A 115,343-nucleotide genomic window follows, 5' to 3' on the forward strand; every position below is an offset into this window, starting at 1 on the left:
TTCAAAAATGCAAATGCTTCTTTTGCTTCTGGTGTGTCAAATCCAGACTTTGTTTTGTCTTCACTAATGACATAACCACCTGCTTGATGCATTAAGTTATAGTAGCCTGATTGATTTCGCACAACTTGATTTAAATAGCCATAGACTCCTTCATCTGGTTTTGTAAGCTTTTCGCCAACTGCCTCTATGTCTTCCCAAGTCCACGTTTCATCAGGGTAATCTACGCCTGCTTCATCAAACAATCTTTTGTTGTAAAATAGGCCAATAGAATCGACAAAATATGGAGCAGCATATAGTTTATCTTCATAGGAATAAAGATCCACAACGGCTGGATAATAATTTTCCTTGGCGAATTCTTCGTCTCCTTGAAGAAATGGTTCTAAATCTTTAATCAAATCAGAAGTTACATATTGGTAAAAGTTAGGTCCATTCATCCAAAAAACATCAGGGCCACTGCCACCGCCCAGACTTGTTCGCAACTTTGTCCAGTACTCCGCAAACGGGGTATAGGTAACTTTTACATTCACATCAGGATGTTCTTTTTTGAACGACTCAATCGATGCATCAACTGCATCACTAACATTTTCATCCCATAATGCAACTTCAATCGTTTTCTTTCCATCACCCGATGACTTCCCGCTACATGCCACAAGCATGATGGAGATCAACACAAAGATACAAAGGCTTAATAACTTTTTCATAATCCCCCTCCACTTTCCCTTTAGTAATGATTGAATATTCTTTAAATCACCTATCCACTCTTTATAATTGAAAACGAAATTTTCCTTGAAGAATAACCGCTGCCGCTCCCAATAAGTCAAAATCCGACCCCAAAGAAGTACTTTGAATGTTTATGTCCTCTTTTAATATAGGAATCACCATTTCAGATAATTTCTCTCTTATCTTTTTGATAAATAAGGGATTATCCTGTACCACTTCACCACTTATTATGATTATTTCGGGATTTAGTAAGTGAATCGTATTAGAAATCGCAATCGCTAAATAACTGATAATTTCATCAAGAATTTCGATACTTAACTTATCATTCCGTTTAATTGCATCAATAAAAATTTCAGGGGTAAGTTTTCGGATGTCATTTTCAATTAAATTTTTTATTAACGTATCACGCCCTTTAGTTAGGATGGAGGAAACTATATTAGAATAAATAGCTGGCCAGTTTACATAGTTTTCTAGACAGCCATTGTTTCCACATTCACACTTTGAACCACCTGGGACAACAGTTGTATGCCCAATTTCTCCAGAGCTTCCTTTGAATCCACGATAGATGGTCCCATTAATCATCAAACCGGAGCCTACACCATCTCCTATAGTGAGATACATGATATCTTTATAGCTGTTAAAAGAACCGAAATAATATTCTCCCACCGCAAATGCATTTACATCATTATCTAAAAAGGTTGGTAAGTTAAATTTTTCTTCTATCAATTCTGTTAGCGGAACATCATAAAGCTTAAGTTTGGTGTTATAACCAATCATCCCGTTGTTGGAATCTACAATTCCAGGAGTTATGATGGAAATCCCTTCGCAAAACTCTAATCGGTCATTCCCTGCCACAAACTGTTCCAATAAGTCTATCAAAAGCAAAATAATCTCATTACCTTGAAGCTGATTTACTGGATGAACGTTCTTCCTTAATATTTTTCCTTCTAAGTCCATATCAGCCATCTTAATATAAGAATTAGTGATAGATACCGCTATAATGGAATGCTTACTCGGGTTAAAGCGAAGCAATACCGGCTTTCGCCCGCCACTGGAATGACCAACACCATCTTCAATTACCATGCCTTTACGAATTAAATCATTGACAGCTGATGTAACGGTAGTAGGGCTTATTTTTATTTCTTTTGCAACCTGACTTCTTGAAATCGGTCCTTTTTTTCGGATTGTATCTAAAATAATGGATCGATTTAATTCTTGTATGAGCTTTAAATCCCCTGTTCTTTGCACAAATGAAATCCTCTCCCTCTACTTACTTTTACCAATGACTTTAAAAAGAAATGAAAATTCTACTTGAAATGAAATATAAATTAGTTCGACTAGGATGAGTATTATAGGAAATGAATCGGGGATCGTGGTGTATGGAAGATTCTATCAACTTACTTTTTCTAGTGTCGTTATTAAGTATAGAAAAATAAACAGATCTGTTGTAAATATGTTTTTCATAACCATCCAAATAATTGTTTTTATTTCTTTAGCCTCCTTTTATAACCGTTAGATTTTAATCATAGAACGAAATAAGTAAGGGAGCTGAAAGGTAAATATTCGTGAAGATAGTGTAGATAATTCCAATATATTATTATCATAATGAAAATAGTACATTTTATAGTTAAAGAGCGATAGTCTTAGTAAATAGATTCTACCGCTCTTTATTTTTATTAATAAATGATTATTAGAATTCCCTGTAGTTAAACCATAAATAGGAATAAATGGAACTAGATCCTATATTTCTCTACGTATTCTTCTCCAGTAAGCAACTACCATTCCTCCAATTAATAACACTAATCCTACCAGCATAATTGTATAATTTTCTGTAGCTGTATTTGGGAGTATGGTGGACTGATTATTTTTTGGTTCACTTTGATTGATAACGCTTGGATTTGGCTGTGTTGGCTTTTCGCTTCCTCCATCATTTCCTCCTAGATTCGGCTCCGTCGGCTTCTCGCTTCCTCCATCACCTCCTCCTGGATTCGGCTCCGTTGGCTTCTCGCTTCCTCCATCATCTCCTCCTGGATTCGGCTCCGTTGGCTCTTCACTTCCTCCATCATCTCCTCCTGGATTCGGCTCCGTTGGCTCTTCGCTTCCTCCATCATCTCCTCCTGGATTCGGCTCCGTTGGCTTCTCGCTTCCTCCATCACCTGGTTCTGTTGGAGTTTCTGGGGTCGGCTGTCCTTTGGCAAAAGACCAAATATCAGAAGTTACTGATCCTGTATAATCATCAGAAGCTACTACGTACCAATCATATACTTGCCCTTCTTTTAGATTCTTCCATGCTATTTCTGCAATCTCGCCGCTTGCTACATTTTCTTGCTTGCCGATTTCTTCCTTTGTATAAACATTTACTGCAAAGTAATCCGTAGCAACTTGTTTCTCTTGGACTGTTAAATCTAAATCAATAGCCAATTCATCTTTCAATGGATACTCTATTGGGTCATAGAAATTATAATCATCTAAATATGGTGAATACGTATTAATAAGAATTCTATTATTCTTTTGATCAAAATGAAGTAGTTTCATATAGCCTTGCCCGCCTTCTGGACCACCTTGATAGTCGCCAAGCATTTGGTAGACTTTTCTATCGACTTTCCCGTCCTGATCATCATCCACTTCACTGATTAATGTCTCCGAATCATGATAATGTCCACTTAATACAAGAAAGACATTTTCATTCTTCTCTACTACCTTCTGGAAAATTTCTTCCCCAATAGGGCTTCTATTTCCGGAAACTAATAAGTATTCATGAAAATTAAGAATGGCTTTACGATCTGGATATTGTTTTAGTACATCATTTATCCATTTCATATCCTCGTCGTTTACTCCCCAGCCCATATATACCATGATAAAGTCATTTCCACCCGCAGAAATCAAATCATAATGACCACGATTATTCTTGTAAGATTCTCCGTAAAATGGCTTATCTTTAAAGCGATCTTCTCCGAACCATTTAGAGAATTCTTTGTAGTCATTTGATAATTGGTTGACATCATGGTTTCCGGCAAGCACGCCATATGGAATTTTGTTTTCTTCTAACGTTCTCATATATTCATCGGCATACACCCATTGTTTCTCATCATCAAACTCGTCGACAACATCACCAGTATGCATGACATATTTAATTTTCATCTCTTCTTGTTTTTCCGCAATCCATTCTGTTTGTCGCTTATAAATATATGGATAGCTCTCTGCATAATATTGCGTATCCGACATCCAAACAAATGTATAATCATATTCATCTGGTGTGCTTGGAATTTCATCTTGAATTAACACATTAACTTTATTCGTCTTATCAGCAAATGCCCTTACATCGACGTCTGCTTTTAATGTGAAATCTTCTGATCCAGCAATTTTATATGTTAGCAGCTTCCATTTATTTTCTTGCATGCTCCAAGCATACATGGAGACCTTTCTTCCTTGCAGTGATTTTCCGTTCCACACTAGCTCCACTTTATCTTGATTACTAATAGAAGGATCAAGCGCTACTTCAAAGCGATGATAAGGGAATTTAGTACTTGAATTCGTTGTTAGATACTTTCCGTCTAAGGAAGAAATCGCCGTAATATCCTTAGCAGTTAATGCCTTTTCCCCTGCTGGTGCCAGCTCAACTGGTGGTTCTGTGTCACTAGCATTTTCAAATGATTTTACTTTACTATCCGATGCTTCATATTTATATCCTTTATAATACGTAACATCCATCGAATCATTTGTTGGATCCGTTACCTTTACCTTCAACTTCGGATCTCCATCGACGGGTGCTGCTGTGTTATTAGCTGGCGCTATTAATTCTGGCTTATTTGGATTTTCATTTGAAACAGAGAAGGAAATATCTGCTTCTGCTTTATTGCCCGCCTTATCTATTGCGACCATTTTTAAGGTATGCTTGCCTGGAGCAAGCTTGGAAGAAGCCGTATCAAATGGTACCTTAATCTCTTCCTCATCAAGGGTTACTTCCAGTGATTCTACACCAGCAATTGTATCTACTGCACTCGCTTCAATGGTAAAGACACCTTTATATTCTTTCTCAGCTTCTATATTTGTTTTGATTACTGGGGCAGTATTATCTACTTTTATAGTAGCAGTTGTTTCCCTTTCACTATCTGTAGCTTTAATGCTGTAAGCTCCATCAGAAACAGTCGTCGTATCCCAAACATAGGTTTTTGCTTTTGACTGCTCTTCTGTTATCGTAAAAGTAAAATCTTCAAATGGACGATACGTGCCATCATCCCCCATATCAAATACTTGAGAAGGATCGGCCTTTTGTGGATCTCTAATGACCGTACCATCAGCTAAAATTAACCTTACATTCCTTAGATTATAATCATCTCTATTTTCTTCACTTTCTTCTAATTGGAATGGAGAAGCCTTATTCCCCGAGCGAACGGTAATAATATTTTCTCCGACGGCTAATTTATTTGGGTCAATCGGAATCGTAAACGTTTTCCAATCAGAATTATTATCCTTATCCAAAAGGTGGATTATTTCCTCTCCCATTGTAATAGCATTTTTGAAATACATATTCAAACCGCTAATATCAACAGCAAGATAAGCTTGTGTCTCTAATGTGCTGTAGGTGCTTTCCTCTACTTTTTTTCCATCAATAAAAAGTTCTACATCCCTAGCGGCTGTTTCTTTGGATGCTGCTTTTAAGATTGCTTTTCCAGTTAAAATATCATCATCTTTAACATTTAAATAGATAGGTGCATTGTTTATTTCATTTTTAATAGTAATGACATATTTTTCGGATGTTACCTCATTTTGCCCATCTGTGGCAACGAAATAATATTCGATTTTCTCTTTCGCAATAAAGTTAGCTGCAGATAGAATAGTGGCATAATATTCGCTGTCGCTCGCATCTACTGTTAATAATATTTTTTCATAATCTGTTTGATCATTCGTACGATAATACAAAAGCACAGATTTAATTCCCTTGTCATCGGTTGCTTTTGCTCGAATGGTTAAATCATTCATCTGCTGAATTTCTTGAACATTCGTAGCGTTGATGAGAGTTGGCGGAACCGTATCATCCTCTACATGAACTGGCTCGTTCGGCACTTGTGACGGTTCTATGGAGCCAGGAGTTCCTAGTTTTGTTTTCGAACTAATTTTGACTGATTGCGTGGAGCCATCCTCCGGGAATTTATAAAGAACGCCCATATTCATTGCCGTATCTAATTGCGCTGCCTCATCATTATAATAAGCAACATTTATCTCTTCTTTTGTATTCGTGGCAATTACTAGACCACGCATACTTCCATTGGCCATGCCATCACTTTTAATACGAACAATATCTTTATTTTCGACAAGGTTTGTGCCATAATTCGCATTAAAATCAGCTACTGTTTTATCCCCATTTTGAGAATTAATCACCCAGAAGACAAGGGTGCCTTGCGGTTCGATTATCGTATCATCTGGTACAGATGGCCAGACAACATCTGTATTAGGATCTGCATTATAGCGATATTGAATTTTATAATCCTTGAAGTTTATTGCCTTATCGGTATTATTATAGATTTCTATGTACTCATAGCCATCTGCAGTCCCGACATTAGCACTATCAGGCACTATTTCTGTAATAAGCAATTTAGGAACTTTGGTAAAATCAATATCCGTTTTCTCCACCGAAATTGTATATTCTTCGGTTTTGCTTTCGTTGATTCCATCACTAGCTACCAGATAATAAATAATGTCTCCATCTATATCTGCTGCTGGTATAGTTGCTGAGTATTTCCCTTGCGTATCCTTTAAAAGAGATACAGATTTAAAATTTTCATCCGGTGCTTTTTTATAATGTAAAGTCACAATTGGATTTGCTGTCTCATTATCCGTTACCTTTGCTTCTACTGTAACGGCCGTAAATGCTTTTGCTGTTTTCATTGCCTGATGAGAAATGGCCGGTGGTTCCGTATCTTTCGGAACATCAGGTAGATCCACTATCTTAGTTGGAATTTGGTCTGCTTCTATTTTCCCAGGTGTAGGATCTGCTAATACTTTATACTTAACCATTTCCGTTCCCGTTTGAGGAAATTGATAATGAATCACTTTGCCATTATTATCATTTTCAGAACCTAAATAACTAGCTGAGATCGTGATATTCCCTTCGGCATCTTTGATTTCAAGAGCACGATTACCACCATTAGCGAAACCAGGGAATGTTTGATCTGTAAACATTACTACTTCGTTACTTGTAAGATTTGTCCCATACTCTTTATTAAAATCAGCTAATGTTTTATTTCCGTTATTAAACCAGAATACAAGCCTCTCTTTTGATTTTATTTCAGTTGCTGGTAATGGAAATAGAATCGGCTCTCTCGAATTATCTGTATATACATAGTAGAAAGAGTAACTTGCTGTGTTCAATGTTTGGTTGGAATTATTATATAGCTCAAAGTATTCGTAATAATCTGTGCCTCCTCCCATTGAATTAGGAGCAAGTTCTGTAATTAAAAGAGGACGATCACTATATGTATCTTGCGCTGGTTCTTTTTCTAATTCGATTGTATATTCGGATGTTTTTGACATATTCATGCCGTCTGAAGCTTCCAGATAATAGACTACTTTGCCTAATGCAGCCTCTTTTGGTATGCTGGCTGTGAATTTTTGTGGTTGGGCCGAATCTTGTTTCATCTCTAATGCTTTTAATTCTGTATCTGTTTCACCTTGATAATACAAAGTAGCTGTTGGATTCTTTCTATCATCTACAATAGTGGCTTCGATAGAAATTGCCTCTCCTGCTTTCATGGTTTTTTTTGCTTCGTGCGTTATGACGGGAGCTTCTGTATCCTTAGTTACGGGATTCACTGGAACTTGCTCTGCTGGTACTTGTCCATCACTTAATGCACCTGGTGTTGGGGCAGCCTTAACTTCCTGCTTTACCATCTCTGTACCTTCTGTTGGAAAAGCATAATGAACATCTGCACCTGTATTATCCGTTTCACCTGGTAAATAGTTTGCTGACACTACTTCCTGCCCTGCAAGTTTTTTTATGAGGACACCTCGATTACCACCATTAGCAAAACCTGAAAAATCCCCTTTAATGGAAATTACTTGTTGTTCTGTTAATGAAGTGCTGAAATGTTTGTTGAAATCCTCTACTGAAAGTCCCTTGACATTAAACCAAAGAACAATGGTTTCTTGGGGTGCTAGTATTGCTTCTGGCATAGACATTATTTTATCTGCTGTATTACCGCCTATGTATTGGTAATAAAAATAATAGCTATTTAAGTCTATTGGCTGATTAGTATTATTATAGACCTCAATAAATTCAAAGTTATCTGTCCCTTTCGAATCAGGAGCTAGCTCGGTAATAAGCAATGGCGGTAGTTTTTTGTAATCAAAAGATTCTTGTTTCTTCTCTGCTTTCTCCTGATTTTGATTCGTTTCATTTGTTATTTCCTCTTTTGCTGGTTCCTTCTCTTCCGTTTCTTGAGGTTTATCCTCTTCCTTTATTACTGATTCTTCCTTTTGTTCAGCAGTTGGTGTTGATTTCTTCTCTTTGGAAATAGATGAGGATTGATTTTCATGCTGATTCTTTTCCTCCTCTTTTTCTTCTTCGGCTATTTCACCCTTCTCTTTGTCGGTTGTAGTTTCAGGTGCTTCTACCGTGTTATTTTCTGCTGTGTTTGGCGGATTCTCCTCTACTTTTTTACCAGTTGGTTCGGCCGCATACATCGTTAAACCAGGAAAAATAGGGAAATATGTAGAAAAGAAAAAAACCCCCATAACAAAAATGACAAAAGCCCTCTTTGTTATCCTCTTTTTTAAAGTCACAAGCTCATTCCTCCCTTAAGGTGATTATTCTACTCAGTAAAATCATAGAGGTCCTATTTTAAGGAACCTTTAAGCAAGTATTAATAAACATAAAATTTATGTAAAGAAAGGGAGATCAGAATTTTTTAACATTTTTACTTCACCTGTCGTAGTATATATGGTAAAGTATAATTACTACGACAGTCATAGTATGACAGATAAAGTATTTGAAAGGGGTGATTTTTTGATTAGCAGTGATATCATTCGCGGCTATAATGACACCATCATTCTTTTTTTACTATTAGAAAAGGATTCTTATGGTTATGAAATTTCAAAAGATATACGAACATTGACTAACGAAAAGTACATTATTAAAGAAACAACCCTTTATTCTGCGTTTAATCGATTAATCAAAAATAACTATATTCATTCCTATTACAAAGAAGGAGAATTCGGAAAAAGAAGGACTTATTACACCATAACGTCAGAAGGCAGAAAATATTATCAGGAAAAATGCCAAGAATGGTTCGTAACCCAGGAAGTAATTAACTTATTTATTAAGGAGGGATATAATGAATAGCATTATAAATTATTTAGACAATGTCTTTGCCAGCTTACCAAAAACTTTAGAAATGGAAACACTGAAGCAAGAAATGCTCTCAAATATGGAGGATAAATATAATGAATTAAAAAAGGCTGGAAAATTGGAACATGAAGCAATAGGTATTGTCATTTCTGAATTTGGGAATATGGATGAACTGTTAAGTGAGCTTGATCTTCCCTTAATCGAGGAAACAGCACTAGAACACCAACTTACGGAAGAAGAGGTAACAACTTTTTTACAAAAAACAACAAAAGCAATGAATTTTATCGGTATAGGTGTGATGCTATGCATACTTGGCTCCGCCCTGCTAATTCTCTTCCTTCAATTGTATAATCAAGGATTGCTGAACGGCATAACCGAAAACACAGCCACTTTAATCGGTGTTGGTCAATTACTTTTATTGGTAGCAATTGCTGTTAGTTTATTTATTTATAGTGGCCAGCTATTAGAAAAGTATAAATTTATGGAAAAAGCAGCTAATTTTGAGCTTTCCACTCCTTTAAAAAAGAAAATAACAGCAGAAAAAGATGCATATCAGCCAATCTTTTTTCGTTCAGTAATTATCGGGGTAGCATTATGTATTTTATCCCCAATCGCAATACTAATAACCTCTGGTATGAGTGATCAAGCAGCAGTTTATGGGGTCTGTCTTTTACTAGTCTTTATCGCAATAGCAGTATACCTATTTATTATTAGCGGCGGCAAAAAAGATGCATATGAAAAGCTGTTAAAAGTTGAAGACTATTCCTTTGAAAAAAGAACAGAGGATAAAGTAATCGGCGCCTTTGCAGCGGTTATCTGGCCACTAGCTGTTGTCATTTTCTTAATTACTGGCTTCGTGTACGGAAACTGGCATATCAATTGGATTATCTTCCCAATAGCCGGACTGATAATGGCCATGTTTAGCGGTGCTTATACCATTATAAAAAAAGATAGATAGGAAAACAGAGCAATGGCGGTGTTTGTGAAGGAATAGTTGCACAAAAGCAGAGAGGATATCAGCCAAACTCCAGGGGTTATCAGCCAAACTCAAATTTTATCAGCCAAAGCAGAGAGGATATCAGCCAAAGCAGCATCAAAAATGTCTCTCTGCTTCTTTACAATCTTCGAACTTCCAAACGAATACCTCTACTTCCACATTAAAATTACAAATAAGTACATTAAATAAAAAAACAAACACATATTAATGGATAACGGATATTTTTACGGAGGTATTTCTTATGTATGTTCATTTTTTACTCGGAGTGATGCTATTTTCCCATCCTGTACTTTTATCAGGTGATATTATTAAAGCAACAGAAAGTATATCACAACCAAAAGATAAGAAAGAAGAAATTTTTTTATGGAAATCCCCTGGTTTACCTGTTATCCATACAGATGAGTTCAATAAAGTGATGGAGGAAATAGATAAAAAAGTATATATCGCACCCAAAGATGCTGCCGTCAATAAGTATGGAGGGATTGTCCCTGAAGAAGTTGGCTATCGTCTGCATCGAGTTAAATTTATAGAGCAAATGTATGCACATTATTTCAATGATATTTCTAGTAACAAAGGGTATCCTCTAGAAGTGATTTATCCTAAGGTAGATAGTGAGCTGTTAGAAAGTATTCGCCGCAAAAAAATAGGCAGATATATAACATCTTTTAACATGAGGAATAAAGAACGGAGTATGAATATTTCTCTTGCTACTGAAGCGATTAATAACAGTGTCATTTTTCCAAATGAAAAATTTTCTTTTAATCAAATTGTCGGGAAAAGGACCGTGGAAAAGGGCTATTTACAGGCACCCGTCATTATTAACGGGAAATTTTCAGAAGATATTGGCGGTGGAATTTGCCAAGTTTCCTCTACCCTATTTAATGCAGTAGATAATGCGGGATTAAATATCATTCAACGATATTCACATAGTAGAAAAATCTCTTACGTTCCTCCCAAGCGAGATGCTACCGTTAGCTGGGACGGACCAGATTTTGTTTTTGAAAATAATTACGAACATCCCGTCCTTATTCAAGCCAAAATGTTAGGGCATCATTTACTCATAGAACTCTATTCAGCAGAAACTATCTCTTATCAACCTAGAAAAGTTCCTTATCTATAGAGGAAAAACAGAGGGAGGGTTCTTGTGAGAACAACATATATATCATTCTAAATAAGAAGAGGGATGGTCCTATTGAAGTTCATTAACCTCCATAGAAACATCCCTCTGTTTGTTTTACAAGTACTCTTTGTCGATTTCTATATTACTGCGCACTGTGTTTATAGGTCTTACGAGCTTTTCAATTTTTTCACGGTTTGGTTCAAAAAATGGTGGTAAGGATAATTTTTCTCCTAATGTTTCATATGGCTCGTCTCCCATAAATCCAGGGCCATCTGTTGCTAATTCAAATAAGATTTGCGGTGCAACATTGGAATATAAAGAACCGAAATAATAGCGCTCTACAAAACCTGAGTTTGGCAATTTAAAGCTGCTCAAGCGTTCTTGCCATTGATCTAATTCGCCACGATCTTCTACTCGAAAAGCAGCATGATGAACGGTACCAAACCCTTGTCTTGCTTGTGGAAGAATGGTGTTAAATTCTACAATAACTTGGGCACCATTTCCTCCTTCTCCCATTTCAAATAGATGGAATGATCCCTCTTGAGAAACTTCTTTCATTAAAAATACTTTTTCTAATACTTCTTGGAAGTATTCCAAGTAAGCAGTCCGAACAAATATTGGTCCTAATCCTGTAATTGCAAATTCTAATGGAACAGGTCCATTTTGCCATGGAGTCCCTGATGCAACTCCTGCATTTTTTTCATCCGAAATAAGTTGATATTGTTGGTCATCAAAATCTACAAATGACAATGTCTTTTTCCCAAACTGTTCTTGAATTCCTTTATGCTTCACTTCATACTTATCAAAGCGTTTTACCCAGTATTCTAAAGCTGCATCTGTCGGCACTCGGAATGATGTTTTGGAAATCTCATTTGTGCCGTGGACTCCCTTTGGTATGCCAGGAAAATCAAAAAATGTCATATCCGTACCTGGACTGCCGACATCATCCGTAAAATATAGATGATAGGTTTGAATATCATCCTGATTAACTGTTTTCTTTACCAATCTTAGCCCTAATACATAGGTAAAAAACTCATAAATTTTTTCGGCACTGCTTGTAATTGCTGTAATATGATGAAGTCCTTTTAACTCATTCATTATTATTTCCTCCTATTATTTATCTCGAGGTTGAGATATTTATATAAAAAATATATTTAATTAAGATATCTTTAATTCGAAATAATTTTATCACTTAATAGCATTTTGGTCAATTGTTTTTCTTTTACTATATTTTCTGCTTCCTTATAAACATCATAAATTCATATTCATCAAAAAATAAGCCAACTTAACGTAGCCTTCTATTAAATACGATTGACTAATTTTATCTAAGAATTGAGTGGAAGTCTCCATTCATTTTATCAAACAATTATGGACAAGTCTTGAAAACTACCTTAATCGTAAAGGAGATTCTTAAATAATTGTTCTAGTACATATTCTTTCTTGTTTTCTTTTATATTTTAGGGGATTATTAATAGAACGGAGAATATTCACATAACTTTTTGGGAAAGTTAACATTGTCAGTATTATTCGATGAAAGTTCTAAACTTTATATAAGATAAATGATCACCGAAGGGAGAGTTTGACATGAAACTATATCAAGTAAGAAAAGGACAATTTGTATATTTTAACAATGAGTTGCACAGGGTATATTCTGTGAAGCCTGTATACAAAAAGTCCGTCCATCTTATCAAACTTAAAGATTTAACCCAGCATTTAACCATTGCCTCGAAAATTGAAAAATATAAACCAAAACAGCTTGACAGTTTTATTTTCAACCATAAGGCATATACACTTCACAAAGATAAAAAAGCTGAAGAAGGGGACTATATCTTAATTACAAATCCAAATCCCGATTACATGGACAGCTATTCATTAAACGAAATTGAAATTGTATCGTCTGTTGAACCCGATGGAGTAATCACAACAAAACATAATGGAGTCAAACATAATGAATATTTACTGATGATTCCAGGCCGTGATAATGACAGTAACTCTATAGATTATTTTAATAAAAATTTGGCAAATAGTGATATATTGAGCGACGATTCTGATCAACCTGAAAAAAGTACTCAAGGTGATATGCCGAGTATTGGTGATGTATATAAAAAAATAGGTGGGGATCACCCCCTTCAGACGATGGTGGTCGCTATCAACGGCGAAAAAATTTTCTTGGGAAATAACTTAGAAGTCTCTTTGAATGAGTTAAACGATAAGGAAATATGGGAGTTTCAATATAGCCTCCTAGAGACAGACCTGAAATGAACACAAGTGTCAGAAAGTGGATTTGATGAAAATAGTGACGATTGTTTTTACGATTTCAATAGTCAGCAATCGGTTGTATTCTGCAAGTTAAACCAATAATGACCTATCAATGCCATATGTACTTGCTGCTCAGATTGCTCCAAATCGTAATGAAATCTTTATCTCTAAAAAAACATAAGAAAAAGAAGCGAAAAGACGGTTCTAATAAGGATAGACCTCACTAGAACCGTCTTCTTTGCTGTTCTACTTCAACAACTGCTTGGCTAATCTCCGTTCTTCTTTATCTTTTGTTGTGCTCATTATTGTTTTAAGGGCATGCTGTATTTCTGATAGCTGCCTAAAGGTTGGCGACCATTCTGCCAACACACTTAATCCTAGCCAACGTAAGCTTTCATTTTTAGTTTCTAGAGATGCGTAAACTAATGGTGCCCCTATTCCCTCGAATTCATGTAAATCTTGAATAATATACTCTAGACAATACTGTTCTTCCAGCGATAAACTGGATAAAGAAAAATGTGTTTCTGCAAAGGCACAAAGATCTTGAATAGACTGTAAATCCCTTGTTTCCATGATAGCACCATACAATATACTGTTTGTCGGCTCTTTCTTCAGCTTTTCAAATAATAGTGCCGTAATGTCTAATTGATAGAATCGAGCTATCTCCATTGCTCGGAAATCTACCTTCTCGCTCGATTGTAATACATCCAATGCCAGCTGTGACCATTTAGGGTTGTCTATAAACGGTTGAACAGCTTCTTGAATTGCCTTGCGTTCATGCTGCTTCCATTGTCCATTTAATCGCTCTTCCCAAATGTCATCTTCAGCATGAACAAATTCGCTTATTTTCATTATCGGATAAAAATCCTCTAAGCTTTCACAGTGGGTTGTGGCGTGGTGAAGGAAGCGAGTCATTACAGCACTGGCGTAAGGATATTGATCCATGCCGTCTTGATTTTCATCGTCTAATAAGCCTTCTATAATCATAGCCGCTCCCGTGTATAGCTCCTTGGAAATATTCACTTCGTAGAGCGCAACATCTAGCTCTCCCTTTACTGCACAACGATGCGCTAGGAAATCAGCAAATTTCCTATTTTCACATCCTTTTGTAAGCAGCCAATACTTCATTTCCGGCGTCTTCGCTTCTACTAGCTCAATCGCTGTCATTTTACCAATCCCTCGGACAGATTGAACTAGTTTCCATATTTGATCATTTACTCCCTTCCCTCCGCTTCTTATAGCGAATATAGCATATGGGGTAAACTCATCGTGTAAGCCGATTGTATATAAAAGCTCCTGATATTCCTCACAGTTCGTAAACCCGAGAACAAGAATAGCAAATTTAACAACATCTCTATGTGCAGCATGTTCTAATAGCCATAATGCCTCTTGCTGTGCCATCTGTTCATCCAATTCCGCTTGTCCTAACTGGTCTAGAAGCTCATCTCGATAGATGGCAATATGGTCAAAAATAATTTGATCATATGTCGCCTTTCTTGTTTTTATAGTGGGTTGTTCCAGCTGTTCTTTAAAAAGCTTCATCAGCTTACTCACAAAAAACGGCGTTTTCGGTTCATTCACGATGATATCAAATAACCCTGGCTCCAATGGTGGATTATCTTCTCCAAAAAAGTACGTATCATCTGGTAAAGTATTTTCTACTATTCTATTATTTTCTAGAACTTGTCTTTGAATAAACGGAACTATTTTCTCTTTATGATCCCAGGGCAGAAATTCAAGTTTTTCGGATTCCTGCAGAATCGTCTCATTATCAATTTTGATGCTGCAGTTTAAACTTACGTAGCCACCAATTTTAACAGAGACTTTATGCTTTTTCCCACCTTCCAAAGTGAGGACTCCCGATAGCTTTGTGTAAGGAATAATATGCGATAGTATTGATTTCCGTTTATTCTGAGCTACCGTTATCCCATCAATGATAAGCAACTCTTCTTTCATTTGATTGATCACTTCTATCACATGTCCTTTATAATAAACGGTCCAACTCTTTTGAACCTCTTTCTCTATATCCTTTGTTAAATTCCGCATTTCATGTTTTAATTCATCTTTAAAGCCCATGCCATTCCTCCTCATTTTTGAACACAACAAAAATGGATAGTTTAGTATATTCACCCATATCTACCCATATTTCTATTAAATACTATCTTTCCCTTTTAGGAAAGACTTTCAGTAAAAAAAGACACAAAAGGAGAGTTTTAGCGAGGACATCCCTCACCAAAACCGTCCCTCTGCATCCTCTGTCAGATCTTTCACTGTTTCTCCTTGGATGAGTTCTGGTTGGTAATAGTTTTCATTTTTTAAATCTTTTTTGCCTTGTAGTTTTCTAATAATCCATTCCGCGGCATCGTGTCCCATTTTTTCTTGGGGATGCGTTAAGGTTGTCAGCTTGATATTAGCGTTTTTAGCCATATAGGAATTATCCTGGCCAATAACAGAGAGTTGATCTGGAATGGCGATGTTCAATTTTCTGCATACATTAACAACCTCTAATGCTACCTCGTCGTTATAGCAGACAATCGCTGTCATTCCGTCCATATTTTCATGTAGAAATTCCTTTAATTTCACCTTTAAATCAGGCTTTGTTTCGGTTGTAAAAGAATAAACATGCTCTGCTTGAAAACGCAGCTTTGCTTCTCCTAATGCTTTTATGTATCCCTTCATGCGAAACTTTCCTTGTAAGTCATCCATTTTCGCTATAAGTCCAATTTTTGTATGCCCTTTTGCGATTAAGTCATTTGTTGCAAGATAGCTAGATTTCACATCATCAAGACAGAAGAATGGCACTTCTAGTTCTTCATAATAGGCATTGACCATAATGAATGGAACGTCTTGCTCTTTAAAGGCTAGATAGTAAGCAATATTTGGATTGTATAAATTACTTTTTGTCGGCTCTACAATTAATCCGTCTACTCCAAATGCCAGCATCATCTCCAATGCCTTCTTTTCTTGTTCCACATCATTGTTTGTGCTTGCTAATAATAAAGAGTAATCCTCTGCATTTAACCGACTTTCAATTCCTCGAATAATGGAAGGAAAGATATAATCAGATATATAGGTGGTAATAACACCAATTGTTTTCCTTTTGGATTTTCCGTTCCCTTTTAATTGATAGTAGTTACTTACATAGGTACCAGATCCTTTTTCACTTCGGAGAAATCCGTCATTGGACAATTCCAAGATTGCTTTTCGCACCGTATGACGGCTAACTTTATACATTTCCTGCAAGATTGATTCAGTAGGAATTTGTTCTCCAACCTGATAATCTCCAGAAAGAATTTTACTTTTTATATCATCAATGATGATCTGATACTTTAATTTCATTTAATGCACTTCCTTCAATGTAATGGCCATCCGGTATTTGTATGGTCATATTTTAGCATAACTGCTACAGAAACAAAACAATGCATATTAGTGCATACAAATTACACACAACTAATCACATTATATTTTTCCGACAATTTTTTATACGAACATACATAAATTTATTTTCAGGCTAGTATTAATAGTAATAAGGCTATTACTGCTTCTTTTTATTTGTATGAACATTTATAAATATATTTGACAAATGTACGTACACATTATAAAGTATAGGTAGAAAAATGATATGAATAAAGGCTATTATCTCCACTGATTACGAAACCGCTGTCAAGGAGGGAATATATGAAAAATAATCGAGCAAATGCCAAACAAGATATTGTTGAGGGGGCAACTTCACTTGGAATTGAATTCGGTTCCACGCGAATCAAAGCTGTCTTAATTAACAACCGTTTTGAAACCATCGCAACTGGAAGTTATGAGTGGGAGAATCTTTTAGAAGATGGGTACTGGACTTACAATTTAGTGGACATTATTACTGGCTTGCAAACCGCTTATAGTGAAATGAAACAAGAGGTTGAGCGAAATTACGGGGTAACTATTCGCACAGTTGGTTCGATTGGTTTTTCTGCGATGATGCATGGCTATTTAGCCTTTGATCATACTGGTGAACTACTTGTTCCATTTCGAACTTGGCGCAATACTACCACAAGTACTGCTGCAAAAAAATTAACTGATGTATTCCAATTCAATATTCCAGAAAGATGGAGTATTGCACATCTTTACCAAGCTATCTGGAATAATGAACAGCATATTCCGCGTATCGACCATATTACTACTTTATCTGGATATATTCATTGGTTACTAACTGGTCAAAAGGTCATCGGCATTGGCGATGCTTCCGGTATGTTCCCAATTGATGAAACAACGCAAGATTATAATGAATCAATGATAGAACAATTCGATGCATTAATTGCTGCAAAAGAATACCCTTGGAAACTGAAGGATATCCTTCCAAAAGTCGCTATTGCTGGAGAGCAAGCCGGAAAATTAACAGAAATAGGTGCAAAAATTCTGGATCGTTCGCGGAATTTACAACCTGGTATTCCCCTATGTCCTCCAGAAGGAGACGCCGGCACAGGAATGGTTGCAACTAACAGCGTAAAGAAACGGACTGGAAATGTCTCCGTTGGAACTTCTGTTTTTGCCATGATTGTATTAGAAAAAGACCTTTCAGCCGTTTACCCAGAAATTGATATTGTTACAACTCCAGATGGATCTCCAGTTGCAATGGTCCATGCCAATAACTGTACGAGTGATTTAAATGCCTGGATGCGCTTATTCCGTGAATTTTCAGAGGCAATGGGACAAAAGGTAGAAATGGACAAATTGTTCCATGTTTTATTAAACGCTTCTTTGAAAGCGGATGCAGATGGTGGCGGATTGCTAAGCTACGGCTATTTTTCAGGTGAAAATATTACTGGTTTGGAAAGCGGCCGCCCCTTATTCGTACGCTCGCCAGAAAGCAATTTTAATTTAGCAAACTTTATGAGAGTCCATCTCTTTACGGCCTTTGGAGCTTTAAAAATCGGTATGGATATTTTAACCCAGCAAGAAAATGTGGCAATAGATAGCATCTTAGGACATGGTGGTTTATTCAAAACTCCTGTTGTGGGACAAAAAATTGTGGCAGCTGCGATGAATACACCTGTTTCTGTCATGGATACTGCTGGAGATGGCGGCGCATGGGGAATCGCTATTCTTGCTTCTTATATGTTAAATAATAACGAGAATGATAGTTTAGAAGAATATCTCGACAAAAGAGTATTTAAAGAAGTAGATAAGCAAACGATTTATCCAGACCGCTTTGACGTAGAAGGCTTTGAAGAATTTATCGAACGCTATAAAAAAGGGTTAGCAATCGAAAAGGCTGCAATCGAAAATTTGATTCATTAAGGGATGATTGGAGGGATTTACATGTTAGAAAAGCTGAAAGAAGAAGTTTTTCTCGCAAATTTGGAATTACCTAAGCAGGGACTCGTGAAATACACATGGGGAAACGCCAGCGCCATTGATCGCGAAAGTGGTTTATTCGTGATTAAACCTAGCGGGGTTGATTATGAAACAATGCAGCCAAGCGATATGGTCGTAATAGATTTAGAGGGAAATGTTGTAGAAGGAACGTTGAACCCCTCCTCTGACACAGCTACTCACGCTGTTCTCTATAAACATTATCATGAAATCGGCGGGATTGTGCATACTCATTCCACTTGGGCAACTATTTGGGCTCAGTCAGGACTTGATCTTCCCGCTCTGGGAACTACACACGCTGATACTTTTTATGGTGCTGTACCATGTGCTCGCTTTTTAACACAAGAAGAAATTGATCGTGGTTATGAAGCAGAGACTGGTAAAGTAATCATTGAAACTTTCGAAGAACGGGGATTAGACATCTTAGCTATCCCTGGCGTTTTGCTTCATGGACATGGTCCCTTCACTTGGGGAAAAGATGCTAAATCAGCTGTTATGAACAGTGTGGTGTTGGATGAAGTGGCGAAGATGAATTTATTTACAAGAGAATTAAATCATTTTTCCAAAGAATTGCCGCAGCGTATTTTAGATAAACACTATTTACGAAAGCATGGAAAGAATGCCTATTATGGTCAAAAATAATATTTAACTATAAAACTATCATTAGAAAGAGGGAAATAGCATGTCAACTAATAAAGTATTTTGGTTTGTTGTAGGATCCCAGCATCTATACGGCGAAGAAGCGTTAAAGGAAGTCAAAGCCCATGCACAAACAATGACAGACACTTTAAATGAAAGTGGTCTACTGCCTTATCCGCTTGTTTTGCAAGATTTAGCAGTAAGCGCAGATACCATTACAAAGATGATGAAAGAAGTTAACTACCGGGATGAAGTAGCTGGCGTCATCACCTGGATGCACACATTCTCTCCTGCGAAGATGTGGATTCGCGGAACTAAGCTATTACAAAAGCCTTTGCTTCATTTAGCAACACAATACAATGAAAGCATTCCATGGGATACGATTGATATGGACTTTATGAATCTAAATCAAGCAGCTCATGGGGATCGAGAGTATGGTTTCATTAATGCACGTTTGAAAAAACAAAATAAAGTAGTGGTTGGCCACTGGCAACGAGCGAAAGTACAGCAGCAAATTGCTGATTGGATGGACGTAGCCGTAGCTTATAACGAAAGCTTTCAAATTAAGGTTGCACGATTTGGCGACAATATGCGTAATGTTGGGGTGACAGAAGGAGATAAAATCGAAGCGCAAATCAAATTTGGCTGGACCGTTGATTACTTTGGAATCGGTGACCTTGTTCAATATGTAAATGAAGTAAGCGAAAATGAAATAAATGATTTATTTGCACAATATGAAAAACTATATGACTTTGACTATGGAAGCTATAGTAAGGAAGATTGGGAAGCTAGCGTAAAAGTGCAGGCAAGCTATGAAATTGCCATTAAACGCTTCCTTGATGAAGGCGGATACAATGCTTTCACCACAAACTTTGAGGATTTATATGGTATGAAACAGCTCCCTGGTCTTGCTGTTCAGCGTTTAATGGCACAAGGCTATGGATTTGCCGGCGAAGGTGATTGGAAGACCGCTGCACTTGATCGCCTTCTAAAAGTAATGAGCCATAACGAGTCAACAGGCTTTATGGAGGATTACACCTATGAATTAGCTGTTGGCCAAGAAGCTGCACTTCAATCACATATGCTAGAAGTCGATCCAACTTTAGCAAGCAATAAACCGAAAATTATTGTATCACCATTAGGGATTGGCAATCGCGAGGATCCAGCTCGATTAGTATTTGACGGAAAAGCAGGAGATGGAGTTGTTGTTTCCATGGCTGACTTCGGTACTCATTACAAGCTTTTAATCAATGAAGTATCCGCATTTGAACCAACCGTTCCAGCCCCAAATCTCCCAGTAGCTCGGGTATTATGGAATATCAAACCAAATTTTCAAGAGGGCGTAAAGGCATGGATCGAAAACGGCGGCGGCCATCATACAGTCGTTTCTCTAAACCTAACACCCGATCAAATTATCACCTATGCAAAACTAGTTGATTTAGAATATGTCGTGATTAAGTAAAGACCTTGGAAGGAAGGTTCTAGCTCAACTCCAAAAAAAGGACGGTTCATGTGATTATTATATATTCTCACAAGAACCGTCCCTTTGCTTCTTTTGCTCTCATTTATTCAACTCATTCCTCCTGGACCACTACTTGAATTAACTCGATTATAATGGACTACTTCTCCTAATTTGTCCGCTTGTTTATTTTCATCAGGTGCTGTCATTCCAGATTTCTTTGCGAAAAATAGCACAATTCCCATCACAATTACCACTGGTGCAAATAACCATAAAAATATCATTTTTACACCTCCACATCTATTGTTTAACAATTGCTACTTAAGAATACGTTTTAAAGAGCTAATTAGTTTCATTTATTTGGAAAAATCTGTTGGACGATTCTTGTATTTTTTTCCGTTCTATGTAGTCGGTTAGATTTATGTATTGAAAACTTACAAAAAACCATATCTCAATTCTAAACAGCTCTTTTTCCCATTACACTTTCCCTTTATTTTCTTATTTTACCTTTTCAATACTTATTATTTCTGTTAGAGAAATCAAGATAAAATTTGATGCTCTCCGTAGCTATAATAAGTCAAAGCTCCCTCTTGTTTTTCCTTTTTTCATCCATATGATTGTATGGCTCTTGCATATCCAAAGGGAATACCGTGTTCTTTTGATGGACTTGACCATTTAGCAGCAATTTAAGATTATTTTCCTTTCTCCAATAGTGGAGCGGTAACCTGTTCTAATCCAACTAAGCCGAGAATCGTTAATAATATTTTTTGTGCCCCAATATGAGCATCGGTAGGGTTATAATACTCCTGCAGTGTATGGAATCCTCCACCTTCGCCCCCACCGCCGAGCGTTAAGGCCGGAATCCCTAAATGAATAGGAACGTTCGAATCAGTGCTACTTGCCTGATCTAGGATCGGTTCAAAACCTAGCGCTACTGTCGCACATCGAGCAGCTTGCACAATTACACTATTTTTATCTTGTGATCCTGCTGGACGATCGCCTACTTTTTCTATCTGAAGACTAACTTGTGCTTCCACATTCCAGCGAGCATTTTCTTCTTCCTTTGCTTGCTCCATCAAATGTAAAAATTTACTTTCGATTATTTCAAGCTCTTCTTGCGAATTCGAACGTAAATCAACTAGCATCTCTGCTGTCTCCGCAATCGTATTAACAGAAGTTCCTCCTTTTATCATCCCTACATTAAACGTCGTCTTTGGTTCAACAGGTGTTGCTAGATCAGAAATTTTGGCAATGGCTCGCCCTAATGCATGAATAGGGCTTGGAATACCAAAATTCCCAAAACTATGCCCACCAGGTCCTTTAAATAAAACATTAAATCTTTTGCTTCCTGTGCCTAAATAAGTGATACGACTTGGATCCCCAGGCTCTATCGAGATAAAACCATCTATATCTTGCCGATTTTCAAATAATGATTTCACCCCTCTTAAATCTCCTAGCCCTTCTTCCCCCACTGTGGCACCAATAATAAGATCTCCTTCTGTCTTTATCCCCGCCACAGCAAGAGCACGTATAATCGTTAAAACAACCGCTAACCCTCTTCCATCATCACAAATCCCCGGCGCATAGATTAATCCGTCTTCGTGGACAGCCTTTACATTTGTCCCTTTTGGGAACACGGTATCTAAATGAGCACAAACAACTAAGGAAGGACCATTCCCGCTTCCTGTCAGTACACCAAAAACATTTCCTACCTCATCTGTAGTTACTTTTTGAACACCTAACGATTCTAATCTCTTTTTATACCATTCTCCTTTTTCCTTTTCTTCAAAGGTTGGTGCCTCTATTTCCGTCAATTCAATTTGTTCCTTGGTTGTTGCTTCGTTATCCTCTTCTAAAAATTTGAGTGCTTTTTGGACTTGCTCATTCTCAGCAAGTAGTTTATATACTTGCCCTACCTTCTCGGTTAACCCCTCTGTTTTGTGCTCAATATTTGTCATGAAATATACACCCCTCTCTCACTTTTTAATCAATCATATAAAATTACAAGCAACAACATGTTTATCGTTAACTTGTAATTTTGAAGGCACTTCCTGCTTACATCGATCCATTGCAACTGGACACCTTGTGTGAAATACACATCCTGCTGGAGGATTTATAGAGTCTCAGCTTTATTTTTAAAATATTCTGTCTATTCTTATTACAGGTGTATGATCTTTCAAACAAATGATTGCTATATTTCCTTCTAGAGTGATTTTCATACCATATAGCTCAGAAAGTTTAGCAAGTCTTTACAATATGTCCTGATTATTGGAGAGAATCGGCAAACCTCTTTCCTAATTCCACTGGATGCGACATATCCGTATGACTTAATTGATCTTTTTCCTAAAAGTCTATTGGCAAATTTGGTACAGTGTCATTTTGAAAAATAAAATTACCTAAGCTGTAAAACATCGGACGATTCTTATAAATTTCTATTCCTAAGGGATTACCTTCATTATGATGGAGTGTGACTTCTAAATTCGTAAATCGAAGGATTCAATTTTGACTGGAGCTTACGTGTGATAAAGGAATCATCAGTCGCAGCAAACGTATAATGGTATCTTACATTTTTCGACTCCTTTTATTAAATCAGAATATTCCCTTAATTATTCTTTTAATCAAAGTATAGAGAGACCAATTATCAAAGTCAATAACACATATTAAAAACACGGTAAGACTATCTTACATAAACCTTCCACACTTCATTATTACGGAAATTCAGTTTGCTCATTATTTACTATAGTATGCTCGAAAAAAGCATAGATAGAGGCATGGCAATCTTGAAAGCAAAAGCTATTCTGGACCCAAAAGACTCGGTTCAAAAAATAATAGATATCGCTATTAGCACAAATAATAAAATGATCGTAATCCAAAAAAACATTGGCAAACATGCAATAACTGCTTCCGATGTAGCTGAATGGCTCAATATGACACCAAGAAATGCTAGAAGAATACTGACAAATTTAGAAGAACAAGGACTAGCCAAAATAATCGGCGAAGAAGTTCCTCTTACAAGAGGAAGACCAAGGAAGATATATCAGATTGGTATATAAAAGGACGGTTCTTGTGAGTCGGATGATCTCACTAAAACCGTCCTTCTGCATACCTTAATTACTGATCACTTCTAAAAGCTGGTTAATATCTTCTGTAGAAGCCGCATAGAGATGGGCATGATTATTCGATCTTACTGCGAAATAGACATTGTGCTTTTTACCTGAGTATCCGTATTTTAATAGATTTGAATATTGATTGGGACTTAGCTGCACTTGCAGATGTACTCCATTTGAATAATCTCCTCCTACTCCATAGAAATTAGTATTATGGACCCGATTTACATGAAAGTCATTTACAATTCCATCAACACCGAAAAACGCTTGATAATCAGAAGACATTTCCATTCACTCCTCCATTTCTTTTCTCCCCTTATTGTACTCCACATAGATAGAAAAAAATCTCATTTGTTCACTAATTCACATATATTTCATAAAGGCAGCAAGAGAAGTTCTTCCGCTTCCCTTTTTAGCTAAAAAAATTTAATTTATATTTTTCTTAACAGGTTTCTAACTCTTGTTTTTATCCTTTGTTTGATGTCCTCACTAGAACTTACCCTCTCTTTCCCTTTGACAACGAGCAGGCTTGTTCTTATAATATATGAGGAATGTAATAATAAAACCTTGTGTAGGACGTGGATTTTTCTAGAGGAAACTCTATTTTCGCCACACGATTGTCTTTTGACAATTGTGTGGCTTTTTATGTTGAAAAGGAGGAAATTTATTTTGGCAAAATGGAATTATGCTTTAATCGTTTTTTTAGGTGGCTGCTGTTATGGAATTTTGTCTACATTTGTTAAACTTGCCTATGCTGCTGGATTTTCGGCAGCTGAAGTAACAGGAGCACAATATTTATTTGGTACTGCCATTACATGGATTCTTGTATTATTTACAAAGAAATATAAAGTAACGCGCATGCAAGCTATTAAACTCTTATTATCTGGTATCCCGTTTGGGATGACAGGAATTTTCTATTATCAATCCTTACAAACAATAAATGCTTCTCTTGCAATTATTTTACTGTTTCAATTTGTTTGGATTGGCACGCTTTTCGAAATGGTTATTTATAAGAAAAAGCCTACAAAGGAGAAGGTCATCTCGATTATTATTCTTCTATTCGGCTCTGTCCTCGCTGGAGGCATTTCTTTAGAAGGGGGCATGGATATTTCCTGGCAAGGTGCCGGTTGGGGATTACTTTCTGCCTTCACCTTTGCTACTTTTATTTTTCTTAGCGGATCTGTTGGAAAGAACACCGCTCCTCTCCTAAAGAGCGGGCTTCTTTCCTTAGGTGGATTATTCGTTGTTTTTCTAGTATTTCCACCGGTTTATTTAATGGATTTCTCCACATTAATAGGGGTAGCACCATATGGATTGCTGCTTGGAGTTTTCGGTGCAGTTCTTCCGCCTCTGCTCTATTCTATTGGAATGCCACAAATTGGACCAGGACTTGGCACTATCTTAACAGCTTCTGAGCTTCCAGTAGCTGTCTCTATGTCAGCACTCGTTTTAAGAGAACAAGTTGGCATGCTGCAATGGATCGGTGTTGCCCTAATATTAGGAGGAATCGCGTTTAGTAATGTTAGGCTTTCCAAAGCAAAAATAGTAACGGAGTATTAAGGAGTCTCTCCTAAATAAAAAGACGGTTCTTGTAGGTCAAATGACCTCACAAAAACCGTCCCTCTGTTACCAGCCTTCTATTCCTGCAGCAAAGTACTTGTTTAGTGTATTGGCTTGTTCGCCTAATAATGTGTTCGCTTTACTGGCTAAATCCTGCATTTTAAGTGGCTTACCTGGTGAACCTGTCGGCGCATCTACTCTAGAGACCAACTGTTGACCATCTTTTAACATAACTTTAGCTATACAATATCTACCTTTTGGATAACTAATTTCTTTTACTGGAATTGCGGGATCATACTTTCGATGAATTTTTTTTATTCCTGCTTGAATTTCATCGGCAATTTGATTGACAGAAAAATTTTCAATAGATAATGCTTCACCCTTTAATATTAAAGCAGCACAGTATTCTACACTAAAACGACCCTGTTCTCCATTCGTTGGGGAAGTGTAAACTAATGCAGCATCACCATTGGGAGGGAAGTACAAATCGACAGAAGTAACCTCTTCAACAGTAAAATTTCTTTGTGCCTGTATATTCTGAATGGCCTCAATGGCATGGGCATTTGCAGAACAACATGGATATAATTTGAACCATAATCCTGGTTTATCTATTGTCCAAGGTTCTCCCCACTTTTCAAAAACCTCGAATGGATTTCCGCTTTGCTCCACATACATAGAAAGTACACCATTTTTAGCTTGAATGGTATTAGCACTTCCGACAATTCCCTTATCAACAAAATGAAGAATCTGCCAAGCACTTTGGGCTGTTAGACCAGCATGCAGCGGTTTAACCATTGTTCCAAATTGACTTCGGGAACCACTTAATTTAGATACGCATAAATTAATAGCTTGCGAGAATTTCTCTGTGTCGAAATGTAAATAATGGGCCCCAGCTGCAACTGCTCCGTAAATTCCCGCAGTTGCAGTTGTATGGAACCCTTTTTCATAATGTTGTGCACCTAATAGTTGTGCAAAGCACTTCATCGTCTCTATTCCTATTAAATAGGCTTCATAGAAGCGGTCTCTATCACGCTTCTTTTCTATTAGGGCATGTAATAAGCTCAAAATTATCGCAGACGGATGTCCTCTAATCTCAGAATGAACATCATCTAAATCTAATGCATGTGCAGAATACCCATTAATTAAACAAGCATCAAATGGGTGAACCTTTAAATCAGTGCCTACTACTGCTGCTCCCTCTTCAGTAGGATAAATAGCAGTATGTAAAACAGTGGAAAAATTCATGTCAAACCTCACACTAGCAAAACACGACAGAAAATAATCGAATACTCCCTTTTTCAAATTTTCTTTTGTCTCATTAGTAAGCTCCTGATAAGACGGGGAGGATTGAATCAAGTCGACTATTGCTTTTGTTAAATCAGTCATTTTTCAAAATATTCTCCGCGAGCTTAGCAAAAAATTCAGCGGCCACTTTAATAGCATCTTCCTTTAAATCAAACTTTGGGTGATGCCATTCTTGGGGTCCATCCACTCCCATCCATACGAAAAATCCAGGAATATAGTTTTGATAAAACGCAAAATCCTCCCCACCGGCACTTGGCACAGCATCGACGACATTATACCCTGCATCCAAAACAGTGGTTCGCACAATATCTTCATAATCTTGATGATTGTTTACCACGGGAAGATAATCATCCCAAACAAATTCAACCGAACCACCATTTCCTTCTGCAATAGACTCCGCTAGCTTTTTCATTATTGTCGGAACTGCCTCACGAGCTTTAGGCTGAAATGTTCGAACAGTACCTTCTAGTTTGACTTCATCTGGAATGACATTCCATGTATTTCCTCCATGGATGCTTGTGATACTGACTACTACATTATCAAACAAATCCATTCTTCTTGCGACAATTGACTGAACTGCTGTTACGTATTGACTAGCCATAACAATCGGATCAATAGCACGATGTGGTATACCAGCATGACCTCCGACACCGATAAACCTTAAACTAAATTTATCTACACTTGCCATAAGTCCACCTGATTTTACCCCTATCGTTCCTACTGGCAAATCAGGTTTGTTATGCATTCCAAAAATAGCTTCTACTCCTTCTATTGCTCCTTTTTCTACAAATTTCTTTGCACCTTGAGCAATTTCCTCGGCAGCCTGAAAAATAAATCTTACATTTCCATGTAATTTGTCCTTTTGACTATTGATTAGAATCGCTGCTCCTAAAATAGCAGTTGTATGGAAATCATGACCACAGGCATGCATTTTCCCTTCATTTTTTGATTTAAATGCAACATCTGTTTCTTCTATTATCGGCAAGGCATCAATATCTGCCCGAATAGCAATGGTTGGTCCCGCAAACGCTCCCTTTATTTCCGCAACAACTCCTGTTTCTAGACCAAGTTCAACAATGGCAATACCCTGTTCTGTTAACCATTTTTTGATCAATTCCGTTGTATGAAATTCTTCAAAAGCTAGCTCTGGATGCTCATGCAAATATCTTCGTTTGACAATTAAATCGTTTAATAGTTCAGGAGACATGTTCATGATTTATTATTCATCTCTTTCTAAAGTTTTTAAAAATTGTTTTGTTCTTATATTTTGTGGATGATGAAATAATTCTTTCGGCTCATTCTCTTCAATGATATTTCCATCTGCCATAAAAATCACTCTATCAGCCACTTCTTCCGCAAATTTCATTTCATGGGTCACAATAATCATGGTTGTATTTTGTTGTGCAATATCTTTTATAACTTGCAGCACTTCTGAAACCCATTCTGGATCAAGGGCTGAAGTTGGTTCATCAAATAAAATGGCATACGGCTTAACAGCGAGTGCTCTAGCAATACCCACGCGTTGTTGCTGCCCGCCTGATAATGTGGCAGGGTATTGATGAAACTTATCCTCAAGCCCTACCTTCACTAAAAGTTCTTTCCCTAATTTCTCCGCATCTTGTTTATTCATTTTCTTGGCAACAATCAAGGATTCCGTAACGTTTTGCAAGGCGGTTTTATTCTTAAAAAGGTTATAGTTTTGAAACACCATCGCTGTTTCTTGGCGAAGTTGATGAATATCTTTCCGCCCCATTTTTTGTACATTTACATTTGTCTCGCCTATATGAATAGTCCCTTCATCAGGCATCTCTAATAAATTCAGACACCGGAGCAATGTTGACTTTCCAGATCCAGACGGGCCGATAATAGCCAACACTTCTCCACGATTAACTTGTAAATTAACACCATCTAATACTATGTTCTCTCCAAACCTCTTTTTTAGATTTGTAACAGCTATCATCCTACTACTCCTTTATGATAAATACGGTTTTTCCATTCTTTTTTCAATAGCCCGCTGAACGAAGGTAACAAGAATAATTAACACCCAATAAAGCAGCGCTAAAGCCAAATAGGTTTCAAAAAATTTAAGAGAACTAGCAGCAATTATTTTCCCTTGCGCGAAAAGCTCCACTACTCCTAAAGTAAACGCTAAAGAGGTTTCTTTAATTAAACCAATAAAAATATTACTTGTTGCAGGAATAGCATTTCGTGTCGCTTGAGGTAAAACAATTCTCCGGAAGGCTTGCACTTTTGTCATACCAACTGATAAACAAGCTTCCACCTGTCCCTTGTCAACTGAATTCAATGCAGCACGAAATATTTCTGCCAAAAACGCTGCTTGTTTTAAACTAAGCCCTAAGATTGCTGCTGTTATAGCAGTCATCGCACTTAGAGCTGGAAAAATTTGTGGCAGCCCATAGTAAATTAAAAATAATTGAACCAATGTGGGAATGGCACGAAAGAACGAAATATATACAGCAGCAAGCTGCTTTAATACAGGAATATTCGATCTGGATATCACAGCTAAAATCAATCCGCCAATGATCGCAAAAACCATGGATAGAACAGCAAGAAATAAAGTAAGCGGTATGAATTCCAACAGTTCTGGTAATATATCAACTAAATATGGAAAATCTAAATTAAGATTCATACTGGACCTCCAAACTATTCCTTAACGGTGATATCCTCGTCTGCAAAATATTTCTTCGATATTTCTGTTAAGGTACCATCCTCACGTAATTTTTTTATTTCCGCATTAAATGCTTCTGCCAAAGCTTCTCCATCTTTATTTTTAAGGAACGGAAAAGCAACATCTTCATACACAAACGGCTCTCCTACAAACTTCAATGGCAAATTCCCTTTTTCAATTTCTGCGATTAAAGAAGATTTAGAGTTAACATAACCATCAACACGTTTATTAATCGCATCATTCATTGCACCATCTCGGTTCTCATATGTTTTAGGGATGATGTCAGGATCAAAATTTTCTAAGTTCTTCACATTGTTCGATCCTAATACTCCGGATACTGTTTTGCCCTTTAAATCATCTAAACTATCATATGCATTGTCTTTATTTGTAACAATGGTAGCACCTGCATACGCATATGGCTCTGAAAACTGATACTTTTCTCTTCTTTCATCTGTAACTGCAACAAAGTTTGCCACTGTATCAATTTTTTTTGTTTCTAATTGTCCCATTAAACCAGCGAAGTCTGATCTAACCCACTCCACTTGATAGCCTAAGTTTTCAGCGATTTTCTCTAATACTTCTATATCAAAACCTACTAATTTACCATTTTCCTCATATCCATTTGGATAACTTTGTGCGGTTGAACCTACACGAAGTGTTTTTTGCTCCTTCGAAGATTCCCCATTTTCAGTTTTATTATCTGTTCCGCTGCAAGCAGATAATAATAGTAAAAATGCTATACTCATGATTACAGTTATTTTCTTAAACATTATCAATTCCTACCTTTTCTTATATGATTTTGCTAAAAGTAATTTTTCTAAATAGATTGTAATATGGCCTTTCCCTAAATCCGTCTCTCCAACCTTTTTGTATCCTCGTTTTTCATACATTTCTCTAAGCCAAGGATGCTCTTTCGCCGTGCCAAGCGATACAGATGGACAATGAAGAGTATCTCTTAAAAAACTCTCCTCCACATAATGAAGGATTTTGCTTGCATATCCTTTTCTTTTTTCTTCTGGTGCAACTGCAACCCACCAAATATGGGGAATTTCAAACGGACCAGGATGACCGCTCCATGGCATGCGAACAGAAGCAGTTGCAACCATTTTGTCTTCATCTCGTAAATAGAAGCATATATTTTCCTTGATATTCTTTTCTACCAATTCTACATCTGCTGTTGCAGCAGCAAAGTGAATTCCCAACTCTCGAATAGAGGCATATCCTCTTAGAGATAGATCAATTAATTCGGGAATATCTTTGGATGTTGCTTGATGAAAAGATAAATTACTCACTTAAAAGCCCCCCATTTCTAATCGAAGCAATTACTTCATCTACCTTCTCACTGGCTAAGCCAATATATTGACTAGGATCTAATAGCTGATTAATTTGGTCTTCTGTCAATACAGCAGCCACCTTTTCATTCTGACCAAGTAATTTTTTAAATGGAATTTTTTGTTCAGCTGATTCCATTGCGATTTCATATATAAGATGATGGGCAGTTTGTTTACCTATTTTTTCTGATAAAGCAAACATGACACGTTCTGATAAAATCAGTCCACCTAATCGTTCCAAGTTTTTCAGCATGTTCTCAGGCTTCACTACAAGCCCCTCAAGAACGGTTATCATACTTTTCAATTGAGAGGATAAATATAAACAAATTTCTGGTAAAGCTATCCATTCACTTCTCCAGCTCATCGCATCCCTTTCATGTTCCATCACTAATGATTCATGCAATAGGGCAACACTATGTAAGATAGGTTTTGTTAGACTGGCAATTCCTTCAAAAATAGCTGGATTACGTTTATGCGGCATCGTAGTTGAGCCCACATTTCCTGCTGAAAACGGCTCTTCCACTTCGTCGATTTCTGTCCGCATTAAGTTATAGAATTCATTTCCCAGCTTTCCTAATGAACCACTTATTAGCCCTAGCGCTGAGCCATACTCCGAAATTCGGTCACGTGAAGAATGCCAGCAAATCTTTGGCGCATTAAGTTCTAAAATTTCTAATGCCCGTTCTTCAATTTTTGGTCCTATACTTCCTAAAGCGGCGTATGTACCAACACCACCAGCAAGAACACCTGTGAAAATACGCGACTGGACGCTCTTTAATCTATCTAGATGACGTTCAAACTCACTCAAAACGACTGCGAGCTTAAAGCCAAATGTGGTTGGCAGTCCTTGCATTCCGTGTGTTCTTGCTGGCATCGGCGTTTTCTTATACTTAGATGCTAAACCAATTAGAAGCTCTGCTACTTTTTTTGTATCTCTTCTTATGATTTCATCTGCTTCCTTCAATTGAAGAATCATCGCTGTATCCGTTACATCCTGTGTTGTTACACCATAATGAACATATTCTCCATAATCGCCTGATAGTTTCTGCAAATGGTTAACTGTAGCCATTAAGGAATGTTTTAGTTTAGCAGACTCCTTTGCAATTTCTTCAATATCAAAATTTTCTATCTTTGCAGCGTCCTTTATAGCTCTTCCAGCTTCCTTTGGAATGATTCCTAACTCACTTTCTGCTAATGCTAATGCTGCTTCTACATCCAAAATCTTCTGTAATCTATTTTCATCATCCCACACAGAACGCATTTCTTCTGTACTAAAATTGTTCTGCAGCATTTTTAAAGCTACTACATGTGAACCCATTTCCTATCCTCTCCTAGTACCAATATTATTTAAATTATCAAATAATTAATTCCAACAAAACTAATCCGAATTATTGACTATTCTAACATATTCCAAGTGGTTAATCCCACACTTTTTTTCAATTATTTATAATTTTCATTTGATTGCATTTATTAGATTATATTTTTTTAGTGTTGCAGGCATTTATAATTGAGCAAAAAAAGACGTTCTAAACTCGCAATTTAAAACGGCAAAATGTAATTAGGCTCCTTCTACACGAAGAAGCCTATACACTATTTAATAGAAATTCTTTTCCTTCTACTTAATCAATTAAACTTCTCGTTAATCCTCAGAGGTAATATCATCTGCATAATATTTTTCTGAGATTTCAGCTAGTGTTCCATCCGCTCTCAGCTTTTCTATTTCTGCATTAAACACTTTTCTTAATGCATCCCCCTGTTCTGTTTTTGCAAACGGGAAACCAATTTCTGATTTCTTTAAGTCATCTTCTAATATTTTCAGTGGTAATTTCGATTTATTTATTGTTGCTTGCAAAATTGGCTTTCCTTGGACATAACCTGCTACAGCACCCTTAATTGTATCTGATTGTGGACCATCTCTTGTTTCATATTGTCTGACTTCAATATCTAATCCGTTTTTCTTCACATAATCTTCTAGTACATTAATTTTATTTGAGCCCAATACACCAGCAACTGTTTGTCCATTTAAATCTTTTACAGAATCATAAGGACTATCTTTAAGAACAGCAATCCCTGTACTTGTATAAGAATAAGTTGTCGAGTAATTATATTGTTCTGCCCTTTCCTCTGTATATTCAAAGGCATTAGCAATCGTATCCAGTTTTCCAACTCCAAGCTGCCCTACTAACCCTTCAAAGCCTGCCAGTGTCCATTGCACTTTATACCCTAAATTGTTTGCAATCGTTTCAAGTACTTCTACATCAAATCCGATTAATTTTCCATCCTCTTGATAAGAGTTTGGAAAACTTTGACCAGTTGTGCCAACGCGAATAACTTTTTCATCTGAAGTTTCGCTTTTACTAGCAGTTTTCGTTGATTCTTCTTGAGAATTAGTAGAATTACTACAAGCAGCTAATAGATTTATAGAAATAACAAAAATAAGAAGTGCATTAAGCTTTAGAAAGTTCTTCATTTTAATACCCCCGCTTCCTTAGTAAAAATCTCTTTATTCGCTCAAATGATTCTTTCAATTGTTCCAAAGAGGTCACCAAACTAATGCGAATCCATCCCTCTCCGTTTTTGCCATATATACTGCCCGGAACCACGGCTACCAATGCCTCCTCTAGTAATTGGTCGGCAAATTCAATCGAATTTATTGGTAACGGGACTTTAGCCCAAAGGAAGAATGTACCTTGTGGGGCAACATACTCCCAATCTAGTGTTTTTAAAAAAGATTCAACTAACAATTGCCGCTCATGATATAACTCTCTTAAAGCATTACGTTCGGCCTGCTGATGTAATAGAGCAAACACAGATGCATCCTGTATTCCACCAAAAACACCGCCAACGGCATTTTGTAAATAGGCGCTTAGATGTTTAATAAGCGATTCATTCCCGACCGTAAATCCACTCCGCCAACCAGCCATATTAAACGTTTTGGAAAAGGTGTAAATTTCCACTCCTACTTCAACTGCTCCAGGAATAGATAAAAAACTGATTGGCTTTTCATCCGTATAGTAGATATCTGCATAAGCAAAATCATGAATGACTGCAATTTCGTATTTATTGGCATATGTAATCGTTTCTTCGAAAAATTTCCTTGTGGCATTTGCCCCTGTGGGATTATTTGGATAATTTAAAAATAGAATCTTCGCTCTTTGACTGACTTCCTCCGGGATGCTTGAATAATCAACTAAAAATTATTTTTCTCGCTAATCGGCACGAAAAACGGTTCTCCACCTGCCAACTCAACGGCCGCTTGGTACCCAAAGAAACCAGGATCAGGAACTAACGCGATATCCCCGGGGTTTAAAAGGGATTGTGCTAACCCAGATAAGGCGATTGTAGAACCATTCATGATCGCAACCTGATTAGGCGAAAGATTTGCTCCATACTCCTTTCGGTAAAAAGCCACAATGGCTTCTTTAAACACTTGTTTTCCTCCATATGGTGGATAACCATGGTTTTTCTTATCATGGATGGCTTCTTGCAGACACTCCACAATACGGGGGAATGTTGGCTGATCCGGATTTCCTCTTCCCAGATTAATTACCTGCTTAGCTGATTGCTGGAGTTCTTTTATCCGTTTGTTTTGAACGACTAAATATTTCGGCTTTAATTTTCCCAGACGTTCCGAGCAATCAAAATACATTTAACCCCACCTCATTTTCCGTAATAAATGCTTCTAATTTTTGCAGACCATCTATTACGCTTTGCTTGGTTAGCTCCATTGGCAATGCATAAATTCTAGAGGATGGTCTTAAGATTTGATCAGCCATTTTATCAAGGTCCCCTTTCTCAGGGGATAAATGCAAATCTCTCCAGCATATTGGCAACTTCAATTTTTTGTATAAAGGAACTAATTGTTTTATTTCTTCATAATTTTCTTCTAAACTCAACTGGAATAATATTCCATACGCAACAAGACTGCCATGTAAATGTCCCTTTTTCCCCAAACTGACATATCCGTAATTAAAGGCATGTGCGCCAACGCTTTGCCCAAATTTCCCTCCTAAACCACCAACAAGACCGGCTACTGCATAAATCGTATCAATCATGCGGGAGAAATCTGCATTGCTCTTTTTAGCTTCAGCTGCTTGAACAGCAGCTTCCCCCCATTTTAAAATATTATCTCGACATTGCTTAGCAGCAGTATGAGACAGTTCCAATAGAATGGATATTTCTTCACTTGTTAATTTATTAAAACGAATTTTACTTTCATACCATTTAGCCAAGGTATCACCAATACCAGAAGTTAAATGCTCGATTGGTGCATTTACTAATAATTCTGGTTCAACCATTACCATATAATTTGATTGACTATGCCGTATCGTACCAAGATGGTCTCCTTCAGCAGAATAAACAATGCTGATTGGAGTAAAGCTAGCACAGTTGGAAGGCAATGTAGGAATTAAGATACAAGGTATTTTTGCTTTACTAGCTACCGCCTTTACCGTATCTAAAAGCTTACCTCCTCCAACTCCTATTATGGCATCATGCTGATGGTGTATGACTTCGCTCCCTATTCGGTCTATTTCTTCATAGCTACATTCACCAGCAAACAAAATTTTTTTATAGGGATGCTGAAATTCAGTTTCGGGCCAATATGGTTGAACTGCCTGCCACGACTTTTCCCCATGAATTACTAATGGAAATTGTAAATGGTTATCTTCCAAAAACTTCGGTAGTGTATTAATTACTCCTGAATAATGATAATAATTTTGAGGGCCAAAACGATGCACTAAATCGATCAATGATTAACCTCCTGAACCTTCCCTTTATCTTGTAAAGAGTTTAATTTTCTATTATTCTAATACACTTACTCGGAATTAGCAACCGCACTTTTCTGAATTTTCTAATCTATTGCAACTTTAAAAATCTTAGATCGACTAGTGACTAATAGTTAAAAAAAAGAGCTCTTTCTCCTTTTTCCTTTCTTCTTTTACAATAGCAATGTGCAAAAGGAAGCAAAAAAGAAGTGCTCTTTATACAATAAATTGATTATTTTCTTAAAAAACGATGATTAAACCCATTTTTATCGAAAGCTAGCCAGCCTAAATTATTCTTCGTATCAATCAATGAACCATTCGCCAATACTTGATGGGCAATTATTTCTTTCCACAAAGGGACATCTGCTTCCTTTTCTTGAATTAAATAATCATGTCCGCAATAGCGGGATATTTTCTTTTCCTGCGTACGACTTTGTCTAAATTCGAGAATTCTTTTTAATGTAAAACCAGATAATCCTTCAAAAGACTGATTTTTAATGGGGCTGCTTGTAAATTGATGTAGAATCCGTTTTTGTTCTTGCTGGAAATATACTTCTACTTCGATGGCAGTGGCCATATGAGCATCACCAGAAAGAATAAGACATTCACTTGGGTTCCATTCTGCTATTTGTTGATGAAAAAAGGAGAATCCTCTGCCGTTAAATTTCCACCATTCTAAATCTAAGCTTTTTTGTAGCGATGGAAGGACCGCAGTAAGGGGCATGATGACATTTTTTAAAAAGGATTCAATCAAATGAACGCCATATAAGGGGGTAGCAGAGATAATGACTAACGGTGTTTGCTGCTGCCATCCACTTGATAATAAGAGTTCCGATAAATAATCCCATTCTTTTTTGCGGATTAAATTCGGGCCATTTGTCCGCTGTTTCAACATACTACCCACAACATAGGTTCGTTCTTGTGGATAGGCCCGTTTTGTCCGAGTGTCTAATACAAGGCTTCTTGGATTGGTTGGCGCAACAAAACTCCATGCACGAAATGTTAACATCATATGCAGCCACTCTGTATACGTCTGTGTATTTACGGTTAGTCTTTTGGTATACTTGCTTATTTTGCGAAAAAAGGAAGCTGGGAAAGCAGCTGGATTATTCCCCCATCCCTGAAAAGCCCAATAGGCTGTTAGTGCATTAGCGATAACATGGTTTCCAAGCGGAGAACAAGCTACTTTCTCCTGCCATTCTTTCGTTATATTCCAATCATCTGTTACATCATGGTCATCGAATATCATGTAGGTGGGAATATTCGCCAACAAGCGGCGTACCTTTGGCAAAGATTGCTGGAATGAGGTTATATCTTTTTGCTGCTGACTGTATGCTCTTTTTAGACTGCTTATTTTTCTTTCATACTCTTTTGCCTGATCCGCCCCTATCTGTATATGAATCTGGTTATCTTCTAAATAGTCATCGAAGTCTTTTAAATACCCTGCCCCGGTTGCCACGTCCCATATCTCTGTATTCCAGCTTAAGATATACATCGCTGCATACTCGCCCATGGACAGAAGGTGATTATCCGCTTTTCGCGAAGTAAATTGGCAGTATTCCTTTATTATCTCTCGTCTTCCATTTATCTGGCTGATGGTAATATCAAAAGCAGTATTTTTATCATCCTCTGTCTCGCACAATTCCTTTATAGGCTCTTCTTTGTCCATTAATAGCTTGCCTAATGCGAATAGAATGGGGGCAGCTGGCGCTGGAACATCATCGGCATAAATTTGATCCCCTATCAAAAAGAGCGCACTCGGCCTTTTTTCTAACTGAAAGTATTCCTCCTGTAGTTTGGCATCTCCGAGACTAAGAGCATCCTTGCCAATTCCGTGCAGTTTACGGCAAGAACCATATAAGATGTTTTTTTCAGCCGTTGCTGGTATGAAGAAAGTGGGATATTGTAAGTTTCCATAACAAATAGAGACTGGACTATCAGCTGCTAATAATCCAAAATCACTTAAATCATAGCTTGTTTCGCCTTTTTTAAATACTAGATTGTATCCTAACAATGTTTGGGTGGGAAAATTTTGGGAGATAGGCTGAAGTTTGATTAAATAAATATATAAGTTTTTTCCTAATCGACATACTTGTATATCCGACTGAATGTCAAACGGCTGGTATTCAAACTCTTTTGTCGTTTGATTGAAGTGAATCGCGTATAGATTGGCGTTCAATTGATATTTTCCACTTAAAGCTATCCAAAGATAAGCTGATGTTTCCTCCACTCTGCGCACCAATGGCCCAGCTAAAATAACCGGCAGATCCATCGTTACCACCATCCATTTCTGTTCTCTTACAACCTATTCAGAAAAAGAAGAGAATATGTTTGCAGAAAAATTGTCCTTCTGAAGTGAACATCCTTTGGCTTCTGTCTTTTTATGGTGCCTGACACCCGATTGATGTTATGATAAGGGAGGAACTTTATTTCGATAATAATGGAGGAAAAATCCGTGAGCGATAAGCAGACAAGGGAACAAGAAGGTAAAAAGAAAATTAGCTTACAAGAAGCCATGAAGCAGCAGCTGGCAAATAAAGCACAGCAAGGACAAGGCGGAAAAGCAAGTTTGAGTGGCAATCAAAAAATGCAAAAAATGAAAAGCCAGTTAACAAAAAAGCCAAATAACCAAAGAAAACGCATGGGTGTATAATGAACGGTCAGAATCGCAAAGACATAACACCAGGCACACCTGTTGAAATAGTACTAAAACAAGATCAAAGAACCGGGAAACGAACAGCAGGCATTGTAAAAGATATATTAACAAAGTCTCCCTCCCATCCCCATGGAATTAAGGTTCGCCTAGAAGATGGACAAGTAGGCCGTGTACAGTTAATTAAAGAAAAATAAAAAAGGGAGGGGATATCCCATATGCTGCCAATGAACAAAAAGTACAAAAAACATCCCTGCACAAATTTTGCATGAAAGATGTTGAATAAAAAATGACCACACTGACTGGTCATCATTTTGATATTTATTTTGAATTTATAAAGTATGGCAGCTTCATCTAGGCTAAACCGTTACAGCTGGGTAACGGTTCCTTCCCAAAATAAAACAGCAACTTTGAATACATAAAAACCTCCTGTCCTAAAGCCGCAAGCATATATACAAATAGAGGGGGCATTAATTACACCCTCTTAATTTACTAAGTTATGGCGGCTTTGATTTAGCTCAAAAATGCCATTTGCTTTTAATACGCAGTGATCCAACTTCACAATGCAGAATCCAGCGTATATTAAAAGGCAAAAGATATTGAGGACTTCTCACAAGTTCTTAGTGCCATACCTTATTAAGCAACAGACTATAGTTCAGCAAAATATTTAATTGTTCTAACCATTTGGCTTGTATACGAATTTTCATTATCGTACCATGCCACAACTTTCACTAAAGACTTCCCATCAGGAAGTGAAGTAACCTTTGTCTGTGTTGCATCAAATAATGAACCATATGTTATACCGATTATGTCAGAGGATACCAACTGTTCCTCTGTATATCCAAATGAATCAGAAGATGCCGCTTTCATAGCAGTATTTATATCATCTTTCTTTACCGTCTTATTGACGACAGCGACTAACTCTGTCACTGAACCAGCTGGTACTGGCACACGTTGAGATACACCGTCTAATTTCCCCTCTAATTTTGGAATTACCAGTCCTATTGCTTTGGCAGCACCAGAAGAAGTTGGTACGATATTTAAAGCGGCTGCGCGAGCTCTTCGTAGGTCGCCCTTTGCATGAGGACCGTCAAGAGTCATTTGATCACCTGTATACGCATGAATTGTTGTCATGAATCCTTTTTCAATTGGAGCCAATTCATCAAGTACATCAACCATCAGAGCCAAACAATTTGTTGTGCATGAAGCAGCTGAAATAACCGTATCATTTTTGTTCAAAACATTTTCGTTTACTCCATAAACAATTGTGGGCAGATCATTTCCAGCTGGAGCGGAGATAACAACTTTTTTAGCTCCTGCTTCAATATGGGCTGATGCTTTTTCTTTTGATGTAAAAAATCCTGTACATTCTAAAACCACATCTACGTCATGCTTACTCCAAGGAAGATTTTTAGGATCCTTTTGAGCATAAATTTCAATTTCTTTTCCTGCTACCACAATAGAACTTTCTTTCGCTTCCACCTTATCAGCTAAAGCATATCTTCCCTGCGCAGAATCGTACTTTAATAAATGAGCCAACATCTGCGGACTGGTTAAGTCATTAATTGCTACTACCTCATAACCCTCTGCAGAGAACATTTGTCTGAAAGCAAGTCGGCCAATGCGTCCAAATCCGTTAATTGCAACCTTTACTGCCATAATTTATTTTCCTCCTTGTTAATTAAAATCATTTTACATAACTTTAATAGTAAAAAGCTGGTTAATATGATATTACCCTTGTGCTACATCAATATTCTATATCTCGCGATTCTTTGGTACAATGTAATAAACGAAGCATTCAACTATACTATCTGTAAGGAGAGTATTATGCCACAAATAGATCGCTATAAAAAAAGGATCGTTAATATAGATTTCTTTGCCATAGAAAATTTTAAAAAGTTACCATACCAGAATCGATTTACTATAGTATTTGTCACCAGTGGGAGTATAAAAGGAATGCTGAATAATCTACCTATTGCAATTTCTGCACCTGGGATAATCTGTTTGTCACAAACTGATGAGATACAAGTTTTTGAAAGAGAGAAAGTATCAGCACAATCGTTCAGCTTTGACCCAGATTTTCTTAGTACAATTCCAATTTCAAAAACAGAAGATTATTTTATGCCCAATCTAAAAATACACACAGGATTATCTTTATTTCAAAGAGACAGCACACATACAGGCGTACCCTTTATTACCACAAAAGCATTTCCAAAATTATTAGATTGGTTTTTTATTATTGGAACAGAAGTATTTGCTCAAAGCGATTCACTGTGGGTTTGCAGAATCAAAAAAAATCTTATTCAAATGTTAAGCTTAATTGAAAGCTTAAATTCGGAAAATGGACAGTCTCCTGTTGATACGGTTTTAGAATATATACACACTAATTACGCCAATAAAATTACTCTCGATGATTTAACACAATGTGCTCACCTAAACCGTGTTTCACTCAATAAATTATTTCATAAACGATGTAACTGTACTGCAATGTCATATTTATTATCCTATCGATTAAAAGTCGCAGAAGAATTACTCACCCATACTGGCATGAGTTTGAATGAAATTGCCCGTTCGACAGGCTTTGAGTATGATACCTATTTTATTAAGCAATTTACTTCTAAAAAAGGAATGTCCCCTACATCATTCCGAAATACTTCCCGTAAACTGGCAAGTTATCTGTAGCCAAGCAGGAGTAAATATCCCTCTTTCGCTAATCAGCAAGCAGGGCAAGCGTACTCACGCTTGCCCATTTTAAAGAATTTTCCTTGTAGCAAAATCCTCAAATTAGCTTGTTGAGGAGCTCCCCAAACCCGGCGAATGTTGCGTCATTTCACTGTGGCTCATTCCTTATTTGACTTGGGGCCAAATTGGCCCGAAATCCTAAAAGTACAACCAACTTTGCAAGGTGGTCTAATAGCCTTGAATACTGTTTCCATAATTCTTCATAGTCTTTTTGCAGTTCTGCAATTTCAGAGTGATAGGCATTAAATAAGAGTTTTTTTCTCTTCTCAGCTACTTTTTTCTATAATTAATTCTGCTAATTCCACGCTCTCCATTTATTCTTTATAAATGGAATTTCAATATATTCATATTTACCTAATTCACAGGGGCTCGATAAGGTTCATGTCGAGTTTGATATTGTGGCATTGGTCCACAACCTATTGAAAGTAGCAGGCATCCACCAGCTACTTTCGGATAGAAATCAACAGAACAGAATAGAAAAGCAAGAGGAGAAAAACGTGCCTTTTTCTCCTCTTGCTTTATTTTAGGGGCTTTTCAGACAGCCTCTTCTATTTATTATTATTTATATAATAATACTTTTCCTACTGTTCCGTCTTTGCTTTCACCAACTATGCGAATTTTCAAGCCGGTCGATGGAATATTGCGGCCTGCTTCTAGATTTCCTTGGTTGCTGTAGTCAGCACTATCATCAAATAGTGGAGTTCGTTTTGTAAAATTATCTTTTAATGTAGTGCCGTTAATAGCAGCATAATCTAAAAACATTTTATTAGATTTAGCTAAACTAAAGGCAGCATCATTTAACTGATAACGGGTTGCTCCTACAGTTCCATCACTCCAGTAGTTTGTATGTTGGTCTGCATCAACTACTCCTAAATAACCGTCTCCTGGATGCGCTCCCGTCCAGTTATCACTATATGACTCATCCACATACCAAACAACAAGACCTGGATCATAACTCATAAGACTAGCACCACGGCGAATATGCGCGAGACCCTCATCTACTCCATTTTGTGATCTCCATTCTAATAAATAATAATGTTTTGAATAGAATTTTCCTTCATCCTTTTTAAAGCCTTCTAATGCAAAGAAAGAATCCCCTTCTGCATCATCTGTTAATACTTCCGTTCCATTAGCTGTTACTTTGATATCATCTACATAGAAACCAGGATTAGCAACTGCCACGTCGGTCCAATAATTAAATTCAATTTCGACCTTTTGTCCAGCATATGCACTTAAATCAAAGACTCCATCCACCCATTCACCATTGGTACTGCCTGTAATCCCATTTCCAGGATTTTGATCGTTGGGATTTTCGGTTGTGGTAATATTTCCTTTAATCGTCTCACCATTCACCTTAATAGATGCATAATCCCATTCAGCCTCGATGTCGTACCATGTTTTAAAAGTCAACTCGGCACTTGTGGCATTAGTCAAATCTACTGCTGTCTTCATAGAATGATCGATATTATTTCCACTACCACTAAAGTATTCATATTTCCCACTTGCCGGTGTGTTTACATCTGTTGTTTTATCGGGAAGATTAATACGCACTGCGTCATTATTTGTTCCTTTTGTTACCGCTTCGTCCAGCAGTAGTTCTGTTCCTTTACTTGTAATTTCATTTGCATTTAACGTAGTGCCGCTTAACCAATTTCCCCCATGGGCGCCTTGCAAATATTCCTTGGCATATGCACTAAATCCACTCGGCTCCGTTCCTGGAACATCTCCGGCCCAGCTGCCACTAGCCATGATAGACCAGTAAGCCACAGCTTCACCGCCGCCAGTATACTGCGTATCATATTCATCTGGCAAACCTAAATCATGTCCGTATTCATGCGCAAAAACACCTGCCGCACCATCTTCTGGTTCAATGGTATAATCATATGCACCAAGTAAGCCACCGAAACGATCGCTATTAGATGTAGCCCCTGGCACTGCAACTAGGTTTCCTAAATTCCAACGATGAGACCAAATAGCATCTCCCCCTAGGGCTCCTCCACCAGCTTCTTCACCAACCCCTGCATGGATAACCATTAAATGATCGATAATTCCATCTGGCTCATTATATACACCATCGCCATCATAATCATCACGATCCCATACGTCGTACTCACTTAAGTCTACATTTGGATCTTGTGCAGCTTTTGATAATGCTTCATAGACTAATTCACGAGGACGCGCATCACTATCATCTGCCCCAGGATAATTTCCTCCATAATAAGCGGCCTCATGATCAGCTGTATACCAGCCAGCAACTTCCCCTTCTACCGAATAACTGCCACCAGATTGCTCTTCATAAAATTGTTTCATGGAGACAAGATTTTCACCGTTCGGACCTTCATAACCATCTTCGCCAAAAATCATATTTTGGAAGTGCTCATGTGTGTAATCTTCATAGAACATATCTGTCTCATCTTTTGTAATCGAGCTTTTTTTATAATCTGGAAAATCTATCGCTAAAACGAGAACCTTATCTTCACGAACTTCCCCTTCATATGCTTCCTCTTTGACAGATTCCACTGTATTTTTCTTTGCCTGTCCTAATTTATTTCCTTTTCCCTTTTGGAGACTATGATTAGATGTTTCGTTTTCTCCCTTTGTTTCTAATTTAGATAAGGCTTTCGGCAGTTTATCCTTAGTTTCTTTTTTAGCTCCTTCTGCTTTGCCTTGTAAATACTTTTGTAAAGCTTTTTCCGTTTCACCAGTGCTTGCATGCTTTGCCAACTTTCCCTCTTTTTTCAGCATTTCAATAATCCGTTCATCATTGGCAATGCCTAAATCAATAGGAGCTCCTCCGTAACTGGAGACAACCTCTTTATACGCTGCTTCTGCAGCAGCTTTCTCAGGAGGACTATATAACCCTAGTGAGAGAGTACTAATTCCAAGTACTGCTGCCAATGCTGTTTTTTTGAGTTTCTTCTTTACCACCAAAAATCCCCCTCTGAACACAATATGTAATATTACGAAACTTAATATTCTAAATTGATAGTCAATTCCCCTTTTTATTTTTGCAAAATAGTACTTTTATATCAGAAAATTGATTATTTTCAAACTTCAAATCTCGTACTAATCTCTAATTGTGCTTCCTCCATATATTAGAGCACTGTCTTAACTAGGAAATAACAAACATTAAATCCCAGCAATAACCTTCTTTTGCTTTTCAAACTATATGAAAATATTAATAAAAAAAAGAAAGGAGCATTTCTCTGTCTCCCTTTAAAAATCATGAAAAAAACGTAAACAACCTCCGATTACACTTTCTCCCAATAGAAAAGAGGGAAGGCGAAAATACCTTCCCTCATAAGCAAACACTTCTTCAAATACCTATTCTCTTTTTGAATCAATCATAGATGAACATTCATCGCCGACTGATTATATTTTTTTAATAACTTAGCAAAAGTCTCACGCTCTTCTTCTGTCCAAACCTTGGTCACTTCCGCCACCCTGCTTTTTCTAAACTTTTTTTCCTTTTGAAATTCTTCTAATCCTGTTTCAGTTATCTGGAGAGTATAAGCTCTTCCATCTGTTTCATCAGGAATTCTCAGCAAATAGCCCTTTTGCTCCAACGCAGCCGCCTGTCGACTTACAGTAGAAACATCTAATTGAAATTCTATCGCAAGCGCTTTAACACCAGCAGGGCCTGCTGTCACTATTTCATGCAGCAACAGATAAGCTGACCGATCCAAGCTGCTAGTTTTTTTATGAGAAGATGTATGGGTAACCCGTCGTATCAGTATAGATAATTCCACTTCAAGTTCTTCCAGCGATTGTTCATCCATTGATTAACTACCTCACCGTTTCCATTATTTCTATAAAATATGATAGCATACTTGATTAAAGATTTGTAATAAGAAGGGGAATCCATATCTCCGTAAAAACAATTGACGTTTCGTTATATAGTTGTATAATACAATTATATAGTTTCCTTATACAACTACTTGTCCAAAAAATAAAAGGGGGACAGATAAATGCTAGCCCATGATATTATGGTAAGCCGAGTATATAAAGTGAAAGAAGGCGACACCGTCCGTTCTGTCATCGAAAAATTCATTCAGTATAAAATTAGCGGTCTTCCTATCGTTAATGACCGCAATGAGATTGTCGGTTTCATCAGTGATGGAGATGTACTGCGATACATTGGCAAACATGATGATCATATTATCGACAGTATTTATTATACTGTTGTTATTAAAGGGGACGATGAAGATTTTGAACATAGATTGCAAAGTCTCTTACATTTGAACGTAATGAAAATTGCGAAGAAAAGGGTTATTAAAGTGTCTTGGGATGAAAATTTAGAAAAGATTGCAGCTCTGTTAGGTAAAAAGCAAATTAAAAAGGTCCCCGTTGAAAAAAATGGAGTTTTAGTAGGCATTATTAGTCGCGGTGATGTTATAAGGAATTCTTTTAAAGAATTAATCTAGTCTATAAAAACAAAGGGAATAAAAAAATAAAGGGGAGAATGAAATGTCATCTTCACAATCTGTATCAGCAGATTCAACCAAAAACAATTTAAATACGAAAACAGAAGCTAGTTTATTAAAACAGCCTAAAGCAGTATGGGCTGTATTTTTTGCGGGGATTATTGCCTTTATGGGGCTTGGTCTCGTTGATCCGATCCTTCCTGCTATTGCCGAGAAACTTCATGCCTCCCAAAGCCAGGTAACGTTACTCTTCACTAGCTATAATGCCGTAATGGCTGTAGCAATGCTGGTAACTGGGATGATTTCCTCCAGACTTGGAATTAAGTGGACACTTATTTTAGGAATTGTTATCATTGCTATTTTTTCTTGCCTAGGCGGACTATCAAATGGGATTTGGGCGCTTGTCGGACTTCGAGGAGGTTGGGGGCTTGGTAATGCCCTGTTTGTAGCAACTGCATTAGCGGCAATTGTATCTCTTTCAAACAGTGGTACTGCTAAAGCAATTATTCTTTATGAAGCAGCGATTGGACTTGGTATCTCTGTCGGTCCACTACTAGGCGGATGGTTGGGAGCCATGAGCTGGAGAGGTCCTTTCCTAGGGGTAGCTGTTTTAATGATTATTGCCTTTTTCGGTATTTTCATTTTAATGCCAAAAAATACTTCCATGAATACAACGAATACAGTAAAATCTAAAACGTCCTTGGCAGATCCGTTTAGAGCATTAAAACATCGCTCATTACTTGTTTTAGGGATTGCCGCAGCATTATATAATTTTGGATTTTTCACGTTGTTAGCCTATGCACCGTTTGTAATGGGCTTAGACGAACATGGACTTGGCTTTGTATTCTTGGGCTGGGGTATTTTATTAGCTGTCACTTCTGTTTTTATGGCACCAAGATTGCAGGAACGTTTCGGAACCGTAAAATCAATGTGTGCCATGTTAACCTTGTTTGCAGTTGTATTAGTTGCTATGGGAATTTGGACAACAACCCAATGGGTTATCATCGCAGCAGTTATTTTCGCTGGTGCCTTATTAGGAAATAACAATACGCTTATTACAACTGCCGTAATGAATGCTGCTCCTGTAGAACGATCTACCGCTTCAGCAGCATACAGCTTCTTGCGCTTTATAGGTGGAGCCATTGCGCCTTACACAGCAGGAAAGTTAGCAGAAATATTTAATCCATCTGTACCATTCCTTGTTGGAGCTGGATTTGTATTAGTTTCTGTGTTATTCATCTGGATTAATAGCAAACATGTCCATCATGTAGATGCAATGGGTTCTGGTCATTAATCAACATCTACCAATAATCATAAATAATTCCCATCTGTCTAAGTATAGATGGGAATGGCAGCAGAGGGACAGTTGTACTACTTCCCTCTAATGCTTGTGATCAGCCTTTAATCAAGTTTGGTTAACCGGAAAAGCTCCTTTTCCACTTCCCCTACTTCAACCCAGTCAACGTTATCCCCTTAATAATATGGCGTTGGAAGATTAAGAAGACGATGATTAGTGGTACAACAGCGATGGTAGCTCCTGCCATGACGATTTCCCAGTAAGTTTGGTTTTCACCGGAGAAAAAGGCAAGGCCGACTGGCAGTGTTCGCATTTCTTCTGTCTCGATAACAATTAACGGCCACAAATAGGCATTCCAGTTTCCTAAAAATGTGAAAATACATAGCGCTGCTAATGCTGGATATACTTGTGGAATGGCGATTTTAAAGAAAATTTTAAATTCATTTAAGCCATCAATTCTTGCAGCATCGAGTAAGTCATCTGGAATAGACTCCATAAATTGTTTCATGAGAAAAATACCAAAGGCAGAAATTACGCCTGGAAACATAATTCCCCAATACGTATCAACCCAGCCTAAGTCAGTAGACATGATATACCAAGGAATAATCAGCATTTCGGTAGGAATCATTAAGGAACTTAAGATGAATAAGAAAATAATACTCTTGCCAACAAAGGAAAATTTAGCAATAACATAACCAACAAGGGTGTCAAATAACGCAACACTTAAAGTAGTAATCACTGCCACGATAAAACTATTTAAAAACCATTTACTAAACAGGGTATCCACCATAATCTTCCGATAATTCTCTAATGTAGGGTGGTCGGCAAGCAGCTTCAGTCCATATACTTCCGTCGGCGGCTTAAAGGATGTGGATACCATCCAAATAAAAGGGAACAGCATAAAGATAGCCCCAACGGTCAAGAGAATATAGACGATTGATTTTTTTAAATACCTTCTTTTCTTCAACTCCTCACCCCCATAAAAAACTAGTACTCAAATTTCTTTGTCAAAACTTTCATTTGAATGATTGTGATAACTAAAATAATCAGAAATAAGATAACTGTTGCCGCAGAAGCGAGACCCATATCAAAGTGCTGGAAGGCTAATTCATAAATATAAAGAACAACGGATATAGTAGAATGAAGTGGTCCACCCTGTGTCATATTTTGCACTTGGGTAAAGGTTTGTAAGAAACTAATACTGCCAATAACTGCGGAAAATACAATGGTTGGATTTAGTAACGGCAAGGTGATATGAATAAATTTTTTCCAACCATCTGCCCCATCAATTTCCGCAGCTTCATAGAATATTTTCGGGATATTTTCAAGGCCCGCTAGGAAAATAATCATTTGAAAACCGAGACCTTGCCAGATCATCGTTAAGATAATAATATAAATTGCTTGATCAGGTGATTTAAGAAAAAGCTGGGCTTCCAACCCAAACTTCATGAGAATATCATTCACAACGCCGTTGTTCATTAGAATCCATTTAAACACCCAGCTTACCGCAACAATACTTGTCACATAGGGAATGAAATAAATAGCGCGAAATACCCCGACAAATTTATTAATCCTTTGCAAAAGCAGCGCTACTCCTAATCCACACATCAGCTGTCCTACTACACCAAAAACGACATAGATAAATGTATTTATTAGTGATTTACGAAAGACTTCATCTTTAAAAAGGGCTACATAATTATCCATCCCTACAAATGGTTTATCCTCTGATAGAATATCCCATTCCCGAAACCCGATGTTGAATGTATAAAGTGTTGGCAAAAACCGAATCGAAATAAAAAAAAGAAGAGGTATCAGCAAGCATGTATATACAAAGATATATTTTTGTTGCTTTAACGTAAATCTAGCAGTCTTTTTTGGGACGGCAGAATGGTTCTTCCCAGACATGAAAACCCTCCTTTCTGAATAAAGAAAGACGATTACCGCCTTTCTTTATTTCAGTATCTTTACTTGTTACTCCAATAATCATCGTAGAGCTTTTGTGACTTAGCTGCGAAATCATTGTAGGCATCTTCAATTGAAACTCCATTTAGCAACACTTCATTCACTGCATCAATAACATATTGTCTTTGTGCTGTTTCGTCGACATAGAATTGTGCATTGGCATATGGAAGCTGTTCGATGAATGGTCCGTATAATGGATCGTTTACATATTTATCTTGTGTTGCGACCGCTTCTTTTGCTGGCAATTCTCCTACCTCGTCAATCCAGCGTTCCATCACTTCATCACTTGTTAAAAACGCTAAGAATTTTTTAGAAGCTTCTAATTTCTCTCCTTCTACTTTAGCTGTAATGCCATTTGCCCAGAACGAAGATTGTGTGGCCTTTTCTTTATAAGATGGCAGTGGCGCAACCCCATAATTTAAGTCAGGTGCATCTGTCGCCAACGTACCTAAACGGAAGGAACCGTCAATATTCATCGCCGCATTCCCTGTCTTAAATGCTGTTACATCATCTGTATAAAAACCACTTTCGCCAACTTTATGTTTGGATCCGAATTCCACTAAATACGTAAATGCTTCTAAACCAGCAGGTGTATCATCCCAAAGAACTTGCTTACGATCCTCACTCAACCCTTGACCGCCAGCTTGATAGACAAGAGCATCATAAAACCAGTTGTTCAGCTGTGCACCAATTTCATACGCCATCCCCTCTGTTACAAGCTTTCCGTTTTCTCTTACTGTCAGTTTTTTCGCATAATCTACTAATTCATCCCATGTTTTTGGCGGACTATTTGGATCCAAGCCTGCTTTTTCAAAAAGATCTTTGTTATAAAACAGGGCAAGAGTACGAACCGCAGTCGGAATGGCCCAATATTTATCGTCCAATTTTGCTGCATTTACTAAGGAGAAGTATTCACTTTCGATTTTATCCACTGGAAATGCATCCTCAGGAAGAGGCTGTAAATAGCCTGAATCAATATATTTTGGCAGCCAGCCATAATATAAATTGATAACATCGGGACCTCTTCCAGCTGGAACTAGTGTAGCAACCTTCTCATTGTATTGCTCATATGGAAAAGTTGTCTGCTTTACTTTAATTCCTGGGTTTTTATCTTCAAACTCTTTAATAAGCTCATCCATTAAATCCACTTTCGCCTTATAGGCATATTGCCAATATTCAATAGTTACCGTACCATCTGCTTCCCCGCCAGAATCCTTTCCCTTTGAACAACCAACAATAACCATTGCTATGGCTAGAAAAAGAAATACACTTAAAAACTTTTTCAATAGAACCCCCTCCTATTAAACAAGTTTGTTATTATTGCGAAGCAGCTGCTTATAAGAAGTAAATTTATTTCTATATATTGCTGCTTCTTTTGAAAAATCAGCAAGCTTTTGACTGGACCTTATTCGCTGTCTCTCTGTTTCTTTTGGGTTAGGGCCTCCAAAAGCAGAGCGAACCATAACAAAATGAAAAGGATTAATCGCAGTTCGATATTGTTCTTCTGTTAAAGGAAGATGTGTTCCTAATATCTCCTGAGAAATTTGTTTGACTAGTTCAGCAGAACCATCTTTTATTTTTTTCCCAGTACTAGCTAATCGCTGAACCAAAATGCTGACAATCTGATGGGCATCACGGAAGGATAATTGGCACTCCCTAACCAGTACATCCGCTAATTCCGTTACGGTGGAAAAGCCTTCTGAACAACGGGTCAGGAGTTTATCTACATTTACCTCCATCGTTTTAAGAATTTCTGTCAGTAATTCAATAATTTGATAGGAATGAGAAAAGCCATTGATAAGAATAGGTTGGATATCATCCCCAATATCGACGATGTCCCCAAAAGGTGTGTTGTGGGACATCATAAAAGCAGCATTTACTTCCCCAATTGTCCGGCTAATGAGAGATTTCGTATGTTCTAAAGATGAAGGGTTTCGTTTTTGAGGCATGATGCTCGATGTTTGCACTAAGCTTTTATCTAATCTGATTGCTTCTACTTCATTTGTCGTAAAAAACAAGAGATCATGAGTAAAACGCGATAAGGTACTTAAAGAAATTTTGATCACACTAGCTATTTCCAGCATATAATCAGCGGCACTAATAGAATCATAGGAATTCTCCATTGGTTTATCGAAAGCTAATTGGATCGCCACAAATGAACGATCAATTGGAAAACCAGAAGTCCCTAAAGCAGCAGCTCCCATTGGAGACTCATTGATTCTTCTTAAAAGCGCGAAACCACGTTCCAAGTCCCTTTGTAAACTACTATCGATAGCTAACAAATAGTGGGCTAAGGTAGTAGGCTGTGCTTGCTGATTATGTGTATAGGCTGGCATAATCGTTAGTTCATGTTCTTTCGCCAAACGTAACAATACCTTTTTTAACTCTACAAGTAAGGTAAGAAACTGCAGAAGCTTTTCTCGAGATACCATTCGATACATGGTTGCATCCATATCATTCCGACTAAAGGCAATATGCATATTTCCAACAAGCACTTCGCCGATTTCCTTTTTCAAATCTTCTTCCAGCATAAAAAATAAGTCTTCATAAAGAGGATTATAGTGTTGGGGATAACCTTTTGCTAATAGTGCTTGATTCGCTTTAATGATTTTTTGGGTATCTTCTTTTGTTAAGATTTTTTGGTGGGCTAGCATAGTAGCATGGGCGATGTTAATTTCTAATAAATAAGGAAGGTAATGTTGTTTCGTAAAATCATAGATGGGTTCTAATATATGGTTTACATAGACTTGCGATCTACTGTCTGGCATTATATTGCTTCACTCCTCTCTCTAAATGGAGTAAACGGCGAGCAAATAAAATTTTCTGAATCCGTCATTCCTGGTGCACCAATCGTTAAAGACAGCACCTTTGTATGACTATTATTTTGTTCCTCTAATATGCTATTTACTTGATCAACAAGCAATTGGACAAAATTCCTCTTCAACGCCTCTTGTGTGTCTATTTTACGGTGCAGAATAAATTTTCCAAATCCATAATCGCTATTTCAGTCGTCGTTCCTCCAATATCTATGCCAATCGTATATTTGTATTCTTTGGCAAACAATAAATGGACAGGTTTTCTCCCCTTTTGTTGCCGCCTTTTTACTTTCTTTTTCAATAATCCAGCCTTCTTCCACCAGCTCATCTACCAATGCTGATATAGTCGGCTTACTCAGCTTCAATCTTTTTGCCAAACTTGTTCTTTGAATAAAGATTATCTCCTTCGATAATTTCTTGCAGTCCTTTTCTCTTACTGATTATCTTTAAGTAGGTGGGAGTTCCTGATTGTAAAATACTCATTCATTCCTCCAATCATGGCAGTTAGTAAACCTTCCTTACTTCTTAAAAGCTTATGATTGGCTAGAAAGTAATATGTTTGTATATATTCCGAAATTTTTTGTTATTTTAGTTGAGGCGCTTTTAAAGAATCGTTGTTTTCCTCATTCCTTTACTTGAATATCAGAAAAACACCATTTAAAAAATGGCGTTTCAGTTCGTAAATATATATATTACTTTCCTTATGACCAATCCAATGATTACACCTGGTAACACAAAAAGCATTGGTAAAAAAATAGGGCCGATTAGATGCCCAAATAGGAAAACCTCTGATGAATAGATTAATCCTACTGTTACAAAATAAGCTGCAAACACAAATGGAAGAAATAATAAAGGAGAATTTTCTCCTTTCTCATCAGCATCTCTTACTGCATCCCACATCGCAAAAAAATAAAGGCACGGATAAAACATAAGCCATTTTAGATTAACTTCCTCTAAAGACGCGGAAGTTTGTCCATGAAAACTTAATATAATGGCTGTATTAAAGTTAGCTTGTATGTTCACAACTAACTCAAGTAAGATAAAAATAATTCCTTTTATATATTTCTTATTAAGCAGCTGTCCAAAGCCAGGCAAAGCGATGGACCATAAAAGTTTTTCAAATGATTTCCTGTTCACATCTTTCCCCAGCCACCTTTTTAATAGATAAAGTAAATTTAGTGTACATCTTAGTGAAATCAACACATGCTGAGAATATAATCCATGGTTTTCAGAAAAAGTTTGAAGTTAGTATTTGCAAAAAATTTAAATTTTATCCATAAAATCCGCAAGAGAAATTCTCCTGCATCCTTCATAAAGAGTATAAAAAAGGACGGATGAACCGTCCCTTTTTTTCCTATATTGTAAATTTTGTAATCGTTTTTTCTAATTCAGCTGCTAAGTTTTTGAGGCTTTGGGCAGCTGAGGAAATTTCCTCTATTCCTGCTAGTTGTTCTTCTGAGGCTGCGGCCACTTCTTGTGTGCTTGACTTCGTGTTTTTAGTAATAGTAGAGATTTGATTAAAGGAAGCAGATACCTCTTCTGCTCCTGCTGAAATCTCTTCCGAAGTGGCAGACATATTGGTAATATTATCAGAAACTTCATAAGTCAATTCTAGGATTTCCTTAAATAGTTCTCTTGAGTTATTAGCAATCAATACACCACTTTGAACTTCATCCATGACTGCATTCATTGATTCGCTCGTTTGTTTAATCTCCCCTTGAATTTTCGTTACTATCCCAGCAATTTCTTGAGAAGAACGCTGTGATTCTTCTGCCAGTTTCCGAACTTCATCGGCAACTACTGCAAATCCTTTCCCGTGCTCCCCAGCTCTTGCTGCTTCAATTGCCGCATTAAGCGCAAGCAGATTTGTTTGATCAGCTATAGAAGTAATAACTTCCAATATTTTCACAATATCCTGTGATCTTACAATAAGTGATTTCGTCAATTCATCTGAGTTTTGAACTGATTGTTGAATTGTATTCATCTGGGTAATATTTTTTTCAACAGATTCCTTACCAGTTTGGGCTTTATTCAATGTTGAGCTGGCCTTTTCAGAAATAGTCGCCGAAGCCTCTGCAATTTGCTGTACTCCTTGTGCCACTTCATCAAGCGCTTCTGTGCTTTCAGTCACCATTTCCGCCTGATCGGCTGCTCCTTCAGCAACAGCTTGTATCGATTCCGTTATTACTACACTTGTTTGATTGGATTGATCTGCACTCACAGCCAATTGCGCAGATGTTTCTGCTGTATGTACAGAGCTTTCCTTCAACTGTTTAATCAATTCCCGCAAGCTATGTTTCATCGAATTCGTATTTTCCGCTAACTGACCAATCTCATCCTTTGATTGGATAGCTACATCCTTGCTTGTAAGATCTCCTGCTGCAACTAAACGCAGCTGAGCAACAATATTTCGGATTGGTTTTGTCATCCCGTTTGCAATCCAAATTGCCACACCAATTATCAGCACAGAAAATACTGCAAGTATAATGGTCGTAATGTTCTTAATACTACTAGTAATTTCTAATATATCATCCAAGGAAGTAAATAAATAAATACCTAAACCTGCACTTTTTAGGGGAGCATAAGTAACCAGTTGTTTTTCTCCATCCAGCTCTGTCTCTTTAGTTCCACTTGTTGTTCTCCCCTTCTCGAAAATAGTTCCTATATTTTTGGAAAAACCAGCTTCCTCAATTGTCTTACCGATTAAGTCAGCATTAGGATGAAACTGAACTATATTATTACTATCAACTAATACAGGATATGTGCTTTTATTTTGAGAAGTTTCATTTTGTAAAAAATCCTGTATAAGGGTTTCAAAGTTAACGGTAGCAGATACCACTCCCACTACTTCTTTATTGGCATTTATGATCGGCGTTGCTATTGCAAGAACTCGATTTCCTGTCGCATTGGACTTAAGGACATTCGAAACACTCTGTTCTCCTTTTATCCCTTTGATAAAATAATCTCTTTTTGATAAGTCTAATTTACCAACTAGACTAGGGTCTGTATGTGCTTCCACCATCCCGTTTTTTCCGATAACTACAACTGATTCATAAGTTGAATCTTGCTCTTTGACAATATTAATTTGTTTACTCCGAGCTACAAGATCTCCATTGATAATGGTATCTGATTTCGAAATAAGCGTAAGCTCATCCAAACGCTTTTGAATCCATTCCTCCATGTTTTCTACTGTATCGGCTGTTTGTTTACCAAGCCATTCCTCTTCCTTGTTTAACGTATTATTACTACTAACATAATAAATAATGCTAGAGGCTATTATTACTGGAATAAGACCAATTAATAGAAAATACAAAATAAACTTTGTTTTAATCGATCTGTCTTTTCCTTTTTTCATTCTTCCTCATCTCCCTTAAATAACTCTTTGTAGTGCCATAAAACATATAACTTTACTTCTTAATATTCATATCGACAAAAGTTGACGTATATCAATACTTTCGACAACCATTTTCGACATTTTCCTACCAAAGCTCAGTTCTCAGAGGTGGTTCTATCGCTCTCCTCTTATTTTCCAGCAGCCATCATTGATAAAGCGTTTTCCCTACTCGGCGATATTACTTCTCTGGATGAGAAATTGCTTTTACTGGTAGCTTCAGTACAACATAGCTCCCGTGGAAAATCCCCTAAATAAACCAAAAAAAAGCATAGGAAGGCTCCTAAGCTTCTTTACTCTTTAAGGGAAGCATGTCCCTACGATTCCATTTATTCATAAATATCTACTTCAACTGGCAGTTTAACATTATCCTTCGTGAAAGTCGCATACCATACCCAGAGGTTATCTTGAAGGAAAAACTTATTTGGCTGGATATTGCCCTCACTAGTAATAATGATGGTTTTGGCGTTATCTTCGGCAAATCCATAAATAATGGAAAAATTCTTTTCGAGCTTATTATTTGCCTGCCAGGTAATAGAACCTCTCTCTTGTCTCTCTTCTTGAAACTCCTGAAATTCTATTATAGGATAAATAATTTTTTGAAAGTCAGTAAATTCTTTATTAGTAAGTACAGGAACAATCCCCGACCTATTTTCCGCAAAAACGATACGGGACTGCGCATCAAACAACAGGATTCGTTTGCAATCACCAAATTGTTCCGATACTTCTTCACATACCCTTTCTTCCAAAGATGATGTAGGAGGAATAAAGACAGTTTTAGTTGGATTTGGATGCATCGCAATAAGGTAAATAACAAAAATGGTCAGAGCTAGCATGACTATCAAAAGAATGTTCTTCATTACATGTTGCCCTCCCTTCTTCCTTCCTTATTACTATGTCTCGTGAAAATGAAATACACATTTATACAGAGTACTCTTTCCATTAATCCTAGTATATGAACAAAAAGAAGCTGACTTCAAAAGTTGTTCTTAAACGACTTTTGCGTCAGCCACTACTTGCTATATCATGCGATTAAAAAGCAATAAGAACCGTCCCTCCGATTCCCTTATTGCATAGAAACCCATACACTCTTTACTTCTGTGTAGTTGTTTAGGGCATAGGAGCCCATTTCACGGCCGATGCCTGATTGTTTGTATCCGCCGAATGGAGAGGCTGCATCGAATGTATTGTAGCAGTTGACCCAAACTGTTCCTGCGCGGAGTTTGCTGGCGATGTAGTGGGCATTAGCAACATCTCTCGTCCAGACGCCTGCTGCTAAGCCATATTCACTGTTATTTGCACGTTTAATCAGCTCATCTAAATCGTCATATGGCATTGCCGAAATAACAGGTCCAAAAATTTCTTCCTTGGCAATCGTCATCTCATCTCGTACATCGGCAAAAACAGTTGGGGAAACAAAGTATCCTTCCTCACGTGGATTAAAACCACCTGCGACTAGCTGCGCGCCTTCGTTTAACCCTCTTTCAATATAACCAAGAACTCGTTGTTGCTGTTCAGCAGAAACAAGCGGTCCAATTTCTGTATCAGCGTGGATACCAGCACCTTGCTTCATTTTTTTCGCTTGATTTGCCATATCGGCAACGACATTATCAAAATGTTTCTTTTGAATAAAAACTCTAGACCCGGCACAGCATACCTGTCCTTGATTGAACATAACACCATTAAATGCACCTGGAATAGCTTTTGTTAAATCTGCATCTGGCAGGATAATGTTCGGTGATTTCCCACCAAGCTCCAATGTAACTCTTTTCAATGTTTTAGAGGCATTCGCCATAATCATTTTTCCAACTTCCGTAGAACCAGTAAAAGCAATTTTATCTACTAAAGGGTGATCAACTAGCGGCTGGCCAGCTGTTTCCCCAAATCCAGGAACAATATTCACAACCCCATCCGGGAACCCCGCTTCCTGGATTAATTCTGCTAAATAAAGAGCAGATAACGGCGTTTGCTCAGCTGGTTTTAATACCACTGTACATCCAGTTGCAAGAGCCGCTCCGAGCTTCCACATTGCCATTAACAGCGGGAAGTTCCAAGGGATAATCTGCCCAACTACTCCCACTGCTTCATGGCGTGTATAATTAAAGTATGGACCATTAACTGGAATCGTTTGTCCTGTAATTTTTGTACACCACCCCGCATAATAGCGCATATGCTCAATGGCTAATGGAATATCCGCATTAGTTGTTTCGCGAATCGGTTTCCCATTATCTAACGTTTCTAATTGGGCAAGCTCCGCACTGTTTTTCTCCATCAAATCGGCCAGTATGTACATAAGACGACTGCGCTCCGAAGCACTCATTTTTGACCAAGGTCCTTCGTCGAAAGCTTTCCGTGCCGCTTTCACCGCTAAATCAATATCTTCTGGACCTGCTTCATATACACTTGCCAAAACCTCATCTGTCGCTGGATTATAACTGTCGAATGTTTTTTGTGTTTGACTCTCCACAAATTCACCATTAATAAATAACTTTTTCTTACCACTTAGGAACTTTCCAACCTTTTCTTTCAAAACTACAGTCTGTTGGTTCATCGAATTCCTCCTTAAAAAGTAGATAATTTAATGGTCAGGCACTAATAATGGAAAACGCTTACAAAATAATGTTAACACTGTGGAAATAGAGATACAACTAATAAAAGAAGAAATATTTCGAGGATTTTTGACATGTTTGACGGCATTTGACAATAAATTACAGACATAGAGGAACAGTTCTAGTGAGGCATGTATTCACCAGAACTGTTCCCTCTATTGTTTCAAGTTCTCCCCTTCATCCGAACCAATAATAGTAGCGCTCAGCTGAATCGTCCGAATCCTTTTCAAAAAGTAATTCATAATCTCCAACCTGTAATACATGTAATAGACATTATCCACTTCGCTAAATTCTTCACTGGTTGGTTCACCTAAAGATTGAATTATTTCTTCTTCAGTTAAATAAATCAGTAGATGATAAGAATAAATGAGTGATTCAGGATACTCCTCATAATCATTAGAAACGCCAAATCCAGCCTGATAGTCTTTATACCTGAGGATATATCCACTTTCTGAGCCTGTTCTCCAGTCCGGTTGACCTATTTGATTTTCTATAATTGGACCAATTGGCGCTTTTAAAGAAATATCGATTCCCGCTATAACTCCATTTTATGGCGTTTGGCAAAAAGTCTGGATGTTTAATCTTTTCATTATTGGATGCAATAGCAGCTTCGTCAAACTCCTCTCCTATTGGTGGATGCGTTTCAGTATTGGTGTATTCACTTGCTTCCCCATTATCAGAATTCGTTTCATCGTGTACGGGTATAGTAGCTTCATCGTCTGAAATTTGTCTACTACTCATTAGATTATTAAACTCATATTCTGTCATTAAGGAAACTTCTATATTGTAACTTGGTGCATCATCCTTTTTTATTTCTTCAAATAAATCCTAAACTCTATTGGATACCACAATTGCCGCAAAACCTTGTTCCTCGGGCAGGCGATAATAGTATTGCTTGCTAGTCGTCCCCAAGCTTCGGATACACTAGCTCCAATAATACGGAGACCTCATCCTTGCCTAATATCTCCTTGCTTTTTTCCACTGGTGCCGCTACATTGACGTAAATTACATCTAACTTCCATAACACAATCAATATGACCAGCACAATTATAATCGATGTAATGATAATAATGAATATCTTTTTCACTGCTTCCCCTCACTACTTTCTATATCTATTAGACTATTTCAGTCCAATATATTTGGAAGAAAATTGAATAATTTCATTATTTTATTCCTATTTCCTTTCCCATTAAAATAGCTATCTTCAATTTGGAGGAAGATAGCTTGAATGTAGGTTAAACTCCACGTATTACTAAAGGTCAAGAATATTATTATATTCATCATTTTTAACTTGTTTTTTTTCGTCGAATAAAACGATAAATTCCATATCCTCCACCAAGTGCTACTGCTGAACTAATTGCCCCAACGGTCGTATCGTTTTCCATATTTTGGATTACTTCTTGTTTATCATTTAAATCAGTTTCTAGTTTTTTTATATTTTCTTCGCTTTTCCTTATTTTTGCTTCTACCTCCTTTTCTCTCTTGTCCAATTCCACTTGTATCCCTTCTAATTCCTTTTCCTTTTTACTTAACGACGATTCTCTACTATCGATTTCTTCTTCTCTCTTTTTATATTTATTGATTGTATTATTTAATACAGCTAGTTCATCTTCAAGATTGTCTATCTTTTGTTTTACCTCTTTATTCTCCTGTTCATATTGTTCAATTACATCTCTTGCTTCAGAAAGTTCATTTTCAAGAGAAGAAGTATCCACAGTGGTTACTTCTGGAATATCTCTACCTTCATCTGTGTTAGAGCTAGTAGAATCACTCGAACCACCATTATGATAATGATATTCTCCATAACTTAAGCCCCATTTTTCACAATTTGTTCTACAAGTATGCCCACCATTTGCATCTGTTCTTCCTGGATGGGCTTCTACTGTAGTAATACTTAGATTCAATACCATAAATCCTAAAATACTAAAACCTAACAAAATTATGATGTATTTTCTCATTGTTTCCCCTTTATATCTTTTTCCTTCAAAATAACATAAAACCCATGTCAGAATTTAACTAATTATGTCGAAATTAAAAATATAACAGAAAAGTCAACTTTTAGATTCATTTTTCATTTTACAAAATGCCTTCTCCATACTAGGAGTACATAAGTAACTCCTCTCACTTCTTTCCTCTCTATTAATTGTTACTAAAGTCAACAAGATTGAATTTTGAGAAATAAGTAACATAGGACAATTTTAATAAATCATATTCTTAAGCAATAACTTAAAGGAGATTAGAAAGATGCATATGATAAAATGGCTATCTGCTAATGAAATTAAAGCAGTACATCGATATCTTCCCAAAGAAGACACTGCTTTAAAAAATATAATATTGCAATTAAAACAAGTAGGCCATTAATGTATGTTTATGAAAATTCAGCAAATAACTTTCTACTGTTCAGAGGTATAAATGCATATAACTCTTTAACTGTTCTTTTTCCAAATAAAAAAGTTCCATGTATAATTATCGCGATAAGATTCAAAAATTGTATTGGTATAATGCCTGTTTGCTTAACTGTGTAAAAGAGAATGTTTATTATAGAATAAAAGATGAGAAAATATAGAAAATCTTAACTAATACCAATAATGATGCGAAAAAAATTGTAAAGCTCTTAAATTGTTCAGAACATAAAATTCGACAGCATTATATCATAACTACTAAGCTTCCTAACAAACTAAAAAATAGAATTAGTGAAAAAGAACATCTAAATATTAGTTTAGAAAATGCCATCTTAAACGATCCAACTTTTGTTCTTACTTTTTATTCGGCAACTAGTACTATAAATAGATTAACTGAAGACAAATTAAATATTTTAAATGGTATTTAAGTAAAGGGTATTCTATAGATTTAGAGAAAAGCACAGTTAAACAACTATATGACCTGAACAAAATAGTAAACTTAAAAGAAGCATTTAGCACTTATTGGCTTCTTTTAGAGGATAGCAAGGTAAAATTCTCTATAAAAGAAAATACCATCACAACGCTAAAAAATACTAATCTTAGCTGCTTGGAAAAAACAATAGAGCGGATAGTAATCCGCTCCTATATCTCTAGCTATCCACTTGATACCTTATGCAACAACACCCTTAAAATACTCTCACAAGAACCCTCCATCTGCTTCTCTACTTCACAATCGCTACAAACTTTTCTGCTTCGCGGGTTACTGCTTCGTAATCGCCTGTGGCTGCTCCTTTTGTTAGGCTGGAGCCTGTTCCTATAGCATAGGCGCCATTTTTGATCCATTCAGCTGCGTTTTCAACGGTAACGCCGCCGCTTGGCATAAAGTTTCCTTGTGGAAGAGGTCCTTTAAAATCTTTCACAATACTTGGTCCAAAGGCTCCACCCGGGAATACTTTGATAACATCTGCGCCCAGTTCTATTGCTGTTAGTGCTTCGGTTGGTGACATCACGCCAGGCATAACGGCGACTCGGTAGCGGTGGCACATCGTAATGACTTCCGGGGACAGATTTGGTCCTACTATAAATTTTGCCCCTGCCAAAATAGCAAGTCTTGCTGTTTCCGGATCTAATACTGTTCCAGCACCAACGATTACATCCTCTCCTGCATATTTATCAGCAAGTTTTTTGATCACATCCAATGCACCAGGAATTGTCATGGTTAACTCTAAAAATTTAATGCCGCCTTGCCGAATTGCTTCACTTACACGCAGCCCTTGTTCTATATTTTGTGCTCGAATTACTGCTACAATCTTTTCCTCTTTCATTTTTGTTAAAACTTCTATTTTATCCATAAAAGATCACCTTTTTCCTTTTATTTAAAATTAGCAAGGATATTTTCAACTGCCATTAAGCTCATTTTATTGACTGCATCCACACTAGAGGCAGCAGCATGTGATCCGATAATCATATTATCCAGCTCCAGCAGTTCCTTCTTTTCTGGTGGTTCCTTTTTGAAAACATCTATTCCTGCTCCCCAAATTTTCTTATTCCGCAGAACATTATAAAGGGCATCTTCATCAATCAGTTCTCCGCGAGCTGTGTTGACCAATACAGCCGTTTCCTTCATCATGCTGAATTCTTTCTCACTAAATAAATTGTTTGTTTCTGGAGTTGCTGGTAGATGAAGAGTTATAAAGTCACTTTCTTTCACAAGGTGTTCCAAATCCACATAAGTCACCTTGTATTCTTTAGCGAACTCATTATCTGGGCAAACATCGTAAGCTAGGATATCCATGTCAAAGCCATGGGCTCTCTTAATAACGCCCTTTCCAATTGCACCGGTCCCAATCACACCAAGTGTTTTTCCATATATACCAATACTTGTTTTTTTGCTCCAATCCATTACACGGCATGATTGATCGATTTCTACTATTCTTCTCGCAATCGCTAACATTAGAGCGAAAGTAAAATCCGCGACAGAGTCGGCGTTTGCATTTCGAGTAATCGTTACTGGGATATTGTTGGCTTTGCAATAGTCGATGTCAATATTATCTGTTCCAACGCCATATTTTGAAATAACCTTTAACCGTTTCGCCTCTGCTAGGACATCAGCATTCAATGGATCCACGCCAACAATAACTGCATCTACATCCACTATTTCTTTTTTCATTTCTTCTTCCGTCATGATTCTTCCATATGGGTTAGTAACCACTTCAAAGCCATGAGCAGTTAATATTCGGCTAGCCTCTTCACTGTGTTTTCCAAAAGATCTGGGAGTAATGAGTACTTTCGGCATTTGTCTCCCTCCTTTTCTCGTTTCCTAATTTTTAGGTATTATACGAATCGTAAATATTGTTCAACTTCCGCTAAATCCCGAAAAATTTTTGGCTTGAGCTTACGAATTATATCTGTTTCCTTCACAAAATCAGGGATAAAAAATGCTGGAATGCCAGCAAGATAGGCCGCTTGAATACCTGCGGGGGAATCTTCCAATACAAGAGCCTCTTTCGGATTCACCTTTAATCGAGTACAGACTTCAAGGAAAATATCAGGGCTTGGCTTTCCATTTGGTACTTCCTCTCCTGAAACATATAAATCAATGAAAGCAAGTGTGTCTGATACAGTTAGAAATCGATGAATTACTTCTCTCGCACTTGATGAAGCTACAGCTATCTTTATGCCCTGAGACTTTAAAAAGGAAAGTAATTCGTCCAATCCTGCTTTTTTAAAATGAGGTTCTCTAATAAACAAATATTCTAATTCATGCTTTTTTAAACGCATGTATGCTCGCCACTCTTGCACAGGTTGATCTGGACCATAATAATCAGCCATTTTTCGAATAATATCTTGATTCGTTATGCCGATCAACTGTTCAAATAGTGTCCTTTCAAAAGAAAAGCCATAATGGGCAGCTGCCATTTGCCACGCTCGATAGGCTAACTTTTCCGTATCAAACATTAAGCCATCCATATCAAAAATAACTAATGATGGAATTCCCAAACTAATTCTCCTTTCATTCAATAAAACGCCTGGGACAAATCAGCCTTGGAACAACTCCACATTGACCACATTGTCCGGTCTCTCTTTTTTAAGCGTTCTTTCTATATCTGACACTACTTTTTCTCCCATTCCTCTTAAGCATTCCATTGTATAGGCGGAAGTGTGCGGGGTCACCAGAACATTTTCATATTGGAAAAATGGATGGGTTTTATCCACTGGTTCCCCTTCTAAAACATCTGTTGCGAGCCCTGCAATTTTGCCGCTCTCCAATGCCCGCAATACAGCATCCTGCGCCCACAATTCACCACGTGCCGTATTAGTGATATACACCCCTTCTTTCATTAAAGAAAATTCGTGATCAGACAGAAGATGGTAGCTTCCCTCATTAACAAATGCATTTAATGAAATAATATCGGACTGTTTTAATAATTCTTCTAAAGAAACACTTTCCGCACCTTTTTGTTCCAGTTCCTCTTTTGTTTGATAGGGATCATATGCTAGTAATCTAGCATTAAAGCCATCCTTGAAAATCTCGCCAACTCTACTTCCTATATTCCCTAATCCAATTACACCAACTGTTTTCCCATTGATTTGATGTCCAACAAATTGAGCTCGATCTGCCCAACGGCCTTCTCTTGCTGCCGTTGCTGCTGGATATGTTTTTCTCACTACTGCTAAAAGGTTAGTAACTGCATTTTCCGCCACAGCATCCCTTTCTACTAATGCAGATACAATGGTCACAATCGTCCCTTTTTCTGTTGCAGCTTCTATATCAATGTTGTTATACCCTATCCCATGACGGGAAATAATCAGTGTTTCGTCCTTTTGTTCAAAGAATTCCCTCGTAAAAAAAGGAGTAACGCTGGATATAATGATCGTAAACCCCTGCAATTTTTCTGCGAGCTCTTTTCCCGAAATATTTACAGGGAAGGTAAATATTTTTATCTCTCCAATGCTTGCAAGACGTTCTATTTGATCAGGGAATCTTTCTCCAAAACTACTTGAATTTACAATTGCAATTTTGTTTGCCATTGCTTTGTTCCTTTCCGCTTAAATTGTGCCTTACTGAACATATGGGGAAGGAATGAAATCACCTTGAGAAAACGGTACTTTCATTCCTTCATATCTATTTTTTAATCGTTTTTAATCCATCTGTTAATGAAACTTTTTTGCTGTCTGGAACCGTTTGGAAAAATATTTCGATTCCTTTGGCATGTAACGACTTTAAATTATCAACGTCTGTTTCTGTTAACGCAACGGTGGGGATAACAAATTGTGCCTCTCCCTTTTTTGAAACGCCTCCTATATTGAGCCTAGTAACAGGTAACCCCTGTTCCACAACTTCTTTCACACTAGCAATATATTTAAAAAGTAGGACAACATTATCTTTTCCAAACTGATCGCTATTCCATTTTTCAACTACTTCTTGATTGCTGTATACCTGAATCTTCAATCCAGAAGAAGAGTTTGTATTTATATAAATATCTTTCATAAATTCATCAGATGCTGTTTCGTTGTCAATAACATAAAGGGCATTAGTCCCCAAACCTTTTGACCATTTTGTCATTACTTGTCCATGAATTAAGCGATCATCTACTCTTACTAAATTGATTTTCCCCATGCTGGCCTCCCTTTTCACATTAAATATTTATTTCTTTAAGAAATTCCGATTCAAATGATGAATTCCACTTGTACCTGTTCCCTGCACTGTTTGTATTAAATTATTGGCATCTTCTTCTGTTTGGTAGAAAGTTAATAATTCAATTAACATCGGCATATTGATTCCCGTTAATATGTGTAAGTCATACTTGCTTAATAACGATAAAGATACATTAGAAGGGCTGCCGCCCAATAAATCTACAAGTAAAATGGTTTCCAAGCCGTTTTTCTCATTCTCTTGCACTATTTTACTTGCATCCTCTCGCAAATCATCTACTGATTCACCTGGGCGCAGTGCTAAAGCTCGTAAATTTCGCTGAGGTCCCATAATCATTTCTGCACTTTTAATGAGCTCGATGCCGAATTCCCCATGTGTAATCACCAAAATTGCTCGATTTTCCATACACCTGCTCCTTTACTTTGGGATAATCTAATCAATTTTTTCCTTACCTATATAATCACTTCTCAAAAATAATAGATTTATAAAACTTTGATTGCACCGAGTACAATTAATGTACCAGTTAGCCATAATAATCCTTTGGTGATATTAAAACCTTTTTTATCAAAGTATAAGTAAACACCTAATACGGTTAATAAAGGTAATAACCCTGGTAAAATCGAGTCTAAAATATCCTGCAGTACAAATTGTTTTTCTGATAGAGTAAAGGATAGTGAGCTGCTTACTTTTACATAGGACCCTGCCAAGATGCCCATCATAAACAATCCAAGAACAGATAATGCATCAATCATCGTTTTAATACGGCTGCCGGCTAAAATTTCTTTGGCCGCATTACGTCCCAACCCGTAGCCCATTCTGACAAAATAATAGCCATAAAGAAATGTTACGAGCGTGAAACCAAGGAACGGAAATAATGCTCCAAGAGGACTGCCTGCCATCGCCCATGGCAAGGCGATTGCTATAAAAATATATTGGACAGTACCGGAGTCAATAGCATCTCCAATCCCTGCTAGAGCACCCATCAATCCTACTTTTGTATTGTTGATCATGTCTGGACTCGGCGCTTCTTCCTCTTTTCCTTCAGCAAGTGCTTTCGCGCGTGACTCCTCAAGGGATGCTGTAATACCAGTCAATGTACCTCCGCCCCAAATGGCTTGCGTGTTAAAAAATAATAAGTGCCTTTGGTACGCCTCGCTTAAATCTTTTTTATCTTTATATAATTTTTTCAGAATTGGCGTCATTCCAAATAAAAAGGAAGGAGCCACCATTCTATCAAAGGTATGCGGGATTTCATTTGCCCACCACCATCTTGCCCAAGCCTTAAGCAAATCTTTTTTTGTGATTGGCTCAGGGTAATTCTCTGGACTTTGTTTCTTTTCTTCTGCGCTCATCAATCAACCCACCTTTTTAAGTTCTTAAGCTGCTTCCTTCCCTCTCGTGAATAATACATACAGACCAGCAAGAATAGCACCGAAAATCGCATACGTTACCGTATTAATCTGTAAGTCTTTTAATGCAACACTCATGAAGTATGCTAGAAAAAAGAATAAAAGCAGTTCCTTTTTACCGATAACATGCATAATAACGGCAATACCCAGAGCAGCAAGACCGCCGCCAACTACTTCAAGCACGTGGATAATTGGACCATCGCTAATTGAATTAACAAAATCAGCAACAACCGGAGCTCCATAGTAAAGAGCAATAAACACTAATGGAACATAAAGAATGAAACTTATGACAATCGGGATAATGATGACAGATGTAAATATTCCTCTGTCATTTACATCTGCTGCATATTTATCTAACACTCGCAATGCAAACGTATTCAAAAAGAAGCGGAATTGATAAGCGTAACTACCAAGTATTCCAACCGGAACTGCGATAGCCACTGCTTTTTCCGGTGTAAAATCCCCTAATACAGCTACTGTTACAGCAATAGCTGCCGCGATAGCAGGCTCACTTGGCAATGCACCTCCTGGCGCAACTGCGCCCATATAAACTAATTGAATTGCCGCTGTAATAATCATTGCTTCTGTTATATGTCCTGTTACAATTCCCACAACTAACCCTGTCATTAACGGGCTAAAGCGCAATGTTAAAGTTGCATAGCCTATCCCTCGGGACATAACGATTGCAACCCAAATGGCGATTATTAGTGCTTGACCAATGGATAGTGTTGCCATTTGTCTTATCACTCCCTTATATTTTAAAAATGTTCATAATTGCACAAACTACTACAACACTAGCCTCCTTCCGCAGAAAAATATGAAATAATTATATAAAATATAAAATTACTTCCTAATCACACGGTGGCCGCCAAATTCATTACGGAGAGCAGCGACCACTTTCGCAGAAAAACTATCCTCTTCCAAAGATCGGTTTCTCATCATTAGGGACAAAGCAATAATGGGAACAGGAACTTCTAAATCTAATGCTGTTTCAACTGTCCACTTCGCCTCACCTGATGATGCTACCATTCCACGAATATTTTCGAGTCTAGCATCTTTTTGGAAGGAGGATTCCATTAATTCCATAAGCCAGCTCCGAATGACAGAACCATTATTCCAGACAGCAGCGACTTTAGCTAAATCAAAATCATACTGACTTTGATTCAACACTTGAAATCCCTCACCAATTGCTTGCATAAAGCCATATTCAATTCCGTTATGAACCATTTTTAAGAAATGACCGCTGCCAGATTCTCCTGCATATAAGTAACCATCTTGAGTAGAAACACTTTTAAATATTGGTTCTATTCGTTCAAAAATCTCCTGTCTGCCTCCGATCATTAAACAGGCTCCCTGATTGGCACCTAAAATTCCTCCTGATGTACCTACATCTAAGAAGTGAATGCCCTTTTCCTCAGCTACTGCAGCACGGCGGATGGAGTCTTTATAATTTGCATTTCCACCATCAATGACAATATCATCCGCTTTCATTTTTCCGAGCAGCTTTTCTATCACGATTTCACTTGGTTTTCCTGCTGGTACCATCACCCATACCACTCTTGGAGATTGCATATTTATAAGCATTTGATCTATACTTTCCACAATATGTATCCCATTTTCATTCGCTCTATTTCTAGCATCACTAGATTTGTCAAAACCATAGACAGAATGATGATTGTTTGCTAAGTTTAACGCAAGGTTATATCCCATTTTTCCTAAACCAATCATTCCAATTTGCATCAAACCACTCCTTGTTTACAAACAGCTTATTCTTTGCTAATGCTTGTGACTTTGAAAAAGTATTGCCATTATTGTTTATTCTTTCATGCAGATAATATTAAGCATGAATCTACTTTTTTTCGTGTACAATTGCTAGGTTAATAGATAAATGGGCATAGCTATCCCTTCACTAATTTGCTACGCTCATCGAGCATCCTAGAAAATGATGTACCAAATAAATGCAACTTATTTATATGTCAGAAAGCTCTTACAACTTTCTGGTCCATTCTAAAAACTTAGTAACTACCGGAAACTTACTACTATTTTTTTCACAAAGTGACATTTACTAGCTAGAACACCGGTGGGCAAATATCATTTGTTAATTCAAATTATACACGTTTTTTCGAGCGAGTCAACCAAAAATAGTCGAATTTTCGTATAAATACGTTTTTTCGTGTGAAAGGAGTTTAATATTAGTGAAAAAGATTGAGCATATTGGGGAACGTATCAAATTATTAAGAGAAAAACATGGATTATCACAAGCTGCTTTCGGAAAAAGAATTGGGGTCTCTTCGGGAAATGTCGGAGACTGGGAAAGTGAGAAAAAGAAATCATTACCTGGAGCTAAAGCCATCTATACTATTGCGAAGGAATTTGAGGTTTCTGCTGATTGGTTGCTTGCTGGAGAGGAATTTTTAGGAGATTCATCCTTAAAAAGCGGAAATATAGTAATCCAGGATGACAAACCATCCATCAGCACTAGTATCATAAAAGAACGAGAATCCATTAATGAACTCGCCCCCGACGAAACATTAACAGAAGAAGCAAAAGAACTAGTTTCCATATTTAATAATTTAAATGAGCGAGATGCAGCCGAATTATTAATGATTGCTCGAATGAAACGCGATTTTGAAAGTCGGTAACGGTCGACGGTTCTTGTACAGGCATTCGTTACCCAATGGGGAATGGTTCTAGTCCTATCTTGTGCCTATAACATGGTAACAGTAGAACCATCCCTCCGATTCTCTTATATCCTCTCCTGCTAGGTTTTTAACATTTTCTAATCCTTTGGAAATAGCGATAAACTGTTCCATATAAGTAATGGGACCTCATAGGAACCTATTCCTTTCAACCCGCTATTCATTATAAGAGCCTATTGTCGGATATCCTTTCTATCTTCCATTGATTTTCTTATCCTCCATGATTTGATAATCTGTGTCTCTAGGATATAGGGAGATACTTCCGTAAAGATTTTTTCTCCATTTTTAAAAATGATAGCGCTTTTAAATTTTTCATTGTGTTTTACTGGGTGTATGTGATCGATATGCTCGGTGAAGATCCATTGACAGTGAAATTGCCTAGGAGCATGGGTGGGAAATGCATATATATTTCTTTGGGGGTTAATTGGCATAGGCAGTCTTTTCTGCATTCCTAATTTATATGTAATGGAACGACGTCTTCCATCAAAATCAGAACCTCCAATTAATAGATTCTCCTTGATTATGTCAAAGGGAGTTTCTTTGACATACACAGTCCGATCTACTTCTTTTACCACTGCGTCACATTCGATTGCTTCCATGGGCATGATGGTCATCGTCCGTTCATTGGCAATATATTTATTTAAAATACACTCTTTCTTCATCCTTTACACTCCTTCTTTTTCACACACTTTTTAATCTAGTTCCTCCATTGTCTCTTTAATAAGTACTGCATCCAGCTGTAAATCAAGTACTTCACAAATCTTATATAAGGTACTTACTTTCGGTTCCTTTTGCCCTCTTTCGATTTGTCCAAGGTGAGCATAGTGTAAGCCTGTTTCATCCGCAAGCTCAAACTGAGTGAGCTTTTTCTGTAACCTCCTCTCTTTCAGTAATTTATAATCAATACAACTTTTTTCTCCTCTTGATTTCAACTTTATCACCTCCTTTAGAACTATTATGAAGGAAATGAATAACCAGTAAAACTTCCTATAGGTAGGAATTTGTTAACATTTTGTTAATTTTTAGGAACTAACTGTAAAAACAGAAAAAAGACGGTTCGATGGAAGGTCATTGACCTCACAAGAACCGTCCCTCTGCTTCCGTTAAAAATGAAAGTATTTCGCTTGGTGGAAGGGGTTTGCTATATAAGTAGCCTTGTAGGTTAGTGCATCCTTTTCTTTTTAGGAAGTCAGACTGCTCTTGGGTTTCTACTCCTTCTGCAATCACATTCATACCTAATTCCGATGCAAGGATGATAATCGCTGAAACAATGGCTGCATCTTCCTGACTAGCAGGAAGATGACTAATAAATGACTTATCAATTTTAATCGTATCTGCTTGAAACTGTTTTAAGTACATAAAGGAAGCATATCCCGTTCCAAAGTCATCAATAGAGACTTTTATGCCCATGCTCCGCAATGTAGAAACCGTATCTCGAACAAGAGATTCATGGTTAGATAACACACTTTCTGTTATTTCTATTTCTAGGTATTCAGAAGAAATCTTATATTCCATCAGTTTTTTGCTCACTAGTGCAGCGAAATCTTGTTTTAAGAGCTGTTTAATCGATACATTGATGGCGATGGGGATTTTTATATTTAACTTTTCCCATTCTTTTATTTGAGCACATGCTTTATCTAGTATCCACTCACCAAGCAGTAAAATAAAGTCACTTTCCTCCGCAAGGGAAATAAAGGCAGCAGGACTGATTATCCCTTTCTCTGGGGAAATCCACCTAATTAATGCTTCCACTCCAATAAAATTACCTGTTTCTATATTCACTTTAGGTTGGTAATAAAGAACAAACTCGTTTTCTTTCAGTGCTTTTTTTAGATTGCTCTTTAACTGAAAAGCACTGAAAGCATTTTCATTCATTTTAGGATCATACAAATTAAAGGCATTGCCACCCACTTTCTTCATACTATACATAGCAATATCAGCGTTTTTCATCAGTTCCTCAAATGTTTGGCCATGTTCTCCACTAAGACTTATGCCGATGCTTCCATGGGTGGAAAATTCTTGACCATCTATAATGATCGGTTCTTCAATTGCTTGGAGAATTTTAGCAGCTAATGCACGTAAGCTGGATTTGCTCGTATACTTACTAATTAATATAACAAATTCATCCCCGCCCATTCGTGCCACCACATTCTTTTCACCAATGGCTTCTTGAATTCGTTTCCCTACTTCTTGTATTAACCTATCTCCTGAAGAATGACCAAAAGTATCGTTATGTGGTTTTAAGTTATCTAAATCTAAAAACATAACTGCAAGGTGGTTCGTTTCTTGTAAGCGCTGCGAGAAGATCTCCTTTAAATACCGCAAATTCGGCAGATTTGTTAAACTATCATAATTTGCGAGATATTTAATTTTTTCTTCATGGAAATGGCGCTCCAATGCAATTCCTGTCAAATGACTAAAATCTTTCAACATTTCAATGTCAGAATCCTTTGGTTCTACCGGTTCCTTATAATAAATAGCAAATGTTCCTAATAAGGAGTCTTTAGATGAGATAATGGGCAATGACCAGCAGGAACGCAATCCATTCGCGAGTGCAATTTCCCTCCAATTTGACCAAGATGGATCTGTTTCTATATCCGCTGTAATTTTTAATTCCTTCATGTATGCTGAATGGCCACAGGAGGCAAAATTCTCTCCTACAGGAAACTTATCAATCTTTTCGATGAATGTAGAATCCAGGTTTGGACCATAGCCAAAACGCAGCCAATTCTGCTCTTCTTCATAATACATAATCGAACAAATTCCTTTTAAAAGTTCTTCTACACTTTCAGTAATATATTCAATTATTTGTTCTAATGGTTCACCCACGGCAATTCTTGATAAAGTAGTCTTTTGTTTCTTTTGCAGTTCCTCTATGTTTTTCTTGTCTGTTATATCTTGAGCGATTCCATGTATACCAATAACTTGATCATTTAACTTCAGAGGAATCGTCGTCAATTTGATATCCCGAATTTCCCCATCTTTTCGAATGATTTGTGTTTCAATCCCTTGAGTCGTTCCACAACAGACCTTGTCAAAACGCTGCAGCACTTTCGGAAGTTGTTCAGGTACGATTAAATCACGGAAATTTAATCTCGTTAATTCCTCCTTTGTATACCCGCTGATTTCTTCTGCAACTTTATTAACATCTAAAAAATTACCTTTCTTATCCAAGGTATAGACTCCATCTGGATCATGTAGAAATAGAGATTTATACGTTTGTTCACTTTTTTCTAATTTTGTAATGTCTCGTCCAAATACGATTAGATTTTGACGATTTCCAGCTGAATCAAATATCGGTACCTTAATTACCTCATATATACGCTCTTGGTTATAGAAGAAAATGGACTCTTTTACTTCTATCTGTTTTCCTGTCTTCCACGCTTGAAGATCACTTTTTACAATGGCAGGCACATATTCAGCAAAATGGGGATATAACTCTCCTAATTCCTCGTTTGTTTTCCCTAGGTATTCCTCTATATTAAAAAGTTTCAATGTTTTACGATTCGCTTCCATCCAGCGACCCTCTTTATCCTTTATAATAATAATATCAGGACTTGCATTTATATATGGTTCTAAATTCATTGCTCTCTCCCTAATTTCTACGGTCATATACAATCCATTATATAGCTTCAGCAAGATTTGGACTATATTGAATTCTTGGACAGTTTATTCATGGAAAGAGGATGGTCCATCTTATAAAGGGTTCTCATAGTTGGTAGTTCTCGCTCTTTTTAGAATTCCAATATCCGCTTCAACTTCTCCTTCGCTCCCTTGCGCCACCACTTTACAGCAGAAGGCGAAACTCTTTCGTTCTGTGCTATTTCTTCTACAGTCATCTGATGAACAAAGGTGGCAATAACCCAAGTTGTTTCTCTTTCAGATAGTTCCTTGCAAAGATCTTTTATGTAGTCCTCTTCTTCTCTGTATAGAATAGGACTTTCCATCAGCGCCCAGAACTCCTCACTTGGGTAAGCATTTCTTTCTGCCTCTCTTGTCCGCCGCTTCAATTCATCAAGAAATCTTCCTTGCATATGTCGATATAAATAATTGCTGTATTTACCCTTTTCCTCTTTAAAATGACTCATCGTTTCCCAAATGCTTATTAAACCAATTTGAAAAAACTCTTGCTTATCTTTATAAATCAGCAACTTTTTTATCATATGGTGGATCATCGGTGTAAACTCCTCCACTAATTGCTCGTAATTCTTCCCTTCCACGTTCGTTTCCTTCCAGAAAAGCGCCTTTCCTTTTTATTCCTAGGTACCTTTACTTTATGGAAAAATTGAGTGCCTTTCGATTGAAGAAAAAATAAGTTAGAATACCAAAAACACAAGTAATAATTAGAATTGACGTCTAACTTGAAGTTAGAGTGAGGATTATTTGATAAATAGCAATATTTTAAGAGACTGATATCTTTTAAATAAGTCTGCTGCTAGCCCAAAATATGCTATAATTCGAAGGGGAAAATATAGATAGAGGTGACATTCATGGCCATACACGTTGTTTTGTATCAGCCAGAAATTCCGGCTAATACTGCCAATATTGCGCGTACTTGTGCAGGAACAAATACAGCTCTGCATTTAATTCGACCACTTGGTTTTTCAACCGATGAAAAGATGATCGAACAAGCAGGTCTAGATTTCTGGGAGAACGTAAACATTACCTATTACGATTCATTAGACGATTTTTTTGTGAAAAATCAAGGTGAATTTTACTATATTGAGACATTCGCAGAGAAAACATATACAGCCTACGATTTCACTGATCAATCAAAGGACTATTATTTCATATTTGGAAAAGAAACAACGGGCTTGCCAAAAGACTTACTAGAAACACATAAGGACCATTTTCTACGAATTCCAATGACCGAACACATCCGGTCCCTGAACCTTTCCAACACAGCAGCAATACTAGTATTTGAAGCATTACGACAACAAAGATATTCACAAATAAAATAAGGAAGCAGCATCTCCTCTGCTTCCCTTTTTTCATTGGTTTTCTTGGCTCCTGAAATAATTACTGTAAATCAATTGAATCCATCTTGCGTATAGTCATGTTAACAATGCCAATAGCAACAATTGTTAAAGCGATAGGGATATAAATAATATTAGCCAAGGAAAAGTCCGTCCCGATCGAGGAACACATGATCATGACAATCAACAGAGAGGAGCCAATTGTTGCAGGGGTTGAATAATTTCTCATCCCAAAATAGAGAGGCACAAGCGATGCACCAGCAGTTGCCACATTAAACATCAAAATATTTAATAGCTCGGAAAGAAATTGATTGATCGTTATATTCATTTCAACTGTTAGATGCAATACTTGATTTAGCCCGAGAAAACTCAATACAACAAACAGATTAGAAATAATCAATGTCACGAATGTCATGATAAAAATCAAGACAATCTTTGCGCTCATTATTTTTTTCCGATCTATTGGGTAAGAAAACAAAACAAGCGCAGTTCGATTTTTGAACTCATCTATGATTACCTTCGAAATTAGTACAGAAGCAAAAACAACAAATACGCCACGAACCATTGTTCCAGCTACCATGGAATAATCCGCAAAGCTTTGAAAGGATTCCTCTCCTTCCATTATTTGCTCGAAAGTAATCATGCATAATAACCCAAGAATAACGATATTAGCAATAATAGCTCCTTTAATAAACCAACCTAATTTATGTTTTCTAAGCTCCAGCTTGATTAAATGAAACAAAATATATCCTCCTATTATCATTAAAAGTTAATTAATGATTGATTTTTTCCAATCCAACTTTCTTTATAAAATATTCTTCTAATGAGGTTTGTTTCTTTGTTATAGACTCCACATCAATATCCTCTACTATCAACGTTTTCGTTATTTGTGATGGTAGAATGGCTGTATCATAAATTCGAATAACATCATCATCGATCACTTTCAAATTATTCATATTCAATTTATTGTGTAAAACAAAAGCTGCTTTGCGCTGATTATTTGTTACTAACTCCAGATAATCTGTATTTTTCGCTTTTATAGAATCCATCGTTGCTTCTTCGATAAGTTTACCGTTTTTTATTACACCAATCGTGTCTGCAATTTGTTCAATTTCACCGATTATATGACTAGAAACCAAAATGGTCATTCCATATTCTTTATTAAGGATATTAAACAATCTTCTCATTGACTTAATCCCAGCTGGATCTAGCCCATTAATCGGCTCATCTAAAATTAATAATTCCGGCTTGGTGATAATTGCTCTGGCAACACATAAACGCTGCCTCATCCCCAAGGAAAAGTCTTTTGGTTTCATCGCTTCCACATTTTCAAGACCGACCCACTCTAATGCTTCCTTAATTGCTTTTTTGTTATGATAACCCATGTACTCACAATGTAATTCTAGATTTTCTAAAGCAGTCATTTTTTCATAAAAAATTGGATACTCAATCATGCTGCCAATTCTCGTCAGGTAATCAAAGGAATTCGGAAGAAGGGGCTTTCCGAAGATTGTAATACTTCCTTGTGTAGGCTTAATCATATTGGTCAGCATCTTCATAATCGTTGATTTCCCAGCACCATTAGGACCAAGAAATCCATATACTTCTCCTTGTTTAATATGAAGGGAAACCTGGGATACGACTTCACGTCCTTGTATTGTTTTGGTTAAATCTTTTGTTCGTACAGCATAGTCCATCTAAATCCTCCTCATTTACTATCTGTATTCATTTTAGCTCCTATCCCTTGCTTTTTTCTGTCTTAAATCTTACAAAAACCTTAAGTTTCCCTTACCCATTCATTCGCCTAAAGGTAATGTAAAATGAAGTTTTTTCATATGGAATAGAATGCACAGAAATTTCTCCGTTCATCTCTTCGACAAGCCTTTTGGTAATAGTTAGCCCTAAACCACTACCTTGAAATGCTTTATTCCTCGAATCGTCAAGTGTAAATAGGCGCTCAAAGATATTCGCTTGGTCAGCTTCGTCGATTCCCTTCCCGCGATCAAACACTTCTATATATACATGCTGTTCATCAAAATGCAGGCTTAATCCAATTACCTTCCCATCGAGACCATAACGGATCGCATTCGAAAGGAGGTTATGTAAAACACGATTTACAGCTTCCTCATTTCCCAGTGCAAAGACAGACTCATCAGGTATATCAATCATTACCTCTAGCCCTTTGGCTCTTATCCAATCATGGAATGTTAAGATATTTTTCCTGCATAGTTCAGATAAATTTACTATTTCAAGGGGAATTTCTTTATCACCAGACTCTAGCTTTGCTAGATCAAAGAATGTATTCATTAATTGAATAAGCTCCATTGTTTTGTCATGCACCTGACTTAATAATTGCACTCTTTCTGTTTCTGTAATGGGAAAATCTTTCTGAAACATTTCAATATAACCGGCTATTACAGTAAGAGGCGTTTTTAAGTCATGGGAAATATTTGCAAGCATACGCTTCATAGAATGTTCCATTTTGATAAATTCTCGGGACTTTTCGTGACGGTCATCTAATACTTGATTGATGCTTATAAGGAGATCTCTTAATTGTTGATCATTTGAGACAACGAGAATTCTTTCATTTGTTTGCATGTGAAGAATTTTTTTCAGTTTGTTTGATATATATGCTATATGTTGATCCCGATTTTTCCTTTGTCGATATTGATAGACGTTAAAAATAAGAAGAACCAAAATAATACTGATCCAGATAATCATTCAAACTCCCCTAACTTATAACCAATCCCCCATATTGTTTTGATATAAATAGGATCAGAGGGATTATCCTCAATTTTTTCGCGCAATCGTCTCATATGGACATTAATAACATTATCATCACCAAAATAATCATCGCTCCAAACAGAACGATAAATTTGTTCCTTTGTAAACACTTTCTTTTGGTTGCTAAAAAACAAAAGCAGAATCTTCCATTCTGTCGCTGTCAAATTAATTTCCAAACCATTCTTCCATACCCGATGATTTTCTTTATCTAATTCCAATTCATAGACTTTCATCCTTGATGGCTTAGATTCTTCACGACTTTTGTCAGCGTACTGTGTCGATCTCCTAATCGCTGCTTTTACTCTTGCAGCTAGTTCAATCATAGAAAATGGTTTTGTTATATAATCATCTGCGCCAAACCCTAATCCTAAAGCTTTATCAATCTCTGTGTCTTTCGCTGACATGATGATAACAGGAATATAACTAGTTGTTCTGATACTTTGAAGAACATCCATTCCACTCAATTCTGGTAACATGATATCTAATAAAATCAAATCATAACGCTTTTCCTTAAACATTTGTCCTGCCGTCTTCCCATCAAAAACACATTCCACCTTAAATCCTTCATTATGTAAATATCTTTTTACCATATCACTAATCGCAAGATCATCTTCCACAAGTAAAATAGTTTTTTGCACCTAAACTCCCCCTCTCTTATTTCCCTACATATAAGAGCTAATTATTCTATAAAATATATATATACCTTTTATACTACTATAAGTAGTATAAATTAATAATGGCATTTATATGGAGATTTACGAAAAGCACACGTGAGAAAAGATTCCTTTTGCTTACATTCCTATCCTATTTGGACAAAAAAAACTGCGCCTCCCGTTGTTAGATGTATCTAACAACGGGGCGCAGTAAAAGGACCGGGTTTTAGATATTTCAACTTTTTTTAGCCCAATCTCTTACCTTCTCCTTTCATAATGAACCTCAACAAACTGGTTATAACATTTCGTTCCTTTTAAGATCAATTCCAATTGATAATCAGCTTCTTTAAATAAAGGAATTCCTTCTCCAATTATTGCAGGGGCGATGGTAAGAATGAACTCATCTATTAACTTCTCTTTAAGAAAAGAATGTAATAGTTCTCCCCCGCCAACCATCCATATATTCTTTCCCTCTTGTTTTTTTAATTTATTTGCAAACTCGATGATGTCATCCTTTATAAATGTCACCTCGTCTGTATCCTTGTGTTCCTGTCTCGAAAAAACATAGCATTCCTTATTTTTATAAGAAAAATCATTAGTATGATTGATAATCCAATCATATGTTTTTCTTCCCATTAGAATAGTATCTATCGTTTCGTAGAATGCAGAAAACCCATTATCTCCTTCGCCTTCTACTTTAAATAACCATTCTAATGATTCATCTTTTGCAGCAATATAACCATCCAGACTTGTTGCCGTAAATAATACGATATTCCGCTGTTTTTTCATATACATTCCTCCTAAAATGTTCGATGGTTATAGTATAATATTTAATAATGACACCTTTTGTCATATATAAAATTTTAGAGGTGATTATATGCGGGCTGATCGGTTGATATCCATTTTGCTCCTGTTACAAAATAGAGGGAAAATGACAACAAAAGAATTAGCGAAGGAATTAGAAGTTACAGAAAGAACAATCCATCGGGATATGGATGCTTTAAGTACAGCAGGAATACCCATTGTAGCAGAAAGAGGGAAAATGGGCGGATGGACATTGCTTGACCAGTATCGTACGAACTTAACTGGATTAAAGTATGATGAAATGTTATCTTTGCTTATTTCTCCTTCTGTTCAATTGTTATCCGATCTCGGATTAGCAAAAGAATGGCATGATGCCCGCCAGAAAATGGTTGCCGCACTCCCGAACGCTTTTCGACAACGTTCCCTCGATGTCTGGAACCGAATTCATATAGATACAACCGCATGGAAACAACCAGCGAAAAAAACTGTTTCCTTTAAGATAATACAAGAAGCAATTTGGAAAGAAAAAGTACTGCATATTCAATATGAGCGAGCAGATGGAAATGTAATTTTTCGGATGGTCAATCCTTTAGGATTAGTAGCTAAAGGAAATACTTGGTACTTAATTGCCTCCTCAGACGAAAAGATACGAAATTATCGAGCATCCAGACTCCTGTCCCTAGTGATGACAGAGGAAGCTTTTACTAGACCACTGGACTTCAATTTGGAGAAATATTGGCTGGAATCCACACAAACTTTTATTAGCTCTCTTCCTGAGTTTAAGGTAGAAGTGGAAGCATCGCCATCGATTATTCATAGAATGAAATTCACCACACGTTTTGTGCAAATCGAAAGAATAGGAACACCAACTGCAGAGGGATGGTTCCCTGTAAGCCTGCGCAGTGATACAGAACAAGAAGCAATTGCCTATATTCTAGGCTTTGGCGATCAAATCAGAGTCATCTCCCCTTCCCCGCTGAAACAGGAAATTTACCAAATGGCGAAGAAGATAGTTGATTTTTATAACCGGTAGCGGACGGAGGAGAGCGTTGCTACTGATGGGAAAGAAACGATAGAAGAGGAGCTTAATTTAAAAAGTCTATCTTTCATTAGGATAGAAAGATAGACTTTTACTGATTGACTATTGCTGATTCTTATATTTTCCCGCTCAATTTTTTGCTTTCTAATTTCATATGGAATTTCGGATCTTTTGGTGTACTTGGATTAATTCCTTTTAAAGCAGGGACTATTGCACATATTAACTGCACTGCTATTGGATACACAAATGAATGATACAAATAATTATCTCCATTTTCTATTACTAAATTCTTATCCTCAAAGCCCTCTACCTTACTGCCAATAATATAGATATTATCTGTCCAGTCTGATAAGACGCTAATTAATTTATTTACTCTCGGCTCTTCTCCGGTATGCAAGAATATAATTGTAGAGTCTTCATTAATTGCGTTGTAGATTCCATGAATAAATTCTTCAAATTCATAACCCGTTACAGGAACACGCATCGTCTCTAATAATTTTAAAGCACTTTCTAAAGTATCCCCATATAATTCATCGGTACCAACAATTCTTATTTCTTTTGCATTTTTTAGTTTTTCACTATTCTTTTGCACCCATTCTTCCGCAGAATAGTAAATATCTATAAAGGCATCGCTCGTTTTATTTAATATTTCTATCACTTGCTTCGTTTCCTCACTACTCAATTTCCCATTTTCTTCTCCAATATAAAGAGCTAAAAGAAGCAAATTTAATTTTGTACAATAAAATCCTTTTGTTTTTGCACCTGATTTCTCTTCCCCACATTGAACAGTCAGTACATAATCAGCAATTTCATCAATTAATGCATTATCCGTTCCCGCCATGGATGCTATAATACATCCTGACTCTTTTGCTAATTTCATAGAATTATAGGTAGAATAACTACTTCCCCCTTGCGAGATTCCAATAAAGAGAGTATTTTTTGTGTCCTTTGTTAATAATTCCTCTGTAATTTGAAAAGGATAATAAGCTTCTACAGATAATCCAGTTAACTCACGCATTTTTTGTTGAACTTGCGCTCCTGAATGATAACTAGTTCCTGATCCTGTAATAATAATTCTATTAATCTCCTCTTTTTTAACAGTAGAAAACAGCTCACTTGATAGTGCAATTATTTCCTTCATTTTTGCTGGGGTTTCTTTTAAATAATCTGTAATATTCATTAATAATCTCTCCTTTTATAATATTCCAATCCAATGTATAATTATTCCAATAAAAACAGTCGCAATTGTCATCTTAGATATGCTTACTTTTTTTCTAATCATCCAAAAGACAACAAATGTTACTAATATTGGCAAAAGATTAGGCAAAATTTGATTCAATATGTCTTGAATTACTACTTCTGCACCATTTACGCTAAATTTCAATGGTGTGGTGATTTTTAACATAGTTGCTACCATTGCTCCCACTACAAGTAATCCAACTGTAGTAGCCATTGCCATAATTTTGTCCATCAGACCTTCTTTTTGGATTCTTTCCAATGAATTCACACCAACAGAATAACCAAACTTTAATCCAAAAACCCTTACTAATATATTGGGAACATTATAAAGCAGTAAAAACAGGATAGGTCCAATCAAATTGCCATGCTCTGCAAAGGATATACCAATACCAGCAGCAATTATCCTCAATGTTCCCCAAAATAATGAATCTCCAATACCAGCTAACGGTCCCATAAGTGCGGTTTTTACAGCATTAATCGAACTAGTGTCAAAATCTTTATTATTTGCATTTTGTTCCTCCATCGCTGCACTAATTCCAGCAATAGTTGGAGAAACAACTGGTGTTGTATTAAAAATTTCCAAATGTCTTTTTAAAGCCTGTGCCTGTTCTTCTTCCTTTTCATATAATCTTTTGATTACTGGGATCATCGTATAACAAAAGCCGAGATTCTGTATTCTCTCATAGTTAAAGGCACCCTGCAGAGCAAATGACCGCCAAAAAACGCTTTGCAAGTCTTTTTTACTGAGCTTCTTCCCCTCACTCAAAGTTAATCTCTCCCTCCGTTAAATTATTACTTTCGTCCTTCTTCTTTCCAGCATCGTTATTATTAATGAAAAAGTTTAATAGGATTGCTAAACATACACCCATTAACGCTATTGCCATAACATCAAGTTCTAGATATGATGCCGATAAGAAACCGATAAAGAAAAATACGGCCATTTTTTTAGAAAACAGCATATCCATCAAGAGAGCAAACCCAATGGCTGGCAGCAGGTTTCCGGCAATAGTCATTCCTTCTAAAATCACCTTTGGAACTGAATTAATTAGATAAGAAACTTTATCTGCCCCCAATAAAATTGCTAAAAAGGTTGGAACAAACACACTTAGGAAAAATAAAGAGATAGGTATCCACATCATGAGGGTAACTTTTTTAAAATCAGCTTTTTGGGCGTAATGATCTGCTTTATGTACAAAATAAGTATTAATTACCCTTACAAGTACACCTAGTGATTGAGCTAAAACGGCAATAGGAACTGCAAGTGCCAAAGCAACTTCCGGCCCCTTTCCAGAAATGATCGCAAAAGCAGTACCTAAGACTCCTCCTGTCACAACATCGGGTGGTGTAGATGAACCGATGCCAGCGATCCCCATCCAGATTAATTCTAGTTGGGCGCCAATAATAATCCCTGTCTTAAAATCACCAAGAACTAATCCAACCAATGCACCCAATACTAAAGGGCGTTCTAACATCAAGACTCCGAATAATCTGCTATCTAATATTCCTATACCGGCTATTAACCCCAATAATATTGCCTCATATAACAAAAATCTCGCCTCCCCTTATTCTTACTACCATTTTCTTAGATATGATGACGACCATTGTTCGTAGATCTTGATGAAATATTTTTTTATTTTAGTAAATCGCTGAATAATTGTTTTTTATCTCTTGGCAATATTCTGAAATCCAAATTTATACCTAGTTGCTCTATTTGTTTCAGGTTGTTAATATCTTTTTCGCTGACTGCAACTAAATCAGTCAACTTTTTCTTCCCTTCTTCGTATCTTAGCCCCCCTACATTTATCTCACTTATGGCACCTTGGGAGTTCTTAGCAACTTCTAACGCATCATCCGTATTTCTTACCAGAACTAATACATTACTTTTCTTCGCTTCAGCAAATTTACTAATTATTTCTCCAGATTCTGCAACTCCCCTAATATATAATTTCACATTATTAGGTTTAGCCAAATCGAGTGCCATTGCTTTTACTTTGTCATTTTTCGCTTCGTCATTTACCACAAGAATAACATTAGCACCAACAGAAGGTGACCAGCCAAAAGCAACTTGCCCATGGAGGAGACGATCATCAATTCTGAATAAAGAAATCATTTTCACACCACTCCTTTTACTAATTCATTGATGTATTTAATCCCATGTCTTCCTTCTTTAATAGATTCAGTTAAAATCGCTTCAACTGAATCTTCGTTATAAGAAGTCATAATGGTAGTTAAAATCATAGGAAGATTCACACCCGAAACTAAATGAAATGTTTCATTTTCTGGTAAACTCAATAATATTTCAGAACAAATATTATTAACACTTCCCCCGTACACATCTGTAAAAATAACAAGATCTGTTAAAGTATCGCTAAAAATTAACTCTGTTAATTCCTGCTTTCCTACTTCTCCAGATTTTGATTTTGTCATACAAAAACAACTCATTTGGTGGTTTGTACCTATAATTAATTCAGCAGTCTCGATTAATGACTTAGCTAACTCACCATGTGTTGCAATAATGATTCTCACTATTCATCCCTCCATAAGGTGCTTTTTGTATTACTGATTTTCTATCTGTTTAAACATAAATGCTATCGCACCAAGTGCCCCAGCATCCCCTCCAAGCCTAGCCAGACTTATTTCTGTTTTTATTGGAGTAAGGTTTGTAACTAATTCGCTTATTTGATTGATTACGATATCCATCGATTCGGAAACATCTCCACCAATAATAACTCTTTCAGGATTTATTAGATTTGTAGCATTAGCAATAAAAACAGATAGTTCAATAACAAAACTATCTACGATAGAAATTACTTGTTGCTCCCCATGAGAATACTTTTGAAACAAAACTTCTGGGGAATAACCTGACTCTGCCAATGCAATTCCTGATATTTTTGATTCAAATACACCTGGTTTTCCCATCAGGTTAAACTTGCCATTCTCAACATCACTCCGGCTTATTTGATAGGCAATCTCACCAGCTTGGTAATCATGACCATAAACTAGATTCCCCTCGTTAATGACTGCGCTTCCAATACTCTGCCCAATTTCAATAAATAAAAGATTTTTTATCCCTGAAGAATCCAGCCACATTTCGCCTAAACCTGCACAATTGACATCATTGTTAATAAATGTGGGAAAAGGAAAATGCGGTTTGAAAATTTCATGAAGGTTAAGATTAGTCCAATTTAAAGCTTTTGCTCGAAATACTATTTCTGAATTAGCTCTACCAGGTACCCCTATGCCCATACCTAGAATTTTTTCCTCTGGTATAGCAGATTCTTTTATGCTCTCTTTGACAATACTGATAATTTCTTCTACTTGATTTGTTAATTTCACCTTTTTTTTAAAGATTATCTTTCCAACTAAATTGGTAATAATGATTAAAATTCTTACTCTATCAATATCTAATCCAATACCATAAGCTGAATCCGTGTTATATCCTAGCATCAATGCAGGTCTCCCACCCCCCTTAACAGGACTTTGTTCTCCCATCTCTATTACTAATTTTTTTTCTAACAATTCTTCCACAATTGATGAAACTGTTGACTTACTTAATGATAATTTTTTTGCAATTTGAGCTCTGCTAATTAACTTTTCTGTTTTAATTTCTTCCAATATCAATGACCGATTAATTTTTTTTATCAAGTCATGATGTGCTGCAACTTTGTTTTTCATAATGCTTTATCCTATCTCCAATACTAGTTTGTAAATCCTTAAAAATTTCTATTATGTCTTATTCCCTTTAATTAGTTTTGTTACTGGACTAATTATTTGTATTATCACATAAGTTTTCTGACATTTCAATATTTTTTAAAAAATTTCTGATTGTTCTACTAATTTTATTAGTATTTTTTAGTTACGGGGAAGATATCAGGGAAATTAAGGGGTATATCAGCCAAAAACGAGGAGGCTATCAGCCAAAGTAGGGATATATCAGCCAAAACGAAGAGCATATCAGCCAAAGTAAGGGATATATCAGCCAAAACGAAGAGGATATCAGCCAAAGTAAGGGATATATCAGCCAAAACGAAGAGCATATCAGCCAAAGTAAGGGATATATCAGCCAAAACGAAGAGCATATCAGCCAAAACGAAGAGCATATCAGCCAAAACGAAGAGCATATCAGCCAAAGTAAAGGATATATCAGCCAAAACGAAGAGCATATCAGCCAAAGTAAAGGATATATCAGCCAAAACGAAGAGCATATCAGCCAAAGTAAAGGATATATCAGCCAAAACGAAGAGCATATCAGCCAAAGTAAGGGATATATCAGCCAAATTGGGGAAGAAAATTCATTTTGAAGATTCCTTTACTGAATTATCTTTGTCTATACTAAAATAGGGCTCTCTCATACAGTAGAGAGAAGCCCTGTTAAAAGTTAATAAAAGAGATTTTCTTATAGAGTTAAAAATTCTATTTTCATGCCAATGATTAGCTGCCTCGTTACTTACTCCTCTTTCATATTTAAAGTTAACAACGGGATTCTTTTTTCGTATTTTTTTACTAATGCTTCATTATGATCGTCCGAGCCTTCTATATTTCCACTTAAGAAAACTGGTGGTTCAAAATCATGATCTGCCATGATTCTAATTGCTTCTGCAAAGATACTATTTAGGATAGTCGCACCAATAACAGTAGAAGTTGGGGCAAACGGCACCTTCACCTTATCGTAGCTTAAGATAGCATCTCCTTTTGCCGAATGATTGTTTATCACTAAATCGACTGAATTAAAAAGATGGTTACCACTTTTATGACGAGAAGGCTGGCTTTGGGAATATTCTAATGAAGTTATCCCAATGACAAACGCGCCTTTTCCTTTCGCATATTGTGCTACATCAACAGGGACAGGATTTCGTCCAGATGTAGATAACACAAAAACGATATCATTTGGCTTAATCTCATATTCCTCTATAAAGTTTTGAGCATAATCATTTTTGCGCTCCAACTGGGAAGAACGCATTGCCCCTTCGTGAAGCATTAGTGGTTCGAATAAAATTGGTTTTAGGGGTACCAATCCACCAGCGCGGTAAAAAACCTCTTCTGTTAGGATATGGGAATGTCCGCATCCAAATAATTGAATAATGCCATCATTTTCAATGCTGTCTGCGACTTTTTCTGCCGCCAGTTGTAAATGTACTTTTTCCTTTTCTAAAACCAACTGTAGTAGATTGCTTACTTTTTCAAAATAGTTCGTTAGCATAAGTTAAGCCCCCAGTTTATTTAATATTTGTGCAACTTCCGTCGGAATGGTTTTCCCTGTTGCTTGGTCAATCGTGGAACCAAATATATGCGGCATAAAAAATTCTATTTCTATTTTCTTGACTGCATCAATGATTGTCTTTATATTGAACGCACTTATACCACCTGCAGGTTCAATACCACGAATTCCTTTTTGTGCAGCAACTTTTGTTAAATAGACAAGCTCCTCTAAATGAACTTCGCCGGATAGAGGCATAAATTTAATGGACTCCACTCCTAATACGAGCGCAATTTCTACGAATTCCTCTACCTTTACTTCCATACCAGAAGCTAATTTCACTGTTCCAACGGTTCCGCTTGGTTTTACTAATGCATTAACAAGCTGAGGAGAGGCTCCATTTCCTTCTAGAAATCCTTTTGCATAAACTGCACTTTCAAACGGCTGATTAATATGTCCTGGATTAGAAATAGCAGCTATATCGAGAACTCGTTTTGCATACACAGGATCACCGCCACCGCCAAGGCCAATCGAGACAATGTCAACTACTTCCTTCAGTTCTTTAACCTTACTCGCTCCTTCTTGCGTATTGGAAAAATCGGACGCTACGATTCCTGGAACAACAAAGCCTTTTCCAGCTTCCATGATGTCCTGTACATTTTCTTTATCCTTTGCTAGAAAGTTGAATAAGACAAAATCATAAAGCTTTTCTTTTAACATGTTAGCGGCCCTCTTTCATTTTTTCAATAATTTGTACCATGTTTTGAAGAGCAACCTTGATTATTTTTTCCCCTTTATCTGGACGGGCTAAGGTTGCATCACTTAAAATGGCTGTTTCAGTGAATTCTTCCCAAGGTGTTGGTGTCACATCGGCAATCATTGGAATGGTTGGCATATCATTTAATGCTTTCTCCATCGCAACAAACTCTGGAGCTAGATATAACATGTAGGATGTTTCTATTTCATCTGCGTGAAAGTATGTGCCATGGCTTGCTGGCGTTTCTCTAACTTCCGCAATAACTTTGCTTGTACCAGGATAAAATAGGTAGAGTACGATTAACTCTGGGTAAATTTCATAAAGCTTTCGTGCTGCTTCTTTCATGGCAAAAGCATTTCCTAGATGGCCATTAACCATGGCGAAAATTTGGAAGCCCTGACGGTATAAACTTTCTCCGATATCGAATAACATACTAATTAAAGATTCATTCGATACATTTATGCTGCCAGGGAAGTTCTTTAAACTCCAAACCTGTCCATAAGGTAACGTCGGTAAAACAAATCCATTAACTTGTTCGGCGAGCTTTGCACTTAACCGTTCCGCTAAAAGATTATCTGTACCTAATGGTAAATGCGGGCCGTGAGCCTCTACGGCTCCAATTGGTAAGATAGCGACCTTTTTATCGATTATTTTTTCTTTCACTTCGAATGAGTTTTCGTATTGGAATTGCATGCTTACACCTCGCTCATTATTTTTTAAATGTAAAGCATCTCGCTGGATTTTCTACAAAGAATTTGTGAACCAGCTGTTCCCCATTAAAGCCTTTTTGATTTGCTTCCTCGATGAATCTAGGAACCCACTTGGCAATAATGTATTCGAGACCTAAGCCGTAATCATAATGCTTATAATAGCTTTTACGAGCTGTATCACCAGAAATGAGGATTTGATTTTCATAGCCCTTTTCTACTAAATGCAGAATGCACTCAATTCTTAGCGACTCTGGTGCATATTTGATTTTCGCTATGCCGTCAAAGCTTAAGAGCGCTCCTGTTTTCGCTATTTTTTCATGATAAGATGGATCTGGATTACGATCCATATGTCCTAGACTTAAGAATTCAAGATTGACATTTTCTGATTTTAATAGTTCGATTTGCTCTAATGCCATCGTGCCAACTTCAGTATGGGAATGGATTGGAGCTTTTGTTTCATGATGTGCTCTTGCTACTGCACGTAAAGTCTTCTCTTCTAAGGGCGTAATTCGATTATAGCCTGTTCCGAATTTCACTTGTCCTGCTTTAAAGGGCGTGCCTTCCAGTCCTTCTTCCACTTCTCTAATGACAAACTCCGTTAGTTTATTAATACTTGTTTGATCAATCCATTCCGCATAAGTATCGTAATTGCCAATAAGCGGTTTAAGCTCCTCTTTAATCTTTCCATCCCAAAGAAAGCTCTTGTTAAAACCAGCTGTACCGATAATGTGGAGATCCAGCTCATCCGATATTTCCTTTACCGCTTGCACATCGCGGCCATAATCAACGGCTGTAGCATCGACAATTGCTTGGCCACCGTGGCCTTTGAAATCAGCCACATCCTTTTTCGATTTTTCTTTATCATCTAACAGTAAATCATCTGCATCTCTTTCAGCCCAATAAGCTGGACGGCAAACAATATGTTCATGTGAATAAGTAAACCCTAACTCTTTAGGCTGAATATCTCCTCTTAACGTCCGAATAAAGCTCATTTCATTTACCTCCTGATCGATTAAGTGAAAAACCGACATATGGATCAATGTCGGATTATATAATTGTTATTTAATTAAAGAGCATCCCGATCAATCTGAATAATGGTCCTAAGATGAACATATCAGAATCCGCAGCCCACATGGCGGTGTCTGGAATCGTCGAAGCAATCAGCGTTTTAACCATTAAGTATTGTCCCCATGCGACAACGGTTGCTGTTATGAAGCCACCCATTAGAGCGCCGCGGACGCCGCCAGTTGCATTTCCAAAAACACCAGCAGTTGCTCCATGAAAGAATAGTACAATCATTGTTGGTACAAACACATACCCTACTGTTTGCCCTAAAATAATTAGCCAGATGATACCGCCAGCAAATGCGCCAAGGAATCCAAGAATAACGGCATTTGGAGCATAGGTGAATACGATAGGTGCATCTAATGCAGGTCTTGCACCAGGAACTAGTTTCGTAGCGATCCCATTGAAGGCAGGAACAATCTCACCAATAAACATTTTCACCCCGAAAAGGACAACAGCAATACCAGCTGCAAAGGTAAAGGATTGAATAATGGCATACATGATAAAATTCTGATCGCCAGCTTGAGCAACTAAGGCATCTGCAGCAGGTGTATCTTTTAAGGAAAGAATAACAGCACCTATTACGAAGAGAATACTCATTGTCAGGGCAGTAATAACATTGGAGTCTCTAAGAAATTCAAGACCTTTTGGCAATTTGATTTTTTCCGCATCATTTTCTTTATTGCCAAACCACTTTCCAAACCAAGATGCTAGTAATGCAACGAGCGCGGAAGTGTGTCCCAGCGCTATTTGGTCATGTCCAGTAATTTTCCGCATATACGGCTGGACAATAGCTGGCTGGAAGGTCCAATAAATTCCCATAAATACGGATAATATAAGAACTAAAGCTGCGAATGGAATATTTGTTGTTGTATCAATAAGGACACCAGCAAATATCATGGTTGTCCAGAACATCATATGCCCTGTTAAGTAAATATATTTAAAGCGAGTAAATCTTGCTAATAACACGTTAATGACAAATCCGATAAACATCGCTAATGTAACTGCTGAGCCGTATTTCGCATTGAAGGCTTCTTGCCCCATAAAGGAACTAAATTCTGCTCCTTCAATCCCAAATACTTCACTCCACATCGGTTCAAATACTCCAAGGGAACCAGTAATAACACCTGCACCGGCATTAATGATTAAGAAACCAATCATTGCTTTAAATGTGCCGCTGATGATCTGGCTTGTATTCTTTTTCTGTAAGATCAAACCAAGCAACACAATAAAGCCTAATAAAATTGCTGGTATTCCGAAGAAGTTAGATGCTAGCCATTGAATGACCTCCATTGTTTTTTCCTCCTCTATTATTTAGGATTTATTAAACGATATTTGCTTCAAGAGCTGCTTTAATTTCAGTTGTATCAAAGTAATTATTAACGATAATGATTTTAGAGGAATGTCCTGCTAATGACTGGGATAGTTCATTACTTGTAATGATAAAGTCAGGACGCTCGGCAGAAGCACTGGAAACGTCTGTATTTTCTACATCTGCGTCTATCCCCATTTGGCGCAGCACATTTTCTACATTTATTCGTAAAATCAAGCTTGTTCCTTGTCCTAATCCACATACGCATAAAATTTTCATTAGATTTGTCCTCCTATTAATGGTTTAATCTCTTCATAGCTTTGTGCATTCAGCAGTTTTTCTACATTTTCTTGATCCGATAGAAGTGCCGTTAATCTTTGCAACACGGTAACATGCTCAGTACTAGAGGAAGCACCTAAAGCGAATACTAACCTCACTGGGTCGTTAAAAGAATGACCAAATTTAACTGGTGTCTTTAGTCTGACAAATGATACACATGCCTCTTTCACACCATCTTCTGGTCTTGCGTGAGGTAGCGCTATATTTGGCGCAAGAACAAAATAAGGGCCATTTGTTTGAAATGAACGCACCATAGCATGTATATAAGTTTCTTCAACAAGTTTACTATTCATTAGAAGCTTCCCCGTGCTAATAATAGCCTCTTCCGGTGATCCAGCTTCTACATCTAAAGCAATTAGAGATTTCTCCAAAAATTTCATATATCACACCTCCATGTTAGTTAACCAATTGCTGATCAATTAAGGATTGTTTCATATATTGATAGATATCCTGTGCTGTTTGAAGTTTGATTAATCTGTTCACTGTGTCTTTTTTGGAAAATAATCCTGTTAATTGGGATAAAGCCCTGAGATGTGATTCTTGATCCAAAGGAGCCAATGTAATGATTAAGGAAACATCATGCTTTTCATCATTTGAAAAAGAAACAGCTTCTTCCAGTTTCAATAAACTGATGCCTAGTTTTTTGACGCCATCTTCTGGTTTAGCATGAGGAATCGCTACCTTTGGTGAAATAACAATATAAGGTCCATACTCTTCAATTTTTGAAATCATCGCATCTCGGTATGCTTCCGTAATATATTCGCCTTCTATCAGGGAGCGAGCCGCTAATTTAATAGCTGATTTCCAATTTGGAACATTTAAAGTTGTCTGGATATGCTCTTCTTTTAAAACATCAAGTAAGTTTGGTTTATAGGCTTCGGTTATCGTCATTTCTGGACTATTTAAATATTGTCTTAATTCCTTCATTAACTCGTCTTTTTGATGTATCGTTGCATATCGCTCCACCACATCGATAATTCTATTTGTCGCAAGATGCTGCTTTTGCGTGCTATTAAAGATAGCGTTTACCTTTTTTAATAAGCTTTCCTTTTCGGCATCCGATAGAATAGAACTGACGATAAAAACTGGAGTGTCCTTTTTCTGAATCGCTGTTGTGGAAAAGATAAGATCAACATGATAGTTCTTCTCCTCATAATCTCTAACGGAAACAGAATCAGTAATATCGATTGTTGAGAATAACCCTTCTAATTGCTGTTTTAATATTTGAGAGGTGCCAATCCCATTTGCACACACGACTAATGCTTTCTTTCTAGAAATTAATGTTGTCCCAGCTCTCCGTAAGCAGCCTCCAAAGTGAAAAGAAATATAAGCGATTTCATTTTCTGGTAGCTGCTTCCCAATTAACTTTTCGAAGGGCTCAATTACTTTCTGTGTGAGGAAGTACACCTCTTCAAATTGGGATTTAACAGAGTCAACAATATTTTTTTCGACATCAAGTCCATATTTGACTCGATAAAAAGCAGGTTTTAAATGAAGAACAAGATTTTTCACCAGTGTTTCCTGATCATCGAATAAGGTACAGGCAAGGATTTGAAATTGATTCGTCATTATTTTGGCAACCTTCATTAATTCTTCTGAAAGGATATTATCATTTAAATCTTCTTCCGAATAATTAACTCGTGCCCCTAATAAGTAAGTGGTTAAATAAATCTGCTCATCTTCAGGAAAGGTTGTTTGGAATATACGTTGGAGTTCCCTGCAAATTTGTTTTGCAACCAAAAATGCTTTCGTGTTCCGTAATACTTCCTTTTCCACTTCATCCATTTTTATATATTGTTCTTGCGCTATTCTCATGCTAAATAACATAAATCGCAAACTTAAGCTGTAAAGCATATTATCGGTAAACTTAATATTTAATTCTTTTTCGCTTTGGAACAGTAAATGATAAACCTGTTTTAGCAATGTTAAAAGTTGCTCACTGTTTTTGGCATCGCTAAGTTGAATTTGTAGAGCAGCTACTAATGAATGGTGGTTTTGGACGGGGATGGCAATCGATAAATAATAGCCAATTGCTCTCCGAACTTCCGTTTCATCCCCTGATATGGTGTATCCTTGCTTCCGCTCAAAATCCAAATGAAGATGAAAAGAGCGAATGTCAGCTTTTAAAGATTTAATATCTTCAATAGTAGTCGTTCTACTAACTCTAGTTTTTTCCATTAGGTCTTCCAAAAAATATCGTTTTCCACCCATTAAGATATAAATAGCAATCCATGCCTTGCGTTCATCTTGTGAATATTCATAATGCCAGGCTTGTACTCTCTTTATATTGGTTGGAATAAGCTTTTTCACTTGATCTGCAAGTATAAATCCCGCACTCCGCACTTTTTTCACCTTGTCGATTCCAAGGCTTTCGAGCCAGTCATTTATTTTCTCTATATCATAATAGATGGTTCGGCGGGAAACATTTAATTTCTCTGTTAATTCTTCCACAGACATATACGAGTCTGCATGGATGAGTTGCATTAATATCGCAGTACTGCGTTTATCTAATGACATGTCATATTCCTCCTCGCACTTAAGAAATGTGCAAAAAGATAAAGGGCAATTGCTTAGCTTGATTCTACCTCTTAACGATTTATCTGGAAAGACCGATTATAATCAACAGCTTTTGTGCAAAATCGTACTCGTTAATCAGCATGATCCGAAAACAAATATTTATCTGTATATACGCTCTTCCCCATTCTCCAATGGATACAACCGATATTCCCATCTATGTGTACATTCCTCCAGCATATAATAGCCGTTCTCTTCATTCCTCACTATCCGAGAACACTGCTGTCTTGGGATCGCTCCTGACTCCTTGTCGTTTTCAACTTCTATCCAGCTTTCATTCGCTGATTTATCATAACGAACCTCTAAGCGATTACCATTAATCTCTATCGCTTGTCCATCCTCTTTCTTCTCAGCCATTTTCATAAAGGTTTCAATCTTTTCCTTCATTTCTGACGAAAAGGATTGGTTTTCTTCCTTCTTATTTTGGAGAGGATTATTACGGATAGAAGTGGGATTTAAATAAACATCCTTTTCTCCCTCTAAAGTTGGAAAACGAACCATATCTTTTGTAATCCATTGGGCGTTTTTCCACCCAATGGCACTTTCATCTCCCTCATCTCCCATGTCAGAAGAACGAACCATTACTTTAATGGATTGACCCTCCAGATGCTTGCCAATTAGTCCGAATTTTGTTTTGTAGAATTCATAATAATAAGTGGTTTCACCAAGGGTAAAGTTCCGATGTTCAATCACTAACGACTGCCTGTTATAAGGGGAATCAATGGTCGTATAATTGTTTTCCAAAAGGGAATTCATTAGCGCGTATAAAAGTAAAATAGGAATACTTAACATTAAAATAATAATCCCCCAAAAGAAACGTCTACGAGTGGAACGAAATCCCATTATAACTAAAATCAGAATGTTAAGACAGAATGGAAGGATATACCCAGTTGGCAGCAGAAAGATAAAATAATAGCCTGTATAGTGCATGATGAGTAGTGTTATATCCATTGCAGCTAGTAAAGCTAAGAGCCATTTTGTTTTTGTCATTGTATCAGTCCTCTTCTTTTCTATACTTAGAAATTCTATGTAGTTATCTATATTTATACCTTATTAATAAATTTAAAACAACCCTATTCACTAATAACTGGGCTTTACAAACAAAATTTAATCCCCATCTAAATTTAGACAGGGATGCCTTAATTCAGTTTCTCATAACAGAAGCTCTACACTCAAAAAATATAAACACATTAACAAACATCAACTCTCCTCACCAAACGGACAATTCTCTACCAAAATAGACCCAGTCGGACACCCATCAACTGCATCGAATAAATCATCATATAATTCATCTGCTAACGCTACTGTTCCTGTATTATGATCTATCATCACCTCTGATAATCCTTCCTCATCGTAATCAAAAATCTCTGGGGCCGCTGCTCCACATGCTCCGCACGCAATACATGTATCCTTATCAACCATTACATATTTAGCCATTCTTATCCCCCTTCCCTCCATTTCTAGCTCAAGCTTCCTCTCCTAATCTTTTCATTTCCAGCTAGTTCTCTCCGGCACCGTCTCTACCACTAACGCTCCTTTCCTAAATAAATACCTGCATTTTGGTTGCTTAAAGAAAATCTCATATACATCTTTTACTGAAAAGCAGGCAAAATTCGCTTCTTTTCCTACTTCAATCCCATACTTATCCTTTATAGAGTAAGCTCGTGCTCCATTTATCGTAATCATGTTCACTATTTGCTTCAGCTCCTCTCTTCCAGTCATATGTGCTAAATGAAGAGCCATGTGAGCTGCTTGAAGGATATTGCCATTTCCGAATGGGTAAAAGGGAGTTTGGATATCATCATGGGCAATGCATACATTTACGCCATATTCCGCTAACTCTTTCAAACGTGTAATACCTCTCCCCTTTGGATGAGCATCTGTTCTCCCTTGCATCGTAGTGTTAACTAATGGGCAGCAGACAATTGTAACTTGAGCCTTTTTCACTAATGACATGACTTTGTTGGCATAGGTATCTGAATAATAAAGCAAGGCATTAGCGTGGCTAGCGGTTACCTTTCCCTCCATTTTCCCTTGCATTGTCAGGCTTGCGACAACTTCAAGGAAACGAGAATGTTCATCATCGACTTCATCACAAAAAATATGAATTTCTTTTTCATATTTTTTGGCTAGAGAAAAAGCGAATTCCAATGATTGAATTCCTTCCTCTCTCGTATTTTCCAAATGCGGAACTGCACTAACTGCATCAGCTCCTAGTAATATTGCTTTTTCTAACCGCTCTTGATTTTCCGGACAAGAAATAATTCCATTTTGCGGGAAAGCGATTATTTGAAGAGAAAGGAATGACTTCAGCTCTTCTCTTAATTCCATGATGGCATGCAAAGCTGTTAAGTCAGAATCGGAAATATCCACTGCTGCTCTCACATATAGCACGCCATATTCCATCAACATTTTAAGAGCTTTGAATGCTCTATTTTTCACATCTTCTTTAGTCAGCGACTGCTTTCTGACAGACCAAATATCAATTGCTTCTCCCAATGTACCAGATTGATTAAACCAAGGTTCCCCTGCTGTCAGCACCGTATCTAAATGCGTGTGCATCTCCACAAAAGGAGGCAGTAACACATTTCCTTCTAAATCCATTTCCTCATTCCCCATTAAATTGCTTGATGAAATGAAGTGGATTTTTCCATCCTTTATACCTATATTAGTAGGATTTTCCTTAAAAGGAAGCTGAGCATTTTTTAAAACTAAATCAAGCATCTTCTCACTCCATTCATCTGTTTATCCCAGCTCTACTAATCTACTTAAACCGCCTTCGCCGAATCGATGCTCGAATTGGGAGCTACTAATCCAATCACCATTTTTGTATACATACCGCGCGGGAGATAGATTCGCAAAAAGATCATATATATTTGTAGCATCGAATAACACAAACTCAGCTACCCCTCCTTCTTTCATTCCATGGGCCTTTTTCCCAAAAATAGCAGCCGGAGTTTGAGTTATCATATTTAAAACAGCTATCAACTCCTCTTCACTCGCCAAATGTGCTGTATAGGCAGTGAGCAATCCTATTTGCAATAAATCAAATCGACCAAAAGGATGAAAGGGATCACTCACATTATCGGAGGCTGTCGCTAATCCGACCTTTTTCTGTAGCATTTCACGCACTCTCGTTATTCCTCTTCGAACGATTCCCTTATCTCCTCTGCCTTGCAAATACATATTGGCACCAGGCAAAGTGACAGCGTAGATATGTTGAAGAGCCATTTCTTCTATAATGCGATCGGACTTTTCCTCTGTCATAGCAGACAGAGAGCATAAATGCCCCGTCGTTACTCTTCCTTGAAAATCCCATTTCTTCGTATTATCAATAATTCTTTCAATTGTACAAACTTCCGGATTATCCTGTTCATCCACATGCAGATCAACGAACTTATCATATTTAGCGGCTAGTTCAAACAGCTGATCGATATCTTTTGTTGCGTTCGGTGACAAATGTGGTGCTCCGCCAATGCCATCTATCCCATAGGAAATCGCTTCTTTCAATACATCTCGTTCTCTTTCCGACTTCACCGATAGGTCTGAGAACATCGGAACAACTTGTATAGACACATACGACTTTAATAAATCTCTTGCTTCCAGTACTGCTTGCAGATGGCTTAATGCCAACTCATTCGATATATTCCATTCAAAGTTAACATGTGTACGTATATGTGTGGTGCCATGCGAAAGTGCTTGAAGCGCGCCTTTCATCACTCGCTGTTTTATTTCTTCTTTGGAAAAAGACGCCGCTTTTCCGCTATAATTTCTAATTGCCTCGATTAGCGTGCCCGACTTATTCGGCACCGTTTCTAAAGAGAATGCTTTATCAAGATGGGTATGGATATCAATAAAAGAGGGAAGAAGAATTCTCCCCCCCATATCTATTATTGGTTGATGATCTTCCTTACTGCTCCAAATGTCTTTAAATACGGAAAAATTCCCATTCCGCTTTTGGGTTTGTGGTTCTACTTTTGTATACATGCCGTTTTGAATCACAATGGTATAAAGCTTTTCTATATTCAGCAATGGCAAAGAAACATTGATCAATTGAATATCCTTCATCTTATTCACCTAAATATTTATTCGTAAATATTTTTGAAACATCTTCTTTCTTTTTAATAATGCCCAGATCCAGCAGCTCATCTTGGAGCATTGTCCAGCGCTCATCAGACATATAACCAAATCCACGCTCTTTTGCATCCCCGCCAAAAATCAATTCTTCTTCCGCTTTCGCTCCATAATCCATTAATTCCATGGATAAATCAGGATTTTTCTCCTTTAAGAAAGGATTAATCTCGTCTGAATGGTCGCGGTAATATTCCCAGCCTTTTGTCGTCGCCTTCATAAAGGATTGAACCAATTCAGGATTATCTTTAATTACATCTTCTGTCGTGAAAATAACATTGGCATATGTTTCAAACCCAGAGTCATGAATGAATAAGTAGTCTGTTTTTACTCCATCCTGCTCTAAAACATAAGGCTCCGAAGTAACATACCCTTGTGTGACGGCATTAGGGTCATCAATAAATGTTGACAATGATCCGGTATAAGCCATATCCTTCACTTCTAAGTCATTTGCCTTCTTAATATACTCCCAATAGCCACTGCCTGGTGCTGTGTATACTGTTTTACCATCTAAATCTTTGAAATCCTTTAATGCACCTTCATGCCCTATTAATACTTGAGGACTTTTTTGAAAAATTGCGCCAATTGCTACTAAAGGTATTCCTTTATCTCTGGCGATTAGAACATCCTCTGCTTGCGTATAACCAAATTGGGCTTTGCCAGAAGCGACTATTTGTGTAGACGAAATTTGCGGACCGCCTGGCTCAATCGTCATATCAAGTCCTTCTTCTTTATAGAAATCCTGTTTTAAGGCGGCATAGTTCCCACCATGCTCCGGCTGAGCAAACCAATTTGTAACTAATTTAGCTTTCATTAATTCTCCATCCTTAGAGCTTCCGTCTGATTCCTTCGCATCTCCACAGGCCGTAAGCAGCAACATAGACATGGCAGTGATGAACACACCAATTTTTTTGGATGATTTTATTTTCCTCATTCACTAATTTCCCCCTTTACGATTATCTAGTAAAAAATCACATACCTATTAATTGTCTCGTTTCATTTCTGATTCATGCCAGGATCCTAAAACCCATTTTGACAATAGATTGACCAACAGGAAAAAGACAATCCCTAAAATACTCGCAGAAATTCCACAGGCAAATAAGTAGGCTGTTTCCATGCGACTAGAGGCAACGGTAATCGCATAGCCTAACCCACCGTCTCCACCGCCAATACCCGCAATATACTCTCCGACAATTGCACCAACCACAGCAAGGGTACAGGAGATTTTCAGCCCAGCCATAATATAAGGGAGGGCAAAAGGAATGCGGACCTTCCACATAATTTTCCATTTAGACGCTTGGTACAAGGTTAGTAGATTAATCATTCCTCGATCTGTTGCATTTAAACCCACTAAGGTATTAGACAGCATTGGAAAAAATCCAATCGTAAAGGCAATAATGACAATCGCATTTGTTCCAGATCCGAACCAGATAACAATAATCGGGGCAATCGCGACAATCGGAATCGTCTGGAGAAGAATGGCGTAAGGGTACAAGCTTCTTTCCAGCATTTTCGAACTAGCCATTAATATTGCTGCAATGACTCCCCCAATCACACTAAAAATAAATCCAATGATAGAAGCAGTAATCGTTTTAGTCACTGCATTTCGCAAGTTCTCCCAGTTCTCTAGTGAAGCTTGAAGAATATCTGTTGGTTTCGGCAATAGATAGGGTGGTATTTGAAATAGCACGGTACCGTATTGCCAAAGGAGCATAAACAATACAAATACAATCAAAGGGGGAATCCAAACGCTAAACGCTTTCGTCCATTTTTTATCCGTTTTTATTCCTATTATCTGCACTTCGGTAACCTTTTGTGATGCTTGTTCCATAATATCCCTCCTTTTAAATAATCTCTGATTCTTGTTTCACCGGAATCTTACCTGGATTTAGTAAATCGAAAGGATCATTTTCTCGTTTCTTCATTAAGATCTTTTCCATTTTCAGATTATAACCGCCAAATCCAAGTAAGTACGTATGGGGATCATTAATTTCCACTTCTATCGTTCGGCAGAAATCAATAATTTCATATAATCTTTCTTTTGACTGATAGAGTATGACTGGTAAGGAGGCAGGAGTAATTTTTCCTTTTATCTTGATATACTCAAAGTGAAATTGAATCTCCTCTCCAAATTCCGCCCTCAATGTATCCATCTGTTCAAAAATACGATCCACTTTAAATCTGGCTTGAAGGTATGTCATATTCTCACCATGCTTATGAGCCCAAAGTGTTGCATGATTCCATGTAAAATCAGATACCTTTAAACCTTTATGATAGTTGTTAGCAGGTATCATTAAATCCGTGCTTCCTTTATATTTATCTACTAAGCTTTGTAACGCATCCAAACAGGACTCCTCTATTTCTAGCATCGTAATAGATTTCCCCTCATGAAGAACATCTTTTAGCGAATGAAAGTGAGAAGGAATCGGCCATTCACACACAGATACGAGACGTTTTATTATCTCTTCCTTATGGGCTAACTCATCCCCAAATTTCACCGCCTCTTTAAAGGTCGGGAAGGAAATGATGTGCTGGGTCCACTCTTGCTTCTCCTCCACTGGTAAAATAGCTTCTAACACAATCCCGGTTGTCCCGTAATTATGTATATAGTCCTCTATTTCCTCTCCTACTACCTCAAAGACTCTCGGCTCGCCTTCAAAAGTCATCACCGTCACACTTAGAATATTGCCATCCCATAAATTGCCCCACCGAATGGAACCAATTCCACCTGAACCTCCGCATAAGAAACCGCCTACTGTCGCAGTCATAAAAGTGCTTGGATAAATCCTTAGTTCTTTTCCTTGTTTTCGTAAGTTTTTTTCTAATGTGCCAAGACGCATTCCCGCCTGTACTTTGACAGTATCGTCTTTTAATTCTAGTAATTTATCCATTTTCGTTAAATCGAGCACAATCCCGCCTTTTAAGGGAATGGCCTGCCCATAGTTACCTGTTCCAGCTCCTCTAATCGTTACAGGTACTTTATTTTCGACTGCAAAAGTTACCAACCCTCGTATCTCTTCTATCGATGTCGGTTTTACTACACAATCAGCTACTTTATCCTTTAATTCTTCGAATAGTACGGGCGAATACCAGTAATAATCCTTAGACAATCGTTCTCTTAAGTTATCACTTACAATGACCTTCTCTTCTCCCACTAACTCTATTAATTTATCTAACCACATAAAAATCACCACCTATTAAAATTGTAAATAATGAGAAACCTTTGCTGCTATATCACTAAAATGATGGGAAGTTCTTAATTCAGCATTTCTCGGAAAGGGTAAGTCCACTTCGACTGTATTTTCAATTTTTCCTGGACTAGGGGTCATTACGGCAATTTTCGTTGATAAATACACAGCCTCAAATACATTATGGGTAATGAATAGAACGGTCATTTTTTCCTTTCCCCATATTTTTAACAACTCTGTTTGCAAGTTTTGTCTCGTAATTTCATCTAAAGCGCCAAAGGGCTCATCCATTAATAGTAGTTTTGGTTTCGCCACAAGCGCCCTGGCAATCGATACCCTCATTTTCATACCGCCAGATAATTCCCTTGGCAAAGCTTTGCGGAAATCCTTTAATCCTACTAATTCCAACACTTTTTCTGCCATTTCCTCTTTTCGCTTTTTAGGGATTTGCTGGAATTCGAGTGGAAGCAAAATATTGTCCATTACATTTCTCCAAGGTAATAAGGTAGCATCTTGAAAAACGAAGGATACATCTGTGCTCTGTTTTTGAGCTTGACGAGGGCTCTTCCCTAGAATCGTTAGTTCTCCATCTGTATGTTCAATCAACCCGGAAATCATCTTAAAAATCGTTGATTTTCCACAGCCTGATGGACCAACAAAGGATACAAACTCTCCCTGTTCAATATCGAGACTGACATTTTGAACGGCTGTTTTCCCATTTGGATAAATCTTATTAACATTTTGGAGATGAACAATCTTTTCATTTAAAGGATGCAGCTTTTGTCCTTCCATCACATTGGTATTTTGCATACAGAACCTCCTCCTGAGTTTTCGAATTATATTGTACTTTTAACTGTACGAAGATCGAAACGAATCATTTCCTTAATAGCACCGGCAAAGCTTTCACTAACTAATTGAAGAATCTGTTCCCCTTTTTCAATGGTCGCACTAGCAGCATCTCCCGCAATTCCCGTTTCCGATATATCCTTCATCACCCACGCAAAGTAACTGTTTCCTTTCAAATATAAATGCTGTGTATCTTTAGGTAAGTGGACAAACTCTGTTGGACTAAGTTCCATGTCCACCCATGCTTCTTTTAACGCTAACACCATGGACGTCTCGACCTCGCCTCCATGAATCCCATACTTTTGTTCCTTATCAGAAATAAGGGAATGTATGACCGAATAATCAGGGTTTAGTCGAAAGACATTCATCCCTGTTTCAATCCGTACTTCTCTTGCCATCATATTTAGAAGATCATGATTCCCTCCATGCGTATTGAACAGAAGTAATTTTTTAAATCCACTTTCTCGTATACTTTTCGCAATATCACGAATGACAGCCTGTAAAGTATCTGCCGATAATGTTATCGTTCCTGACATCCCTAAATGCTCTGTACTCTTTCCATATGGTAAGAAAGGTAAAATCCAAACATCCTCATCTGGGATTAAATTTAATGCTTCCACTAATAGCCCTTCGCCTATTAATGTATCTGTATAAACAGGCAAATGTGGTCCATGTTGTTCTACTGCACCGATCGGCAAAATAACAAGAGCATTTTCCTTATCTAATTCCTTGATTTCTTTGGATGTCAATCTAGGTAAAAACCTTTTTTCAAATGCATGACCGCTATATCTTCTATGTAACATTTTTTCCCATCCCCTTTAAGAAAACTACAATTTCCCCTTACACTTATCCAAAAATTAACTTTTTATGCCACGCCATCACAGCTGATGTTATATTTACTAACATAAACATAATATTTATATTAGTGGTTACTTTGCAAATAAACATTAGCAGTTTTGTGGATATTTTCATAATATTTTGTATACTTTGAACAAATTTGAATATTGGGATAATTTATAGATGAAGGAGATGCTTTTCATTCGATATCTTCCTTCTGTTTTAGAAATTTATCATCAGTTGGCGCAAAAGGTAAAGTTGCGAGGATAGAGGACTAGGAAAAAATAGCAATAAGCAATAATAGAAGAAGTAAGTATCCGCCGGTAGAACCGGCGGTTTTAATTTCGCCCTATAAGGGCACTTTACCAACGAAGCCCCTAAAGGGACCTCTAAATTGACCGCCAACCGTTTACTCTCCCTACTTATCTTTAAATGGATCGACGTATTCTCGTTTGCTCATATTATCTCGCAAACGGTCCTCTGCTTCTTGCTCTCGTATATACTTTGCAATTGTTTTTTCGTTTAATCCAACCGTACTTACGTAATATCCTTTCGCCCAAAACGTTCGATTTCCATGATTATATTTTAAATTTGCATGTCTATCATGGATCATCAATGAACTTTTACCTTTTAAATATCCCATGAAATACGAAACAGACATTTTCGGTGGTATTTTTACCAGCATGTGTATATGATCTGGCATGGCATGTGCTTCCATTATTTCTACATCTTTCATTTCACATAGTTTTCTCAATATAGCACCTATATCTTTTCTTAATTTCCCATATACTACTTTCCTTCTGTATTTGGGAATAAATACGATATGATACTTACAATTCCATCTTGTATGTGATAAACTATTGTCGCTCGACATGAGCAGAACTCCTCTCGTTATTTGAAGTTGGTTTGACGGCCATCTTCTATTATAACGATTGGAGTTTTTTTCTAATACGACTCTACAAGTTTTATTTTCACACAGGCAGAGCCTGTGGTTTAAAAAGAGTAATTAAAAAAGGAAGCAGGGGAACTATCCCCCTGCTCCTTAAGAGATGTTAATTATTTTGTCATTATCTGTTCGTTCTGGTACCCGTTCGACTTTCCCTACTAGGAATATATAGGACAGGGCGCCTACTAATGCGATGCAGGCAATGAATGTAAGAGCTGGTGCAAAGCTGCCTCCTTTTACTAAGAAGCCAATGACAATTGGAATAATAATAGAGGCTGTTCCCCCAATGAAATTAAAGACGCCGCCGGCAATACCGATTAGTCGTTTTGGTGCTAATAGAGAAACGAATACCCATGTGATCGAGGCGAAACCGTTACCAAAAAAGGCAATAGACATGAACAATACAATTAAGCTTGGACTATTCACATAGTTGGCTCCGATAATGGAGGTAGATAAGATTAAGCCTGCGATTATTGGTGTTTTTCTTGCTTTATTGCTAGACACTCCTTTTTTCACAAGGAAGTCGGAAAGGAAACCTGCGGAAAGGACCCCGATAAATGCGGCAATAAAGGGCAAGGATGCTAAAAATCCGGTCTTAATAAAGGATAAGCCGCGATACTCGACTAAATAGGTAGGGAACCAAGTTAAGAAAAACCATAGGGTGGAGCTAACTGCAAATTGGCCAATATAGATTCCCCAAAGCTTTCTGCTTGTTAAGACCGTTGCGAAATCTTTCTTTCCGATTTTCGGTTTGTCCACTTTATCAGCAGCTGCATCAACAAAGCCGTCTCCAGCTTGAATGTAATCAAGTTCGGCCTTGTTCACTTTTTTACTTTTGCTTGGATCGCGATAAAGAATGAACCAAAGAACGGCCCACACAAGTCCAATAATACCAGTAACAATAAACAGGCCTCTCCATCCAAACGTTTGTTGGAAGAAAATAAGAGTCGGTGTTAGGAATGCTAGTCCAATAAATTGACCTGAGGTGTAAATGGAAATTGCTCTTGCACGTTCATTTTCCGGAAACCAGCTAGCTGCAACCTTACTATTTGTCGGGAAAGCTGGTGCTTCAAAAACTCCTAAACCTACTCGTAATATAAACAACCCTAGGAAACCGCTTGCAAATCCTTGAAGTAAAGTCATAAGGGAGAATCCTGCAATCCCAATTGCATGAGTATTACGGTTCCCTAGTTTATCCAACACCCAGCCACCTGGAATTTGAAGCAAGCAATACGTCCAACCAAAAGCTGAAAAAATAAGACCCATTGTCACAGAACTTAATCCTAGCTCTTCCGTAATAAAGGGAGCTGCAATAGATATGTTACTTCGATCCATATAGTTAATAATAACCGTTATAAATAACATGAATACAACACTATAGCGAACCTTTGTTGCTTTGTTCTTCATACCTTAGTCCTCCTATCGTCCTCTTTCACTATCAATCCTTTTCTTTCTACGGCAGGGAGTTTCTCCCTGCCGTACAACCAGCATCCTTACCACTCTGCCACGCTTCCATCACGATGACGCCATACTGGGTTTTGCCATTGATGACCTGTTTTCGCCATTTCACGAACAACATCCTCATCAACCTCAATCCCTAGTCCAGGTCCTTGCGGAATTTTCACATAACCATCTTCGTAAGAAAAGACTGTTGGATCCTTTAAGTAATCAAGTAAATCACTGCCTTGGTTATAATGAATACCTAGACTCTGTTCTTGAATGACAGCATTATGTGCTGTTGCATCTACTTGTAAACAAGCCGCTAATGCAATCGGCCCTAATGGACAGTGTGGTGCTGCTGCTACATCATAAGCTTCAGCCATACTGATAATTTTTTTGCATTCCGTGATTCCACCTGCATGGGATAAATCTGGCTGGATAATATCAACATATCCATCCCTTAATAAGGATTTGAAATCCCATCTTGAAAACATACGTTCGCCTGTTGCGATAGGGATAGCCGTTAATGACGCAATTTCTCTTAATGCTTCATTATTTTCTGGTAATACTGGTTCTTCAATAAACATTGGATTAAATTCTTCTAATGCTTTAGCTAGCACTTTTGCCATTGGCTTATGCACACGCCCGTGAAAGTCAATTCCAATCCCGATATTTTTGCCAACGGCTGCACGAATAGCTGCAACGTTTTCAAGTACTTTATTCACCTTTTCATAGGAATCTATGTATTGCATTTCTTCCGATGCATTCATCTTTATCGCTTGAAACCCTTTATCGACACACTCTTTTGCCGCTCTTGCCGTATCACTTGGGCGGTCTCCGCCAATCCATGAATAAACCTTGATAGAGTCACGGCATGCTCCGCCTAATAATTGATAGACTGGGGCATCATAGTATTTTCCTTTTATATCCCAAAGTGCTTGATCAATTCCAGCGATAGCACTCATAAGAATCGGACCGCCTCTATAAAAGCCTCCTCTATACATGACATTCCAGTGATCTTCAATTCTTAATGGATCTTTCCCAATTAGATACGTCATTAGTTCTTCTACAGCCCCTGTGACTGTAGCAGCTTTCCCTTCAATTACTGGTTCTCCCCATCCAACAATTCCTTCATCTGTTTCGATTTTCAAGAATAACCAACGTGGTTGTACGGTGAATAATTCATAGCCTGTTATTTTCATAGAAAAAACACTCCTTATAATGAATAATTTTGTGCTAACAACGTAAATTTATTTGACTTTTCAGTTAATTCTTGTAAATATTGTTCCGTTATTTCCTTTTTTGTGTCTACTAACGAACTACCAATTCCCAATCCTGCAGCCCCGGCTTCTAAGTATTCCTTCACATTTGTTAAATCCACTCCGCCAGTTGGTAACAATGGTATTTGCGGCAATGGCCCATGAATATCCTTGATAAACTTCGGACCTACAGCAGTGGCTGGAAAAACTTTTATAATATCCCCTCCAGACTCGTACGCTTCCAAAATTTCAGTTGGGGTGAAAGCAGCAGGAATGCTAACTGCACCATATCTTTTGGTCATCCGGATGGTTTCCTCTTTATAAGTCGGGGATAAAATAAATTGAGCACCAGCTAACAGAGCACTTCGCGCAGACTCTGCATCTAACACCGTACCAGCACCTACCGCCATTCTGTCTCCAAATTCGTCGACTGCCCTTTCAATGGCTGTTAGCGCTTTCGGCGAATTCATCGTAATTTCGACTACTCTTATTCCCCCTTCATATAAGGACTTAACAATTTTCAATGTATCCTCTGGGTCAGCCCCACGTATGATGGCAATTAATTTATGATCGAAAATTTTCTGAAGTGTACTCATCTTATTACCGCTTCCCTTCTATTATCTATTCACTTCATCGGTTAAGTCGGATTGAAAAAATTGATTTAATTCCCTTTTGCTAGGAAGTCCTTCTATATCTCCATTAGTAGAACAAACCATAGCTCCGATGGCACAGCCTCTTTTTACTGCTTCACTGATGGTTAATTTATCAAGCAGCCCAGACAGGACGCCTGCAGCAAATCCATCTCCTGCACCTACTGGATCAATTACTGTTTTTACTGGATAACTATCAATATATCCTTTGCTATCAGTAGTAGAGTAATAGGCACCCTTCTCTCCAAGTTTAATAATTACTATTTCCACTCCCATCTCGTGGAAGGATTGAACTGCTCTCCCATATTCCTTCGTGCCAAATAAAAATTCACATTCACTTATACCTGGCAAGACAATATCGGATTTCGCCGCTATCTCCAGAATGACTTCTCTTGCTTCCTTATCATCCCAAAGCTTTCTGCGTATATTGGGGTCAAAGACTATTTTTAATCCGTTGTCTTTTGCAATTTCAATCGACTCAAACACAACTTTTCTACAAGATAGACTAAGGGCAGGTGTAATTCCAGATAGATACAAGTATTTCGCATTGGCTATATAGTCTCTATCTAAATCAGCTGGTTCTAGCCTGCTTGCAGCTGAGTCTTTGCGATAGTAATAAATATTGACAGCATCCTGATTCAAGATTTCTTTAAAGAGAATTCCTGTTGGTGCTTTTTCATCGGTCACTACCTTGCTAACGTCTACTCCTTCTCCTCGAACTGTATTTAAAATCATCTCGCCAAATTCATCTCGGCCAAGCCGGCTAATCCAGCCAGCCTGATGGCCTAGTTTTGCTAAACCAATCAAGGTATTGGTCTCAGCACCGGCAATCCTTGAAGTATACTGATTTGCATAACGGATTTTACCGAGTGTGTTAGGTGTAAATAAAACCATCGTCTCACCGATGCTAATAACATCCATCTCTTCGCCTCGTTTCTTATAAAGTGAAACTTCCATCAGTTTGGGGCTACATCCCACTGATAGTTAATTGAACATTCAGAACTTCACGAATAGTTGATTACAACAAATTCCCCCCGAATTCTCACAACCTTAAGGTTGAGTCTTACTGTCCGTTAAGTGTGGGATAAAATATACCCCATGCTTTCCGATATTTTCTTCGCTGTCCAAAGAACTCTTTCTACTACTTCTTCTTTTTGTTTAAGCATTCTTTCCCTTGGGCCTGCTACACTTATTGCTGCTTCCAGTTTGCGTCCTGGTCCAAATACAGGTGCCGCTACACAATACAATCCATCTTCTCCTTCTTCATCATCAATCGTATATCCAATCATCGAATACTGATAAAGCTCTTTTTCTAATTCCGCTCTGTCTGTCACCGTTTTCTCTGTAATCGGAACAAGTTCAATCTGGTCTAAAATCCGCTTTCTCTCTTCTTCTGACATATTAGCTAAAAAGGTCTTCCCCAACCCCGTGCTATACAATGGTTTACGATAGCCAGTTTGGGCAGTTGTACGGATGGAGCGATTGCTGTTTATTTTTTGGACATAAACTAATTCATTTTCAGCAAGCGTTGCCATAAATACAGTCTCTTGAACATTTTCCATTAATTTTTGCAAATATGGCTTAGCTTGGATAGATATATCCATATTTTCCATAGCAAGCGTACCAATGTGAACTAATTTTGCTCCTAATTTAAATCGCTTCAATACATCTATACTTAAATAGTTCTGTTCCAAAAGCGTTGCCACGAGATTAGATGTACTACTTTGCGGGAATGAAAGTTTCTCACTAATTTCTTTAATTGATAACCCATCCGGATAATGGGCAAGTAGTTCAAAAATTCGCAGAACCCTTTCGGCAGATTTAACTGACATCCAATCCTCTCCTTCTTTCATATCACATATGTGATGTAAAATCATATATGTGATTAATTCCGATACATAATATCACCCCTTATTTGCAGTGTCAATATGTTTCATGGAATCGCTAACAAAAAAATAATCACTAAAATAAATCCTTTGAAAGCAATTTTAAATCTATAACACCTCACCAATAAAATAGTTTGTTTCAGAAAAAAGAAGCTTCAGAGAGTTGGATTAACTCACTAAAAGCTTCTTGCGTTATATTATTGTTCCTTGTTTTTATAAATTTACTTAAACCAAGACGTGGAACCCTTTTTTTCAATTATCCATTTTTTTATTTAAACGATTTTCGTAAATTTTTCCAAAAAAAAGATAGGGATATGTTATAAAGATACAATTGACCTACAAAGAAAAAAGAACCGTGAAAATGGTTCTTTTTTCTTGCCCTCACCTGCTTGGCGTGGATACCAATATCAAACCGAAAGATCAATTGATTTCCCTAGTGTGGGATGGGGGGCTTCTAGCATTTTTAGTAATTGATCATTATTCTGTTCAGCGGTATCCATTGCCTTTTTTGTTAAAGCTATGCCGACATTTTGCGATAAGCTTGCTTGCTTCATTCCTATTGATAATGCAGCAATATCCATTTTTTTCACCACCTCTTCTTGTTATCGGTTGCCAGACATAACTGTAAACAAATTTTTACCAATCTATTACTTAGATCTTGGTAATACCTTAATTGCTTATAACAAAAATCCCCTTTTGCGGTATGTTTCTCTATCTTTATTTCTATTTATCTCCAATCTTCTTGCCATTAATTAAACGGCCGAACCGTCCCTCTGAATTTATTAAGTTGTCTTAGGCTCTAATTTCATTATTGCGCCAAAATATTGGGAGGCGGTAGTAAAGGTGATAAACGCAATAAGCTCACTGATTTCCGCTTCTGAAAGATACTCTTTCACTATATTGAATTGGGCATCTGAAATATCCCCTTTTTGCTTCAAAAAGGCTTCTGCAAACCCTACTGCAATCGACGTCTTTTCATCGAACAAGTGAGGTTCAGGTTTTCCCTTTGCCTTGCAATATTCACACCCATTGCTTTGTGCTAAGGTTCTTCTTACTTGTTCTTTTAGATAGGATGATAGATTCAAATCTTTTTCTAACACATCTCCTAATTGATTCCATCCATTTAAGACATCTAGATTATATCCTAAGAGTCTTTGAAAAGGTGTTTCACCGTTTTTTGATTCATTAATTCTTGCCATCCTTACTACCTCCTTGTAGAATTAATTTTACTGGAGATTACGAAAGGTTCCCATTAAAAATGATACATTTTTTATAGATACACTTTACAAACTTAATAAATATGGAGGTTTTTTATTAAAAATGAAAATAGATTCAATTGATAAGAAAATAATCGATGAATTAAACCAAAATAGTCGATTATCGATGAGTGAACTTGGAAGAAGAATTAATTTATCTTCTCCGTCTGTAACCGAACGCGTAAGGCAAATGGAGTCATTTGGAATAATCAAAAGGTATACTTTAGAAGTGGATTACAGTAAACTTGGACTTCCTATTCAATGTATTATTGAAGCAACCGTCAAAAATGGTGATTATAATTCTTTTAAAAGGTATATTGAGGAGCAGCCAAATGTAGAGTTTTGTTACAGAATTGCTGGAAATGCCTGCTATATGCTAAAAATGCAATTCGATACATTTGCCAAAGCAGAACAATTTATCGAAGATGTAAATCCTTTTGCTCACACTGTAACACATTTTATTTTTTCAAAGGTGGATACAAATTTAAAGATTGATTCAGACTGATTTTATTTAGATTTTGTTTAAGGAGATATGCCCCCTTAAAATGGATAAAAGTGTTTATTTTATATGGAGCGGTAAGAACGCACTTGTTATTGAGGAGATTTGTCCGTTATTCCCGCACGATTAGAAAAAGGAAGGTTCCCCTCATATGGTGACCTTCCCTCTTCTTATTTATTAGTATTTCTAATCAATAGTTAAATTTCTTCCGTTATAAACATTAGCTTTAGGAAACGCTTCTAACAAAATCACTACTACCATCTAGCTAATGTCAGCTGCACCAACTTAGAAAACGCTTAATTTTTATTCTGGACAATATTGATTAAACAGCCGTAATGACAACTTGCTTTTCACTTACTGTCCTTTCCTTTATCGTATCGATTTGTTTATAATCTGCACTGTTTGTAATAATAACAGGAGTAATCAGATTGTATCCTTCTTCTCTCATTTTTTCCATATCAAATTCTAATAACAAGTCACCAGCACTCACTTTATCTCCTTGTTTTACATGTGCTGTGAAGTATTTACCTTCTAGCTGGACTGTATCCATTCCAATATGAATTAAGATTTCTGCCCCATTGTCAGATGTAATTCCGATGGCATGCTTTGTTTTGAAAAGAGTCGTAACAATACCGTTTACTGGAGATACAGCCCGCCCTGCTGAAGGGATATTGCCAACGGAGGACAGAGCCTGTTTTTTTACTCTTAATATATTTCATGGACGCTTTTTATAAAAAATTTGGTCATTTTCTGTTTGTGTTGTTAAACAATCGCGCCATTAATGGAGTAAAATACTCACCTACACTTGGTCCATCATATAGAGTATTGTGTCTCTTATTTTTTCTGAGGATCCTTTTTCTAATAACGTCATATATGCCTCATAGCTGTCACTCGCATAGTAGCCTTCTGGTACTATATATCCTATATAGTCGTTAGTGTTACCAGCTATGAATACTGATACTCCATTGTAGTTATTAGTTATTTCTGTTCCAGTTTCATTAAATATTTCTCCAGGTATTGATACAAATAAGATCTCACCCAACTTTAATACTTGTATTTCGGTAGAAATGGTTAACGAATTTTCTAACGCTCCTGATTTCTTGATTAATGCAGAAACACCTTCAATCTCTGATTCTATCTTTCTTAAATAAGCACAGTTGTTTCCAGCTGTTACTCTTTGGATTTTATGTTTTTGTTTAAGTTCGTGCAATTTATGCTGCAGTTGCGCAGAATCTTCTATGTTGCGAAAGCCCAATTCTACTTTCTCTATTTTAGAAGTTATGGTATCAATCTTGATTTGTTTTTTGTGAGTTAATAATTCCAGTACCGCTGCTGATAATACTGTTCCTACCCTTCTTACTTCATAAAAACTTGCCTCTTTTCTTGTAAAACGGGTACTAATATCACCTGACGGACCATTTATAAATAATGCAATTTCTACATTATTTTCATTTTCTAAATTAGAGCTAGTTACTCCAGGGAAATCAGCACTAATTAGAAGGTTGTCTCTATTCATTATCGTTGGATGGCATGCAAAGTGATACACTATAACCTTTTTGTTCGTATTGCAATATTCAAATTCTATTACTTTTAAAATTGAGGAATATTCTATTTCAGATGATATCCTATTAGCAGCAATGCCGCTCGCTTCCCCCTCACAAATACTAACTTTACATTCTTCTAAATTTTCCAATGCTAGTTTAACAGCCTCAACAATTTTTTTATGTTGTTCATTTACCAGTATTCTATCGTATGGCATCCATAAATCAGGAAATGCTCTCCAGATGGGAGATGTTTCATGAATAGTCCCCCCTGGACCAGAATGAGTATGCGTAGCGTGAAGAAAGATACATTCTTTTGAAACATTCGTTTGGTCTGAAATTTTTTTACGAAGTTCGACTGTATAGTTTTGATCTATACAAATCAAATCTAAGCTAACTAGAATTATAAAAGTCTGTTGAGATCTGATTGCAACAATTCGTGCATAAATTGGATCATGAATTCCCTTAGATTGTCTTGTAGCCATATAACCTGCTAAAAGCTTACTTTCAGTAGGTGTGATATCAACTTTAGCTGATCCACAATAAATATTCATTTGATCACCTTATTCATTATAAAATACCAATCTATTTACCCAATACACAAAAAATAATCATTCCCATTAAAATTTTGATTGCACTAAAACCTTTCTTAATTAATAGGAAACTAATAACTCTAATAGCTAGGGGAAGTAAGCTAGATAAAATCCAATCAAAGATTTCCTGGAACTTTATTTCTGCACCTCCCACTTTTAGTACATAAGGAGTGGCTAATTGTACAAGTTGCGGGATTAAACCACCAATGACTACAATCCCTAACATCGTTGCCATTGCAATATATCTTTGAACACATATAATTGTAAAAATTGAAAAGCACTGCATATAGACAGTATTATTACCATCTGAGCTCCTTGTAAGATTTTAACTGGATCCTAGCTTTTTGAATGGCAGTTATTGTTAAGGGATCAGTTAATATATCTAATTCCTTTATTCTTTGTATGTTATAAGAACTGTGATTTAAAAGTTGTTGATCAACAAAACCAGGATGACACATCATTTCTAAAGGGGTCACACTTGCACGCTCAAAAATATCCAATAAAGTTTCATAAGAAGCATTATCATCATGGAATTTAGAACAAAACTCTAGAGTGTTTATCGCTGGATCTTCCTTATTTAATTGACGTATTGGCAGCCGGTACTCTTCAGCCAACACTTTTACAATCGAAGAAACTGGCTCTGTGCCGTGTAAATTATGATGAGTATCTATGTGAGTAGGATTCAATCCAAGAGTGTAAAAATCGTTAATTTGCGCCCTAAGTTCTTTTTCTATCTCCATTACATTTGCCTTGTTTAAAACTTCTTTCTTGCTATGGAAATATCCCTTTTGATTGACTAGTGATGGAACATTTTGATGAATAGGTTTACCTGCCGTTAGGTTGAGGTGAACTCCAACACCCAAAGAAGGATATTTTTTTGCTAGGCTCGAGGCATGTTTCGCTGCCGGCATGTTCACCATAAGCGTTGTTGATGTAACAATTCCACTAACATGTGCATCAATAATTCCGTAATTTACTCCTTTTGAAAGACCAAAGTCATCAGCATTTACTATTAAATATGGCATGATGAGTTTCTCTCCGCACTAGAAGGGAAATTTTTGGCTAAATGCCATGCTCCCCATAAACCGCTCTGTCCGCTAAGTGCAGCCAATTTAAGATCCATATGACCCCTGTGAATTTTGAACAAGCGTTGATTCATTTCACTTTCTATTAATGGAATTAATAGTTTTGACTGATTATTCATAATTCCGCCTCCTAAAATTATCGCGTCAGGGTTGAAAATCTGTATTATATTTGCCAAACCAATTCCTAAATATCGGCAAGTTTGTTGGATGATAGAAAAACAGGCTTGATCTCCTAACCTAACGGCCTCAAAAACCATTTCAGCAGTAACCGAATTCTTACCAGCAAGTTCTAATAGTACTTGAGATTGCTCTTGAATCAATAATTGCTCCCCTTTTTTTGCAATAGATGTTCCAGAAGCCAAAGCTTCTAGATAACCAAAATTCCCACAGGAGCATGGTGGTCCGTCTGGTGATACCGTCATATGACCTATTTCGCCCGCAAGATCTTGTTTTCCATAATATAGTTTTTCATCTATAATGATTGCACCTCCAATACCTGTACTGACTGTCAAATATATTTGATTCTTATAGCCTTTTCCTGCTCCATAAATCGCTTCTGCAATACCAGCAGCGTTAGCATCATCATCTATGATTATTGGAATATCATTGAGCCTTTTTCTTAGTTCTTCCACAATCTTAAAATTGGACCACTTTAAATTTCCCGTGAAATGAATAACTCCATTTTGTCGATTTAACGGCCCCGGAACACTTATACCGACCGAGATTAACCTTCCATATTTATGGTCCGTTTCAGCTATTAATGAATCGAATTCTTTCATAAGAATATCTATCAGCATTTGTGGTGATTCTATAGTTTTAGACATCAACTGACGTGTGCCAATAATTTTTTCATTAGTGGCTATTCCAATTAGAGTTTTAGTTCCTCCAATATCCACTAATCCATACAAACCACTCATTTTATCACCTTTTCTACATTTTTTCTGAACCATCTGAACTAATAATTTTGCTAACATCCTGCAAGGTTTTGCGTTTTTCTTTTTTAGGACTAATCCTAAAATGAAACCAACTAAGATATAGACCAAAACTAGTATCAATACCAAATTATATGGCCAGGCCGGAAACGGAAAAATGGAGCCATAGATCGGCAATAACATAACGAGAGCACCAATTATTTAGTGTTTATACCAATCCCAAATTGGTATAAACCAATTTATATAAATTTTATATTTGCCCAATATTTTTGTCAAATTAATTTTAAAAAAAATACGAATCCCTTATTTTGGATTCGTAGTCATAGTCTAGCTATAAATTTCAGTATTTATTTCATATCTGTCTCCCCTATATACTGAATGAGCAACCTCGAAAATTTCGTTATTTTGATCAAAGGTTATCTGTTTAAAATGAAAGACGGGTACAGAATAGTTTATTTCAAGTAATTCTGACTCCTGAGGAGTAGGCATTCTTACCTCGATTTTTTGTTGAGCCTTTGTAATCTTTATACTGTATTCATCCTCTAAGATTCGATATAGCGATTCGTTCTCGAAGTTTCTACTTTCAAGATTATTAAACTTTTCAATCGGCAGTATTATTGTTTCAATTGCTAAAGGATACAAATCTGCCAATCTTAAACGCTTCAGCATAAGAATCTTTCCCTCAGATTTTAAATCAGCAATCATGTTTGCAGGAGGTTCTACAATTATTCTTTTCTCTAGAACCTTGGATCCGGGCAACAGTCCTCGCGCGCTCATGTCTTCACTGAAGCTCTTTAAACGCCTGCCTTGTGGAATTTTAGATTCAGCTACATATGTCCCGCTGCCGTGTCGTCTTATGAGAATATATTCATTGACCAATTCTGAAATAGCTTGCCTCACCGTCATGCGACTCATTTCGAATAATTCTGCAAGTTCTCTTTCAGGTGGTAACACATCACCCGGTTTCAACTCCCCTCTTTCAATTTTTTGTATAATTTCCTTTTTCAGTTGTTTATATAAAGGGATTTTTTTATTGTTCATGTTTCACATTCCTTTTTTTTAAGATTATTCTATTGACATTATAACCATATTTTTATAATAATTAAAGAGAATTGGTATATATCAATTTATAAAGGAGGTATAAATTCGAATTATGGTGTAAATCTTTATGGATGGATATGATTCATTAGATTTTAAAAAATTAAAGGACGTAATGCATTACTTTTTAGGGTTTAATTAAATTTTGACTAAATAAACATACGGAGTGATTGATGTGAAAACAGCTATTATATTGGCTGCAGGTAAAGGAAAAAAAATGTGGCCATATAATGATTATTGGCCTAAGGCAGCATTACCAGTAGCTAACCAAGGAAATATCGTTCATCTCGTAAACCATCTTAAGAGCTTGTCTTTTGACCGGATTATTATTGTGACTAGTTATCTAGGACGCAGAATTAAATCTCTTGTTTGCGATTTTGAAGGAGTTGAAACTATTGAACTCTCGGTAACTGAGGGGACTGCAGATAGTTTAGAAAAAGTAGTGTCCCTCGTTAACGACGAACATTTGTTGATCATGTATGGAGATATCTTTATTACTCTAGAGAGATTAACTAGTTTTGTTGATGCCTATCAAAAAGAACTTAATACTGTAGATACACTCATTTTATCTAAACCTATAACAAATGAATTTGCACCTGATTGGTTTGGAATTTCCAAAGGGACCGGAAACAGCGTTCAGAATATTTATGGTCACCCTCGTCCTCATTATGTACAAGAGCGACTCATAGGCGTCTTTGCTCTAAGTACAAAAGCGCTGAAGAGAATGTTGCACCATAACCCAGGTTTCATGAAAAATGTACCGACAGGAGTTATGCCACAACACGAGATGGAATTTGAGCAAAGTCTACAATGGTTAGTAGAAGAAGGATATACGGTTTCATCCTATCCTGTCACAGATGGAGTAATTGATATAGATAAGCCTTGGCACCTAATGCAAGCTAATCAGCTGGCGCTATCGGTTATGACAAATAAACTTCAACATAATGATATTCCTGAGACTTGTAATATCCATCCGACAGCTG

The 115,343-nt window shown here is 37.1% G+C and carries 114 protein-coding genes and 2 pseudogenes (2 of these 116 cut by a window edge); 20 read left to right on the forward strand and 96 right to left on the reverse strand.

The features are described from left to right. The 3 genes from NST77_RS17135 to NST77_RS17145 form a co-directional block, all read right to left on the reverse strand. A protein-coding gene (locus tag NST77_RS17135) for an extracellular solute-binding protein (RefSeq protein ID WP_163185393.1) crosses the window boundary here: on the reverse strand, positions 1–701 show its 5' portion. It extends 556 nt beyond the left edge of the window; 701 of the gene's 1,257 nt are visible here — the first part of the coding sequence; the start codon lies at positions 699–701; the stop codon falls past the left edge of the window. Between the two features lie 61 nt (positions 702–762). After that, the gene (locus NST77_RS17140) at positions 763–1,968 is read right to left on the reverse strand and encodes an ROK family transcriptional regulator (protein WP_095329749.1); all 1,206 of its coding nucleotides are present in this window, start codon (positions 1,966–1,968) and stop codon (positions 763–765) included. Between the two features lie 492 nt (positions 1,969–2,460). Next, entirely contained in the window at positions 2,461–8,454 is a 5,994-nt protein-coding gene (locus NST77_RS17145; protein ID WP_341123269.1) for a lamin tail domain-containing protein, read from the reverse strand. Between the two features lie 271 nt (positions 8,455–8,725). On the opposite strand from NST77_RS17145, the gene NST77_RS17150 reads away from it, so the two are divergent. The 4 genes from NST77_RS17150 to NST77_RS17165 are packed head-to-tail and all read left to right on the forward strand — an operon-like array spanning position 8,726 to position 11,184. Continuing rightward, complete coding sequence (locus tag NST77_RS17150) at positions 8,726–9,061, forward strand: PadR family transcriptional regulator (RefSeq protein WP_163185389.1); 336 nt, start codon at positions 8,726–8,728, stop codon at positions 9,059–9,061. Beyond that, positions 9,054–10,025 carry a permease prefix domain 1-containing protein gene (locus NST77_RS17155; RefSeq protein ID WP_172859912.1) on the forward strand — a complete coding sequence of 324 codons (972 nt, stop codon included), beginning with the start codon at positions 9,054–9,056 and terminating at the stop codon, positions 10,023–10,025. Before NST77_RS17150 ends, NST77_RS17155 begins: the two co-directional genes overlap by 8 nt. Positions 10,026–10,061: 36 nt before the next feature. Next, on the forward strand, positions 10,062–10,253 hold the full coding sequence (locus NST77_RS17160; RefSeq protein ID WP_341123271.1) for a hypothetical protein: 192 nt from the start codon (positions 10,062–10,064) through the stop codon (positions 10,251–10,253). Between the two features lie 52 nt (positions 10,254–10,305). Beyond that, positions 10,306–11,184: a VanW family protein gene (locus NST77_RS17165; RefSeq protein ID WP_095329746.1), complete on the forward strand. Its 879-nt coding sequence runs from the start codon at positions 10,306–10,308 to the stop codon at positions 11,182–11,184. A 114-nt stretch (positions 11,185–11,298) separates the two neighbouring features. Here NST77_RS17165 and NST77_RS17170 read toward each other — a convergent pair whose 3' ends face one another. Beyond that, positions 11,299–12,282 (reverse strand): ring-cleaving dioxygenase, encoded by a 984-nt coding sequence (locus tag NST77_RS17170; protein WP_095329745.1) that lies wholly within the window; start codon positions 12,280–12,282, stop codon positions 11,299–11,301. 486 nt (positions 12,283–12,768) lie between these two features. Here NST77_RS17170 and NST77_RS17175 point away from each other — a divergent pair, with 486 nt between their 5' ends. Continuing rightward, entirely contained in the window at positions 12,769–13,446 is a 678-nt protein-coding gene (locus tag NST77_RS17175; protein WP_095329744.1) for a hypothetical protein, read from the forward strand. A gap of 243 nt (positions 13,447–13,689) precedes the next feature. Here the strand turns inward: NST77_RS17175 and NST77_RS17180 are convergent, their stop codons facing one another. Both NST77_RS17180 and NST77_RS17185 read right to left on the reverse strand, forming a co-directional pair. Then, positions 13,690–15,519 (reverse strand): hypothetical protein, encoded by a 1,830-nt coding sequence (locus NST77_RS17180; RefSeq protein ID WP_341123273.1) that lies wholly within the window; start codon positions 15,517–15,519, stop codon positions 13,690–13,692. A 153-nt stretch (positions 15,520–15,672) separates the two neighbouring features. Next, positions 15,673–16,782 carry a GntR family transcriptional regulator gene (locus tag NST77_RS17185; protein ID WP_341123274.1) on the reverse strand — a complete coding sequence of 370 codons (1,110 nt, stop codon included), beginning with the start codon at positions 16,780–16,782 and terminating at the stop codon, positions 15,673–15,675. Between the two features lie 339 nt (positions 16,783–17,121). Here NST77_RS17185 and NST77_RS17190 point away from each other — a divergent pair, with 339 nt between their 5' ends. From NST77_RS17190 to araA, 3 genes are read left to right on the forward strand one after another with little or no spacing between them, the layout of a single operon-like run. Then, on the forward strand, positions 17,122–18,732 hold the full coding sequence (locus tag NST77_RS17190) for a xylulokinase (RefSeq protein ID WP_341123275.1): 1,611 nt from the start codon (positions 17,122–17,124) through the stop codon (positions 18,730–18,732). 21 nt (positions 18,733–18,753) lie between these two features. Continuing rightward, entirely contained in the window at positions 18,754–19,449 is a 696-nt protein-coding gene (locus NST77_RS17195; protein ID WP_095329740.1) for an L-ribulose-5-phosphate 4-epimerase, read from the forward strand. A gap of 40 nt (positions 19,450–19,489) precedes the next feature. Continuing rightward, positions 19,490–20,908 (forward strand): L-arabinose isomerase, encoded by a 1,419-nt coding sequence (gene araA, locus NST77_RS17200; RefSeq protein WP_163185379.1) that lies wholly within the window; start codon positions 19,490–19,492, stop codon positions 20,906–20,908. A gap of 107 nt (positions 20,909–21,015) precedes the next feature. Here araA and NST77_RS17205 read toward each other — a convergent pair whose 3' ends face one another. The 4 genes and pseudogenes from NST77_RS17205 to NST77_RS25955 form a co-directional block, all read right to left on the reverse strand. Then, positions 21,016–21,189, reverse strand: coding sequence for a hypothetical protein (locus NST77_RS17205; RefSeq protein WP_164463712.1), 174 nt, complete (start codon positions 21,187–21,189; stop codon positions 21,016–21,018). Between the two features lie 408 nt (positions 21,190–21,597). After that, positions 21,598–22,863: a M20/M25/M40 family metallo-hydrolase gene (locus tag NST77_RS17210; RefSeq protein WP_123258336.1), complete on the reverse strand. Its 1,266-nt coding sequence runs from the start codon at positions 22,861–22,863 to the stop codon at positions 21,598–21,600. Between the two features lie 33 nt (positions 22,864–22,896). After that, positions 22,897–23,022 (reverse strand): oligopeptide/dipeptide ABC transporter ATP-binding protein, encoded by a 126-nt coding sequence (locus NST77_RS17215; protein WP_341123757.1) that lies wholly within the window; start codon positions 23,020–23,022, stop codon positions 22,897–22,899. 18 nt (positions 23,023–23,040) lie between these two features. Then, positions 23,041–23,344: pseudogene (locus NST77_RS25955) on the reverse strand (CapA family protein); the annotation flags it as partial. Positions 23,345–23,676: 332 nt separating this feature from the next. Between NST77_RS25955 and NST77_RS17220 the strand changes: the two are divergent. Beyond that, the gene (locus tag NST77_RS17220) at positions 23,677–23,958 is read left to right on the forward strand and encodes a hypothetical protein (protein WP_341123277.1); all 282 of its coding nucleotides are present in this window, start codon (positions 23,677–23,679) and stop codon (positions 23,956–23,958) included. Between the two features lie 54 nt (positions 23,959–24,012). On the opposite strand, the gene NST77_RS17225 is transcribed toward NST77_RS17220, so the two are convergent. After that, complete coding sequence (locus NST77_RS17225; protein ID WP_341123278.1) at positions 24,013–24,303, reverse strand: hypothetical protein; 291 nt, start codon at positions 24,301–24,303, stop codon at positions 24,013–24,015. A 378-nt stretch (positions 24,304–24,681) separates the two neighbouring features. On the opposite strand from NST77_RS17225, the gene NST77_RS17230 reads away from it, so the two are divergent. Further along, on the forward strand, positions 24,682–25,572 hold the full coding sequence (locus NST77_RS17230) for an EamA family transporter (protein ID WP_123258337.1): 891 nt from the start codon (positions 24,682–24,684) through the stop codon (positions 25,570–25,572). A 66-nt stretch (positions 25,573–25,638) separates the two neighbouring features. On the opposite strand, the gene NST77_RS17235 is transcribed toward NST77_RS17230, so the two are convergent. The 12 genes from NST77_RS17235 to NST77_RS17290 all read right to left on the reverse strand — a co-directional run bounded on the left by NST77_RS17235 (position 25,639) and on the right by NST77_RS17290 (position 37,947). Continuing rightward, a complete protein-coding gene (locus NST77_RS17235; RefSeq protein WP_341123279.1) occupies positions 25,639–26,958 on the reverse strand; it encodes an MmgE/PrpD family protein in 1,320 nt (439 codons plus the stop codon). Beyond that, the gene (locus NST77_RS17240; protein WP_280529783.1) at positions 26,951–28,093 is read right to left on the reverse strand and encodes an amidohydrolase; all 1,143 of its coding nucleotides are present in this window, start codon (positions 28,091–28,093) and stop codon (positions 26,951–26,953) included. Before NST77_RS17240 ends, NST77_RS17235 begins: the two co-directional genes overlap by 8 nt. Positions 28,094–28,096: 3 nt before the next feature. Continuing rightward, positions 28,097–28,837 carry an amino acid ABC transporter ATP-binding protein gene (locus NST77_RS17245; RefSeq protein WP_047942103.1) on the reverse strand — a complete coding sequence of 247 codons (741 nt, stop codon included), beginning with the start codon at positions 28,835–28,837 and terminating at the stop codon, positions 28,097–28,099. A 12-nt stretch (positions 28,838–28,849) separates the two neighbouring features. Beyond that, entirely contained in the window at positions 28,850–29,527 is a 678-nt protein-coding gene (locus NST77_RS17250; protein WP_047942102.1) for an amino acid ABC transporter permease, read from the reverse strand. A gap of 14 nt (positions 29,528–29,541) precedes the next feature. After that, positions 29,542–30,339, reverse strand: coding sequence for a transporter substrate-binding domain-containing protein (locus NST77_RS17255; RefSeq protein ID WP_235850250.1), 798 nt, complete (start codon positions 30,337–30,339; stop codon positions 29,542–29,544). Positions 30,340–30,345: 6 nt separating this feature from the next. Then, positions 30,346–30,858 carry a GNAT family N-acetyltransferase gene (locus tag NST77_RS17260; RefSeq protein WP_341123280.1) on the reverse strand — a complete coding sequence of 171 codons (513 nt, stop codon included), beginning with the start codon at positions 30,856–30,858 and terminating at the stop codon, positions 30,346–30,348. Next, positions 30,851–32,215 carry an adenylosuccinate lyase gene (gene purB / locus NST77_RS17265; protein ID WP_164463713.1) on the reverse strand — a complete coding sequence of 455 codons (1,365 nt, stop codon included), beginning with the start codon at positions 32,213–32,215 and terminating at the stop codon, positions 30,851–30,853. The genes NST77_RS17260 and purB overlap by 8 nt, the downstream gene beginning before the upstream one ends. Before the next feature lie 321 nt (positions 32,216–32,536). Next, complete coding sequence (locus NST77_RS17270; protein WP_341123282.1) at positions 32,537–33,367, reverse strand: transporter substrate-binding domain-containing protein; 831 nt, start codon at positions 33,365–33,367, stop codon at positions 32,537–32,539. A gap of 1 nt (position 33,368) precedes the next feature. After that, entirely contained in the window at positions 33,369–34,073 is a 705-nt protein-coding gene (locus NST77_RS17275; RefSeq protein ID WP_341123758.1) for an aminotransferase class I/II-fold pyridoxal phosphate-dependent enzyme, read from the reverse strand. A 14-nt stretch (positions 34,074–34,087) separates the two neighbouring features. Continuing rightward, complete coding sequence (locus tag NST77_RS17280) at positions 34,088–34,546, reverse strand: aminotransferase class I/II-fold pyridoxal phosphate-dependent enzyme (RefSeq protein ID WP_341123284.1); 459 nt, start codon at positions 34,544–34,546, stop codon at positions 34,088–34,090. Further along, on the reverse strand, positions 34,536–35,648 hold the full coding sequence (locus NST77_RS17285) for an iron-containing alcohol dehydrogenase (RefSeq protein ID WP_144545698.1): 1,113 nt from the start codon (positions 35,646–35,648) through the stop codon (positions 34,536–34,538). Before NST77_RS17285 ends, NST77_RS17280 begins: the two co-directional genes overlap by 11 nt. Positions 35,649–35,895: 247 nt before the next feature. Further along, the gene (locus NST77_RS17290) at positions 35,896–37,947 is read right to left on the reverse strand and encodes a hypothetical protein (RefSeq protein WP_341123285.1); all 2,052 of its coding nucleotides are present in this window, start codon (positions 37,945–37,947) and stop codon (positions 35,896–35,898) included. Positions 37,948–38,103: 156 nt separating this feature from the next. Between NST77_RS17290 and NST77_RS17295 the strand changes: the two genes are divergently transcribed. Further along, complete coding sequence (locus tag NST77_RS17295) at positions 38,104–38,316, forward strand: hypothetical protein (RefSeq protein ID WP_341123286.1); 213 nt, start codon at positions 38,104–38,106, stop codon at positions 38,314–38,316. Next, positions 38,316–38,513, forward strand: a complete 198-nt coding sequence (locus NST77_RS17300) for a YwbE family protein (protein WP_095329716.1) — start codon at positions 38,316–38,318, stop codon at positions 38,511–38,513. The genes NST77_RS17295 and NST77_RS17300 overlap by 1 nt, the downstream gene beginning before the upstream one ends. A gap of 451 nt (positions 38,514–38,964) precedes the next feature. Here NST77_RS17300 and gap read toward each other — a convergent pair whose 3' ends face one another. Continuing rightward, a complete protein-coding gene (gap, locus tag NST77_RS17305; protein ID WP_095329715.1) occupies positions 38,965–39,975 on the reverse strand; it encodes a type I glyceraldehyde-3-phosphate dehydrogenase in 1,011 nt (336 codons plus the stop codon). A 168-nt stretch (positions 39,976–40,143) separates the two neighbouring features. On the opposite strand from gap, the gene NST77_RS17310 reads away from it, so the two are divergent. Then, on the forward strand, positions 40,144–40,998 hold the full coding sequence (locus NST77_RS17310) for a helix-turn-helix domain-containing protein (protein WP_341123287.1): 855 nt from the start codon (positions 40,144–40,146) through the stop codon (positions 40,996–40,998). Between the two features lie 618 nt (positions 40,999–41,616). On the opposite strand, the gene NST77_RS17315 is transcribed toward NST77_RS17310, so the two are convergent. Both NST77_RS17315 and NST77_RS17320 read right to left on the reverse strand, forming a co-directional pair. Continuing rightward, positions 41,617–43,986 (reverse strand): immune inhibitor A domain-containing protein, encoded by a 2,370-nt coding sequence (locus NST77_RS17315; protein WP_341123288.1) that lies wholly within the window; start codon positions 43,984–43,986, stop codon positions 41,617–41,619. Positions 43,987–44,402: 416 nt separating this feature from the next. Next, positions 44,403–44,837: a MarR family winged helix-turn-helix transcriptional regulator gene (locus NST77_RS17320; protein WP_123258342.1), complete on the reverse strand. Its 435-nt coding sequence runs from the start codon at positions 44,835–44,837 to the stop codon at positions 44,403–44,405. A 189-nt stretch (positions 44,838–45,026) separates the two neighbouring features. Here NST77_RS17320 and NST77_RS17325 point away from each other — a divergent pair, with 189 nt between their 5' ends. Continuing rightward, a complete protein-coding gene (locus NST77_RS17325) occupies positions 45,027–45,482 on the forward strand; it encodes a CBS domain-containing protein (RefSeq protein ID WP_123258343.1) in 456 nt (151 codons plus the stop codon). 43 nt (positions 45,483–45,525) lie between these two features. Continuing rightward, entirely contained in the window at positions 45,526–46,776 is a 1,251-nt protein-coding gene (locus NST77_RS17330; protein WP_123258344.1) for an MFS transporter, read from the forward strand. Between the two features lie 151 nt (positions 46,777–46,927). Here the strand turns inward: NST77_RS17330 and NST77_RS17335 are convergent, their stop codons facing one another. From NST77_RS17335 to gnd, 23 genes and pseudogenes are all read right to left on the reverse strand, one after another. Next, positions 46,928–47,746, reverse strand: a complete 819-nt coding sequence (locus NST77_RS17335) for a carbohydrate ABC transporter permease (RefSeq protein ID WP_249937882.1) — start codon at positions 47,744–47,746, stop codon at positions 46,928–46,930. A 20-nt stretch (positions 47,747–47,766) separates the two neighbouring features. Beyond that, positions 47,767–48,684: a carbohydrate ABC transporter permease gene (locus NST77_RS17340; protein WP_095329711.1), complete on the reverse strand. Its 918-nt coding sequence runs from the start codon at positions 48,682–48,684 to the stop codon at positions 47,767–47,769. Between the two features lie 59 nt (positions 48,685–48,743). Further along, a complete protein-coding gene (locus NST77_RS17345; protein WP_249877715.1) occupies positions 48,744–50,027 on the reverse strand; it encodes an extracellular solute-binding protein in 1,284 nt (427 codons plus the stop codon). 15 nt (positions 50,028–50,042) lie between these two features. Beyond that, positions 50,043–51,509, reverse strand: a complete 1,467-nt coding sequence (gene argH / locus NST77_RS17350) for an argininosuccinate lyase (RefSeq protein WP_341123290.1) — start codon at positions 51,507–51,509, stop codon at positions 50,043–50,045. After that, the gene (locus tag NST77_RS17355) at positions 51,509–51,685 is read right to left on the reverse strand and encodes a hypothetical protein (RefSeq protein ID WP_163185350.1); all 177 of its coding nucleotides are present in this window, start codon (positions 51,683–51,685) and stop codon (positions 51,509–51,511) included. The genes argH and NST77_RS17355 overlap by 1 nt, the downstream gene beginning before the upstream one ends. Positions 51,686–51,745: 60 nt before the next feature. Further along, positions 51,746–51,934, reverse strand: a complete 189-nt coding sequence (locus NST77_RS17360) for a MarR family transcriptional regulator (RefSeq protein WP_341123291.1) — start codon at positions 51,932–51,934, stop codon at positions 51,746–51,748. Further along, complete coding sequence (locus NST77_RS17365) at positions 51,909–52,040, reverse strand: hypothetical protein (RefSeq protein WP_268877112.1); 132 nt, start codon at positions 52,038–52,040, stop codon at positions 51,909–51,911. The genes NST77_RS17360 and NST77_RS17365 overlap by 26 nt, the downstream gene beginning before the upstream one ends. 189 nt (positions 52,041–52,229) lie before the next feature. Next, positions 52,230–52,694, reverse strand: coding sequence for a hypothetical protein (locus NST77_RS17370; RefSeq protein ID WP_095329709.1), 465 nt, complete (start codon positions 52,692–52,694; stop codon positions 52,230–52,232). A gap of 217 nt (positions 52,695–52,911) precedes the next feature. Further along, positions 52,912–54,912, reverse strand: a complete 2,001-nt coding sequence (locus tag NST77_RS17375) for a methyl-accepting chemotaxis protein (protein WP_341123293.1) — start codon at positions 54,910–54,912, stop codon at positions 52,912–52,914. Between the two features lie 365 nt (positions 54,913–55,277). Next, the gene (locus NST77_RS17380; RefSeq protein ID WP_341123294.1) at positions 55,278–55,808 is read right to left on the reverse strand and encodes a hypothetical protein; all 531 of its coding nucleotides are present in this window, start codon (positions 55,806–55,808) and stop codon (positions 55,278–55,280) included. A gap of 206 nt (positions 55,809–56,014) precedes the next feature. After that, positions 56,015–57,499 carry an aldehyde dehydrogenase family protein gene (locus tag NST77_RS17385; RefSeq protein WP_341123295.1) on the reverse strand — a complete coding sequence of 495 codons (1,485 nt, stop codon included), beginning with the start codon at positions 57,497–57,499 and terminating at the stop codon, positions 56,015–56,017. Between the two features lie 484 nt (positions 57,500–57,983). Then, entirely contained in the window at positions 57,984–58,325 is a 342-nt protein-coding gene (locus NST77_RS17390; protein WP_341123296.1) for a hypothetical protein, read from the reverse strand. A gap of 130 nt (positions 58,326–58,455) precedes the next feature. After that, positions 58,456–58,644, reverse strand: coding sequence for a hypothetical protein (locus NST77_RS17395; RefSeq protein ID WP_336044570.1), 189 nt, complete (start codon positions 58,642–58,644; stop codon positions 58,456–58,458). 694 nt (positions 58,645–59,338) lie between these two features. Continuing rightward, positions 59,339–59,467, reverse strand: a pseudogene (locus NST77_RS25960) (YHYH domain-containing protein); the annotation flags it as partial. A 1,214-nt stretch (positions 59,468–60,681) separates the two neighbouring features. After that, positions 60,682–61,311, reverse strand: a complete 630-nt coding sequence (locus tag NST77_RS17405; protein WP_341123299.1) for a bifunctional 2-keto-4-hydroxyglutarate aldolase/2-keto-3-deoxy-6-phosphogluconate aldolase — start codon at positions 61,309–61,311, stop codon at positions 60,682–60,684. A gap of 20 nt (positions 61,312–61,331) precedes the next feature. Next, the gene (locus NST77_RS17410) at positions 61,332–62,255 is read right to left on the reverse strand and encodes a phosphoglycerate dehydrogenase (RefSeq protein WP_095329693.1); all 924 of its coding nucleotides are present in this window, start codon (positions 62,253–62,255) and stop codon (positions 61,332–61,334) included. Positions 62,256–62,293: 38 nt separating this feature from the next. Continuing rightward, positions 62,294–62,959, reverse strand: coding sequence for an HAD family hydrolase (locus NST77_RS17415; protein WP_095329692.1), 666 nt, complete (start codon positions 62,957–62,959; stop codon positions 62,294–62,296). A 39-nt stretch (positions 62,960–62,998) separates the two neighbouring features. Continuing rightward, the gene (locus tag NST77_RS17420) at positions 62,999–63,991 is read right to left on the reverse strand and encodes a D-isomer specific 2-hydroxyacid dehydrogenase family protein (protein ID WP_341123301.1); all 993 of its coding nucleotides are present in this window, start codon (positions 63,989–63,991) and stop codon (positions 62,999–63,001) included. A 94-nt stretch (positions 63,992–64,085) separates the two neighbouring features. Beyond that, positions 64,086–64,580, reverse strand: a complete 495-nt coding sequence (locus NST77_RS17425) for a PTS system mannose/fructose/N-acetylgalactosamine-transporter subunit IIB (RefSeq protein WP_123258353.1) — start codon at positions 64,578–64,580, stop codon at positions 64,086–64,088. 27 nt (positions 64,581–64,607) lie between these two features. Further along, complete coding sequence (locus tag NST77_RS17430; RefSeq protein WP_095329689.1) at positions 64,608–65,021, reverse strand: PTS sugar transporter subunit IIA; 414 nt, start codon at positions 65,019–65,021, stop codon at positions 64,608–64,610. 77 nt (positions 65,022–65,098) lie between these two features. Next, complete coding sequence (locus NST77_RS17435; RefSeq protein ID WP_047942055.1) at positions 65,099–65,968, reverse strand: PTS system mannose/fructose/sorbose family transporter subunit IID; 870 nt, start codon at positions 65,966–65,968, stop codon at positions 65,099–65,101. A 24-nt stretch (positions 65,969–65,992) separates the two neighbouring features. Then, entirely contained in the window at positions 65,993–66,760 is a 768-nt protein-coding gene (locus NST77_RS17440) for a PTS sugar transporter subunit IIC (RefSeq protein ID WP_047942054.1), read from the reverse strand. Positions 66,761–66,868: 108 nt separating this feature from the next. Then, the gene (gnd, locus tag NST77_RS17445; RefSeq protein WP_095329688.1) at positions 66,869–67,765 is read right to left on the reverse strand and encodes a phosphogluconate dehydrogenase (NAD(+)-dependent, decarboxylating); all 897 of its coding nucleotides are present in this window, start codon (positions 67,763–67,765) and stop codon (positions 66,869–66,871) included. Between the two features lie 455 nt (positions 67,766–68,220). On the opposite strand from gnd, the gene NST77_RS17450 reads away from it, so the two are divergent. Further along, positions 68,221–68,667, forward strand: coding sequence for a helix-turn-helix domain-containing protein (locus NST77_RS17450; RefSeq protein WP_163185314.1), 447 nt, complete (start codon positions 68,221–68,223; stop codon positions 68,665–68,667). 230 nt (positions 68,668–68,897) lie between these two features. Here NST77_RS17450 and NST77_RS17455 read toward each other — a convergent pair whose 3' ends face one another. The 4 genes from NST77_RS17455 to NST77_RS17470 all read right to left on the reverse strand — a co-directional run bounded on the left by NST77_RS17455 (position 68,898) and on the right by NST77_RS17470 (position 72,944). Beyond that, positions 68,898–69,386 (reverse strand): competence protein ComK, encoded by a 489-nt coding sequence (locus tag NST77_RS17455; protein ID WP_172859205.1) that lies wholly within the window; start codon positions 69,384–69,386, stop codon positions 68,898–68,900. 30 nt (positions 69,387–69,416) lie between these two features. After that, positions 69,417–69,656, reverse strand: a complete 240-nt coding sequence (locus tag NST77_RS17460; protein ID WP_172859206.1) for a helix-turn-helix domain-containing protein — start codon at positions 69,654–69,656, stop codon at positions 69,417–69,419. 145 nt (positions 69,657–69,801) lie between these two features. Further along, entirely contained in the window at positions 69,802–72,309 is a 2,508-nt protein-coding gene (locus NST77_RS17465) for a bifunctional diguanylate cyclase/phosphodiesterase (protein WP_341123302.1), read from the reverse strand. A 149-nt stretch (positions 72,310–72,458) separates the two neighbouring features. Then, positions 72,459–72,944, reverse strand: coding sequence for a sigma-70 family RNA polymerase sigma factor (locus NST77_RS17470; RefSeq protein ID WP_095329683.1), 486 nt, complete (start codon positions 72,942–72,944; stop codon positions 72,459–72,461). A 270-nt stretch (positions 72,945–73,214) separates the two neighbouring features. On the opposite strand from NST77_RS17470, the gene NST77_RS17475 reads away from it, so the two are divergent. Then, positions 73,215–73,685, forward strand: coding sequence for a tRNA (cytidine(34)-2'-O)-methyltransferase (locus NST77_RS17475; protein ID WP_341123303.1), 471 nt, complete (start codon positions 73,215–73,217; stop codon positions 73,683–73,685). A 58-nt stretch (positions 73,686–73,743) separates the two neighbouring features. On the opposite strand, the gene NST77_RS17480 is transcribed toward NST77_RS17475, so the two are convergent. From NST77_RS17480 to NST77_RS17500, 5 genes are all read right to left on the reverse strand, one after another. Next, positions 73,744–74,442 (reverse strand): ABC transporter permease, encoded by a 699-nt coding sequence (locus NST77_RS17480; protein WP_163185299.1) that lies wholly within the window; start codon positions 74,440–74,442, stop codon positions 73,744–73,746. Between the two features lie 31 nt (positions 74,443–74,473). Then, a complete protein-coding gene (locus tag NST77_RS17485) occupies positions 74,474–75,397 on the reverse strand; it encodes an ABC transporter ATP-binding protein (protein WP_095329681.1) in 924 nt (307 codons plus the stop codon). A gap of 91 nt (positions 75,398–75,488) precedes the next feature. Next, positions 75,489–76,421, reverse strand: a complete 933-nt coding sequence (locus tag NST77_RS17490) for a sensor histidine kinase (protein WP_341123304.1) — start codon at positions 76,419–76,421, stop codon at positions 75,489–75,491. Next, positions 76,418–77,074 (reverse strand): response regulator transcription factor, encoded by a 657-nt coding sequence (locus tag NST77_RS17495; RefSeq protein WP_371000040.1) that lies wholly within the window; start codon positions 77,072–77,074, stop codon positions 76,418–76,420. Before NST77_RS17495 ends, NST77_RS17490 begins: the two co-directional genes overlap by 4 nt. Positions 77,075–77,395: 321 nt before the next feature. Further along, positions 77,396–77,926 carry a dihydrofolate reductase family protein gene (locus NST77_RS17500; protein ID WP_095329678.1) on the reverse strand — a complete coding sequence of 177 codons (531 nt, stop codon included), beginning with the start codon at positions 77,924–77,926 and terminating at the stop codon, positions 77,396–77,398. Positions 77,927–78,014: 88 nt separating this feature from the next. Here NST77_RS17500 and NST77_RS17505 point away from each other — a divergent pair, with 88 nt between their 5' ends. Continuing rightward, the gene (locus tag NST77_RS17505; RefSeq protein ID WP_095329677.1) at positions 78,015–78,974 is read left to right on the forward strand and encodes a helix-turn-helix transcriptional regulator; all 960 of its coding nucleotides are present in this window, start codon (positions 78,015–78,017) and stop codon (positions 78,972–78,974) included. A 121-nt stretch (positions 78,975–79,095) separates the two neighbouring features. Here the strand turns inward: NST77_RS17505 and NST77_RS17510 are convergent, their stop codons facing one another. From NST77_RS17510 to NST77_RS17665, 32 genes are all read right to left on the reverse strand, one after another. Continuing rightward, a complete protein-coding gene (locus NST77_RS17510; RefSeq protein WP_163185296.1) occupies positions 79,096–80,160 on the reverse strand; it encodes an SIS domain-containing protein in 1,065 nt (354 codons plus the stop codon). 15 nt (positions 80,161–80,175) lie between these two features. Then, entirely contained in the window at positions 80,176–80,985 is an 810-nt protein-coding gene (locus NST77_RS17515; RefSeq protein WP_341123306.1) for a PTS system mannose/fructose/sorbose family transporter subunit IID, read from the reverse strand. Then, entirely contained in the window at positions 80,978–81,766 is a 789-nt protein-coding gene (locus NST77_RS17520) for a PTS mannose/fructose/sorbose/N-acetylgalactosamine transporter subunit IIC (protein WP_095329674.1), read from the reverse strand. The genes NST77_RS17515 and NST77_RS17520 overlap by 8 nt, the downstream gene beginning before the upstream one ends. 83 nt (positions 81,767–81,849) lie before the next feature. Then, positions 81,850–82,329, reverse strand: coding sequence for a PTS sugar transporter subunit IIB (locus NST77_RS17525; protein ID WP_095329673.1), 480 nt, complete (start codon positions 82,327–82,329; stop codon positions 81,850–81,852). Between the two features lie 2 nt (positions 82,330–82,331). Continuing rightward, a complete protein-coding gene (locus NST77_RS17530) occupies positions 82,332–82,745 on the reverse strand; it encodes a PTS sugar transporter subunit IIA (protein WP_163185294.1) in 414 nt (137 codons plus the stop codon). Positions 82,746–82,775: 30 nt separating this feature from the next. Next, positions 82,776–83,894 carry an ROK family transcriptional regulator gene (locus tag NST77_RS17535; RefSeq protein ID WP_341123308.1) on the reverse strand — a complete coding sequence of 373 codons (1,119 nt, stop codon included), beginning with the start codon at positions 83,892–83,894 and terminating at the stop codon, positions 82,776–82,778. Positions 83,895–84,061: 167 nt separating this feature from the next. Then, complete coding sequence (locus NST77_RS17540) at positions 84,062–84,496, reverse strand: hypothetical protein (protein ID WP_341123309.1); 435 nt, start codon at positions 84,494–84,496, stop codon at positions 84,062–84,064. 170 nt (positions 84,497–84,666) lie between these two features. Beyond that, positions 84,667–85,419: an SIS domain-containing protein gene (locus NST77_RS17545; RefSeq protein ID WP_341123310.1), complete on the reverse strand. Its 753-nt coding sequence runs from the start codon at positions 85,417–85,419 to the stop codon at positions 84,667–84,669. A 3-nt stretch (positions 85,420–85,422) separates the two neighbouring features. Further along, positions 85,423–86,136: a KDGP aldolase gene (locus NST77_RS17550; protein ID WP_303983642.1), complete on the reverse strand. Its 714-nt coding sequence runs from the start codon at positions 86,134–86,136 to the stop codon at positions 85,423–85,425. A 1-nt stretch (position 86,137) separates the two neighbouring features. Further along, positions 86,138–86,866, reverse strand: a complete 729-nt coding sequence (locus NST77_RS17555) for a creatininase family protein (RefSeq protein WP_303983645.1) — start codon at positions 86,864–86,866, stop codon at positions 86,138–86,140. A 16-nt stretch (positions 86,867–86,882) separates the two neighbouring features. Next, complete coding sequence (locus tag NST77_RS17560) at positions 86,883–87,875, reverse strand: phosphotriesterase family protein (protein WP_341123313.1); 993 nt, start codon at positions 87,873–87,875, stop codon at positions 86,883–86,885. A gap of 70 nt (positions 87,876–87,945) precedes the next feature. After that, entirely contained in the window at positions 87,946–89,241 is a 1,296-nt protein-coding gene (locus NST77_RS17565; protein WP_095329665.1) for a PTS ascorbate transporter subunit IIC, read from the reverse strand. 31 nt (positions 89,242–89,272) lie between these two features. After that, positions 89,273–89,539, reverse strand: coding sequence for a PTS sugar transporter subunit IIB (locus NST77_RS17570; RefSeq protein ID WP_095329664.1), 267 nt, complete (start codon positions 89,537–89,539; stop codon positions 89,273–89,275). Further along, the gene (locus NST77_RS17575; protein WP_303983650.1) at positions 89,539–89,979 is read right to left on the reverse strand and encodes a PTS sugar transporter subunit IIA; all 441 of its coding nucleotides are present in this window, start codon (positions 89,977–89,979) and stop codon (positions 89,539–89,541) included. Before NST77_RS17575 ends, NST77_RS17570 begins: the two co-directional genes overlap by 1 nt. Positions 89,980–89,995: 16 nt before the next feature. Further along, positions 89,996–92,116, reverse strand: coding sequence for a BglG family transcription antiterminator (locus NST77_RS17580; RefSeq protein WP_341123314.1), 2,121 nt, complete (start codon positions 92,114–92,116; stop codon positions 89,996–89,998). 159 nt (positions 92,117–92,275) lie between these two features. Beyond that, complete coding sequence (locus tag NST77_RS17585; protein WP_172859822.1) at positions 92,276–93,163, reverse strand: hypothetical protein; 888 nt, start codon at positions 93,161–93,163, stop codon at positions 92,276–92,278. Between the two features lie 210 nt (positions 93,164–93,373). Next, the gene (locus tag NST77_RS17590; RefSeq protein ID WP_095329661.1) at positions 93,374–93,610 is read right to left on the reverse strand and encodes a ferredoxin; all 237 of its coding nucleotides are present in this window, start codon (positions 93,608–93,610) and stop codon (positions 93,374–93,376) included. A 51-nt stretch (positions 93,611–93,661) separates the two neighbouring features. Next, on the reverse strand, positions 93,662–94,897 hold the full coding sequence (locus NST77_RS17595; protein WP_341123315.1) for an amidohydrolase family protein: 1,236 nt from the start codon (positions 94,895–94,897) through the stop codon (positions 93,662–93,664). A gap of 21 nt (positions 94,898–94,918) precedes the next feature. After that, positions 94,919–96,241, reverse strand: coding sequence for an amidohydrolase family protein (locus NST77_RS17600; RefSeq protein ID WP_341123759.1), 1,323 nt, complete (start codon positions 96,239–96,241; stop codon positions 94,919–94,921). Position 96,242: 1 nt separating this feature from the next. Beyond that, a complete protein-coding gene (locus NST77_RS17605; protein ID WP_341123317.1) occupies positions 96,243–97,238 on the reverse strand; it encodes an ABC transporter substrate-binding protein in 996 nt (331 codons plus the stop codon). A 48-nt stretch (positions 97,239–97,286) separates the two neighbouring features. Continuing rightward, complete coding sequence (locus tag NST77_RS17610; protein WP_123260435.1) at positions 97,287–98,135, reverse strand: ABC transporter permease; 849 nt, start codon at positions 98,133–98,135, stop codon at positions 97,287–97,289. A 13-nt stretch (positions 98,136–98,148) separates the two neighbouring features. Beyond that, complete coding sequence (locus NST77_RS17615; protein WP_095329658.1) at positions 98,149–99,486, reverse strand: FAD-binding oxidoreductase; 1,338 nt, start codon at positions 99,484–99,486, stop codon at positions 98,149–98,151. A 15-nt stretch (positions 99,487–99,501) separates the two neighbouring features. Beyond that, positions 99,502–100,302 carry an ABC transporter ATP-binding protein gene (locus tag NST77_RS17620; protein WP_095329657.1) on the reverse strand — a complete coding sequence of 267 codons (801 nt, stop codon included), beginning with the start codon at positions 100,300–100,302 and terminating at the stop codon, positions 99,502–99,504. 26 nt (positions 100,303–100,328) lie between these two features. Beyond that, positions 100,329–101,141: a creatininase family protein gene (locus NST77_RS17625; protein ID WP_341123318.1), complete on the reverse strand. Its 813-nt coding sequence runs from the start codon at positions 101,139–101,141 to the stop codon at positions 100,329–100,331. A 452-nt stretch (positions 101,142–101,593) separates the two neighbouring features. Continuing rightward, a complete protein-coding gene (gene tnpA, locus NST77_RS17630) occupies positions 101,594–102,049 on the reverse strand; it encodes an IS200/IS605 family transposase (RefSeq protein WP_095330205.1) in 456 nt (151 codons plus the stop codon). A gap of 168 nt (positions 102,050–102,217) precedes the next feature. Continuing rightward, positions 102,218–103,528: an MFS transporter gene (locus NST77_RS17635; protein WP_341123319.1), complete on the reverse strand. Its 1,311-nt coding sequence runs from the start codon at positions 103,526–103,528 to the stop codon at positions 102,218–102,220. 86 nt (positions 103,529–103,614) lie between these two features. Then, a complete protein-coding gene (gene dgoD / locus NST77_RS17640; protein ID WP_341123320.1) occupies positions 103,615–104,763 on the reverse strand; it encodes a galactonate dehydratase in 1,149 nt (382 codons plus the stop codon). Positions 104,764–104,777: 14 nt separating this feature from the next. Further along, the gene (locus NST77_RS17645; protein ID WP_047941994.1) at positions 104,778–105,416 is read right to left on the reverse strand and encodes a bifunctional 4-hydroxy-2-oxoglutarate aldolase/2-dehydro-3-deoxy-phosphogluconate aldolase; all 639 of its coding nucleotides are present in this window, start codon (positions 105,414–105,416) and stop codon (positions 104,778–104,780) included. A gap of 21 nt (positions 105,417–105,437) precedes the next feature. Next, positions 105,438–106,391 carry a sugar kinase gene (locus NST77_RS17650; RefSeq protein ID WP_341123760.1) on the reverse strand — a complete coding sequence of 318 codons (954 nt, stop codon included), beginning with the start codon at positions 106,389–106,391 and terminating at the stop codon, positions 105,438–105,440. Positions 106,392–106,543: 152 nt separating this feature from the next. After that, complete coding sequence (locus tag NST77_RS17655; RefSeq protein ID WP_123260429.1) at positions 106,544–107,302, reverse strand: IclR family transcriptional regulator; 759 nt, start codon at positions 107,300–107,302, stop codon at positions 106,544–106,546. A gap of 461 nt (positions 107,303–107,763) precedes the next feature. Next, the gene (locus tag NST77_RS17660; protein ID WP_082138312.1) at positions 107,764–107,937 is read right to left on the reverse strand and encodes a YjfB family protein; all 174 of its coding nucleotides are present in this window, start codon (positions 107,935–107,937) and stop codon (positions 107,764–107,766) included. Between the two features lie 201 nt (positions 107,938–108,138). Next, the gene (locus tag NST77_RS17665) at positions 108,139–108,555 is read right to left on the reverse strand and encodes a carboxymuconolactone decarboxylase family protein (RefSeq protein ID WP_341123321.1); all 417 of its coding nucleotides are present in this window, start codon (positions 108,553–108,555) and stop codon (positions 108,139–108,141) included. Positions 108,556–108,676: 121 nt separating this feature from the next. Between NST77_RS17665 and NST77_RS17670 the strand changes: the two genes are divergently transcribed. Beyond that, a complete protein-coding gene (locus NST77_RS17670; protein WP_123258378.1) occupies positions 108,677–109,117 on the forward strand; it encodes an Lrp/AsnC family transcriptional regulator in 441 nt (146 codons plus the stop codon). A gap of 316 nt (positions 109,118–109,433) precedes the next feature. On the opposite strand, the gene NST77_RS17675 is transcribed toward NST77_RS17670, so the two are convergent. From NST77_RS17675 to NST77_RS17700, 6 genes are all read right to left on the reverse strand, one after another. Then, positions 109,434–109,823 (reverse strand): PTS sugar transporter subunit IIA, encoded by a 390-nt coding sequence (locus NST77_RS17675; protein ID WP_445668919.1) that lies wholly within the window; start codon positions 109,821–109,823, stop codon positions 109,434–109,436. 87 nt (positions 109,824–109,910) lie between these two features. After that, complete coding sequence (locus tag NST77_RS17680; protein ID WP_341123323.1) at positions 109,911–111,206, reverse strand: neutral/alkaline non-lysosomal ceramidase N-terminal domain-containing protein; 1,296 nt, start codon at positions 111,204–111,206, stop codon at positions 109,911–109,913. 31 nt (positions 111,207–111,237) lie between these two features. Continuing rightward, positions 111,238–111,531 carry a PTS system mannose/fructose/sorbose family transporter subunit IID gene (locus NST77_RS17685; protein WP_341123324.1) on the reverse strand — a complete coding sequence of 98 codons (294 nt, stop codon included), beginning with the start codon at positions 111,529–111,531 and terminating at the stop codon, positions 111,238–111,240. Between the two features lie 13 nt (positions 111,532–111,544). Continuing rightward, a complete protein-coding gene (gene chbG / locus NST77_RS17690; protein WP_341123325.1) occupies positions 111,545–112,270 on the reverse strand; it encodes a chitin disaccharide deacetylase in 726 nt (241 codons plus the stop codon). Further along, on the reverse strand, positions 112,258–113,304 hold the full coding sequence (locus NST77_RS17695; RefSeq protein WP_341123326.1) for an ROK family protein: 1,047 nt from the start codon (positions 113,302–113,304) through the stop codon (positions 112,258–112,260). The genes chbG and NST77_RS17695 overlap by 13 nt, the downstream gene beginning before the upstream one ends. Positions 113,305–113,589: 285 nt before the next feature. After that, complete coding sequence (locus tag NST77_RS17700; RefSeq protein WP_163188000.1) at positions 113,590–114,303, reverse strand: GntR family transcriptional regulator; 714 nt, start codon at positions 114,301–114,303, stop codon at positions 113,590–113,592. A gap of 232 nt (positions 114,304–114,535) precedes the next feature. Between NST77_RS17700 and NST77_RS17705 the strand changes: the two genes are divergently transcribed. Continuing rightward, positions 114,536–115,343 carry the 5' portion of a sugar phosphate nucleotidyltransferase gene (locus NST77_RS17705; protein ID WP_095334367.1) on the forward strand. The gene runs 584 nt beyond the window's last position, so 808 of the gene's 1,392 nt are visible here — the first part of the coding sequence; it begins with the start codon at positions 114,536–114,538; its stop codon lies beyond the right edge, outside the window.

It is taken from the genome of Niallia sp. FSL W8-0177, assembly GCF_038006285.1.
Classification (GTDB): Bacteria; Bacillota; Bacilli; order Bacillales; family Cytobacillaceae; genus Niallia; species Niallia circulans_A.

Coding starts and splice junctions, on each gene's coding strand:
- NST77_RS17635 (WP_341123319.1), bottom strand. CDS start 103,528: ATGAAGAACAAAGCAACAAAGGTTCGCTATAGTGTTGTATTCATGTTA.
- NST77_RS17685 (WP_341123324.1), bottom strand. CDS start 111,531: ATGCAGTGCTTTTCAATTTTTACAATTATATGTGTTCAAAGATATATT.
- NST77_RS17245 (WP_047942103.1), bottom strand. CDS start 28,837: ATGATAGCTGTTACAAATCTAAAAAAGAGGTTTGGAGAGAACATAGTA.
- NST77_RS17695 (WP_341123326.1), bottom strand. CDS start 113,304: ATGTTAGCAAAATTATTAGTTCAGATGGTTCAGAAAAAATGTAGAAAA.
- NST77_RS17435 (WP_047942055.1), bottom strand. CDS start 65,968: ATGAGCGCAGAAGAAAAGAAACAAAGTCCAGAGAATTACCCTGAGCCA.
- NST77_RS17325 (WP_123258343.1), top strand. CDS start 45,027: ATGCTAGCCCATGATATTATGGTAAGCCGAGTATATAAAGTGAAAGAA.
- NST77_RS17320 (WP_123258342.1), bottom strand. CDS start 44,837: ATGGATGAACAATCGCTGGAAGAACTTGAAGTGGAATTATCTATACTG.
- NST77_RS17380 (WP_341123294.1), bottom strand. CDS start 55,808: ATGAAGAACATTCTTTTGATAGTCATGCTAGCTCTGACCATTTTTGTT.
- NST77_RS17300 (WP_095329716.1), top strand. CDS start 38,316: ATGAACGGTCAGAATCGCAAAGACATAACACCAGGCACACCTGTTGAA.
- NST77_RS17625 (WP_341123318.1), bottom strand. CDS start 101,141: ATGTTACATAGAAGATATAGCGGTCATGCATTTGAAAAAAGGTTTTTA.
- NST77_RS17655 (WP_123260429.1), bottom strand. CDS start 107,302: ATGTCAGTTAAATCTGCCGAAAGGGTTCTGCGAATTTTTGAACTACTT.
- NST77_RS17500 (WP_095329678.1), bottom strand. CDS start 77,926: ATGAAAAAACAGCGGAATATCGTATTATTTACGGCAACAAGTCTGGAT.
- NST77_RS17290 (WP_341123285.1), bottom strand. CDS start 37,947: ATGGTGGTAACGATGGATCTGCCGGTTATTTTAGCTGGGCCATTGGTG.
- NST77_RS17250 (WP_047942102.1), bottom strand. CDS start 29,527: ATGAATCTTAATTTAGATTTTCCATATTTAGTTGATATATTACCAGAA.
- NST77_RS17210 (WP_123258336.1), bottom strand. CDS start 22,863: ATGACAAATATTGAGCACAAAACAGAGGGGTTAACCGAGAAGGTAGGG.
- NST77_RS17155 (WP_172859912.1), top strand. CDS start 9,054: ATGAATAGCATTATAAATTATTTAGACAATGTCTTTGCCAGCTTACCA.
- NST77_RS17235 (WP_341123279.1), bottom strand. CDS start 26,958: ATGACTGATTTAACAAAAGCAATAGTCGACTTGATTCAATCCTCCCCG.
- NST77_RS17375 (WP_341123293.1), bottom strand. CDS start 54,912: ATGAAAAAAGGAAAAGACAGATCGATTAAAACAAAGTTTATTTTGTAT.
- NST77_RS17455 (WP_172859205.1), bottom strand. CDS start 69,386: ATGAAGAAAGAGTGTATTTTAAATAAATATATTGCCAATGAACGGACG.
- NST77_RS17620 (WP_095329657.1), bottom strand. CDS start 100,302: ATGCAAAATACCAATGTGATGGAAGGACAAAAGCTGCATCCTTTAAAT.
- NST77_RS17610 (WP_123260435.1), bottom strand. CDS start 98,135: ATGGAACAAGCATCACAAAAGGTTACCGAAGTGCAGATAATAGGAATA.
- NST77_RS17180 (WP_341123273.1), bottom strand. CDS start 15,519: ATGGGCTTTAAAGATGAATTAAAACATGAAATGCGGAATTTAACAAAG.
- NST77_RS17170 (WP_095329745.1), bottom strand. CDS start 12,282: ATGAATGAGTTAAAAGGACTTCATCATATTACAGCAATTACAAGCAGT.
- NST77_RS17390 (WP_341123296.1), bottom strand. CDS start 58,325: ATGACAGAATATGAGTTTAATAATCTAATGAGTAGTAGACAAATTTCA.
- NST77_RS17585 (WP_172859822.1), bottom strand. CDS start 93,163: ATGACAAAAACAAAATGGCTCTTAGCTTTACTAGCTGCAATGGATATA.
- NST77_RS17545 (WP_341123310.1), bottom strand. CDS start 85,419: ATGCTAACGAACTATTTTGAAAAAGTAAGCAATCTACTACAGTTGGTT.
- NST77_RS17440 (WP_047942054.1), bottom strand. CDS start 66,760: ATGGCAACACTATCCATTGGTCAAGCACTAATAATCGCCATTTGGGTT.
- NST77_RS17510 (WP_163185296.1), bottom strand. CDS start 80,160: ATGAATATTACAGATTATTTAAAAGAAACCCCAGCAAAAATGAAGGAA.
- NST77_RS17225 (WP_341123278.1), bottom strand. CDS start 24,303: ATGGAAATGTCTTCTGATTATCAAGCGTTTTTCGGTGTTGATGGAATT.
- NST77_RS17670 (WP_123258378.1), top strand. CDS start 108,677: ATGAAAATAGATTCAATTGATAAGAAAATAATCGATGAATTAAACCAA.
- NST77_RS17220 (WP_341123277.1), top strand. CDS start 23,677: ATGGCAATCTTGAAAGCAAAAGCTATTCTGGACCCAAAAGACTCGGTT.
- chbG (WP_341123325.1), bottom strand. CDS start 112,270: ATGCCATATTTAATAGTAAATGCTGATGACTTTGGTCTTTCAAAAGGA.
- NST77_RS17165 (WP_095329746.1), top strand. CDS start 10,306: ATGTATGTTCATTTTTTACTCGGAGTGATGCTATTTTCCCATCCTGTA.
- NST77_RS17605 (WP_341123317.1), bottom strand. CDS start 97,238: ATGAGGAAAATAAAATCATCCAAAAAAATTGGTGTGTTCATCACTGCC.
- tnpA (WP_095330205.1), bottom strand. CDS start 102,049: ATGTCGAGCGACAATAGTTTATCACATACAAGATGGAATTGTAAGTAT.
- NST77_RS17550 (WP_303983642.1), bottom strand. CDS start 86,136: ATGTTAAAAGAAAAGCTTTATGATTTTGTCTTATTCAACTTTCTAGCA.
- NST77_RS17600 (WP_341123759.1), bottom strand. CDS start 96,241: ATGAAGGATATTCAATTGATCAATGTTTCTTTGCCATTGCTGAATATA.
- NST77_RS17650 (WP_341123760.1), bottom strand. CDS start 106,391: ATGGATGTTATTAGCATCGGTGAGACGATGGTTTTATTTACACCTAAC.
- NST77_RS17190 (WP_341123275.1), top strand. CDS start 17,122: ATGAAAAATAATCGAGCAAATGCCAAACAAGATATTGTTGAGGGGGCA.
- NST77_RS17665 (WP_341123321.1), bottom strand. CDS start 108,555: ATGGCAAGAATTAATGAATCAAAAAACGGTGAAACACCTTTTCAAAGA.
- NST77_RS17475 (WP_341123303.1), top strand. CDS start 73,215: ATGGCCATACACGTTGTTTTGTATCAGCCAGAAATTCCGGCTAATACT.
- NST77_RS17660 (WP_082138312.1), bottom strand. CDS start 107,937: ATGGATATTGCTGCATTATCAATAGGAATGAAGCAAGCAAGCTTATCG.
- NST77_RS17195 (WP_095329740.1), top strand. CDS start 18,754: ATGTTAGAAAAGCTGAAAGAAGAAGTTTTTCTCGCAAATTTGGAATTA.
- NST77_RS17495 (WP_371000040.1), bottom strand. CDS start 77,074: ATGGTAAAAAGATATTTACATAATGAAGGATTTAAGGTGGAATGTGTT.
- NST77_RS17425 (WP_123258353.1), bottom strand. CDS start 64,580: ATGGGGAAAATCAATTTAGTAAGAGTAGATGATCGCTTAATTCATGGA.
- NST77_RS17645 (WP_047941994.1), bottom strand. CDS start 105,416: ATGAGTACACTTCAGAAAATTTTCGATCATAAATTAATTGCCATCATA.
- NST77_RS17525 (WP_095329673.1), bottom strand. CDS start 82,329: ATGATTTCTTTATTCAGAATTGATGATCGTCTCCTCCATGGGCAAGTT.
- NST77_RS17185 (WP_341123274.1), bottom strand. CDS start 16,782: ATGAAATTAAAGTATCAGATCATCATTGATGATATAAAAAGTAAAATT.
- gap (WP_095329715.1), bottom strand. CDS start 39,975: ATGGCAGTAAAGGTTGCAATTAACGGATTTGGACGCATTGGCCGACTT.
- NST77_RS17385 (WP_341123295.1), bottom strand. CDS start 57,499: ATGAACCAACAGACTGTAGTTTTGAAAGAAAAGGTTGGAAAGTTCCTA.
- NST77_RS17365 (WP_268877112.1), bottom strand. CDS start 52,040: ATGAGTATTTTACAATCAGGAACTCCCACCTACTTAAAGATAATCAGT.
- NST77_RS17330 (WP_123258344.1), top strand. CDS start 45,526: ATGTCATCTTCACAATCTGTATCAGCAGATTCAACCAAAAACAATTTA.
- NST77_RS17420 (WP_341123301.1), bottom strand. CDS start 63,991: ATGGCAAACAAAATTGCAATTGTAAATTCAAGTAGTTTTGGAGAAAGA.
- NST77_RS17175 (WP_095329744.1), top strand. CDS start 12,769: ATGAAACTATATCAAGTAAGAAAAGGACAATTTGTATATTTTAACAAT.
- NST77_RS17310 (WP_341123287.1), top strand. CDS start 40,144: ATGCCACAAATAGATCGCTATAAAAAAAGGATCGTTAATATAGATTTC.
- NST77_RS17505 (WP_095329677.1), top strand. CDS start 78,015: ATGCGGGCTGATCGGTTGATATCCATTTTGCTCCTGTTACAAAATAGA.
- NST77_RS17580 (WP_341123314.1), bottom strand. CDS start 92,116: ATGTCATTAGATAAACGCAGTACTGCGATATTAATGCAACTCATCCAT.
- NST77_RS17405 (WP_341123299.1), bottom strand. CDS start 61,311: ATGGATAAAATAGAAGTTTTAACAAAAATGAAAGAGGAAAAGATTGTA.
- NST77_RS17615 (WP_095329658.1), bottom strand. CDS start 99,486: ATGTGGTTAGATAAATTAATAGAGTTAGTGGGAGAAGAGAAGGTCATT.
- NST77_RS17535 (WP_341123308.1), bottom strand. CDS start 83,894: ATGAAAAACAAAGTTGCAGCACATCATGACTTGATAAAAAAAATTAAT.
- NST77_RS17575 (WP_303983650.1), bottom strand. CDS start 89,979: ATGAAATTTTTGGAGAAATCTCTAATTGCTTTAGATGTAGAAGCTGGA.
- purB (WP_164463713.1), bottom strand. CDS start 32,215: ATGGGTTCACATGTAGTAGCTTTAAAAATGCTGCAGAACAATTTTAGT.
- NST77_RS17555 (WP_303983645.1), bottom strand. CDS start 86,866: ATGCAATTCCAATACGAAAACTCATTCGAAGTGAAAGAAAAAATAATC.
- dgoD (WP_341123320.1), bottom strand. CDS start 104,763: ATGAAAATAACAGGCTATGAATTATTCACCGTACAACCACGTTGGTTA.
- NST77_RS17340 (WP_095329711.1), bottom strand. CDS start 48,684: ATGTCTGGGAAGAACCATTCTGCCGTCCCAAAAAAGACTGCTAGATTT.
- argH (WP_341123290.1), bottom strand. CDS start 51,509: ATGCCAGACAGTAGATCGCAAGTCTATGTAAACCATATATTAGAACCC.
- NST77_RS17595 (WP_341123315.1), bottom strand. CDS start 94,897: ATGCTTGATTTAGTTTTAAAAAATGCTCAGCTTCCTTTTAAGGAAAAT.
- NST77_RS17570 (WP_095329664.1), bottom strand. CDS start 89,539: ATGAAAATTTTATGCGTATGTGGATTAGGACAAGGAACAAGCTTGATT.
- NST77_RS17565 (WP_095329665.1), bottom strand. CDS start 89,241: ATGGAGGTCATTCAATGGCTAGCATCTAACTTCTTCGGAATACCAGCA.
- NST77_RS17280 (WP_341123284.1), bottom strand. CDS start 34,546: ATGTATTTTGATTGCTCGGAACGTCTGGGAAAATTAAAGCCGAAATAT.
- NST77_RS17465 (WP_341123302.1), bottom strand. CDS start 72,309: ATGAATTTAGAACCATATATAAATGCAAGTCCTGATATTATTATTATA.
- NST77_RS17590 (WP_095329661.1), bottom strand. CDS start 93,610: ATGGCTAAATATGTAATGGTTGATAAGGATACATGTATTGCGTGCGGA.
- NST77_RS17270 (WP_341123282.1), bottom strand. CDS start 33,367: ATGAAGAACTTTCTAAAGCTTAATGCACTTCTTATTTTTGTTATTTCT.
- NST77_RS17430 (WP_095329689.1), bottom strand. CDS start 65,021: ATGGAAAATCGAGCAATTTTGGTGATTACACATGGGGAATTCGGCATC.
- NST77_RS17485 (WP_095329681.1), bottom strand. CDS start 75,397: ATGGACTATGCTGTACGAACAAAAGATTTAACCAAAACAATACAAGGA.
- araA (WP_163185379.1), top strand. CDS start 19,490: ATGTCAACTAATAAAGTATTTTGGTTTGTTGTAGGATCCCAGCATCTA.
- NST77_RS17700 (WP_163188000.1), bottom strand. CDS start 114,303: ATGAACAATAAAAAAATCCCTTTATATAAACAACTGAAAAAGGAAATT.
- NST77_RS17560 (WP_341123313.1), bottom strand. CDS start 87,875: ATGAGCTTTATTCGGACGTTAAGAGGAGATATTCAGCCTAAAGAGTTA.
- NST77_RS17680 (WP_341123323.1), bottom strand. CDS start 111,206: ATGAATATTTATTGTGGATCAGCTAAAGTTGATATCACACCTACTGAA.
- NST77_RS17205 (WP_164463712.1), bottom strand. CDS start 21,189: ATGATATTTTTATGGTTATTTGCACCAGTGGTAATTGTGATGGGAATT.
- gnd (WP_095329688.1), bottom strand. CDS start 67,765: ATGCAAATTGGAATGATTGGTTTAGGAAAAATGGGATATAACCTTGCG.
- NST77_RS17410 (WP_095329693.1), bottom strand. CDS start 62,255: ATGCCGAAAGTACTCATTACTCCCAGATCTTTTGGAAAACACAGTGAA.
- NST77_RS17295 (WP_341123286.1), top strand. CDS start 38,104: ATGGAGGAAAAATCCGTGAGCGATAAGCAGACAAGGGAACAAGAAGGT.
- NST77_RS17490 (WP_341123304.1), bottom strand. CDS start 76,421: ATGATTATCTGGATCAGTATTATTTTGGTTCTTCTTATTTTTAACGTC.
- NST77_RS17145 (WP_341123269.1), bottom strand. CDS start 8,454: ATGGGGGTTTTTTTCTTTTCTACATATTTCCCTATTTTTCCTGGTTTA.